The organism is Nocardia sp. NPDC004123 (assembly GCF_053603795.1).
Map to the genome: position 1 here is coordinate 111,029 of NZ_JBSGGG010000002.1, position 115,343 is coordinate 226,371.

A 115,343-nucleotide genomic window follows, 5' to 3' on the forward strand; every position below is an offset into this window, starting at 1 on the left:
CCTGTGCCTCCAGGGTCGCCTCGGCCAGGCTGTGGTTGATGTCGGGCCCATGCACCACCACCCCGTGCCGTCGCGCGTCGGCGACCAGCGACTGCGGCGAGTAGAACCCCATCGGCTGGGCGCGCAGCAGTCCCGCGCAGAAGGCGGCCGGGTGATGCAGCTTGAACCACGCCGAGTAGAACACCAGTGAGGCGAAACTCTGCGAATGGCTTTCCGGGAAACCGAAATTCGCGAAGGCGTACACCTTCTCGTAGATGCGGTCGGCCACTTCGCCGGTGATGCCGTGCAGGTCCTTCATGCCCTGATAGAAGCGGGCCCGCAGCCGTTCCATCTTCTCCGGTGACCGTTTGGATCCCATGGCGCGGCGCAGCTGATCGGCCTCGGCGGCGGTGAATCCGGCGACGTCCACGGCCATCTGCATGAGCTGCTCCTGGAACAGCGGGACGCCGAGGGTGCGTTCCAGCGCGTTCTCCAGTGCCGGATGGTCGTAATCGGGCTTCTCCCTGCCATTGCGGCGACGGATGTAGGGGTGCACCGACCCGCCCTGGATCGGTCCCGGCCGGATGAGCGCCACCTCCACCACCAGGTCGTAGAAGTTCCGCGGCTTCAGGCGCGGCAGGGTCGCCATCTGCGCGCGGGACTCCACCTGGAAGACGCCGACGGAGTCGGCGCGGCACAGCATGTCGTAGACGGCTTCCTCGCCCAGGTCCAGCCGATGCAGTTCGACGGTGTGCCCCTTGTGCTCGGCCACCAGGTCGATCATGTAGTGCAACGCCGACAGCATGCCCAGCCCGAGCAGGTCGAACTTGACCAGTCCCGCCGACGCGCAGTCGTCCTTGTCCCACTGCAGCACACTGCGATCGGCCATGCGCGCCCATTCGGTCGGGCACACGTCGGCGATGGGCCGGTCGCAGATCACCATGCCGCCGGAGTGGATGCCCAAATGCCTTGGCAGACCCTCCAATTCACCGGCCAGCGCGAGGACGTCGCCGGGGATGTCGGTGTGCTGCTCTTCCGCCACGCCCGTCCAGCGGCTCACCTGTTTGCTCCAGGCGTCCTGCTGTCCGGTCGAAAAGCCCAGGGCGCGTGCGGCATCCCGCACCGCGGAGCGCCCGCGATAGGTGATCACATTGGCCACCTGTGCCGCGTATTCGCGCCCGTACTTGGCGTAGACGTGCTGGATGGCCTCCTCGCGCCGATCCGATTCGATGTCCACGTCGATGTCGGGCGGCCCGTCCCGCTCCGGCGACAGGAACCGTTCGAACAGCAGCTTGTTGGCGACCGGGTCCACATTGGTGATGCCGATGGCGTAGCAGACCGCCGAATTGGCCGCGGAACCCCGGCCCTGGCAGAGGATGTCGTTGTCGCGGCAGAAGCTGACGATGTCGTGCACGACCAGGAAGTAGCCCGGGAAGTTCAGGGTGGCGATCACGTCCAGTTCGTGTTCCAGCTGCCGATAGGCGTCCGGGCTCCCGGCCCGGGGCCCGTAGCGGCGGGCCGCGCCGCGGAGGGTGAGCTCGCGCAGCCACGAGTTCTCGTCGTGGCCGTCCGGCACGTCGAAGGGCGGCAGTTGGGGCGCGATCAGCCGCAGGTCGAACGCGCAGTCCCGGCCCAGCGCAACGGCATTCGCCACCGCCTCGGGGCAGGCGGCGAACAGCCGCGCCATCTCGTCGCCGGAGCGCAGGTGCGCGCCGCCGGTGGGGGCCAGCCAGCCGGCCATGTCGTCGAGGCTGGAGCGGGCCCGGATGGCGGCCAGCGCCATGGCTCGGCGCCGGTGCGGCGGGGCCGCGAAATGTGCTCCGGTGGTGGCGAGTACGGGCAGCCCGACCCGGTCGGCGAGGGCGATGAGCCGGGCATTGCGCTCATCGTCCTCGGGGATGCCGTGGTGGGTGAGCTCCACGCTCACGTGCTCGCGCCCGAACCGTTCGATCAGATCGCGCAGCGCCGCCTCGGCCGCCGCGTCGCCCTGCCGAAGCGCCTGTCGCACAGTCCCTTTGCGGCAGCCGGTGAGAATGTGCCAGTGCCCGCCCGCCGCGGCGGTGAGCCGTTCCAGGTCGTAGCGCAGGATGCCCTTCTCCCCCGCCGCCATGTGCGCGGCGGCCATCTCCCGCGACAGCCGCCGGTACCCCTCCTGCCCGCGCGCCAGCACCAGCAGGTGCGGTCCGGCCGGGTCGGGTGTGCCGGTGCGCGGCTCGGAATTCAGTGCGTCCGACTCGGATTCGCGACCGCGCCGCCGCCCGCGGGGCGCCAGGTGCGCACCGGCGCGGGCCGCGGTGCCGATGGACAGCTCGGCGCCGAAGATGGTCGGCATCCGCCATTCCCGCGCCGCCTCCGCGAACCGCACCACGCCGTAGAACCCGTCGTGGTCGGTCAGCGCGAGGGCCTCCAGGCCCAGTCGCACGGCTTCCTCCACGAGTTCTTCGGGCTGGCTGGCGCCGTCGAGGAAGCTGTAGGCCGAGTGCGTGTGCAGCTCGGCGTACGGCACCGCCGATCGCGCGACCCGCCCGAGTTCTCCGGCCTCGTACTTCTCCCGCTTCCGCGACCAGGCCGGGCTGTCGCCGCCGTCGCCGTCGACCGGCCTGCGCGCGGGATCGGGCCGTCCGGACAGCACCCGTTCCATCTCCGCCCACGAAGGCGGGCCGTTGTGCCAGCCCATGACGCACCTCCTCCGCAATCCGACCGGTCTCGAGTATCGAACATACATTCGAAACCGATTGGTCTCTACAGCGGCACGCACCAAATCCCCGGAGGCCGATTCGGGGGTGGGCAACCACACCGTGGCGCGTTAACTTACTTTGGAGTAAGTTACAGGCAATTCCACCTGCAAGGGAGCAGCGATGACTGAAACCTCGGGCGACAACGGCACCGGTTACCTGGCCCGACGGCGCGCCCGCCGCGATCTGGCCGGCAAGCACGTCGTCATCACCGGCGCATCCTCCGGCATCGGCCGCTCGGCCGCGCTCGCCGTCGCCGAGAAGGGCGCGGTCGTCATCCTGCTGGCCCGCCGCGCCGATGAGCTGTCCACCGTGGTGGACGAGATCACCGCCGCGGGCGGCGCCGCGTTCGGCTACCCGTGCGATGTCACCGACCAGGACTCGGTCGACCGGACCCTGCAGGCCGTACTCGACACCCACGGGCACGTCGACATGCTGGTCAACAATGCCGGCCGCTCCATCCGCCGTGCCGTGCACCGCTCCACCGACCGCATGCACGACTTCGAGCGCACCATGGCCGTCAACTACTTCGGCGCGGTGCGCATGACCCTGGGCCTGCTGCCCGGCATGCGGGAGCGCCACGACGGTCACATCGTGAACATCTCCAGCGCCGGCGTCCAGGTCGCCACCCCGCGCTTCGCCGCCTACCTGGCCAGCAAGGCCGCCCTGGACAAGTTCGCCGAGGTGACCGCGGCCGAAATGCGTTCCAGCAACATCACTTTCACCACCATCCACATGCCGCTGGTCCGCACCCCCATGATCACCCCGAGCGGCGACCAGGGCACCGGCACCCAATCCCCGGAGTGGGCGGCGGCGCTCATCGTGCGGGCCCTCACCGAGCGCCCCCGCCGCATCGACGTGCCGCTCGGCACCCTGGCCGAGTACGGCTCCATGTTCGCGCCCGGCATCAAGGAACGGGTCCTGCACCGCTACTACCGCGCCATCCCCGACTCCCCCGCCGCCAAGGGCGAGGCGGTGCCCGAATCGGAGACGGCCGACGTGGACATCGTTGTCCCGCAACGCCGCCGCACCGTCCCGCCCGCGGTCCGCGTCACCGGAACCGCCCTGCGCCGCGCGGCCCGGCTGGTCCCGGGCACCTACTGGTGACCACCCGCTGACCCGGGAACCGCCCTGCGCCGCGCGGCCCGGCTGGTCCCGGGCACCTACTGGTGACCACCCGCTGACCCGGGAACCGCCCTGCTCAGGGCCGCACCCGGTGGGCGTCACGCGGGAAAAGCGTTGCCCACCTGATGTTGTCGGCCCCGAGCAGCCGCGGGTGCGCCGAAGGCCGAAGCTCCGGCAGGCACCAGCATCGAAATAACCCGGCACGGCGAATTCCAGGCACCGGCCACGTCGCCGCCTCCAAGCTTCCCGAGGTCCTCCCCCTCATGACCGCCTGGCTCCGCAACCACCTCGTGTGACGCCGGTCGCGGCGGTACTCCCGACGCTCGGGCAGCGTGACGGATACGACGCTTGATCACACGCCTCTTGACGCGTCCTGGGATTCGAGTTCTACTGTGCATTGATCGAACAAACTTTCGATTATGTTAGGTAGCTGGCTCGGTGCTGGCTTGCGTTGCCGAGGGTTGGGTCCCGTCGACTGGGAGAGGTGGTCACTGGATGGGTGCGGCTGCGGAGGCCAGGCGGGCGCAGTTGGCCGAGTTGCGGCGGCGGATGGCCGCCGTGCCCGCGCGCGGGGCCGAGGTGGCGGCCCATGTGCCCGTGTCCGAGGAGCCGCGACGGGAGTCCTTGCCGGTGCCGGGGGCGCTCGAAAACCTTTTACCCGATGGCGGATTGGCCAAGGGGTCGGTGGTCGTCTACAACGGCGCGGGGTCGCTGATCTCGGGGCTGCTGGCCGCGGTGACGGGCTCCGGGGGGCATGCCGCGGTGGTCGGGCTGCCGCGGCTGGGGTTGCTGGCCGCCGCGGAGATGGGGGCCCGGCTCGACCGGCTGGCGGTGGTCTCCGATCCCGGACCCGACCCGCTCGAAGTTGCCTCCGTATTGCTGGATGGCCTGGACCTGGTGGTGCTCGGGCTGAACGGTCTCGCCGTCCCCATGTCCCGCGCCCGTATCCTCGCCGCCCGCGCCCGCAGCAAGAACTCCACCCTGATGGTGACCAACGGTTCCTGGTCCGGTTCCGCCCTGCACATCGACACCCGGGTCGCCGGATACAGCGGCCTGGGCCGCGGCTGCGGCCGCCTGCGCACCGTCCGCCTCGACGTCTCCGTCCGCGGACGCTCCGCCCAACTCCGCTCCGGCCACCTGGCCCTCAGCCCCACCGACGGTCGCGTCGAATGGGTCGCCACCCCCGGCCCCGCCCGGCCCGCCGCCGCTCCCGAACCACTGCGCCCGGCGCGTCATGCCGCGTCCTGACCGATTGCCGACCGCCGCCCCGACCACCTCAGGCCAGGCGATAGCGCCTGCGGCGCAGCGGATTTCCCGCGCCTTCCGGGTGCCCCCAGGTGTGGGCGGGCGTCATGTCGCGGGCTGACCGCCGCGATTGTCGTCCGGCTGCCGACCGCTGCGGTAGCGCCGCGAGAGCAGGCCGGTCGTGAAGGCGCGGCGGGTGCTCGTGGTGTGGTGCCCGGATTGGCCCGCGGTGGCGGCGGCCGCCGAGGCGGGCGCGGAGGCCACTCGCGCGGTGGCGGTGCTCGCGGCCAACCGGGTGGTGGCCTGTACGGCGGTGGCACGGGCGGAAGGGATCCGCCGGGGTCTGCGGAAGCGGGAGGCTCAGGGCCGCTGCCCGGATCTGCTGGTGGCACAGGACGATCCGGATCGCGACGCCCGTCTGTTCGAACCCGTGGTGGCGGCCGTGGACGCGACCGTGCCGGGCGTGGAGGTGCTGCGCCCGGGCATGCTGGCGCTCTCGGCGCGCGGCGCGGCGCGGTTCTTCGGCTCCGAGGAGGCCGCCGCCGAGCGCCTGGTGGACGCCGTGGCGGCGGTCGGCGTGGAATGCCAGATCGGCATTGCCGACGAGCTGTCCACCGCGGTCTTCGCCGCCCGCCGCGCCACCCTGGTCCCGTCCGGCCGAGGCGCGGAATTCCTTGCGCCCATGCCGGTTTCGGAGCTGGCGGTGGAACCGGTGCTGGCCGCGCCGCAGCGCGTCGAACTGGTGGATCTGCTGCACCGGCTGGGCCTGCGCCGCATCGGCGACTTCGCGGCCCTCACCCCCGCCGAGGTGGCGTCGCGGTTCGGCGCGGACGCGATCATCGCGCACCGCTGCGCCCGCGCGGTCCCGGAGCGCCCGCCCGCCGCTCGCCTGCCCGCCGCCGACCTGACCGTGGAGCACCGCTGCGATCCTCCGATCGACCGTGTCGACATGGCCGCCTTCGCGGGCCGCCTGCTCGCCACCGAGCTGCACACCAAGCTGTCCGCCGCCGCCGTGGCCTGCACCCGCCTGGTCATCCACGCCGAAACCGAAGCGGGCGAGGAGTTCTCCCGCATCTGGCGCTGCGCCGAACCGCTCACCCCGGACAGCACCGCCGACCGCATCCGCTGGCAGCTCGACGGCTGGCTCACCCGCCGTGCCCTCGATCGTGGCCGGACCCGCGCCGCTGCTCCCGATGCGCCGGAGGCACACGACGACTGGGATGCCGGCCCGAACGCGGCCGTCACCCTCCTGCGCCTGGAACCCGTCGAGGTGGTGTCGGCCGGCGCCCTGCAGCTCGGTCTGTGGGGTGGGGTCGGCGAGGACGAGGAGCGGGCGCGCCGCGCGCTGATCCGGGTGCAGAGTCTGCTGGGCGGTGACGCCGTGCGCATGGGTGTGCTCAGCGGCGGTCGCGGCCCGGGGGAGCGCATCACCATGGTCACCCTCGGTGACGAGCCGGTGCCCGCGACCGATCCGGCCCAGCCCTGGCCCGGCCGGCTTCCCGAGCCCGCTCCGGCACTGGTGCTCACCCATCATCCGGAGGTGCGCCTGGAGGCTGCCGACGGTTCCCCGATCTGGGTCACAGAGCGCGGCCTGTTCACCGCCGATCCCGCCCACCTGCACTGGGGCAGCAGCTCCTGGCGGCTGACCGGCTGGGCCGGACCCTGGCCGGTCGACGATCGCTGGTGGACACACCGTTTCGAGCACGGCTTCGCCGCCCGCGCCCAGGTGCAGCTGGACGCCGAGGACGCCACCCGCCTGCGCGCGCTGCTCCTGCTCGGCTACAACAGCGCCTGGCATGTGGAGGGGCTCTACGAGTAGGCGCCGCTCAAATGCCCTGCGGCGGTGCCGCTCAGATGCCCTGCGGCGGTGCCGCTCAAATCCCTTGCGGCGGTGCCGCTCAAATGCCCAGCGGCAGGCGCAGATCCATCATGGTGGGCCAGAGTTCGGCCCAGGGGTGCACGGGTTCGCGGCAGACCGCGATGGCGATATCGGTGTTCACGCCGGGGAATCCGTTCGGAATGTTCAGGTGCGCACGGACTGTCACCTCGCCGAACTGCCGCCGCAGGGTGGGTTCGGCGCTGTCGAGGCCGACGTAGAGGATGGCGTCGGTGTCCGACGGCGGCGGGCCGAAGTAGCCGAAGCCGCGGTTGGGGCTGTAGACGGGCGGCAGGTCGAAGTCGCGCCCGAAGTTCTGGATCGCGGCCGCCTGCCAATAGTTCTGGGCGATGATCGCTTTCGGGCGTTCCGCCTCCGGGAGCTGCCGGTAGGCGTCGGCGACCTTCGCGGTCAGATCGGACCATCCCGAGGAGCCGAAAATGCTGGTCCGCATGGCGAAGTCGGCCTGGTTCCGGATGGCGCCGTGCACGCGGGAGGGCGGCTGCGGCAGGGTGACCACGAGCGCGGCGATGATGGCCAGCGACAGCACCACGATCGGCGGCGCGACGACTCGCAGCAAGCGGCCGCCGCGGTCGTTCACCGAGTAGGGCAGCGAGGCCGCGCCGATGCCGAACAGCACGGGCAGGAATCCCGCTGTGTAGTAAGGCCGTCCGTGCCCGACGAGGACAACGAGCACCAGCAGCGCCGAGGCGACGAGCATGAAGAGGTAGGGCCGCAGCCAGCGTTGCCGGGCCAGGCACCAGAAGGCCCAGCCGACGAGCAGCCCGCCCAGCAAGCCGGTCAGTCCGATCATCTGCGGCATACACGCGAGCGGCCCGCCGCCGGCCGCGTCCTGCTCGGCGCCGATCACCTTGCTCATGGCCAGCGCCGGCCAGCCGTGCGTGTGCTGCCACCACAGACCGGGCACCGCGGAGACCGCGAAGATCGCCGCGCCCTGCCACAACGCGGGCCGCCACAGCAGCTGCCGCGGTCCCGCGACGAGCACGCCCGCGCCCAGGCACAGCAGGATCGTGGGAATGAACCATTTGACCTGCAGATCGATGGCGGCGACGAGGCCGAGCGCGACGAGCAGCCGGTCGTCGCGGGTGCGGATCCAGCGGATCAGCAACCAGATGACGGCGGCCTGCAGGGTGGCGTCGAAGGAGAAGGTGCTCAGCTGGACGGCCTGGGTCGCGGCGAGTGGCGAGACCCCGTAGGCGGCGGCCGCGAGCAGTTGCGCGGTGCGCGAGCCGCCCAGTTCGTAGGCGACCGCGGCACTGATCACGACCGCGGCCGCGGTCATCAGGACCGCCGGCAATCGCAACACGGGCGCCGAGCCGGGCGCCACGGCGTCGGCCAGGTGGGCCATCAGCGGTATGAGCACGCCTTGGTCGGCGTAGGTGATGCTGCGGTGCGCGCCCGCGGCGACGAAATACAGTTCGTCGCCGAAGAAGTCGTAGCGCAGCGTGGGGACGGCGAGAAAGGCCCCGCTGAGTGCGGCTAGTAGAAGGACCCACGCCGTAGCGAAGGTGGGCCGCGGCGGGTTCGGTTCCTGGAGATCCTGGAGATCGACCGCGGGGGCGGCAGCATTGAGAACCATATTTCCCCGGCAGAAAAGCTATTGGTGAATCGGGCAATGACGCTACCGTCACGGTTGACCGATTATCGACAATGTGAAAGTGATCTATTTCACATGCCGTAGCAAGCGGATATCACGCCAGGATGTGCAGGGTTTCGCCATCATTCGCCATCCGAATGAATAGGCAACCGAATCGGTAAATCGATATGGCGCTGCACACAAACTGGGGCGCCACCCGGACCCCTATCCGTACTCTGGACCATCGTGGAGTCAGCGGTCACCCGGGTCGAGTTCGAAGACGTCCGGATCGCCTACCGGGATTCCGGCGCGACGGGCGGGCATCTCTACAGCGACACACCCGTGGTGCTGGTGCACGGCATGGGCGGGGACGGGCACACCTGGGATCGATTCGCCACCCAGCTGGTGCGGCGCGGACGCCGGGTGATCATCCCCGACCTGCGCGGGCACGGACGCAGCGCCCACACCGCCTCCTACCGATTCCCGGAATTCGGGGCCGACCTGCTGCGGCTGTGCGATCGGCTCGGACTGGAAACGGTGGATCTGGTCGGCCACTCGCTCGGCGGATACGCCATCTCGTGGCTGGCAATGGAACGCCCGGACCTGGTGCGGCGCTTGGTGATCGAGGAACAGCCGCTGCCGCTGCGCTCCGGCGGCGAGCAGATGCGGTTCACGCGCAGGCTGCCGTCGATCCCGGAACTGTGGCACGCCACCACCAGCATCATCCGGCATCCGCGGGCGGTGCTGGCCTTCGATCGCTCCATGACCGGGGTGGCGCTCGAGCAGTTCCGCAAGCCCTATCCGGAGTGGTGGGAGGGGCTGTCCGACATCACCGCGCCCACGCTGTTCCTGCGCGGCGGACCCGGCGGCATGGTGGACCCGGACCAGCTCGAGCAGGTGCGCGCGAGCCTGCCCGATTGCACGATTCGCACCTTCGGGTGCGGGCACAGCATCCACCGCGACCGCTACCACCGGTTCGAGGCCGAAGTGCTCCCCTTTCTGGGGCACTGAGCTGCCGGAATCTACAGTTGAACGGTGTCCGCATCCGAGCGTCCCACGCTGTGGTTTCCCGACGAGCAGTCGTTCCAGGACTGGCTGTCGGCCAATCACGCAGCGGTGGACGGCATTTGGCTGAAGTTCGCGAAGAAGGGCTCCGGGTACGCCTCGCTGGACTATGACGGCGCGCTGCGGCAGGCCCTGCGCTTCGGCTGGATCGACGGGCAGTCCAAGAAGCTCGACGAGGACTTCTTCGTCATGGGTTTCACGCCGCGCCGCCCCCGCAGCCAGTGGTCGCAGCGCGATGTCGGGCTGGTGGACGAACTGATCGCGACCGGGCTCATGCATCCGGCCGGGCAGGCCGAGGTGGACCGGGCCAGGGCGGACGGCCGCTGGAACAATGCCGTCGGCCGGGATCTGCCGGAGGATTTCCTGGCGGCGCTGGCCCGGCATCCGGAGGCGGCGGCCTTCTTCGAAACGCTGCCCACGCAGTCGCGCATCGCGGTCGGCTGCCACCTGGGCAGCGCGGTGCGGCCGGAGGCGCGAGCGCGGCGGCTGGCGCAGGTGATCCGGAAGCTGATCGACGGGAAGCCACTGTGACGGGGTTCGAGGGATTGTCGTGTTCGGCTGCGGCGCTGGAGGTCCCGCTACCCGGGAGCGCGACCCGCATCACCGGCTGGCTGTGCGTCGAGCAGCCCGGGGCGTGGGGTCGCGATGTGATCGGCGACGAGGTGCTCGGGCCCGACATCACGCCCGAACTGGCGGCGCGTACCAAGGCGGCGCACGTCCGGCCGACCCTGATCCGGCGGCCCGGGCGCCAGGAATTCACGGGTGTGCGAACGGTTCTGCTCGCCAGTTCGCGGCCGGAGGGATCCTGGTGCGAGCGCCTCGAGATCAGTGACCTGCGTGAGCTGCTGGATCTGGACCTGCACCTGCTCAACGGCCCGGCCCCGGGAATCGGTGCGGCTGTGACGGATCCGCTGGTCCTGGTCTGCGCGCACGGCAAACGCGATCAGTGCTGCGCGCTGCTGGGCCGCCCCATCGCCGCGAGCCTGTCCGCCGCCCACCCAAACCGGGTGTGGGAGTGCTCGCACACCGGCGGCCACCGCTTCGCCCCCGCCGTCATCGTCCTCCCCACCGGGCTCACTTACGGCCGCCTGGACGAGGATTCGGCCCACGCCATGCTCGCCGCCGCCGACAAGGGCGAGGTCTCGCTCACCGGGTTGCGCGGCCGCAGCTGCTACACCTCGGTCGAGCAGGTCGCGGAAGTCGCGGTCCGCCAGCGCATCGCGGATGCCTCCTACACCCTGACCACCCCGCTCCTCGACGACAGCGGGCTGGCGACCACGGTCCCCGGGGACGCCGATCCGACCGCGGGCATCGACGACCTCACCGTCGAACCGGCCCCGGACGACACCGAATACGCGACCGACCCGGCCACTTTCGCGGGCGCGGCCCGGGTCACCCATCGCGATGGGCGCAGCTGGCTGGTCACCACCCGCACCCTCGCCTACTCGCCTCGCCAGGCCAGCTGCGGCGCCGCCCCGAAACCCGCCACCGCAGTAGAGGTCGACCATATAAGGCAATTCGCGTGACGGCCGGCCGGCGAATTACAGGTTCGGAATTAGAGTTCGCTCAGTAGCGTGCGACATGTTCACGAATATGACGAGTCATCGAGTCCAAAGCCACAAAAAGAAACCCCCGAAAAATAGGGGCGGGCCCCTTCACTGCACATTGTGATAAGAGGCGGGTCCGCGCGAGCCTCCGAGGACTGTCGCGGCGGCGGTGACTGTCGCCGTTCGGTCAGTTTCACCCGGAAAGCCAGCAGGCCCGCAAGATTCTCTCCAGGCCGGGCGCGCAGGCGCCGAGAAGCGAAACGCGCTGTGTCCGTATGGGTCTGGAAGAAATACCCAGGTCTGCACCCGGATGCCCAGCAAACCTCGGGTTTCGAAGCAGGCCAGTCAGGATGGTTTTCCGATACCCTGCACCCGTGACCGAACGCGCCCGTCCCATTGTCGGCCCCGACTATCTGGTGGCCGGCCGCTACCGCCTGCAGTCGAAGCTGGGCGGTGGTGGCATGGGTGCCGTGTGGCTGGCGACCGATCGGCTGCTGCACCGCGATGTCGCCATCAAGCAGGTCCTCACCACGCAGGGGCTCAGCGAGGAGGAGGCGCAGGAGGTCCGCAGCCGGATCATGCACGAGGGCCGGGTGGCGGCCAAGCTGTCGCACGAGCACGCCATCGCCGTGTACGACGTGGTGCTGGAGGCCGGTGAGCCCTGGCTGGTGATGGAGTATCTGCCCTCGCGCAGTGTGGCCAAAGCCCTTGCGCTGGTGGATCAGCTGTCCCCGATCGAGGTGGCGCAGATCGGCGCGCAGGTGGCGGACGCGCTGGCGACCGCGCACGCCGCCGGCATCGTGCACCGCGACATCAAGCCGGGCAATATCCTGGTCGCCGATCGCGGCGACGAGGTCGGCAAGGTCAAGCTCAGCGACTTCGGCATCTCCAGCGGCGCCAACGACGCCACCGAGGAGATCGGTGACGTCATCACCGGCACCCCGGCCTACCTGCCGCCGGAGGTCGCGCGCGGCGCCCGCCCCACCACCGCCAGCGACGTATTCTCGCTCGGCGCAACGCTGTACACCGCCATCGAGGGGCGGCCGCCCTACGGCTTCGACGAGGACAGCGATGTCATCGTGGAACGCGCCGCCATGGCCCAGATCACCCCGCCCGCCCGCAGCGGCCCGCTCACCGAGGTGCTGCTGCACATGATGGAGCCGGCCCCGCAGCGCCGCCCCACCATGACCGAGGCGCGCAACGAAATCCTCACCGCCGCCTTCGGTCCCGGCACCGCGCCCTACATCCTGGGCGCGCCGGTCCGCACCGAGGACGGGACGATCCCGGCCTGGGCGGCCCGCAATTCCGCCGCCGGGCTGCGCAGCCCGCACTCCAGCCCGCTCCCCCGCCCGCAGCGGCAGGCGGCCGCGGCTCCGGCTGCCCCGCAACCCAAGTCGAAGGGCTTCGACCTGAGCGCCCTGGGCCCGAACGCGGGCCCGCTCGCGGTGGCGATCGGCCTGCTCATCGGCCTGCTGATCATCATCGTGATCTTGGTCGTGATCTAGCGGCTGCTGGCGGCCGAGGTTTTCAGACGCCCAAAGCGACAACTGATTTCGCGCGGCGAGGGTAACTCGTCGGGTACCTTCGAAATCGGTTCGGCACCCAACCGCCGGCACGTATGCGAAACGGGCAACGGCACTCAGCCGGGCGCTGGAGGCTCGGGGAGGCGGGGGAGCTCAGTCGATACGACGGCGGTGGGCCCAGCGGGTGAGAGCGTTCCGGTTCGACTGCTGGGTCTTGCGCAGTACGTTCGACGCGTGCGTCTCGACCGTTTTCACCGAGATGAACAGAGTCTCGGCGATCTCGCGGTAGGTGTAGCCGCGCGCCAGCAGGCGCAGCACCTCGAGCTCGCGCGGGGTCAGTGAGTCCAGTTCCGGGTCCAGCGGGGGCTCGGGCACCGGCGACCTGCCGGTGAAGGAGTCCAGTACGAAGCCGGCCAGCCGCGGCGAGAATACCGCGTCGCCACCGGAGACCCGGCGGATCCCGTCGGCCAGCTCCGGCCCCGAGATGGTCTTGGTGACGTACCCGCGCGCGCCCGCCCGGATCACCGCGATCACGTCCTCGGCCGCGTCGGAGACGCTGAGCGCCAGGCACACCGGTCCCGGATCGATGCCCTGCAGCACCGCGACCCCGCCCCCGTCGGGCATGTGCACGTCCAGCAGCACCACGTCCGGCGCGGTCGTCTTGATCCCGGCGATGGCCTCGGCCACCCCGCCCGCCTCGCCGACGACCTCCATATCGGATTCGCGGCTCAGTTCCGCCCGCACCCCGGACCGGAACACGGCATGATCGTCGACCAGAAAGACCCGGACGCTCACCTAAGACTCCTCACCTGACGCCGAACCGAACCCTGACCCCATCGGTACCACACTCCGCGGCTCACAGCTGGGTGGCGTCTTCCGGGGTGTCGGTCTGCACCACCAGCCGTTCGTCGCCACCGTCCTTGCGCGGCATGAAGATTCGCACCTCGGTGCCGTTGCCGGGCGCGGACTTGATCTCCACGTGCCCGCCGCGGCGTTCGATGCGGGCGTGGATGGATTTGGCCACGCCCTGCCGGTCCTTCGACACCGCGTCCGGGTCGAAGCCCTTGCCGCGGTCGCGCACGAAGACGCTGACCTGATGCGGCTCCACCTCGGCGTACAGGTCGATGGTCGGCACCCCGGCGTGCTTGGCGGCATTGACCAGCGCCTCCCGGGCGGCCCCGAGCAGCGCGGTGAAATGTTCCTTGGGCAGCCCGATTCCGCTGTCGTCGAGGTCCATGGACACGTCGCCCACGGTGACCGGGGTGACCTTCACCCCGTGCTGGTCCTCCACCTCGCCGGCGATGGTACGCAGCGCGGCGGCCAGGCTGGACTGCGCGGGCCCGGTGTCCTCGAACAGCCACTTGCGCAGCTCGCGTTCCTGACTGCGGGCCAGCCGCACCACTTCCTGCGGGTCGCCGGCCTGCCGCTGGATCAGGGCCAGCGTCTGCAGTACGGAATCGTGCAGGTGCGAGGCGATCTCCTCGCGTTCGTCATTGCGGATCCGCGCCGAGCGCTCGGCATTCAGCGCGCGCATCATGCGCAGCCACAGCGGCACGGTCAGCAGCCCGGCCCCGACCAGGGTCACCGCCACCGCCAGCAGCGCCGACCCCAGCGAGCTGAGGTTGATCCGCCCCAGCACCACCACGCCCAGCCCGACCACGATGAGGGTGGCCCCGCCGACGATGCGCGCCCAGGTGACCACCGAGGGTTTGGCGGGCAGCCCGATGACGGATCTCGGCCCGTCCGCGTCGAATTCGCGCCACACCAGCGCCGCACCGACCGCCACCACGATGATCGGCCCCACCACATGCGCGGCCGTCCCGTTGAACACCCACGCGGTGGCGACCGCCAAAGCCATCCCGAGCAGCGCCAATCCGATGGCCTGCCGCCGCTCCGACCCGGTCGGCGGAGCCGCGTCACCCCCGGCGGGCGTGAAGATCCACAGCATCCCGTAGGCCACGATCCCGGCCCCGGCCAGCGCGGACAGCAGCACGAAGCCGATCCGCACCTTGAACACGTCGATCCCGAGGTGATCGGCGAGCCCGCCCGCGACCCCACCCACGATGCGCCCGCCGGTACGCCGCACCAGCTTGGGCTGGGTCACGGGAGTGACCGCCCCGCGGGCAGGGTCGTACAGGGGCGCGGACGGATACATGCCTTCGATACTGGCACGGCCCGGTGACACCCGACATCGGGAAACACCCCGATTCGATCCCTGAGGCGCCGTTTTGTCCGGACCGGACGGGAAAGACACGCTGACCTGGTCGGCTATCGGATGCGGCCCGGGGTCCTCCGGTCCCGCGGCCGATCGCGCCCCGACCGGACCGGATGGCCGCCCCCGAGCTCCGACCGGACCGCAGCCTCCCTGCCCCGCCCACTGACGAAGCGGAATTTCTCCACGGCCCGCTCGGTTGGCAGCAGCAGATCTGGAACAGGACAGGGGTTATGAACGCATTCAACGAATCCGTGATCGAGGAGTTTCGGGCCAACGGCGGGAAGGTCGGCGGGACGTTCGAGGGGCGGACCAATATGGTGCTGATCACCACGACCGGGGCGAAATCCGGCCGGGCGATCACCAATCCGCTCGTCTACGTCCCCGACGGTGAGCGCATCGTTCTCATCGCGTCCAACGGCGGCGCGGACAAGCATCCCGCCTGGTATCACAACCTGCGTGCCGATCCCCGGCTCACGGTGGAGGTCGGTGACGAAACATTCACGGGCAAGGCGGAATTCGTCACCGGGCCGGAAGCCGACGAGCTCTATGACCGCATGGTCGAGCTCATGCCGGTGTTCGCCGAATACCGGGTCAAGACGACCCGCAAGATTCCCGTGATCGCGGTGTACCGCGAAACCGCCTGAAACAAACAGCGGATCCCACCTGACGGCAGAGCTTTGAAGCTCGAGCTAGCCGCTGAGGCTCGGCAGTAGTCCGCCCAGCCCGCGTCCTGGGTTGTTCGAACCGCCCCGTCCGGTACCGGGGGTGTCCGAATCGTCTTGTCCGGCACCGGGGATCGTCGAGTCATCCTGCTGGTGATTCTGGGAGTAGTACGGGCTCGCCGGGTTGTCAGGGTTCAGGGGGCTGTTGGGATCCTGGGGATTGGCCATCAGGCAGGCGGTGTCGGTCAGATCGCAGGGTTCGGTCAGATTCGGTGTCGTGGGAGTCGGCACAGGTGTCGGTGTCGAAGTCGGGGGAGTCGGCACGGGTGTCGGTGTCGAAGTCGGGGGAGTCGGCACGGGTGTCGGTGTCGCCGTCGAGCTCGGGGACGTCGGGGCGACCGGGGCGGGGGACGAGGGGATACCGGGCCCACCGGGATTCAACCCGTCCGGAGACCCGGGAGTCGAGCTGGTCCCTGCCCCAGTTCCCGTCCCCGCTCCGGTGCCCGCCGCAGTGCCGCCGCCCGTGCCGGTGGCGTCGGGTGTGGTGGCCGCTGGTGTGCTCGCGGTGCCGCCGGGGTCACCGGTGGTTGCGGCGGCGATGGCCGGAGCCCCGGCGAGTGCGGCGGCCATCAGGGCAGCGGCGAAAATTCTGCTGGTACGGGACACGAGTGGACTGGACAACTGCTCTCCTACGATCATCCTGGCCCGCCGCAGCCCGGCGCGCCGTCGGCTCGAGCCAATCACCCGAAGATGCGAGGACGATCGGCGTCCGGTGCCAGTTGGCTGTGAATGACGCAGGCGCGTAACAACTTTGGCGCCGAAGGCAGTTCACTCGACCGATCGCACCCGAATTCCGCCGGTGTGATCCATGCCACTGCCTGTCACATATGGCCGACGTGGCCGGTCGAGAGAGTGAACCCGCAAACAACGGCAGGAAAGAGAAGACAATGGCTCTGCAGGTCACCACCATCATGCTGGCAGTCGACGACATGGAGCGTTCCAAGAAGTTCTACGTCGCCCTCGGCGCGAAGCTCGGCCAGGACTTCCCGAACTTCGCCTCGTTCGAACTCGACGGCGGTTCCGCCCTCGGCATCTACCCGGTGGCCCACGCCGCCGGCGACGCCGGAGTCTCCCCGGAGGGCACCGGCTTCCGCGGCGTCTCCTTCCACCACATCGTCGACACCACCGAGGAAGTCGACGCCGTGATCGACACCGCCATCTCCTCCGGCGGCGCAATCGTCAAGCCCGCCACCGCCGCCCAATGGGGTGGCTACTTCGGCTACATCGCCGACCCCGACGGCCACCTCTGGAAGATCGCCACCTCCGCATGACCGCGGCCTCGACGGTCGACGGCCCGAAATCGAACGGGCCGTTGACCTTTCGACTGTCGGTCAACTCCTCGGGCAGTCGAGCCCGCCGCTGTCCAAGCAACGGGTGAACACATCCCACTCGCCGGGCGTGAACACCAGCGCCGGGCCATCGGCGTCCTTCGAGTCACGAACGCCGACCTTCCCCCCATTCAGGAACGCGACCTCGACACACTCCCCACCGGCCTGGCTGTAGCTGCTCTTGAACCACTGTGCATTGGGCAGGTGGACGTTCACGGTGCGTACTCCCTTGCGATCCGTCTCAACAGGTTTCGAGAGGCTGTCTCGTCCAAGGCGGCCTGACGGAGGGTCTCGTGGCCGGAATACCTGCGGCCACGAAAACCATTGCGGGAAAGGTGACCTCGCCGACCGCGAAGGCCGGCGAGGCCACCCACTCACCTGAAGGCAGCGGCGGTACTAGACCGTGCCGCCGTTGACGCGGATGTTCTGGGCGGTCACCCAGCCACCCGCGTCGGAGGCGAGAAACGCGACCACGGCGGCGATCTCGTCGGGCCGGCCGAGCCTGCCGAAGGCGCTCAACGCTTCCAGGCCGGCGAGGAACTGTTCGCTCTTGCCGATCCGGTAGGTCTCGGTCTCCGTGGCGCCGGGGCTGACGGTATTGATGCTGATGCCGCGCTTGCCGAAATCCTTGGACAGGATGTGGGTGAACTGTTCGACCGCGCCCTTGGTGGCGTCGTAGACCGCGTAGCCGGGCAACATCAATCCGGTCGTCGAACTCGAGATCGTGATGATGCGCCCGTCGTCGGCCAGGTGGTCCCAGGCCAGCTGCAGACCGTGGAACACGCCCTTGACGTTCACCGCGAAGCTGCGATCGAACTCTTCGGAGGTGACCTGGTCGAACGGCTTGGTGATGGCCACCGCCGCATTGTTCACCAGGATGTCCCAGCGGCCGAAGGCGGAGAGCAACTGCTCCACCATCGCCCGGTACTCGTCCGCGTTCGTCACATCCGCCGCGATCTCGATCGCGCTGCCGCCGGCCGATTCGATCTCGGCGACAGCGGCTTTGGCGAGCTCGGGAGTGTGCGGGTGATTGATCACCACCTGCGCGCCCGCGGCCGCCAGGGCGCGGGCGATGGCCGTGCCGATACCGGTGGCCGCCCCGGTCACCAGGGCCGTTCTGCCGGCCAGTGATTCAGACATGCGGTGTCCCTTACCTTCTACTCGAACCAGTAGTCGAGCCAGATCTCGGCGTTCTCACCGAGGTTGGCCTTGAAGCCACCGGTGCCCCGCAAGCCGGCCAGCTTGCCGGTGCCCGACTCGGGCACCACGAACCACTCACCGCTGACGATATTGTCGGCGACGCTGCCCTGGTCCTGCAGCAGGAAGGTGCCCGCCCGGCCGGCGATGGTGCCGGTGACCCGCTCGATGCCGACGAAGCTGGCGCTGCCGTCCGCATTGGCGGACTGCAGGAACTCCACCACGCCCTCACCGGAGATGTCGCCACTGAAGCTCTCCTCGACGTGGATCCGGGTCAGCACCGGGCCCTCGGCCGGCTCCTCGTAGGCCGCCGGCTCGTACTTGTGGACGGTGATCCGGCCGGTGGCGTGGGTGGTTTCGGGATTGCTCATCAATTTTCTCCTTCGTTTCTCGGAATACGGATCAGCGGTAGCCGTACTTCTGCCAGTTCGACAGCACGCGCTGCTGAATCTCTGCGGGCCAGCCGTTTTCGAAGCTGCCCTTCACCGGGCGCTTGCCCTCCGGGTAGAGGTCGGCGAGCAGGCAGTTGTAGACCACCTTGCCCGCCATGAAGGTGTGCTTCTCCTCGTCGTCGAGGTACACCGGCAGGTCGTCGCTGAGCTTGTGCGGGAAATGGAATTCACCGCGCTCCACGTCGGGGTGCGACCGGGTCGCGAACGCCCACACCACCTCGTCGAGGTTGGTGATGTCGACATCGTCCTCGACCAGCAGGATCTTGGGTGCGTTGACCGATGCCTTGCCGGTGAACGCCACATCGGCGACCCGCTGTACCAATTCGGCCGAGGAGATCCCGAGAGTCCGGTGCCAGTCCTGGCGCACCGACAGGGTCAGCCAGTGCATGGCGGCCTCGGGGGTGTGCCAGGCCGAGGAGATCGGCAACCCGGCCTGACGCAATTGGTAGAGCAGTTCCGCGCCGTGCATGGTGGCGGTGCAGGTGTGGTCTTCCTCGACCGGCGGGCCCGCGGCGACCACCGGCAGGATGGCACCGTCGCGATAGGTGATCGCGGTGACATCGAAACGCGCCTTCGGAGAAGCGACAGTGGCGTTGTAGCCCGGGAATTCGTTGAACGGGCCCTCCATGACGGTTTCGTCGATCGACACGAAGCCTTCGATCACGATCTCCGCGGTCGCGGGCACCAGCAGGTCGACCGTCTCGGCCGGCACCACCTCGATGCCCTCACCGAAATAGCCGCCGATGAAGTCGCACTCGGATACGCCGTCCGGCAACGGCATTCCGCCGACGAACGGCAGTCCCGGCTCCACGCCCAGCGCCAGCACGATCGGCATCGGCTTGCCGATCTCGGCCCACTTCGAGCGGACGATGCCCAGATGCTGCACCGGAGCGATCAGACAGGCCAGGCTCTTGCGGTCGTGGATCATCATGCGGTTGACCGACCAGTTCGTCCACGACCCGTCCGGGGTCCGGGCGATATTGATTCCCCAGGTCTCGATGTAGCGACCGCCGTCGTTGCCGTGAATGCGCGGCGTCGGGAAGATCGTCAGGTCGACGTCGTCACCGAGCAGGATGTTCTGCTTGCACGGAGCGCCCGCCCTGGGTACCTCCACCGGCGGAATACCCGGCTTGCTGCGGGCCTCGACCAGCGCCTCCATCAGCTCCTGGCCCTTCGCCTCGGCGGGTAGCCCGAGCGCCATCGTGATGCGCGCCAACTGATGTTCGGCGCTGCTGAATGCGCCGGGGGCGCCCAGCACCCGGAACCCGGTATCGCCGTATCCGGTGACGTTGGTGAAAAGCGGTGCGGGAGCCCGCAGATCGTAGGAGCGCCGGGTGACCGCACCGATCTCCAGATCCCAGTCGACCTCGTGATCGATGGTCTGCAGCTCGCCGATCCGCTCCAGCTCGGAGAGAAATTCGCGCAGGCTCTTCAGATGTTTCACGGATGATTCCTTCGAGGAGGTGTCACTCGCCCCAGCGGGGCATATCCGGTAGATCGATGCCGAACAGATCCAGCGCCCGGCCGACGGTGTGATCGACCAGTTCGTCGATGCTGTCGGGGCGCAGATAGAAGGCGGGCACCGGCGGCATCACGATGCCGCCGGATTCGGTGACCGCGGTCATCGCGCGCAGATGGCCCAGTGTCAGCGGGGTTTCGCGCACCATCAGCACCAGCCGGCGCCGTTCCTTGAGGGTCACGTCCGCCGCGCGGGTGAGCAGGTTGTCACCGTTGCTGTAGGCGATGGCCGACAGCGTGCGAATCGAGCACGGCGCCACCAGCATTCCCGCCGTCCGGAACGAGCCCGATGCGATGGCCGCCCCGATGTCGGCGGGACGGTAGACCACGTCGGCCATGGCCGCGAGATCCTTTGCGCTGAACCCGGTTTCGTAGGCCCGGGTCTGCTGCCCGGCGGGAGTCACCACCAGATGGGTCTGCACCCCGGCCTTGCGCGCAAGTTCCAAGGCCCGGATGCCATAGGCGATTCCGGTCGCTCCGCTGATTCCCACCACCAGCCGCCGCGGTTCCCCGGTTCCAGTCTCTGACACCGCCTCAGCGTTGCCGACCAGGGGCGACTCGCAGAAGGACCGTTCATGTCAGGTAGGGAACCGAATGCGTCATCCTCGACCGGCCGCCGCGGCGCAGGCGATCCACCACCGATTTCGCCGAGAGCGTGACCCGGGCGTCGGATTCCGGTCAGCGCTTACGATGACCATGTGTTCGATTCGGTGCCCGCCTATAGCGCAGTATTGGCCCGATGCGTACTGAACACGGCGGGCGAAGGAGTCGACACGCGCATGCTGCTGCGTGACGCCGGCCTGCCACAGTCGGTGCTGACCACCGAGCACGGCATGGTGTCCAGCGGCGCTTACCTGCGGCTGTGGGAGAACGCCGAATTCCGCCAGGATGCACCGGAAGTCGGATTGCGGATCGCCACGACGTACCGGATCGGCCGATTCGGCATCTTCGACTACCTGTTCAGCACCGCCGCCACCGTCGCCGAAGGGCTCGCCGCGGTGCGGCGCAGCAGCGCGCTGATGGCCACCACCAATCACCACTACAGGTCGGCTCCGGACTCGGGCGACAGCGAGCACACCATGGTGCTGGAGATGATCGACGGCGAGGGGCGCGGCGCCGATCTGACCATCCAGGCCGCCTACGCCAGCACGCTGGCTCGCATCCGGCACGCCAGCGGGGCATCGATCACCCCGACCCGAATCACCTTGCGACAGCAGCCACCTCGGGCCATGGGCGCGTTCATCGACGCCTTCGGTACTGCGGCCATCGACTTTGGCGCCCCGTTCGACAGCGTGACGCTGCGTGCCTGCGACCTGGCGTTGCCGCTGCGCACCGCCGATCCGGTACTCGCGGAAATCGTGCGTGGGCACGCGGAGTCGCTGTCGGCTCCGCTGCTCGACGCGCTCTCCTGGCCGGAGCAGGTGCGGCGGGCGCTACGGGAGATGCTCGGTGGGGACGACGTCTCACTGAACGCCGTCGCGCGATGCCTGACCGTGAGCCCGCGAACCCTGCAACGCCATCTGGCCGAATCCGGCACCACCTGGCGGCGCGAACTGGACCTCGCCCGGCAGACGGTGGCCCGGCAGGCCGCCGAGACCACCACCAAGTCGTCGCTGGCCCACCGTCTCGGCTATTCCGATGTGCGCGCACTGCGCCGCGCGGCTCGCCGCTGGGACTCCGGCGAGGAGCAGCAGGCGAGCTGACAACCGAGCTGCCCGCCCTACCATCGATCCCCACAGCCGACTCCCAGGAAACCCGCAGTGATCATGGAGATTCGCCGCTGATCATCGACAACGGCCCGCGCAGCGTGCCGCAGATTTGGGCAGGATCGCGGGGAGAACAATGCAGGGCGCACGGGTACTGGCGGCTGTCGCGGCAGCCGCCGGATACGCAATGATCACAGCACACGCCAGCGCGGCCTACGCGCCGCACGAGAAAACCTATTCGACGGCAAGCGGATTCGCGTTCACCGTCGGACAGCGGGACCTGGACGCCCGGCCGATCGCGCCCTTGAACGGCATGCCGACCAATCGAGAAGTGTTCCTGGACAGCACTTCCTACGGGACCGTGCCCGCGGGAGCCACCGGACATCTGAAGACCGGGTACTACGTGGCCTGCCAGGCGGACATCGACGCCAAGTTGCACATCGACCCGGAACTCGACCTCAACCCGACCGTCACCGCCACTGCCGGGCTCGACACCTCGCTCGGCCCGCACGCCGGCGTCGACCTCAGCGTCGGACCCACGGTCACCGGCGGCGTCGGCGTCGACATCTCCATCGCCCCGGGCAAGATCGCCGACGTGGTCGCCGGGGAGAAGGACCTGCCGGGCAACGGCGGCACCGGGACACTGCTGATCCAGGACTTCCACCTCATGGTCGGCGACTGCGGCGGACCACTCACCATCCGGCCCTACACGCTCATCAGCGCCGACTCCGGACCCGACGGCGGCAGCGGCGCGGTGTACGGCGACCCCATCACCCTGTAGGGCCCGGGACCGCACCCATCGCCGCCGGTAGGGCACGGCTCCGGGCCGAAGTTCAGGTACCCATTCAGGGTGATCCCCGATGCGCCCGGACAACGCCGAACAGCACGATGGAAGCCATGACGAGAACGAGCGACTGGTCCAAGAGCGCCGGGCGTACCGGCTTCTCCGATCAGCTTCACGATCTGTGGCAGACCCGGCCGGTGCGCTTCCCGAAGGACGGACCGCTCGCGGGCGTCGCCGTCGGCTTCGGCCGCCGCTACAACGTGGACCCCGTCCTGGTGCGGGTGGCGTTCGTGGTGTCGGCGCTGTTCGGCGGCGCGGGCATCGTGCTCTACCTGCTCGGCTGGCTGCTGCTCCCGCAGGCGGGCGACCAGTCCTCGCCGGCGGAATCGCTGTTCGGCCGCGGCCAGTCCTCGCAGAACTCGTCCCGGACCATCGTGCTCATGGTGGCGTTGGGGATCGCCGTGAGCACGATGGGACCCGTCGGCGTCGGGCTCGGCGGGTCCGGCGTCATCAGCTTCGCGCTCATGCTGGCCGGCTGGTGGCTGCTCTACCAGCGCCAAACCCAGCCGCCCGCCGCCTATTTCGACCAGACGGCCGCCGACAGCCTCCTCAACACCGGCTACCCCGGTACCACCAACCCGTACTGGACCGGCTACCCGGGCGCCAACGCCGTCACCTTCCAGACCTACGGCCCGTACACCACCCTCCCGGACCACTACGAGCCCGATCCGAACCAGGCGCCCGCGCCGGAATCCGCTGCCGCCCAGCCCATGTCGCCGCCCGGCACGGAACAGCAGCCCGCCCCGGGCGGCGACGCCGGCACAGCGGTACTCCGCGCCAACCCGCCCGACGCCGGCACCGCCGTCCTGCACCCGGAATCGCCTACCCCGCAGCATCTTCCGGACGCCGCGGTAACCGAGGTGCTCGATACGCGCTACGCCCCAGCATCCTCCGTGGCCGACACCGTGGTGCTACATAAGTCCGGATCCCCCTCGGGCCCGGGCACTTCCGGAGAGCCGGCCGACGCCGCCCGGACCGGGACCCCGGATCAGGGCACGGCCGGGAGCCAGCGGGCGGATTCCGGGCAGCCCGGCAGCACAGATCCGGCCGCACCGGTCGACATGAGCAAGCCCGGATCCCCTGCCACGCCTGCCCCGAACAACCCCGCACCGACCGACGACGGGAACACCGGCGGAAACGAGACGCCCGCCCTCCCCCAGATCGGCGAACCCCGTGTGCTGCACCAGATTCCGTCGGCCGCCGATCGCCCCCGGGCCGGATTCGGGCCCGCGCCCATCTCCCCCGACTTCGGGCCCACCCCGCCCGGCTGGGATCCGCTCGGCGTGGCCCCGCTGGCCTGGGAGCTCCCCGAGCCGGGCATGCCGCTGCAGCAGACCGCCGTGCAGGCGCCCCCGCGCCGGCCGCGCTCCCGGCTGACCGCGGTCACCATCGGCCTCGCGATCCTGGCCGCCGCCGCAGCGGGTTCCGTGGCCGCCTCGGGCGTGGACTGGATGACCCCGGCCCGGATCGGGTCCGCGGCCCTCGCGGTGATCGCGCTCGGTCTGATCATCGGCGCGTTCCTGCGCCGCGGCCACGGCCTCATGGTGCTCCTCGCCCCGCTGGCCGGATTCGTCATCCTGGCCTCGCTGGTGGGTCCCATCGAATTCGATCAGGGCGCGATGGGCGACCACCGGTGGGCCGCCGCAACGGCTTCCGAGCTCCTGCCCGAGTACCACGTCAGCATGGGTTCGGGCACCCTCGACCTGAGCAGGCTGCAGCTGACCGAGGACCGCGACGTCGCGGTGAAGGTCCGCATGGGCGACGCCCGCGTGGTGCTGCCGCCCAACCTGCGCGTCAATACGACATGCACTGTCCGCATGGGTGATTCGAATTGCCTGAGCGGAATGTCCGGCCCGGCGACGGGTCCCGTCCTGAACCTGACCGTCGATGTGCAGATGGGAAATGCGGAGGTGAACCGTGGCTGAGAACCAGAACAAGAACCGTCGTCCCTCGTTCGGACTCCTGCTGGCCGGCCTGCTGGGCCTGGGCGTGAGCGTGTGGGCCTTCGTCGGCCCCCACTTCTGGCCCGTCTCCGGCGGACTGTCCCTGGGCTGGATCGTGGTGATCGCCGCCATAGTCGTCGGCATCGTCCTGGTTCTCACCCCGAGGAAGAACCGGGACTAGCGAGCCGACCGCGCTGCCCCTTCCCTCGCCGGGGTAGCGCACACTCCTTCTGGGAACTGCCCTTCCGAGAAGGCTCCCCCGCCTCCCCGACACTTCAGCGCACAGCTCAGGTGCCGTTGACCGTCGCACACGCGTGCCGGCGGTCGAGTGCCGAACCGATTTCGGGCGTGCCCGACGAGTTACCCCGGACGGCACGAAATCAGTTGTCACTCTGGGAGACGAGAGAAACAAGATGGCCCGCACCAGCCAGGTGCGGGCCATCTTGGTGTCAGCGGGACGTTTTCACTCCCATTCGATGGTCCCCGGCGGCTTGCTCGTCACGTCGAGCACCACGCGGTTGACCTCCGCCACCTCATTGGTGATGCGGGTGGAGATGCGCTCCAGCGCGTCGTAGGGCAGGCGGGTCCAGTCGGCCGTCATGGCGTCCTCGCTGGAGACCGGGCGCAGCACGATCGGGTGGCCGTAGGTGCGGCCGTCGCCCTGCACGCCCACGCTGCGGACATCGGCCAGCAACACCACCGGGCACTGCCAGATCGACTTGTCCAGACCGGCGGCCGTAAGCTCCTCGCGCGCAATGGCATCCGCCTGGCGCAGCAGCTCCAGCCGGTCGTGGGTCACCTCACCGATGATGCGGATCGCCAGACCCGGACCCGGGAACGGCTGGCGCGCAACGATTTCCTCCGGCAGGCCCAGCTCGCGGCCGACCGCGCGCACCTCGTCCTTGAACAGCAGCCGCAGCGGCTCGACGAGCGCGAACTCCAGATCGTCGGGCAGACCGCCGACATTGTGGTGGCTCTTGATGTTCGCGGTGCCCGCACCGCCGCCGGACTCCACGACGTCCGGGTACAGCGTGCCCTGCACCAGGAACTCGACCTTGGTCTCGCCCTGCTCGCCGACCACCTCGGAGACCGCGTCCTCGAACGACCGGATGAACTCCCGGCCGATGATCTTGCGCTTCTCCTCCGGATCGGTGATGCCCTTCAGCTCACCCAGGAACTTCTCCACCGCGTCGACGGTGACCAGCTTGGCCCCGGTCGCGGCGACGAAATCACGCTGCACCTGCTCACGCTCACCCGCGCGCAGCAGACCGTGATCGACGAACACACAGGTGAGGCGATCACCGATGGCCCGCTGCACCAGCGCCGCCGCCACCGCGGAGTCCACGCCGCCGGACAACCCGCAGATGGCGTGCCCGTCCCCGACCTGCTCGCGCACCTGGGCGATCAGCGCGTCGGCGATATTGGCGGGCGTCCACGCGCCCGGAATCTCGGCGATCTCGTGCAGGAACCGGCTCAGCACCTGCTGGCCGTGCGGCGAGTGCAGCACCTCCGGGTGGTACTGCACACCCGCCAGCTTGCGCGCCCGATCCTCGAACGCGGCGACCGGTGCGCCCGCGGAGGTCGCGGTCACCTCGAACCCGGCGGGGGCATCGGTGACGGCATCGCCGTGGCTCATCCACACCGGCTGCCGGGTCGGCAGGCCGCCGTGCAGGATGCCGCCGTCCACGCTCAGCTCGGTGCGGCCGTACTCGCGAGTCCCGGTGTGCGCCACCGTCCCGCCGAGCGCCTGCGCCATGGCCTGGAATCCGTAGCAGATACCGAAGACCGGCAACTCCAGATCGAACAGCCGCGCGTCCAGCTGCGGCGCGCCCTCGGTGTACACGCTGCTCGGCCCGCCGGAGAGAATCACCGCGAGGGGGTTCTTCTCCGCGATCTCCTCCACGGTGATCGTGTGCGGAACCACCTCGGAATACACACTCGCTTCGCGCACCCGGCGCGCGATCAACTGCGCGTACTGCGCGCCGAAGTCGACGACAAGGACTGGTCGCTGGGTTTCTGCCACGGCCATAGTCTAGTGAGCGATACACATCACATTGACCACGCCTCCCCGGCCTTTGGTCTCCGCTGGATATACCTGCGGATCGGTAGGTGGCAACTGATCTTGTGAGAGGCGGGTAACTCACCGGGTACGTCCAAATTCGGTTCGGCACCCAGCCGCCGGCCCGGGTGCGTGGCAGTCAACGGCACCGAGCCGCCCGCCGAAGTCTCGGGGAGGGGGGATGGACCTCCACCCCGGGCCGAGGTCCGCCGCGGCCTCGGCAGCGGCGGCCGCGCCCGGCCCGGAAGTGGTGGCATCGGGACGGTATTCGCGTCGGGTGGGTCACCGATAGGGACTTCCGGCCCATTCCTCGCGAACCTCGGCCAGTCGCGTCGGGACACGGCCGACCCGTCGCACCGAGCGTCGCGGTGCGCAGGAAAGCTCGCCGGATTGTCACCGGTGCTGGCTATCCTCTACCTCGTGCCATTCGCCCGTGCGATCGATGCCGAGATCCACTACGAGGACAGCGGGGGCGGAGGCCCGGTGGTGCTGTTGGGGCACGAATTCCTCATGGACCGAACGATGTTCGCGTCGCAACAGGCGGCGCTGACACCAGAGTTCCGGATCGTGACCTGGGATGCGCGCGGGCACGGCCGCACCCGCGACGAGGGGCTGCCGTTCACGTACTGGACCTCCGCCCGGGACGCGCTGACCGTACTGGATCAGCTCGGCGCGGAACGCGCCGTGGTGGGCGGGATTTCGCAAGGCGGCTTCATCGCCCTGCGCACCGCGCTGCTGGCCCCCGGCCGCGTCGCCGCCCTCGTCCTGCTCTCCAGCGAGGCGCACGAACCCACCCCGGCCGAACTCGCCAACGCCCGTAGGTTCCTCGACAAATGGTATGAGGACGGGCCCCGCCCGGCCCTCGCCGAATACCTGGCCCGCTGGCTCATCGGCGACGACGACTGGTACCGCGCCGTCTGGGTGAAACGCTGGCTCGCCCGCGACCCCACTGCCACCGAGGTGGCCGCCGGCGCCCTGCTGGGCCGCGACTCGGTCCTGGACCGACTATCCGAAATCACCTGCCCCGCTTTGGTCATCCACCCCACCCGCTCCGGCGTCCCCCGCTCCCACGCCCGCGAACTCGCCGACCGCCTCCCCAATGCCCACTACCTCGAAATCGAAGGCGCCCGGCAAACGGTGAACATGACCCACCCCGTGGCCGTCAACACCGCGGTCCGAGAATTCCTCCGCGACTTGACTCCCCCGCCGCCCCGCGCTTTCAGCGCCCAGCTCGGGAGCCGTTGACTCCGTTCGCAAAGGTGACAACTGATTTCGTACCGATCCGGGTAACTCGTCGGGCACGTCCAAAATCGTTTCGGCACCCGACCGCCGGCACGCATGCACGACCGTCGACGGCTCCCGAGCCGGGCGCTGAAGGCACGGGGAGGCGGCGGAGACCGATCCAGGACTTCGACAGCGGCCGAAGTCAACCGGTGGCACGGACGTCGGATACAGTTCGCGCCCTTGCACATTCGGGTGAATGCACAAGGGCGCGAGGCCGTGCTCTGTGGTCAGGCGCGAATGTTCAAACCGACCTTCTGGAATTCCTTGAGGTCGCTGTAGCCGGTCTTCGCCATCGAACGACGCAGGCCGCCAACCAGATTCAGCGAACCGAACGGGTCGTTGGAGGGGCCGTAGAGGACCTGGTCCAGCGGGACGCGCTCCTCGTCGACGGCGTACGGCAGCACCGCGCCACGCGGCACCGACGGATGCGCGGCGGCCGACGGCCAGTACCAGCCGTTGCCCGGGGTCTCCCGCGCCATGGCCAGCGGCACGCCCAGCATGACCGCGTCCGCGCCACAGGCGATCGCCTTGGCGATGTGGCCCGAGGTCAGCGTCTCGCCGTCGGCGATGACGTGCACGTAGCGCCCGCCGGTCTCGTCCAGATAGTCGCGACGCGCGGCCGCGGCGTCGGCTATGGCGGTGGCCATCGGAACCCCGATGCCGAGCACCTCACCCGTGGTGGTGGCGCCCTGCATGGAGCCGTAGCCGACGATGACGCCCGCCGCGCCGGTGCGCATCAGGTGCAGCGCGGTGCGGTGATCGGACACGCCGCCCGCCACCACCGGCACATCCAGCTCGGCGATGAAGGTCTTCATGTTCAACGGCTCACCGTCGCCCACGTGCTCGGCCGAGATGATGGTGCCGTGCACCACCAGCAGGTCGATGCCCGCCTGCACCAGCGCCGGGGTCAGCGCTCGCGCGTTCTGCGGGCTCACCCGCACCGCGGTGGTGACACCGGCCGCACGCACCTGCGCGACCGCGGCGGCCAGCAGATCCGGCTGCATCGGGGCGGCGTGCAGCTCCTGCAGCAGCGCCACCGCGGCCTCGGTGCCCTCCTTCTCGCCGACCTCGGTCAGCTGCTGGATCTTGGCGGCCACATCGGTGTGCCGGGCCCACAGGCCCTCACCATTGATGACGCCCAGACCGCCGGCCTTACCCAGCTCGATGGCGAACTCCGGCGACACCAGCGCGTCGGTGGGATGCGCCAGGAACGGGATCTCGAAGCGGTAGGCGTCCAGCTGCCAGGACAGCGACACCTGCTTGGACGAGCGGGTCCGACGGGACGGAACGATGTCGATATCGTCCAGTTCGTAGGTGCGCCGGGCGGTCCGGCCCATGCCGATCTCGACCATATCGCGCATCGTCAGTCCTCCTGTGTCTGATTTGCCCTCCGCTTCGCTCCGGGCGGGTTCGCGGCGCTGGAAGTCTCGTTCTTCCCTTCTCCGCTCCTCCGCTTCGCTCCCCCGCTCCGTCAGTCCAGAACGAGACGCGCCGCGAACCTTGTGGGCGTTGGTATTTGCCGGTTATGTCCGGCTACGAACGGGTGGTGTAGTTGGGAGCCTCGACGGTCATGGTGATGTCGTGCGGGTGCGACTCCTTCAGGCCCGCCGCCGTGATCTGCACGAACTGCGCCGCCTGCAGATCGGTGATGCTCTGCGAACCGGTGTAGCCCATGGCCGCGCGCAGACCGCCCACCAGCTGGTGGATGACCTGATCCAGCGGGCCGCGGAACGGCACCCGGCCCTCGATGCCCTCGGGCACCAGCTTCTTCTCCGAGAGCACGTCGTCCTGGAAGTAGCGGTCCTTGGAGTACGACTTGGCCTCGCCGCGACCCTGCATGGCGCCCAGCGAACCCATACCGCGGTAGCTCTTGAACTGCTTGCCGCCCACCAGGATCAGATCGCCGGGCGACTCGGCGGTACCGGCCAGCAGCGAACCGAGCATGACGGTCGAGGCGCCGGCCGCGATGGCCTTGGCGATGTCACCGGAGTACTGCACACCACCGTCGGCGATGACCGGCACACCGTGCGGCTTGCACGCCGCCACGGCCTCCAGGATCGCGGTGATCTGCGGCGCGCCGACACCGGCGACCACGCGCGTGGTGCAGATGGAGCCGGGGCCCACACCCACCTTCACCGCGTCCACGCCCGCCTCGACCAGCGCCAGGGCGCCCGCGCGGGTGGCGACATTGCCGCCGACGATCTGCACCCGGTCGCCGACCTCGGCCTTGACCTTGGAGACCATCTGCAGCACGCCCGACTGGTGACCGTGCGCGGTGTCGACCACCAGCACGTCCACGCCGACCTCGGCCAGCGTCATGGCCCGGACCCAGGCGTCCTCGCCGACACCGACCGCGGCGCCGACCAGCAGGCGGCCGTCACGGTCCTTGGTGGCGTTCGGGTACTGCTCGGTCTTGACGAAGTCCTTCACCGTGATCAGGCCGCGCAACTTGCCGCTGCCGTCCACGATCGGGAGCTTCTCGATCTTGTGGCGGCGCAGCAGGCCCAGCGCGGCCTCGGCGGTGACGCCCTCCTGGGCGGTGATCAGCGGCGCCTTGGTCATCACCTCGGCGACCTTGCGGTCCTGATCGACCTCGAACCGCATATCGCGGTTGGTGATGATGCCGACCAGCATGCCGCGCTCGTCCACCACCGGCAGACCGGAGATGCGGAAGCGGGCGCACATGGCGTCGACCTCGGCCAGCGTGTCATCGGGGCGACAGGTCACCGGATCGGTCACCATGCCCGCCTCGGACCGCTTCACCGTCTCGGCCTGCGCGGCCTGCGCCTCCACCGACAGATTGCGGTGCAGCACGCCCATACCGCCCGCGCGCGCCATGGCGATGGCCATGCGCGCCTCGGTGACGGTGTCCATGGCCGAACTCACCAGCGGGGTGCGCAGCGAGATCTCACGCGTCAGCTTGCTCGAGGTGTCGACCGAGCTCGGAATCAGATCCGAGGCCGCGGGCAACAACAGCACGTCGTCGAAGGTGAGACCGAGCATGGCGATCTTGTCGGGATCGTCGCCGCCCGTATGGGGGCGGCCAGTGTTTCGTTCGCCCGTCACGGGACTGCTCATTCGGATCGACCCCTCCTGGACCTCGGCAACATCCACCGGACCGGGCACCGATGGACGCGTGGATGAATGGCAATGCCGGCGTTTGCTACCCGGCCTTTGGTCAACCATGGTATCGGCTCGACAATTCCACGCCGCACCCCGCCCGACCCCGCGTCAGTGGGCCTGACAGCGCCGTATCGACGAGCACATCCGCTGCGGTTTGCCGGCCGTGCCATTACTGTGTCGGCAGCCACGACATCACGACACCTGCCCAGGACAACCACTGTGCCTGCCCAGGACAACACCGCGCGCCACACCGAGAGCGCACTGTGCGCCGCACCACCAGCGAAGTGAGGGCAAATCCCCTTCAGCGCTGGCGCACATGGGGTGGTTCTGCGTACCGTGGGACTGTGCGTGACCATCTACCACCTGGCTTGCCGCCGGATCCGTTCGCCGGAGACCCCTCCGACCCGTCGGCCGCGCTCGATGCCATCGAGCCGGGGGAGCCGCTGGATCCTCACGAGCGCCTAGCGGTCGAAGAGGATCTCGCCGACCTCGCGGTCTACGAGGCGCTGCTGGCCCACCGCGGCATCCGCGGTCTCGTGGTCAGCTGTGAGGACTGCCGGCAGGATCACTACCACGACTGGGACATGTTGCGCGCCAACCTCCTCCAGCTACTGGTGGACGGCACGGTGCGACCGCACGAGCCCGCTTACGACCCGACGCCCGAGGCCTACGTCACCTGGGACTACTGCCGCGGTTACGCGGACGCTTCCATGAACGAGGCACTGCACGGCGACGGATTCGACGGGTTCGACGTCTGATTCATCGAAAAGGGCCTGCATCCCAAGGATGCAGGCCCTTTTCGCATGTCCCGCGAAGGCCGTTCCGCCCCGCTGACGTGAAAACCCGATCGGCGCACGACGATCGGGTGAAGCGGGGTGTCCTAGTGCGTCCCCGGCAACGGAACCGGCGGCAGCAGGCCACCGCCGGTCGGCAGGACGATCGTGGACGGGACGGGCGCGACGGGCGAGGGCTTTTCGACCGGCGGCGGCTGCAGGCCGCCACCCGTGGTACCGCCACTCGTCGGACCGCCACCCGTCGTACCGCCTCCGGTATTGCCTCCGCTCGGAACCACGACCGACGTCGGGTTCCCGCCGCCACCGGTCGGCGGCACCACCGGCGGTTCGGATTCCTGCGGCAGGGAGGGCACGGTGGTCACCGGCGGAACGGTCGGCACCGTCGAAATTCCGCCTCCGGCGCCCGGATTCGGGCTCGGCGCGGTTTCGACCGGCCGCGAATCGACGGTCGTCGACGGGCTGCCATCCGTCTTGGTCGGCGGATTCACCGGCGGCACCGGCTGATTCGGCGTGGTCGTCACGGCCGGCACCTTGGTGGTGCTGCTGGTCGGGGCGATCGACGCCAGCGAGCTGGCCACCTCGGGCGCCTTCTGCTGCAGCACCGCGTACAGCTGCTGCCAGCGGTCGGTCAGGTTGTCCTTCTTGCCGGAGTCGTTGACCTGGGAGGCATTGTCGGCGGCACGCTCCATCAGCGGCTTGGCCTCGTCGGCCTTGCCCTGCGCGATGAGCTGCTGCGCCTGCACCAGATCACTGTCCGCCCGCGAGACAACCGTTGATTGGGCCTGTTCGCTGAACACGACCTCCTTGACCCGCCAGAGCGGATCGCCGGGACTCGCGTTGTAGGAGAACGCCGTCAGACCTCCGATGACGAGTGCCATGGCCGCCGCCGCACCCAGGATGGGCCGGACGAGCCTTAGTCGCCCGCGATTCGACGCGCCGATTCTGGCCTGCCGTGCGCCGATCTCCTGGTTGACCGCGGCGACAATGGCATCCAGGTCCGGTCCGGCCGGCAACGGCTCGGCCACGATCTCCGCGCGCCAGTCCGCCAGCAAAGCGGCGAGCTGATACTCCTCCGAAGTACCCGTCTGCACGGGGCCGTCGCCGGAGATGGCGTCGATCAGTGCATCGTCGCGTCGCACCGCGGCAATGTCCACCGGCCCGGTATCACCGGACGCCTCGGCGTAGGGACCGCTGTTCTGCGATCCAGGTCGCGCCTTCCAGTCGCCCCGACCGCGCTCGCCATCCCTAGCCATACATTTCACCTGCCCTCGCCACTTGAGACTTGAGTTTCGCGAGTGCCCGGTGCTGGGCGACTCGTATAGCACCCGCCGTACTGCCCACGGCGACTGCAGTTTCTTCAGCCGACAGACCCATGACCAGGCGAAGGATCAGGATTTCTCGATGCTTTTCCGGCAAGGTCGCCAGCAGAGCGTTCATCTGCCGGCTCGTTTCGGATTCGAGAGCTCGCTGCTCCGGTCCCTGGTCGGTGGATATGACATCCGGTACTTCGGCCATGGCGTCCGCCTTGTTACGGGCGGAATTTCTGTGGGCGTCTGCGACCTTGTGCGAGGCGATGCCGTAGACGAAAGCCATGAACGGCCGACCCTGATCCTGGTACCTGGGGAGGGCGGTCATGACGGCCAGACAAACCTCCTGCGCGACGTCGTCAGCGGAGAGCTGGCCACGTTCGGCCGATCCGATGCGCGCACGGCAATACCGCACCACGAGGGGGCGGATGCTCACCAGTACCTGGGAAAGGGCCGCCCGGTCGCCCTGCGCTGCGGCAGCGACGACTGCGGGATCCAACTCCTCACCCGTGTTGTTCATCGTCAGAGCTGTTCCTGGCGTTTTCGAGAGTGGCACGGCGGCGGGAGAGCCGGTGCTTCCGCCGATGGGGGCGGAACGGTCCAACAATAGCGGCTGGCGCATTGATGCCAGCTGTTACGGGGTCCTTCTCCGGGACGACTCAGGGAAGTCCCGGAGGGCGCTCAGGGATGGCCGAGAAGGCCGCTGGCCGAACGCAATCGCCCGCCGCGAGCGTCCAGCAACCGCGCGCACTCGGCGGCCACGATCGCGCCGTCACCTCCGGGTTCGACGCCGGAGCGCAGCATGGCGCAGGCCCAGCGCAGCGGCAGTAGCTCATGTTCGGCGCAGGCGCGATCGACTTCGGTTGCGAGAGCCCGGGATCGGTCGAGGTCGCCCGCGGCGGCGCTGGCGGCGGCCAGCAGTAGCCGGGATTTCACTCGATGCCGCAGCGAGGGCGAGTTTTCCGCGAGAGCGAGGGCGGCCTCGGCGTGGGCCAGGGCGGGATCGGCCGGAGCCGGGCGACCGCCGGCCGCGAGCTCGGCCGCGGGAACGGAGATCAAACCGGAGCCGGGGGCCGACAGCGCCGTCTCGGCAGCCACCCAGTGCAGACGGACACGCGGGCGCCACGCACTCGGGGCATCGGTCAGATGAACGTCGAGGTGTTTACGGCAACGATCCAGCAGCCGGGCGGCAAGCGCCGGGCGGAGGGTGCCGAGAGCATCGGCGGCGAGTCCGGTCAACGCATCGCAAACCGCTTCGGCGCGCCTGATTTCCGCCGGGGTCGCGGCGGGCGCGGCCACGGGAGCACGATCGCCGGCGACGGCGGGCAGGGCGAGGGCGGCCGCGCGGCCGTCGGCCACGGCGGCGTCGCCGTGCCAGCCGAGCTGGCGCAGCAACGAAGCCTCGGTGCTGTGGGTGAGCGACAGCAGCGCGGGGTCGGTGGTGGCGCGGCGGGCGCGGGCGAGCTCGGCGCGCGCGGCGGCGTAGTGTCCGATTCCACTGAGCGAGACTGCTCGCATCCAGGATTCGGCGGCGTCGGCGGCCGCGGGCAAACCGGTGGCAGCGCGTTCTGGCGTGGCGCCGAAAGCGGCGTCGGCGAGTTCGGAGTTCACTTCGAGCACAGGCACAGCCGCACTGTAACCAGTGCCGGGGCAAGTGCGGGCAGCTGCCATACCATAGGCCCCCAGCTATCGATCAGCATTCACCAGCGCCTTTGTGTTTCCACTCCGTAAATCTGTTCTCGCTATCGCCCAGCACGCCCGTAAGGAATTCGTATAGCGTTTCGCGCTATTAACCTGACGGCCGCGAATCGGCCATCTCTACCCTACTCAGCGCGAGATGTCCAATGGCTGAGATCACTCTGATCGAGACTCTTGCATAGATCGAGTGACAGGTATCGACCCTCGAAAAGCTGCTGCTACCAGGCACTTCGACCAGACGGATGGGCTATCACGGGTTGGTCACGGTGCTGGGCAACCGATCAGTATCACCACAGGTAGGCGGTTTTGTAAATAGCTAGGATGTTAATTCTCTAATGTGCACGTATTCGGCTCGAGTCGAATGAAGCTATTGACTCGAATTCGTTGTCCGACCTAACGTACGTCATCGCCGTCGTTGGCGTCGTGTCGAATTGCGGAGCCGACGAAGTGCGATCGCCGGGCCACGGCGATGCGGCCACCTGTTTGCCACCAGCACCGCTCGACAATGCCGACGAGCTCGCACCATGAGGAGTTCACCATGCCTATGCCGACCCACCTCCCAGGTCCGAACGCCGATGTCTGGGATTGGCAGATGCGCGGATCCTGCCGCGGCCAGGACTCCGCGGTGTTCTTCCACCCGGACGGCGAACGCGGCCGTGCCCGGGCCCAGCGCGAGCTACGCGCCAAGGAGATCTGCAAGTCCTGCCCGGTGCTGCTGCAGTGCCGGTCGCACGCGCTGAAGGTCAGCGAGCCCTACGGCATCTGGGGCGGCATGTCCGAGACCGAGCGCGAGCTACACGCCCGCCGCAACCGCCGGCGCATCGTCGCCTGACCCACCTGTTCTGCGCTCCAGGCAAACTCGCGTGACTGGTGTTCACCAGCGGTATCACTGAGGCCGGCGACCGGGTGCGCTCGAGATTCCTCCCATCCGACAGCGATGGCGTGCCGAATGTCTAGCAAACACCCGGCACCGCTCGAGAGGGTCGGCGACGACCGGCGTCACGGCATGTCTCGAATGTCATGTATGCGACGGTTCGGTCAACTGGAAAGCCACTCTGCCACAGTCTCTTTGCCGATACCCCCACGCGAGAGGAGGTTATAGCGGCACGCTACCCTCGTGGCCGATGACACAGAACGGAGCGTTGTGACAGCGCGGCCGCCTGCCGCAGAGGGCAACTCGTTCCAGAGCTCGAGGGACGGAGGGGCGGAAACGCCCAGCGTGGACTCTGCGGTGACGGCGCGCGCAGCCGAAAGTCTGGAACTAGCCGCACTCCTCGAGCGTTGCGGGCAGTCGGATCAGCAGGCGTTCGCCGAGCTGTACGACCGCACCAGCGCGAGAGTGTTCGGCCTGGTTCTACGCGTGCTACATGATCCGGGCTATGCGGAGGAGACCACGCAGGAGGTCTATCTCCAGATCTGGCGCACGGCAGCCAACTTCGACCCGTCCAAGGGTTCGGCCGTCACCTGGTTGATGACGCTGGCCCATAGGCGCGCGGTCGACCGGGTTCGGGCCGAGCAGGCGCACGCCCTGCGCGAGGTCGCGTACGGCACCAGCACCCTCGGCAACGAATTCGACGAAGTCACCGAGGAGGTCGGGCGTCGGCTGGAACAGCAGGCGGTGCTCGCCGGCCTGGCGACGTTGACGGAGACGCAGCGGGAAGCCATCTCCCTCGCGTACTTCGGCGGACGCACGTACGCCGAAGTCGCAGCCCATCTGGGCGTGGGGTTGCCGACCGTCAAGTCCCGTATACGGGATGGATTGACACGACTCAAGAAAAGTTTGGGAGTGACGTGAGATGAAAGAAAGCCAGATCGATCTCGCGCACACTGTCGCGCTCGGATCGATCGGCGACGAAGATCAGCGCGCAGTGGCGGACCTTTTGGATACCGACGACGCCGTACTGCGCGCCGCCTTCACCCAGGAAGTGCAGCAGACCCGAGAAGCCATCATGCTGGCCGCGTCCGCGGTGGCCGTACCGCCACCGCCCGCGCTCCGCGATCGCCTTCTCGCCGCGATAGCCACAGACCAGGCACCGCCGAACACGATCCACCGCTCCCACCCCGGTCTCCACCACGGAAATGGCCGCTCCCCCAGTCCGATCCACGACTGAGAGCTCATTTCCCGAAGTACGAGGTCCCGAACCCGTCACGCCCGCGAGGCCCCATTGCCTGCCGCCGATTCAGGTCGCCTGACCGGTTTCGGCTGCATGCTTTGCCGGTAAAGACCGATTCGTATGCGACTCCTCAGCATCCTCATTCGCTCCTACCGCCGTGGCCTCGCGGGACTGGCCGCTGTCACCCTCGTCATCGGGGGTCTCTATGCCTTCACCGACTCCCATTCGGGCGATCTCCGGGACCCATCCCCCGCCATCCCACTCCCGCCCGTCTCCGGGCCGCTGGGCCCGAATTGGCTGACGCCGTCACCGACCGACTCCTACCCCGGGCCCACGCTGACGAACTCCCCGGCGCGCTGACTCCCGCGCGGATCCGAAAACCAATGCGGGCCCGCATACCCGGACCGATACCTCGCGGCGGTCGGATTCCGTTCGGGCATTGGAACTTTCATCGAGCGAGGCCGGTACTGCCTCGGTGGACACGGCGCGGCGGCCCGAAAATGACAGTGGCGCAATGCAGTCCAGGCGAGACCACAGCAAGCGGGGCGTCACCATGGCAGCGGGCGGGACCATGGCGGTGCGGGCGTCACCATGGCGGTGCGGGGCGTGGCGCAGTCGCGCCGACGGCCGGATCGCGCCGGAGGAAGTCGGGTGGCGCGGTAGGGGTTCGGAGACGGCGAGGCCCCCGGACAGCGGGCTGTCCGGGGGCCTGAGCTGACGTCAGCGGGGCTGGGTCAGTGGGCGTGGCCGTGGTGCGCGTTGGCGGGCTCTTCGACCGGCTTGTCGACGATCGCGGACTCCGTGGTGAGCACCATGCGCGCCACCGAGGTGGCGTTCTCCACCGCGGAACGGGTCACCTTCACCGGGTCGATGACGCCCTCGGCGACCAGGTCGCCGTAGGTGAGGGTGGCGGCGTTGAAGCCGTGCTTGCCGTCGGACACCTTGGACACGACGACCGCGCCGTCGACGCCGGCGTTGCTGGCGATCCAGAACAGCGGCGACAGCAGGGCCTGACGCACGACCTCGACGCCGACCGCCTCGTCACCGGAGAGCGAGTCGCGCAGGGCGTTCAGCGTGGACGCGGCCTGCACCAGGGCGGTGCCACCACCGGGGACGATGCCCTCGGCGACCGCGGCCTTGGCGGACGCGACGGCGTCCTCGACGCGGTACTTGCGCTCCTTGAGCTCGGTCTCGGTGGCCGCGCCGACCTTGATGACGGCGACGCCGCCGGCCAGCTTGGCCAGGCGCTCTTCCAGCTTCTCGCGGTCCCAGTCGGAGTCGGTGTTCTCGATCTCCTTGCGCAGCTGGGCAACTCGCCCGTCGATGTCGGACTGCGCGCCGGCGCCCTCGACGATGGTGGTCTCGTCCTTGGTGACCACGACGCGGCGGGCCTTGCCCAGCACGTCCAGGCCGGCCTCACGCAGGGTGATGCCCAGGTCCGGGTTGACCACGGTGCCGCCGGTGACGATGGCCAGGTCGTCCAGGAACGCCTTGCGGCGGTCACCGAAGAACGGGGCCTTCACGGCGACGACCTTGAGGGTCTTGCGAATCGCGTTGACCACCAGGGTGGACAGCGCCTCGCCGTCGACGTCCTCGGCGATGATGACGACCGGCTTGCCCGACTCAGCGATCTTCTCCAGCAGCGGCAGCAGATCCGGCAGGGAGCTGATCTTCTCGCGGTTCAGCAGGATCCACACGTCCTCGTAGACCGCCTGCATGGTCTCCGGGTCGGTGACGAAGTACGGGGACAGGTAGCCCTTGTCGAACTGCACGCCCTCGGTGATGGCGACCTCGGTCTGCAGACCCGAGGACTCCTCGATGGTGACGACGCCGTCCTTGCCGACCTTGGTCAGCGCCTCGGCGACCAGCGCGCCGATCTCCTCGTCCCGCGAGGACACGGTGGCGACCTGCGCGATGGACTTCTCGCCGTTGACCGGGGTCGCGGCGGCGTGCAGGGCGGCGGCGACCGCCTCGGCGGCCTTGTTCATGCCCTTGCCCAGGGTCATCGGGTTGGCGCCCGCGGCAATGTTCTTCAGGCCGCCCTTGATGAGGGCCTGCGCCAGCACGGTGGCGGTGGTGGTGCCGTCGCCGGCGACATCGTTGGTCTTGGTGGCGACGCTCTTGACCAGCTGCGCGCCCAGGTTCTCGAAGGGGTCCTCGAGGTCGATCTCACGGGCGATGGTCACGCCGTCGTTGGTGACGGTCGGGCCGCCGAACGCCTTGGCCAGCACCACGTGCCGGCCGCGCGGGCCCAGGGTGACCTTGACGGCGTCGGCGAGCTTGTCGACGCCGCGCTCCATGGCCCGACGAGCCTTCTCGTCGAACTCGATCTGCTTTGCCATGTACCTACTCCTGAAATGAGTTGGGTCGGAACGCACTCCGCCCCGGGCCGGTTGCTGTTGGCAGCTGCGACTCCGGGGCGGTGTCTCTCGAGGGGGTTTCAGGGGAAGCCCCTGAGAGCCCCGAGAGTTGGAGCGTTCTTACTTGGTGACGACGGCCAGCAGGTCGCGAGCCGACAGGATCAGGTACTCCGCACCGTTGTACTTGATCTCGGTGCCGCCGTACTTGCTGTAGATGACGACGTCGCCTTCCTTGACGTCCAGCGGAATCCGCTTCTCGCCGTCCTCGTCCCAGCGACCCGGGCCCACGGCGATGACGGTGCCCTCCTGGGGCTTCTCCTTCGCCGTGTCGGGGATGACCAGGCCGGAGGCGGTCGTCGTCTCGGCCTCGTTGGCCTGGACGAGGATCTTGTCCTCGAGCGGCTTGATGTTCACGCTCGCCACGTTGAGCCCTCCACTTTCAGGGGATTCGTCGCGTCCGGGGCTGTTCCCCGGACTCACGGTTTCGGTCATGTGTGTGACCCTGCGCAATCAGCCCCGTCGTCGCGGGTGCCGGGACCCCTGCTCAGTAGTCATCAGCTGGCACCTCAGCACTAACCCAGTGCCAACTAGCACTCTATACACGGGAGTGCCAGCGCTCAAGGCCGGGCACTGCTACTCGGCGCCCGGTGTTACCTGTAACGCCGCTGGACAGCACGGCAACACCGCTGGACAACGCGACTCGCCGACACGACGGCCCGGGAATCTGAGGTCTTCCAAAGAAATCCGAAAATCTGTAACGTTCGGATAACGGATTGTGACACCATTGACGTCGGCCACGCGACGAGACCGACTCGGTCCCGCCACGTGCACCGTCGAGAGTTTCACAACTGCTTCACCCCGCTAACCGCGCGGCAACCCAGCGCGCGGGCTCGAGAAGAGAGCAAGACCGCAAGTGATCAGTGGCAGGTCCGAATGCCCTATCGGACAAGGGCCCGCCGCGATCCGAAGCTCGGAGACGTCCGCTACCCGTAGGGCGCGTCCGGAGTCCGTTCGAGATGGTCGTCTCCACCCGGACCATCCGCTCGAAGGGAGGTGAACATGCGAACATCCCTCGGCATCTCCGCCGGGAGCGAGGTGGTGTGCTCGGCGACGGTCGCCACCGCGCCCAACGGCGCCCAGAACTTCGACTACCGCGTCGTGACAGCCGATACCGCCCACTCCGACGTCGGTGATCTGGTGGCCTCCTCGATCGAATTGATGACCACCCAGATCCCGCGCGACAGCGTGCATCCGGTCGGCGCCCATTCGATCGCCCGCGGCAACGGCCACCGCGAGCCCGACTCGGCCCCGCCCAGTGACATCGCGGTCGCCTACCGGGACCGGGAGCAGGCCCAGATCATCCGCTCGGCGATCGGCCGGCAGCGGCACGGCGTGCAGCTCATCCCGGAAAGCACCGCGGCCCTGGCCTATCTGCGGCACACCGGCCTGCTGGACCGCTGGAACACGGTGGCAATCATCGACATCGGGGCCACCGGGACCACGGTCACCGTGGCCGACCACGCCGACGACACCGTGCTGCGCACCGAGCGCACCACCGCCATCAGCGGCAACGCCATCGACGAGCTGATCCTGCAGCATCTGCTGGACTGCCACCTGTCCCGCCGCGGCATCCGCCCCAACCGGGGCATCCTGCTCAACCGCAGCCGCGCCGCCAAGGAGCACCTGTCGGTGGTCCCGGCGGTCACCATCGACCATGTGGCCGGGCAGCCGCTCAAACTGACCCGGGTGGACTTCGAGGAGATCGTCGCCGACCTGCTGCGCGAGCTGGCGGTGTTCTCCCGTACCGTGTTCGCGCGCGCGCCGAAGTTCCCGGAGGCGGTCGCCGTGATCGGCGGCGGCGCCAATGTGCCGATCATGGTGGTGGGGCTGGAGCGCGAGCTCGACGTGCCGGTCGTCACCGTGCCGGAGCCGGAGGCCGCGATCGCGAAAGGCGCGGCGCTGGTGGCGGATTCGACCACGCCGAGCAGCACCTTCCCGGTGATCGGCCTGGGCTCGGACGCGCCGATCGGCACCTTCACCAAGCTCGCGGGCACGCTGGCGGGCGCGATCGTGGTGGTCGGACTGATCGTCGGGTACGGGGTCAAGGAATTCGTGGTGCCCGAGCCGCAGAACACCCACTACTCGCCGTCCACGACCGGCCCGCAGCAGCCGGTCCCGCAGACCACGCCGACGGGTCCTGCGGGCGGCTCCACCAGCACCACGACCACCCAGCGCCGCACCACGGCCGCGGCTCCGACGCCCCTGACCGGTTCGGCCGGCGGCGCGCCCGCCGCGCCCAGTAGCACCGCCCAGCCGCCGCTGCGCCCGGATCCCGACCTACCCCAGATCCCGTTCCCCGCGGATCTCCCCCGCCTGCTCGGGCCGCTGCTCGGCACCTCGCTGCCGTCGGCCGAGTCGGACCGCCTCCCCGAGACTTCAGCGGCCGGCTGAGAGCCGTCCACGGTCACGTACCCGGGCCGGCGGATGGGTGCCGAACCGAGTTCGGACGTACCCGATGAGTTACCCCAACCGTCACGAAATCGGTTGTCGCCTCGGCATTCGCCAAACCGCCACGATCTTTTGCAGGCGGCGTTACAGGTGGCTGGTGGAGACTGGAAGACCGGGGTCGGTGGCGACGCTGAGTTCGGAAGGCTCTGCGCCGCCGGCGATCACGTGGGCGCCGAGGGTGGCGATCATGACGCCGTTGTCGGTGCACAGGCGCGGCTTGGGGACGCGCAGGGTGATACCCGCTGCGGTGCAGCGTTCTTCGGCCATCGAGCGGATGCGGGAGTTGGCGGTCGCGCCGCCGCCCAGCACCAGGGTGTCGACGCCGGTGTCCTGGACCGCGCGCACCGCCTTCATGGTGAGCACATCCGCCACGGCCTCCTGGAAGGACGCCGCGATATCCGGGATGGGCAGCTCGCGGCCTTCCCGTTGCGCCGCTTCGACATAGCGCGCGACGGCGGTCTTCAGTCCGGAGAAGGAGAAGTCGTAGCGCGGGTCGCGGGGGCCGGTCATGCCGCGCGGGAAGGCGATGGCGCTCGGATCGCCCTCGGTGGCAATGGAATCCAGCACCGGCCCGCCCGGATAGCCGAGGCCGAGCAGGCGGGCCACCTTGTCGAAGGCCTCGCCCGCGGCGTCGTCGACCGTGCTGCCCAATTCGGTGATGGGGTGGGCGAGATCGGTGACCTGCAGCAGGTGGGTGTGCCCGCCGGACACCAGCAGCGCGACCGCCGGGGGCATGGGACCGTGTTCGAGGGTGTCGACGGCCACGTGCCCGCCCAGATGGTTGAGCGCGTAGAACGGGATATCCCAGGCCGCCGCATAGGCTTTCGCCGCCGCGACGCCCACCAGCAGCGCGCCCGCGAGACCGGGGCCGATGGTGACGGCGAGGGCGTCGGGCTTGCTGATGCCGGCCGTGGCCAGCGCCCGGCGCATGGCGGGCACGATGGCCTCGAGGTGCGCGCGGGAAGCGATCTCGGGCACCACGCCGCCGAAGCGGGCGTGCTGGTCCACGCTGGAGGCGACCTCGTCGGCGAGCAGTTCGCAACTGCCGTCGGGCAGTCGGCGCACGATGCCGACTCCCGTTTCGTCGCACGAGCTTTCGATACCCATGACGATCATGACGAGACCTCGGCGTCGGTGGTGAATCCGTCCTGCGGGAAGCCGGCCATGGCGGGTCGCCGCATGGTGTACGCGTCGGCCCCGCTGGGCTGGTAGTAGTTCTTGCGCAATCCGATGATGTGGAAGCCGTGCTTCTCGTAGAGCGTGATGGCAGGCGCGTTGTCGGTGCGGACCTCGAGGAACACCGGCCCGCCGCGGCGCCCGGCCTCCAGCAGCAGCGCCTCCAGCAGCCGGGTGCCGATGCCGCGCCGGTGCTCGGCGGGATCGACGCCGATGGTGTGGACCTCGGCCTCGGGATGTTCGGCGGTGCCGAGCAGTGCGATGCCGGCGTAGCCGATCATGCGGCCGTCGGTGTCGCGCGCGGTGATGTAGCGGTTGTGCGGTCCGGCCAGCTCCGACAGGAACGAAACCTCGTGCCAGGGATCGTCCTCCGGGAACAGCACCTGCTCGAGTTCGGCACAGCGGGTGACGTCGGCAGGCCGCATCGGTTCGATGCGGATGGTCATCGGCCCACCTGCGCGTAACTCTTCTCGACGGCATCGGGGCGGCGCAGGTACAGCGGCACCAGCGGCGCGGGCACGACGCCGGCCAGGATCTCGGCGGCGGCGCAGCGCACCAGGCCCGCAGGGGACGGCGTCTCGACCGGCAGCACCGGCAGATCGAAATAGTCGACGTGCGAAGCGGATCCGGCGATCACGATGGCGGCGGCCTGATCCAGATCGGCGGGCTTGCTCACCTCGGGTCCCTCGGACCGCGTCAGGATGCGGCCCCCGGCCGCGGTGCGGTAGCGCGCCCAGTACACCTCGCGGCGGCGGGCGTCGGTGACGACCAGCAGCTCGATCGGGTCGGCGCTCTCACGCAGATAGCTCTCGGTGTCGGCGGCGATGGCGTCCAGGCTGCACACCCCGTACACCGGCACGCTCAGTGCGTCACCGAAGGCGGCCGCGGTGGCCATGCCCACGCGCAGTCCGGTGAACGGCCCGGGCCCGACACCGGCCACGACAGCGGCGATATCGGCACGGGAGCGGCCGGATTCGGCGAGGCAGGCCAGGATCTGCGGGGTCAGCACCTCGTTGTGCGCGCGAGCGTCCACGGTCACCTTGGCGGTGATCGTGGTGATCTGCGGTGCGTTCGACCCGGGTTGCGCCGGTTCCAGTTCCACCAGTCCCGCTGTGACGGCGGGGGTCGCGGTGTCGACAGCCAATATCAGCATGATTGTCTTTACGATACCGGGTGGTACAGCCCACTCGGCGTGGTGTCTGCCTGCGGGAACTTACCGGCGGATCCGGGACTTTTCCGGTCCGGTTTCAATTAGCGGCGACCCACTCCCATTCGGCGGTGCGCACATCGGACTCGGGTTCGCGGCGCAGCTGCACGCGCAGATGGCGATCGGACAGGTGTTCGGCCACACCCAGCCCCCATTCGACCACCACCACGGCGTGGTCGAGATCGGTGTCCAGGTCGAGGGCGTCGAGTTCGTCGAGGTCGCCGCCGAGCCGGTAGGCGTCCACGTGCACGAGGGCCACCGCGCCCGGGTGGGTTCCGGCGCGGTGCTGGCGGGCGATGATGAAAGTCGGTGAGCTGACCCGTCCTTCGACACCCAGCCCGGCGGCGATGCCGCGAGTGAGCGCGGTCTTGCCCGCGCCCAGCGGGCCGTCGAGGATCACCAGATCCCCGGCATGCAGTTGTTCGGCGAGCTCGCGGCCCAGCGCCTCGGTGTCCTCGACGGTGGCGAGCATGCGGTGATCGGTCACCGGTCACCGCCGACGTGGGTACGGACCACGCGGCCGCGGGGGTAGCAGACGATCTCGTAGTTGATGGTGCCCAGCGTGTCGGCCCACTCCTGGGCGTGCGGGTGACCGGGCTCACCACCGAACAGCACCGCGGTGTCACCCGCCCGGACCCCGGCTTCGTTCTCGCCCAGGTCCAGCACGATCTGATCCATGCAGACCCGGCCGATCTGCGGGTAGCGGACGCCGCCCAGCGCCACCGAGAATCGGCCGCCCAGCGGGCGCGGCACGCCGTCGGCGTAGCCGGCCGGAACGAGGGCGACCGTGGTGTCGCGGTCGGCGGTCCACTCGTGGCCGTAGGACACGCCCTCCCCCGCCGCGACCCGCTTCACCCGGAGCACCCGGGCGCGGAAGGTCATGGCCGGACGCAGCCCGAAATCGGACAGCTCCGGGATCGGTGACAGGCCGTACACGGCGATGCCGGGGCGCACCATGTCGAAGGCGAGGTCCGGACGGGTCAGTGCGGCAGCGGAATTCGCCAGGTGCACCAGTTCCGGCTGCAGGCCGTGCTCCTTGGCGGTGGCGATGAACTCCAGGAACCGTTCGCGCTGCAGGTCATTGACCGGATGCTGCGGTTCGTCGGCGAGCGCGAGGTGGGAGAAGATGGCGCGGAAGCGCACCGTCTCCTCGGCCACCAGCCGCCCGAGCAGGTCGAGCACCTCGGGGAATTCGGCGGCGGGGATGCCGTTGCGATTGAGCCCGGTGTCCACCTTGAGACTCACGGTGGCGGTCCGGCCGAGCTGCCGCGCCGCCTGCGCCACGCCCTCGAGCTGCGTGAGTGCGGAGACGCCGATTTCGATATCGGCCGCGATGGCGCTCGCGTAGTCGGTGTCGGAGGTGTTGAGCCAGCACAGGATCGGTGCGGTGATCCCCGCGGCCCGCAGCTCCACCGCCTCCCCGACCGTGGTGGTGCCGAGTTCCCGCGCGCCCGCCGCCAGGGCCGCCCGCGCCACCTCCGCCGCACCGTGGTTGTACCCGTCGGCCTTGACCACGACCATGACCGCGGCGTCGCCGGCGTGCTCGGCCAGGATTCGCACATTGTGGGCGATGGCATCCAGGTCGACGACGATCTCCACCTGTGGGTCTGGCTTCTTCACGCCCTCGATACTGCCATCTTGTCTCCCCGAGCCTTCAGCGGACGGCTGAGAGCCGTCGACCGTCACGCACCCGTGCCGGCGGTTGGTTGCCACACCGATTTTGGGCGTACCCGGTGAGTTACCCGGCCCTCACGAAATCAGTCGTCACCTTCGCAGCGGCAATCGCCGCCAGTGCGGCGGACAACGCGCTCTCGCTTGCCGGGAGCAGCGGCAGCCGGACGGCCGGGGTGGGGATGCGGCCCTGGGCGGCCAGAACCGCCTTCACGACAACGGGATTGGGTTCGGTGAACAGGGCGGCGGCCAGCGGAGCCAGGCGGTTGCCCAGTTCGCGGCCGGATTCCAGTTCGCCCCGGCGCCAGGCGGCGATCAGGTCGGCGTAGGCGGCGGGGGCGACATTGGCGCAGGCGAGAATCGCACCCGACGCGCCCAGGGCCAGCAGCGGAGCGGCATACAGATCGTCGCCCGCGAGCACCGAAGTGTGGCCGGGCACCCGGGACATGAAGGAGATCGTGGTGTCGTCGATGCCGCCCGCGGTGTATTTGAAGCCCGCGACATTCGGCAGTTCGGCCAGGCGGAGCAGGGTGTCGGCGCTGAGGGTCAGGGCCGTGCGGTACGGGATGTGGTAGATCAGCAGCGGCACGGGGCTGGCGGCGGCGAGGGTCCGGAAATGTTCCACCACACCGGCTTCCGACGGACGCAAGTAGTAGGGGACGACCGCGAGGGCGGCGGTGGCGCGCGGGTCGAGGGCGGCGAGGGCGCGCGCTGAGTCGAGGGTCGTGTTGGAGCCCGCACCGACGATGAGGGCGGCGGCGCGCTCGCGGCAGACGTTCGCGCAGATATCGATGACCCGGGCCTGCTCGGCCGCGGTCAGGGTGGCGGGTTCGCCGGTGGTGCCGAGCGCGACCAGGCCCGCCGCGCCCGCGTCGAGGACCTCGTGGGCGAGCGCTTCCAGGGCGTCGGCGGCCAGGTCGCCGTCGGCGGTGAAGGGCGTGACCAGGGGCACATACAGGCCGGTGAATGTCATGTGACCAGCGTGATCGATGCCGGGCTTCAGGTCTATTTCACGTTTCTTCGCCCGAGCATAAGATCAGCTGATGCTGGATGTCCGCCGTCTGCGCCTGCTGCGCGAGCTCGCGCACCGCAAGACCATCGCCGCGGTCGCCGAGGCCCTGACCTACACGCCGTCGGCGGTGTCCCAGCAGCTCACCGCGCTGGAGCGGGAGGCCGGGGTGCCGCTGCTGGAACGCACCGGGCGCAGCGTCACCCTCACGCCGGCCGCGCTGCGGCTGGTCGAGCACACCGAGACCATCCTGTCCGTGCTGGAAGAGGCCACCGCCGAACTCGCCTCCGCCCGGCACGAACTCACGGGCACCCTGCGCATCGGCGCGTTCCCGACCGCCGTGCACGCCATCCTGTCCCCCGCGCTGGTGTCGCTGAGCCGCGACCATCCGCGGCTGGAACTGCTTGTCACCGAACTGGATCCGGCGGCCGCCCCCGCTGCCCTGCGGGCCGAGACCCTCGATATCGCGCTGCTGCAGGAGTACGACTACGTTCCCCTCGCACCCGAACCCGGCCTCGACACCGAGCCGTTGTTCGAGGAAACCATCCACCTGGCCGCCCGCGAGCCCGGACCGCTTGCCGCACAGTCCGATTCGCCGTGGATCGCGGGCACGCCCGGCACCCTCTGCCACGAGATGACGGTCCGCGCCTGTCTCGCCGCGGGATTCACCCCGCGCATCCGCCACCACGCCGACGACTTCGGCACCGTGCTGGCGCTCGTCGCCGCGGGCCAGGGCGTAGCACTCGTCCCAGACCTGGGCGTCCGCTCGACACCCCCGGGCGTCACCCTCACCGCGCTACCGGCCCGCCGCCGCACCCACCTCGCCTACCGCCGCGGCACCGGCGCCCATCCGATCGTCACGGCCGCGCGGACCGCCCTGCGTGCCGCCGCTACCGGTACGGCCGCGTGAAGTCGTCGGGATGGAACAGCGCGTAGCCGACCGGGGATCACCGGTGCCGGAGGATCAGGCGGCGAGCTCCCGGAGGGTGCCGATGGCCTCGCGGACATGGGAGAGCAACGGGGAGGCGGAGATCGGGGCTCCCGCCGACGTGGTGGCGTGCGCGGCGAGGTTCGCGGCCAGGGAGTGGGCGCGGGCCGCGGCCGCGGCGGCCCAGGACGGGTGGAGGCCGCGAGCCAGGAGGGCGCCGACGATGCCGGACAGGACGTCACCGGAACCGGCGGTGGCGGCCCACGAGCCGCCCGCCTCATTGACGAAGACCGGGACGCCGGGGCCCCCGATCAGGGTGGCGCGACCCTTCAAAAGCACTGTCACCTGCCAGGATTCGGCGAGTTTGCGCACGGCGGCGACACGGTCGGCGCCGGGTTCGGCACCGGTCAGGCGGGCGAATTCGCCGGCGTGCGGCGTGAGGACGGTCGGGGCGGCGCGGCCGGTGACCAGACCGGGTTCGGCGGCGAGCAGGGTGAGGCCGTCGGCGTCCACCACCACGGGCAGGTCGGTGGCCAGGACCTCGGCCAGCCGGTCGCGGGCGGCGGCATCGGTGCCCGCGCCCGGGCCGAAGACCCAGGACTGGACCCGGCCGGTCGCGGAAATGGTCTCCGCGGCAATCACTTCCGGGAAATGGGCGAGGACCTGTTGCGCGCCGGTGCCCGCGTAGCGCACCATGCCCGAGGTGGCGGCGACCGCGCCACCCGTGCACAGCACGGCGGCGCCGGGATAGGTGCCGCTGCCCGCGCAGACGCCGGTGACGCCCTGGGTGTACTTGTCGTCCGAGGGGCCCGGGACCGGCCAGCCCGCGCCGACCGCCCGTGGTTCCAGCGCGATGAGATTCGCCTCGGGCAGTCGTAATCCGATGGGCACCAGCTCGATTCGGCCGCAGTGCGGTGCGGCGAGCGCGTGCACCGGCTTGCGGGCGCCGAAGGTGACGGTGACGTCCGCGCGGACGGCCGGACCGGCCACGGCTCCGGTATCGGGATCGACGCCGGAGGGGAGGTCGGCGGCGATGATCGGACAGCGCACGCCCGCAACCAGTTCGGCCGCCACCGGGCGCAGCGGGCCACGACCGGAGATGCCGACGATGCCGTCCACCACCAGATCCGGCGCGCCCAGCAGCCGACCGACCCGGTCGGGCACGGAGGTGCCGGTGTCGACGTGTTGCCGCAGCCCGAGCCGGGGCGGATCCGTTTCCCGCAGTTCCTCGGCGGTGGCGGAGACGGCGAGAATCCGCCCGCCCGCCCGGCGCAAGGCCGCCAGGCCCGCCGCGTGGGCGCGCTCCGGTACCAGCAGGACCGCCCGCACCGCGACCCCGCGCCGCCGCAGGAACGAGCCCGCCCACAGCGCGTCGCCGCCATTGTCGCCCGACCCGACCAGCAGGGTCACCGCGCGACCGGCGACGCCACCGGTGCGTTCGCGCAGCTCCCGCGCCACCACGTCGGCGAGGCCGAAGGCGGCCCGCCGCATGGGCATTCCCTCGGGCACCCTGGTGAACAGCTCGGCCTCCGCGGCCCGGACCTCGTCGGCCGTGTAGTACCCGCGCACCGCCGGTGCGGTCATGATCGCCTCCCGGATGTGATTGCCTGCGCTTGAGGAGACTACGCCTGGGGAGCCGCGGCGCAGGTCAGCGCGGTGCCCGCGAATGGCGCGCTATCGCCGGGTACTAACCTGGCTGGCATGTCGATCCGTCGCCAGTCGTCTTCGCGTGTCCTGCTTCTCGTCGCGGTCGTGGCCGGAGCGCTGGTGGCCGGGGGCTGCTCGTCGGAAAGCTCGAAGACCGCGGCCACCTCGACCACGGCCGCTCCGGCCGCCTCCGCGACGGCCACCAGCACCGGTCCGGCGGTTGCCGCCGCGGTGACCGTCGAGGTGAAGGACATGAAGTTCTCCCCGGCCGACATCACCGTCAAGGCCGGGGACACCGTGACCTGGAAGTTCGACGACCGCGCCCCGCACGCCGTGCAGGGCATCGGCGATGTCGCGCTGGGCATCAACAGCCCGATCATCCACAAGGGCGAGTGGAGCCACACCTTCACCACGCCCGGCACCTACCGCTACCTGTGCCCGCTGCACCCGGATATGAAGGGCACGGTCACCGTCCAGTAGCCGCGCGGCTACTCGACCGTGACGGACTTGGCCAGGTTGCGCGGCTTGTCGACGTCGTAGCCGCGGGCCTGCGCCACCTCGGCGGCGAAGATCTGCAGCGGAACCGTGGACAGCAGCGGCTGGTACAGCGTTGGGGCCGAAGGGATTTCGATCAGGTGGTCGGCGAACGGGCGCACCGTGTCGTCGCCCTCCTCGGCGATGACGATGGTGCGCGCGCCGCGCGCCTGGATCTCCCGGATATTGCTGAGCAGCTTGGAGTGCAGCACCGCGCGGCCCTTCGGGGAGGGCATGACCACGAAGACCGGTAGCCCGTCCTCGATGAGCGCGATCGGGCCGTGCTTCAGCTCGCCCGCCGCGAAACCCTCGGCATGCATGTAGGCCAGTTCCTTGAGCTTCAGCGCGCCCTCCAGGGCGACCGGGTAGCCGACATGGCGGCCCAGGAACAGCACGGTCGGGACGTGCGCGAACTGGCGGGCGATCTCCCGCACCCGGTCGGCCGACTCCAGCACCTGGGCAACGAGTTTCGGCATGGACTCCAGTTCGGCGAACTCTCGCGCCACCTCGTCCGGATACTTGGTGCCCCGCGCCTGCGCCAACGCCAGGCCGACCAGATAGTTGGCGGTGATCTGGGCCAGGAACGCCTTGGTCGAGGCCACGCCGATCTCCGGACCGGTGCGGGTATAGAGCACCGCATCGGACTCGCGCGGGATCTGCGCGCCATTGGTATTGCAGATGGCCAGGACTCGCGCCTTCTGCTCCTTGGCGTGACGCACGGCTTCCAGCGTGTCGGCGGTCTCGCCGGACTGCGAGATGGCGACCACCAGGGTGGAGCGGTCCAGAACCGGGTCGCGGTAACGGAATTCGCTGGCCAGCTCGACCTCCACGGGCAGCCGGGTCCAGTGCTCGATGGCGTACTTGGCCAGCAGGCCCGCGTGATACGAACTGCCGCAGGCGACCACGAAGACCTTGTCGAACTCGCGCAGCTCCTGATCGGCCAGCCGCTGCTCGTCCAGAATGATCCGGCCGCCCGCGTAGTGGCCGATCAGGGTGTCGGCGACGCCGGCGGGCTGCTCCTGGATCTCCTTGAGCATGAAGTAGTCGTGGCCGCCCTTCTCGGCGGCGGCCAGATCCCAGTCGATGGTGAACGGACGGAACCGGACACCGTCGGTCGCGCCGGTGAAGTCGGTGACCCGGTAGCCGTCGGCGGTGATGACCACGGCCTGGTCCTGGCCGAGTTCGACTGCCTCCCGGGTGTGTTCGATGAAGGCGGTCACGTCCGACGCGATGAACATCTCGCCCTGGCCGACACCCACCACCAGCGGGGTCGAGCGCCGGGCGGCCACAATGGTGCCCGGGTGGTCGGCGTGCGAGAAGACCAGGGTGAACGCGCCCTCCAGGCGGCGCACCACCGCGAGCGCGGAGGCGACGAAATCACCGGCGGTGTCCCCGGCCGCGTAGGCGCGGGCCACCAGGTGCACCGCCACCTCGGTGTCGGTGTCGCTGCCCAGCTCGACGCCCGCCGCCTCCAGCTCACGGCGCAGCGGGGCGAAGTTCTCGATGATGCCGTTGTGCACCACCGCGACCCGGCCCGTGCCATCGCGATGCGGGTGGGCATTGCGATCGGTCGGCGCGCCGTGCGTGGCCCAGCGGGTGTGCCCCATGCCGGTCGATCCGGCGAATCGGTCCCGGCCGGTCTCGGCGAGCTCCGCCTCCAGATTGGCCAGGCGCCCGGCCTTGCGCTCCACGGCGAGGCCGCCCGCGCCGTTCAGGATCGCCACTCCGGCGGAGTCGTAACCTCGATATTCCATGCGGCGCAACGCATCGACCACCACGCCGAGCGCATCCCGGTACCCCACATACCCCACGATTCCGCACATGGCCCCCTAGCCTAGCTGTATCCAATTTGCCCTCCGCTTCGCTCCGGGCGGGTTCGCGGCCCTGAAGGTCTCGTTCTTCCCTCCTCCGCTCCTCCGCTTCGCTCCCCCGCTCCAAGGCGGAGGTCTATCAAGCCGCAGTCCAGAACGAGACGGGCCGCGAACCTTGTGCGCTTGAAGCATCTCGGGCCATTACCGACTAAGTTCATCTCCGTGTCGGCGTCTGTGAAATCGCTCCTGAGCACTCTGACCCTGCGTGGCCCGCACGAGGTGCTGCGCGGGAATCTCGGCATCGCCGGGCTGCCCGGCGTGGTGTACACGCCCGGGAAGGGACTCAACCTGCCCGCGGTGGCGTTCGGGCACGGGTGGCTGACCGGGGTCGGCAACTATCGCCGGCTGCTGGAGCACCTGGCCTCCTGGGGGTATGTCGCCGCGGCGCCCGACACCGAGCGCGGACCCATCCCCTCGCACCTGAACCTCGCGACGGATCTGCTGACCACCCTCGACATCTGCGCCGGGGTGCGGCTGGGCGCGGGCAATGTCAGCGTGGATCCGAAGCGGCTGACCCTGGCCGGGCACGGCATGGGCGCGGGCGCGGCCGTCATCGCCGCCTCCCAGCGCGACGTCGCCGCCGTCGCGGCCCTGTACCCGTCCCCCACCGCGCCCTCCGCCGAGGCCCTTGCCCCCAAGATCGACGCCCCAGCCCTGATCCTGGCCGGCGCCACCGATATCGACTCGGTCAGCTCCGACGCCATCCCGCTGGCCGCAGCCTGGGGCGAGGGCGCGATCCTGCGCTCGCTCGACAAGGCCGGCCACAACGGCATGATCGAGGGCCGCCGCGCCCTGGCCGCCCTCGGCGCCGGCAAACACGAACCCAAAACCGAACGCCTCACCCGAGCCCTCCTGGTCGGCTACCTCAACTACACCGTCCTCGGCGACAAGAAGTACAAGCCCTTCGCCGACCCCGAAGCCGCCCTCCCCCACACCCAGCTCGTGGACCCCAACGCCATCGAGGAAGAGCCCGAGCAGCCCCAGAAACTCCCCGTCCTCCAACTCATCCAGGCCCTCCGCAAGTAACCCGGGGCGGCCAAGGAACGCTCGCCTCGAGCGATTCTGCGGGCGGCACAGCCGGTTTCCGCACTGCGGAGCTCGACGCCTCCCTCGGCACTCTCCGCCAGTCCGTCCGGACTCCCCAGCGCGGGAACCGGATTCACGAGCGCGCCGAGCGACCGGGTCCCCGGCTACGGCAGCGCAGGGTGCCGGGACCGGTGCGCGCGGAGTCCGGACAGCACCCGCAGGACGACGATTACGGCGCGAGAGGTTCCGTGGTCTCGGGTATTTCGAGACCACCCTCCGGGATCTCCAGCGGCGGGTGCGGCTCCGCTGACCAGGGCGGGGCGTCGGCGAGTGGCGCGTCGGATCCGGGTTGATCCGGAGCTGTTGGCGGCGTGAGGTTTTCGGGCGGGTGCGCGGGGACGGGCGGGGTCGGCGGCGCGCAACCGCCCGCAGTCTGGTCCGGAGTGTGATCGGGGGTGGGCGGCTGGGTGCAGCCCGGCGGGGCACCGTCCTCGGCGGCGGGTGGGGGCGGACCCTCTGGCGGCGCAGACTGATTCGGGGTGGGGTCGGGGCAGGGATTCGGTGGAGCGGTCGGCGGGTCGGGAACTGTGCAGACGCGGGGTACGCAGTCGGGACCGGGCGTTGCGCCGCCATCTGTACTGGGTGGCGTGTCCGCCGGGGTGGGTGGGGCCGGGTCCGGGTGGGCATCACTGGCGGGTGCGGTGGGGGTGTGGGCCGCGTCGTCGGCGGTGAGGACGGGGGTGCCGTTCTGATCGAAAGACAGTGTGTAGGTGTTGGTTTGGCCGGATTCATCGGTCACGGCGAGGGTCAGGTCGCCTGCGGGGGTGCGTTCGAGCACGAAATGCTTTCCGGACAGGTCGAATTCGAGTCGGCCGGACGGGAAAGCTGGCTTATCCGAGTGATCCGGTTCGGGCTCGGGATCGGTGGCGGCCTCGGGTTCACCGGGCGATGGCGAGGTTTGGCCCGTGAGCGAGCCGAGCTTCTCGATGGCGGCGGAAATGCCCTGCTGGAGTCCCTTTTCGAGTTGGGTGAGAGTGTCTTTCAGAGTCCGGCCGAACTGGTTGGATCGCTGCTGGGCCAGGTCCGGGGCTGCTGCGGTTCCAGTGTCCGCCGAGCCCGCGGAGCCATCGGGCTCCGCACCGCTGAGGTCCGCAGCGCCGGCCGGTTGCGTCTCGGCGGCCGGTGTGGTGGAACCCGCTCGGCCAGGCAGGGATTCCGGCGGGACGGTAGACGGCTGGGCTCGATCCGGCGACTGCGGCTGAGCCGGGTCGGGTGCCGTTGCCCCACCCGATGACGGCGGGTATCCAGGCGGGACGACCGGCTGTGACGGCTGGGGGTGCGATGTTGGCGGCGTTGTCGCTGGGTACGACTGCGGTGCTGGACAGGGCTGGGTCGTAGGAAAATTCGGGGCGGGGTTCTCCTCGGGCCGGGGCAGCAGGGCTTGGGCCGGCTGCGGGTAGGGATGGTCGATGACCTGGGCCAGGGCTGTGACGATGGTGCGGTAGTGGGATTCGAAGGTCTCGTTGGTGGCGGCGCAGGCGGCGGTGAAGGCCGCGAGTTTGTGATCGACGTCGGCGCGGAACGTTCCGGTGAGCCAGGGGTCGGCGGTGTCGAGGGCTTCGATGTCCTCCGGGGTTCTGCCGTCGATGGTGAGGCGGCCCTCGCCGTCCGGAGCGGGTTCGAGCAGCGCGAGGGCGTGTTCGGCCTTGGTGAGGACCGAGTCACGGAGGGGGTCCAGGGCGGCGACGATGGCGGTGGCGGCGGTGCGGATGGTGTCGAGATCGTCGCGCGCCTGGCGCAGTTGGGAATTCACGATGGTGAGCGCCTCGGTGCCGGTGGTGCCGGTCCAGACGGTGGGCAAGGATTGCGCGATCGCCCGGTGCGACGACCAGCGCGACTCGGCATCCGTGAGCGCTCTGTCCAATTCGATTCGGGCGGTGTCGAATTCGATGAGATCCGCGCCTCGCTGCTCGTCATAGCGGGCACAGAGGTCGGCGAGTCCGAGCCCCTCCGGCGCGCCGAATGCCTTGGTGTACAGGGGCAGAAAGTTTTCCCAGTACTGGAGGCCGGGCGCACCGTAATCGAGAATCTGGTCGACGCTCTTGCCGGTCGGGTCGAAGCTCATCGGCCCACCCGCGTGAGTGCGGTGGCGTATTCACGGTCCAGGCGCGCGTATTCGGTGGCGGCGCGGTCGAATACCTCGGCGGTGGCGGCGGCTGCCGCGCCCCAGTAGCGCAGGCAGGCGGCCGCGCGCTCGAAGCCCTGGTGCACGGCAATGCCCTGCGCGGAATAGTTCCGCCCGGCTTCGTCCCTGCCGACGCCGAAGGCGTGTTCGCCGACGGTGCGGGCATGCTGCCCCAGGGCCGCCGCATTGTCGCGCAAGGTAGTGGCCCCGTCGCGCAGGGCCGCAATACGCACGCCGAAATCGCCGGATTCACTCATTGCTCCCCCTCGAATCCCGATGCCGTGAAACCCCCGCCGCCCCGGCTATGTGCCGCCGAGGTGTCCTACGTCCATGCGTACCCACTCGGTGGTGCCGTCCGGATTGTGGTGGAACTCCCAGGCCGAGAAATCTCCGCCGCTGTCCACCACGGTCACATGATCGGCGTAGCCGTCATGATCCAGATCCGTCCACACCTGCATGGCGTGATCGGTGCTGGTGGTGACGGTGTCGAGCAGGCCGTCAGCGTCGAGATCCTGCGTGGGGTGCGATAACTCGACCGCGCCGAGCCCGCCGAGTTCCGTGTGCGCGTCGAGATCCGGCAGCTCCAGTCCGGGCAGATCACCCGATGTGACCATGGTGTGCACTCCTCCGCTGTGACGTGGCTCTCATCCTGTCACTTTGCCGAGGCACCCGCATCACCCTCGATCACGAATGTGGACAACTCGCAGCCTGTGCACAACTCACTGCTTCGGGATCACGATCCACAGCGCGATGTAGATGAGGAACTGCGGCCCGGGCAGCAGGCAGGACGCCACGAACAGGGCGCGAACGAGGTTGGCGTTCCAGCCGAAGTACCGCGCGAGGCCGCCGCACACGCCGCCGATCCATTTGTCGGTGGCGGAGCGGGTCAGTCGCTTGGGGGCCGGAGTCGGAAACTGTGTCGTCATGTCTCCCACAGTGCCCAGTTCGATCTCGGCGCACATCGGTCGCGCGCCCCGATACGACCCTGAACTTTCCGAGGGCCGGAGTCAGGGTGCCACCCCGAACACGGCAGAATCGCCCTGGTGAGCACCACTCTGCATGCGCGCGGCCTGGCCGCCGGACACGGTGAGCGGATTCTGTTCTCCGACCTGGACCTGATCCTCGCCCCGGGCGACGTGATCGGGCTGGTCGGCGTGAACGGCGCCGGGAAGTCCACCCTGCTGCGCCTGCTCGCCGACGGTCGCGCCCACGAGGGCGAGATCGTGCTGAGCCCGCCCGACGCCACCGTCGGCTACCTGGCCCAGGAACCCGAGCGCCTGGCCGGCGAGACCGTGCTCGAATTCCTGCGCCGCCGTACCGGGGTAGCCGCCGCCCAGCAGCTCATGGACGCCGCCGCCGAACGCCTCGCCGACGGCGGCGACGACGAGTACTCCCCCGCCCTGGAGCGCTGGCTCGCCCTGGGCGGCGCGGACCTCGAGCAGCGCGCCGAGGAGGTGGCCGCCGATCTCGGCCTGGCCGAGAGCCTCCCGCACGGCCTCGACACCCCCATGACCGTGCTCTCCGGCGGTCAGGCCGCGCGCGCCGGCCTGGCCTCGGTCCTGTTGTCGCGCTTCGACATTCTGCTGCTCGACGAGCCGACCAATGATCTGGATCTCGACGGCCTGGCCCGGCTCGAGCAGTTCGTGACCGGCGTCCGCGAGCCCCTCATGGTGATCAGCCACGACCGGGAGTTCCTGGCGCGCACCGTGAATCGCATCGTGGAACTGGATCTGGCGCAGCAGCAGGTCGGCGTCTACGACGGCAGTTACGAGTCCTACCTGGAGGAGCGGGCGATCGCGCGCCGGCACGCGCGCGAGGCCTACGACGAGTACGCCGACACCAGGTCCGGTCTGGAAGCGCGCGCCAATATGCAGCGCAACTGGATGGAACACGGCGTCCGCAATGCCCGCCGCAAGTCGAAGGTGGACTCCGACAAGATGGGTCGCAAGGCCCGCGCGGAATCCACCGAGAAGCAGGCCGCCAAGGTCAAGCAGACCCTCAAACGCATCGAACGCCTGGACACGGTGGAGGAACCGCGCAAGGAGTGGGAGCTGCGCATGTCCATCGCCGCCGCCCCGCGCAGCGGCTCGGTGGTGGCAACCGTGTCGGGCGCCACCGTGCGCCGCGGCGACTTCACCCTCGGACCGGTGACGGTGCAGGTGGATTGGGGCGACCGCATCGTGCTGACGGGCGCCAACGGTTCCGGCAAGTCCACGCTGCTGTCCCTGCTGCTCGGAAAGACGAAGCCGGACAGCGGATCCGCTGCCCTCGGCTCGGGCGTCGCGATCGGCGAGGTCGATCAGGCGCGCGGCCTGTTCCGCGGAACCGCCACCCTGGCCGACACTTTCAGCGCCCAGGTGCCCGACTGGAACGAGTCCGACGTCCGCACCCTGCTCGCCAAGTTCGGCCTGCGTGGTCCACATGTGCTGCGCCCCAACGACACTCTCTCCCCCGGCGAGCGCACCCGCGCCGCGCTGGCCCTGCTCCAGGCCCGCGGCGTGAACCTGCTCGTCCTGGACGAGCCCACCAACCATCTGGACCTGCCCGCCATCGAGCAGCTGGAGCAGGCCGTCGAATCCTTCGAGGGCACAGTCCTCCTGGTCACCCACGACCGTCGCATGCTCGACAATGTCCGGGCCACCCGCCGCTGGCACATGGACGGCGGGCAGCTCACCGAAACGCACTGACCCGGTGCTCCCGGCATGCGATTCGGCATGCCGGGGCGACAGGGGCTACTCAGACGGCGGCGACCAGCTTGGCGAGGTTGTCGGCCAGGTCATGCGCCTGGGTAGAGTCGGTCGCCTCCACCATGACGCGGACCAGCTGTTCGGTTCCACTGGGGCGCAACAGGATTCGGCCGGTATCGCCCAGCAGGCGCTCGGCTTCGGCAACGGCTTCCAGCACCGACGGCGCGGCCGCGACCGCCGCCTTGTCGGTGACCGGGACGTTCACCAGCACCTGCGGGACGGTCTGCACGATGCTCGCCAATTCCGCCAGGCCCCGGCCGGTTTCGGCCATGCGGGCCATCAGCTTCAGGCCGGTCAGGACGCCGTCGCCGGTGGTGCCGAAGCGGGGGAAGACCACGTGGCCGGACTGCTCGCCGCCCAGCGTGTAGCCGCCCGCGCGCAGGTCCTCGAGGACGTAGCGGTCGCCGACGGCGGTGGTGCGCATGATGATTCCGGCCTCGCGCATGGCGATGTGCAGGCCGAGATTGCTCATGACGGTGGCGACCAGGGTGTTCTGCACGAGGTCACCGGAGTCCCGCATGGCCAGGGCGAGGATGGCCATGATGGCGTCGCCGTCGACGACCGCGCCGGTCGCGTCGACGGCCAGGCAGCGGTCGGCGTCGCCGTCGTGCGCGAGGCCGAGGTCCGCGCCGTGCTCACGGACGGCGCGCTGGACCTGCTCCAGATGCGTGGAGCCACAGCCGTCATTGATGTTCAGGCCGTCGGGTTCGGCATTGATGGCGATGACCGTGGCGCCCGCCTCGCGATAGGCGGTCGGCCCGACCTCGGAGGCCGCGCCGTTCGCGCAGTCCACCACGACGGTGAGCCCGCGCAGATCGCGGCCGGTGGCCTGGACCAGGTGCTCGACGTAGCGCTCGTGGGTGCCTTCCAGGCTGAAGCGGTCGTGCACGTCGTAGACGTGCCCACCGAGTCCGGGACGGCCGAGCACCCGTCCGATCGCGGCCCCGGTGGGGCGGATGAAGGCGCCCTCGGCGATGAGCGCCTCGATGCGGTCCTCGATGGCGTCGTCCAGCTTGTGGCCACCCGCGGCGAAGATCTTGATGCCGTTGTCCGGCATGGGGTTGTGCGAGGCGGAGATCATGACGCCCAGGCAGGCGTCGTACAGGCCGGTCAGGTAGGCGACGGCGGGTGTCGGCAGCACGCCGACCGACAGCACGTCCACACCGGCGGCGGTGAGGCCCGCGGTGACGGCGGCCTCCAGCATCTCGCCGCTGGCGCGCGGGTCCCGGCCGACGACGGCCAGCGCGCGCTTCTTCCCCCGACTCAGAACCTGGGCGGCGGCGGCCGAAACCTGCAGCGCCAGTTCCGGACTCAAAGACTCATTGGCGAGCCCGCGCACACCATCGGTGCCGAACAAACGTCCCATTACCTCAACACCCCTGCTGGTTCGGTCGATACAGCACGAGAGCAGGCTTCCGGCCCTCTCCCGGACTCTCGCACTCCGCCGTGTTCCGCAGCGGAGTGGGTCCGGGAAATAAGGGGCAACAGCTGTGAAAACTGTTGCGGGGAGCCTGCTCTCGTACAGGTTGCCGGGTAGACCGTACCGTGCCCGGCCCCCGGAAGGACCGGGCACGGTAGAGCCCGACGGCGCAATATCAGCGCTTCGAGTACTGAGGCGCCTTGCGGGCCTTCTTGAGGCCGTACTTCTTGCGCTCGGTGGCACGCGGGTCACGGGTCAGGAAGCCGGCACGCTTGAGGGCGGGACGGTCATCCGGGGTGACCTCGATGAGGGCACGCGCGATGGCGAGGCGCAGGGCGCCGGCCTGACCGGACGGGCCGCCGCCGACCAGGCGGGCGTGCACGTCGAAGGTCTCGGTGCGCTCGACGGTGACCAGCGGGGACTTCACCAGCTGCTGGTGCACCTTGTTCGGGAAGTAATCCTCGATGGTGCGGCCGTTCAGCACGAAGTTGCCGGAACCCGGCACCAGGCGCACGCGGACCACGGCCTCCTTGCGGCGGCCGACGGTCTGCACCGGGCGGTCGATGACGACCGGGGCGGTGAAGGTCTCGGCCTCGGTGTACTCGGCCTCGGCCTCGTAACCGTCGCCCTCCTCGACGACCTCCACGGCGGTGTCCTCGACGACGAAGTCGTCGTTGAATTCCTCAGGAGCGGTCACTGGGCCACCTGCTTGATCTCGAAGGGGATGGGCTGCTGGGCGGCGTGCGGGTGGTTCGGGCCCGCGTAGACCTTCAGCTTGCGAATGATCTGGTTGCCCAGCTTGTTCTTCGGGATCATGCCCTTGACGGCACGCTCGACCAGACGGTCGGGGCGGGTGTCCAAGATCTGGCCCACGGTACGACCCTTCAGACCACCGGGGTGGCCGGAGTGGGTGTAGAGGACCTTGTCCTCGCGCTTGTTGCCGGAGACGGCGACCTTGTCCGCGTTGATGATGATGACGAAGTCGCCACCATCCACGTTCGGGGCGTAGGTCGGCTTGGTCTTGCCGCGCAGCAGGTTGGCAGCCTGCACGGAAAGACGGCCGAGCACTACGTCAGTGGCGTCGATGACGTACCACTTGCGGGTCACGTCACCGCCCTTGGGGCTGTACGTAGGCACAGTGCATCCCTGTCTGTCGTAGGTTTTGCCAGCCAAGCGTGAGGTCGAGCTGATCCCGGCGGCCGGTGGAGACCCGGGGCTCGTACGACAACCGGTTACCCGGCCGTACCGCACGCCAACGAGCCACCTTACCAGCGAGGGTGGCCGTCTCCCGAATCGGTCCCGGCGGGCAGGGAACGCCCGATCGAAGAGTGATCCATCTCACAGCGTAAGCGGAATGGGTTCCTCCGGTACGGGCATTGTAAGGAGAACGGGAACCATCGCGACGGTTGGTCCAGCCGTCCTGCCAATGGAGGCCGCCATGGCGATCAGCACCCAGCCGACCTATTCGCGCGCAGCAGCGACGCCGCACCCGCATGCGGCCGCCATGCGCCGGATCCTGCTGACCGTGGTGACCGGCAGTCTGGTCTTCCTGATCCCCTGGATCGCGTACCTCTCGGTCAGCCTGCCCTCCGAACGGCAGGTGAGCCAGTGGGACATCGCGTGGGTGGGCTTCGATTTCGCGCTGGTCGGCGCGATCGGCATGACCGCCTGGCACGCCTGGCGGCGCCGGCAGGTTTTCATTCCATGGGCGATGATCACCGGGACGCTGCTGATCTGCGATGCCTGGTTCGACATCGTGCTCGACTGGAACAGCCCGGATCTGTGGTTCGCCCTGCTCTCCGCCGGTATCGGCGAACTGCCGCTGGCCGCGCTGCTGTTCTACGCGGCCCGGCGGCTGCTGCGACTCACCATCGAACGCGCCTGGGCGCTGACCGGTCACACCGGACCCGCGCCCCGGGTCTCCCGGGTCGAGCTGCTGACCGCCACCAACTGGCTGCGGTTCGACGATCTCGCAGCGGACGGATCAGATGTGCAGGGGCGGGCCCGGATCAGCGCCGCGCGCGGGTCCGGGAATGGTGTAGCGCAGCGTGTCGATGCCGAAGCGTAGACAGTCCTGATCCCTGGGATCACCGACGGTGGCGATGCCCGCGTGCGGGAGGCCGGACACGAACGGGGTCACGGCGCAGGATTCGTTGACCGGGCTCACGGTCCCGCCACCGACCCGAATCACGGTGTCGGCGGGCGTGGTTGACGCGACCGGGTCGGACCGCTGGTCAGAGTGCGCACCCAGCAGCGACAGCGCCGCCGCGCCGACGATGATCGGAGCGCCGAAGGGCTTGCGCATCTTGTTCCACAGCTTGCCCTTGCGCTGCTTGCGGTCGCCCTCGGGGCCGGATTCCGAATCCGGCTGCCCAGCCGCATCTTCCGGCGTTTGCGGATTCGCCCCAGGCGCCCCCGTCGACATCGACCCACCGTACATCCCGCCGGACTGGCCAGGAGCGTTTCCACCGGATCCAGCAAAACTCCCGCGACCCGAACCGGACGAATCTCCCTCGGGCACATAGGGACCGACCGGGTAGCCACCGGTGTTGTACCCACCCTGCTGCCCATAGCCGCCCGAACCGTATCCGCCCTGACCGTACTGCCCGGCGGCACCCTGCTGCGGGGCGTACTGGCCACCCGCACTCGGCTGCGCGCCGCCCGGACCGTAGCCGCCCTGGGCGGCCGCATCGGAGCCCGGGGCATTCGCCGAACCGTAGCCCGCACCGGCCGGGTAGCCGGAAGACCCGGCGCCCGGTCCGGATTGACCGGAACCGTAGGAACCACCGGGTCCGTACTGGCCGGCGGGCTGGCCGTAGCCCGGCTGCCCGGCCGCCTGGCCGTAGCCGCCGGCCGGCCCGTAACCGCCACCGCCGGAGCCGTACGGTCCGGCGGGCGCACCGCCCGAACCCTGTTGCACGCCTCCGGCACCCGAGCCGGCCCCGGCGCCGCCCTGGCCCATGACCGTGGTCAGCTGATCATCGGCCGGCGACCCGGGCGGCCGCATGAACCGGCCACCCACGCCCTCCAGCCCGGGCGGCAGCGTGCCGCGGCCGCCGGCCACCGGCTGCGGCCCGGTGCTCGGATTCTCGGTGCCACGGGGAACCCCTTGGCCCGCATCGCCACTCGGCGACTGGCCCGCTGCCTGCGCGGTGAGCCGCGCGACCTCCTCGGCCGTCATTCGCTGGGTCAGGCCGCCGGGTCCGGTCGGCGTGCCCGCGCCACCGCTCTGAGATGCAGCCTCCTGCGCGGTGATTCGCGTGGTGAGTCCCGCTGCCGCGGGATCGGCGACGGCCTGTGGACCGGTCCCGGCTGCCTGCTTCGCCTGGGCGGCGGCGGTCATTGCCGCGGCCTCCTCGGCAGTGAGGCGGACGGTCGCACCCGCCGGGTCGGCACCCGAATGATCCGGCGCGGCGGTGGGATCGACCGTAGGCTGCGGGCCGGTGCCGCGCGCGGAATCCGGTCGCTGCGCGCCGGATTCGGGTGCGGGCGGCGAATCCATGTGCCGGGGAATCAATTCCGGCTGATGGGCCAGCGGCTCGGGCTGACGCCGCAGTGGCTGCCCGGCGGCCAGGCCGCCGGTGACATGACGCGGACCCTGCTCGATCGGGCGCGCATCGGCGCCCGCCGGCTCCGGCGCGGGGGCAGCGGGCCGGTCGTAGGCCGGGTCGCCCTCGCTGTCGGCGACCAGCAGATGGGTCGCGCCCAGGACCAGGGCGTGCATCGGGTGGTCGGCGACCTGGAAGCGGTGGCCGAGATGGTTCTGAAAGGCCAGGCGCAGTGCGTCGTTGAAGCACACATTGCCGGTGAGCAGCACCGTCGAGGTGTCGGCATTGATGGCGCGGGCCGCGGCCATCACCTCGATGACCACATTGTCGGCGGCGTGGGCCTCGTGCAGCGCCTCGGCGGTGATGGCGACGCTGACCGACTCGGTGGGCTGATCGTCATTGCCGTGGACGGCGACGACCAGGCATTCGCGGCCGTCGGAGTAGACGCCGACCGCGCCGACCGCCGGACCGCGACCGGGCGCGCGCACCAGACCGAGCGCGCGGACATAGCCGGAGAGCGCGACCGATTCCGGCAGCGGCTCGGCGGGCACGCCGAGTTGCTCTACCAGGCGCACGAATTCGTCGACCTTGGGGTCGGGCCATTCGTCGGGGAAGGGCAGCGCGAGCACATCCGGCGCACCGCCCAGGTGCTCGACGATGGACGCGAGCGGATTGTGCATGCGGGCCCGGAAGACCAGCTCGGCCGGCCAGGTCGCCCCGGCCACCACGATCTGCGGGTGCCCGATGATGTCGCGCACATCGGAGATGGCGATGCCGACGTCGGGACGCCGGTCCACGCCGGCGGTGTGCAGCCGGCCGGACGAATCCGCCAGCAGGTATGCGGGCGGTGTGTATGAGCTTTCGACCTGGACCGGGCGAATGGGCGAACCGCCGCCACCGGCGGCCACCGACACCACGTCCCAGCCGAGATGCACTGCCCCAACTCGAGCCGTCACAGTCATCAGTCTGCCTGCTCGCTTCGCAGCGCGCGCGACCGAATCCACACTTCGCACCCCCGCCTGCGCGAATGGCCGATCACGCAGCCGACTTCTTCAAGCGCAGGCGCGACCAGGTGAACAGGGCGAGCAGCACGGCGATCACGCCGAGCACGGAGACATCCAGTGCCCACGCGCCGACGGTGTGCTTCCAGAAGTGGTCCTGCTGCGCCGCCGCCGAGGCCGACAGATTGGGCAGATCGACCGTGGACGCCCCCGCGGAATAGCCCCAGCGCGAGGGGAACAGCCAGGAAAGCTGGTCCAGCACAACGCGGCCCGTCACCGGGATCATGCCGCCCGCCATCACCAGCTGCGCCATGATGATCACCACCAGCAGCGGCATCACCTGCTCGTTGGACTTGGCCAGCGCGGACAGCGCCAGACCCAGCACCACACAGGTCACCGCGGTGAGGGCGACATCGAGATAGAGCTCCGCCGGGCCGTAGGGAATCACCGCGCCCTTGCTCGGCGGCTTCTTCACCGCCAGCACGATGCCGATCATCACGGCCGACTGCAGCAGTGCCGCAAGGCTGAAGACCACGACCTTCGACATCAGGTATGCGCCGGAACGCAATCCGACCGCACGCTCCCGGTAGTAGATGGCCCGCTCGCCGACCAGGTCACGCACCGTGAGCGTGGCGCCCATGAAGCAGGCGCCCAGGATGAGCACCACCAGCAGCTGCTGGGCCTCGCCATTGTTGGCGCGCACGAAACTGCCGTCGGGCGCCTGCACGAAGCCGACGGACTCGAATCCGCTCTTGCCCTGCACGACCAGCGACAGACCGCCCAGCACGAACGGCAGGATCGCGAGGAACGCCAGATACCCGCGGTCGGCGAAGATGAGCCGCAGCTGCCGCCGCGACAGCGTGGAGAACTGTTTGAGCGGACTGGATTTCGGCGCCTTCGCCCGTTCCACCGGTTTGACCGGCGCGGGCGGCTCCGCGAACGCTTGGCGGGAGCGGAAATTCGCGAAGGCCCCGTCCGGATCGGCGGCGACGCGGCCGAAGATCTCGGCCCAGTCGCTGGTGCCCATGACGTGGCCGACACTGCCCGGGTGCCCGCAGAAGGCGGTCTTGCCGCCGGGCGCGAGCAGCAGCACCTGATCGCACATGTCCAGGCAGGCCACCGAGTGGGTGACCACGATGACGGTGCGCCCGGCATCGGCCAGTTCCCGCAGCATGGTCATGACCTGGCGGTCCAGCGCCGGGTCCAGGCCCGAGGTGGGCTCGTCCAGGATCAGCAGCGAGGGACCGGTGAGCAGCTCCATGGCCACCGAGGCGCGTTTGCGCTGACCGCCGGAGAGCCGGTCCACGCGGGTGTCGGCGTGCTGGGTGAGCGAAAGTTCCTTCAGCACATCGGCGATCACCTGCTGGCGATCGGCCTTGCTGGTGTCCGGGGGCAGGCGCAGCTGGGCAGCGAAGTTGAGCGCCTGCTTGACCGTCAGCTGCCGGTGCAGCACGTCGTCCTGCGGCACCATGCCGATACGGGAGCGCAATGCTTCGTACTCGGCGTGCAGGTTGCGGCCCTCGAAGGTGACCACACCCGCGGACGGATGCGTCGTTCCCGCAATGAGTTTCGACAGGGTCGACTTGCCCGCGCCGGAGGGGCCGATCATCGCGGTCAGCGAGCCGCGCCCGGCCTGCATGTTCACGTCGATGAGCAGCTGCTTGTTGCCCTCGACGGTGAACGAGACGCCGTGCACGTGCAGGCCCTGCTCGGCGACCGGCCGCTGGCGATGGACCAGCGTGCCCTCCTGCACGACGAAGTCGATGTTACCGATGGTGACGATGTCGCGTTCACGCAGCAGCGCCCGCTGTTCGCGGCGGCCGTTGACGAAGGTGCCGTTGGCCGAGCCCAGGTCCTCGATGGCCAGGCCCTGCCGGTCCGGCACCAGGCGGGCGTGCCGGCGCGAGGCCATCGGGTCGTTGACCACGATCTGGTTGTCGCTGGTGCGGCCGATGTCGAGGCCGTCGCGCGGAATCCGGTCGGCGCGCGCGATGGCCGCAGTGGAGGCGCGGGCGCGGATCGGCGGCAGCGCGGAGGTGTCCGCCTTGGTGGTCATATTGATGTTGTCGGCGGCGGCCGGGGGCGGCGTATGCACCGGCGGGCGCGGCACATTCGGCGTCGCCGCGGTGCCGGGAGGCGGAGTCTGCCGCTGCTGCAGGGGATTCGGCTGCTGGTGCGGTGCCGGGTGCGGCAGTTGATGCTGCGGCCCGGACGCGGGCCGGTGCACCGGCGGCCGCTGCGCGAGATTCGGGTTGGCCTGGGCCGGGTTGGGCCAGGCCTGCTGGGGATTGGGCCGCTGCTGCACCGGCGGGCGCTGCGCGAAGGGCTGCACCGGCGGCTGCTGGGCCTGCTGCGGCTGCCCCGCCTGCGGCATCGGCCGCGACGGCGGCCGGTTCGGCGGCGGCATCATGCCCGGACGCTGCTGCGGCGGCGGCGTGCCACCGCCCCGGCTGGTCTGCGGCAGCAGGTGCAGCAGCGGCCCGGTGATGGCATCGCCGAGCCGCACCTGGGTGGGCCGGTTGATGACCAGTGGCGTGGTCAGGCGGCGGGCGTCCACGAAGACGCCGTTGGTGCTGCCATTGTCGCTGAGCATCCACGACCCGGCCTCGTAGCTGAGGGTCGCGTGCACCCGGGACACCAGCGGGCTGTCGACGAACAGCGTCACCTCCGGCGCCCTGCCCATGGTGATCTGCTGGGTCGCGTCGAAGACCCGTTCGGTTCCTTCATGACGCACGGTGATCTGCTGCGCCCCCGGTGAAGACATGGCTGGATAATAAGCGAAGCCCCCGAAGTCCGGCGTTGCGCTCATCGGCCGCAGGCCCGATAACGGGACAGAGATCGAATCAGCCTGCGAGGGAGTGCACGTGGCGAGACGCCAGGGGGAGGCGGTGCGCACGCGCCGGTCCGGGGGGATTCGCCGCGTGGTCGTGGTGGCGGGGGTACTGGTGCTCGCGGTCGCGCTCTTGTCCGGATGTACACGAACTGTTCACGGTCGGGCGGTTTCCATCTACGACGACCCGTTCAAGGTGGCCGGTCTGCCCACCACCAGCGGCCCCAGCGGTCCGCGCGCGGGCGCCCCGGATTCGACGCTGACCGCACAGGATTCCGACGGCGGCCAGGTCGACCACCTGGTTCTCAACGCGCTCGACGATATCCAGACCTACTGGCGGGGCGAGTTCCCGCTGGAGTTCAGCGGCGCCTTCAGCCCGGTCGGCAAGTTCATCTCGTGGAGCGCCAAGACGCCGCGCTCGCAGGCCGGGCAGTTCTGCGGGGAGTCGAGCTACCGGCTCGTCAATGCCGCCTACTGCCGCCTGGACGGATCCGTCGGCTGGGATCGCGGGGTGCTGCTGCCCGCGGTGGCCGGCGAGTTCGGGAAGATGTCGGTGGTGATGGTGCTGGCCCACGAGTACGGGCACGCCATCCAGGAGATGGCCAAGCTCGTCGGCCGCCGCACCCCGACCATCGTCAAGGAGCAGCAGGCGGACTGCTTCGCGGGGGCGTTCATCCGGAATGTGGCCGAGGGGAAGGCCAAGCACTTCACCATCAACACCTCCGACGGGTTGAACGCGGTGCTGGCCGCCACCGTCGCCTTCCGCGACGCAGACCCGGACGATCCGCAGAACGTGCACGGTTCGGCGTTCGAGCGGGTGACCGCGGTGCAGATCGGTTTCACCGACGGGCCCAAGGGCTGCAAGGCCATCGACCAGAACGAGATCGACCGCCGCCGCGGCGATCTGCCGCAGACCCTGGGCAACGACTCCGGGCACGGCCAGTCCGACGTGAACAAGGCCAACCTCCAGGAGCTGGCCAAGGCCATGGCGGCCATCATGCCGATCGCGGACGAGCCCAAGTACGGCTACGACTCGGCAAAACTGAACTGCCGCAACGGCGCCGACACCGTCCCGGTCACCTACTGCCCCGCCACCAACCTGATCGGCACCGACGTGCCCGCGCTGCACGATCGCGGCGTCTCCAACGCCGACGACCAGGACGCCCTGCCCGCCGATGTGACCGGCGATTTCACCGCCTACATCGTCTTCATCTCGCGCTACACCCTGGCCGTGCAGCATGCCGCGGGACTGCCGCTGAAGGGGGCGAAGACCGGCCTGCGCGCGGCCTGCCTGTCGGGCGTGATCTCCGGAAAGCTGGCCGACCCCAACCGAAGCAAGTCCCAGGGCGACATCTCGCTGTCGGCGGGCGATCTCGACGAGGCGGTCTCCGGCCTGCTCTCCGACGGCCTGGCCGCCAGCGACACCGACGGCAAGACGGTACCCAGCGGCTTCTCCCGAGTCGACGCCTTCCGCGCCGGTGTCCTCGGCACCCAGGACACCTGCTACTCCCGTTACACATAGCCGCCTCCCCGCGACTGCCGCTCCGCCTCCCCGCGCGGCGGACGGCCGAGTGCCGTGGACGGTCATGCACCCGTGCCGGCGGTCGGTTGTCGAACCGATTTTGGGCGTACCCGGGGAGTTACCCGGACGGCGCGAAATCAGTTGTCACGGTCTGATCCGAAAACTCATCATCCGAACGGCGGGGGCGCAACTGGCTCCAGCCGCAGCACCCGGTTGCCGAGCATGATTTCGGTGCCGGCGGCGAGGGTGAAGGGCTGATTCGGTTGCAGCCGAATCCAATCCCGGTAGCCCTGCGGGCGGACCCGGCTGCCGTTGGTGGAGCCGTGGTCGACGAGGGTGATGTCCCAGTTCACCAGGCGGATCTCGGCGTGGACGCGGGACATGCCGCCGGAGTTGTCGTCGATTCGCAAGGGCAGCAGGCCCGCTCGCACCGGATCGGAGTGCTCGGGGTCGCGGCCGACCACGGCATCGGCGGCCACCATGTAGGTCATGCCGTCGTCGAGCACCAGCATGCCCAGCGGCGGCCGGATCACCTCGGCGGGCTGCTGGGTCTGATCCACGGGCATGCCGCACACGGTGCAGAAGGCCGCCCGCGGATCGCTGGGATGCGCACGTGCGCACTTGAATCCGAGCACCTTCACGGTGAGCGCGGTGGCCTTGGCGGTGGCCTCCAGGCGGCGCTGCAGGTCCGGGTCGGGTTTGGGCGCGGGGTTGGTGCCGTTCGCCTCCCGGGCGCCGCCCATCTCGGTCGGCGCGTGGTGCAGGTCGATGCCCTCGGTGTCCGGATCATCCTGGGCGGGTCCGGGTTCCGGGTCCAGGCTCGCCGGAATGCGATTGGAGGTGCGGGTCGGAATCAGGTTGGGGTCCAGGGGAAGCGCTTCCGGCTGCGGATCCCGCTCCGCGTCGAACGCCGCGGTCGGCGGCGGCGGTTCCACGACCCGATGCCGCGCCCCGCCCGGGCGCCCGGGCCGTCGCGACACCACCGGCTCGCCCTCGAACCACACCACCGCGCCCGCCGCCGGCGCGAGACCCTCGATGAGCGAACCGATTCCGCGCCCGGGCAGCTCCGGCGGCCGGTTACCGTCGATGAACAGGGCGGCTGCCCGCGCGGGCCGTTCGGCCACCCGGTCCACGGTGAAGGCGGCATCACTGCCGCGGTAGTACTCGACCGCGGACCCGGCCAGCAGCGCCGTCACCGATCCGTGCAGGAAGATCGCCAGGCCACCGGTGTCGGCGGCGGTCAGAATGCCGAATTCGATGGGCGCGCCGGGCGAAATGCGCTCGGCCTCCTTCATCAGCCAGCGGGTGGCGTGCCGCGCGACCAGCCGGCCCGGCCCGTCCGGGACCTGATCCGTCGCGTCCGCGACCAGTTCGCCCAGCGCCCGCGCCACCACCACGGCGCGCGATCCGGGCGTGAGCGCCCCCGGCTCCCGATGCGCCACCAGGATGACCGCACCCGCGACCCGGCTCACCACATGGCCGCCCGCGACCACCTCGACCTGCCGATCCATCAAGGGAACCGACCCCCGAGGAGCACGTCAGAGGAGTTGTTCGACACAGCCCCCAGGTTACGTGCCGCCCCCGGACCACCCGCTCGCCCATCCCCGGTCCATTCGACTGACGAGTCTTCGTATGCCAAAGTGACCGATGATCTCGTACCGATGGGGGTAACTCCCCGGGTACGTCCGAAATCGGTGCGGCACCGGGCCGCCGGCACGGGTGCACTACGGCCCACGGCTCTCAGCCGCCCGCCGTGCGGGGAGGCGGAGCGGCAGTCACGGGGAGGCGGAATGGCGATGAGTCCAGGCACCATCGTCGGCGGGTATCGGATCGTCCGCGTGCTCGGCTCCGGCGGCATGGGCACGGTTTACCTGGCCAAACATCCCGAACTGCCGCGCATGGACGCGCTCAAGGTGCTCTCCTCCGATCTGACCGCCAACGACGAGTTCCGCGGCCGCTTCGAACGCGAGGCGAATGTGGTTGCGGGCATGGACCACCCGAATATCGTCTCGGTCCACAATCGCGGCGAGGAGAACGGCCGGCTGTGGATCGCCATGCAGTATGTCGAGGGCACCGACGCCTCGGCCGAGCTCAAGCGTGATCCGGCCGCGGTGCCGCCGCTGCGCGCGCTGTCCATCGTCACCCAGATCGGCCGCGGCCTGGACTACGCGCACCGCCGCGGCCTGCTGCACCGCGATGTGAAGCCCGCCAACTTCCTGCTCTCCAGCGTCGACGGCGAGGACGAGCGCGCCCTGCTCGCCGACTTCGGCGTCGCCAAGTCGACCGAGGACACCACCGAGCTCACCCAGACCGGCAGCTTCGTGGCCACCATCGCCTACGCGCCGCCGGAACAGCTCTCCGGCCGGCCGCTGGACCACCGCGCCGACATCTACAGCCTCGGCTGCTCCTTCTTCAAGCTGCTGACCGGCCGGAACCCTTATCCCGCAACGCAACCGGCGCTGGTCATGATGGGCCACCTGCACGAGCCGCCGCCGCGCGCCACCGACGTCGACCCGCACCTGCCCGCGACGCTGGACGAGGTCTTCGCGCGGGTCATGGCGAAGAACCCGGCCGAGCGTTTCAACTCCTGCCGCGAGTTCACCGACGCCGCCACGGCCGCACTGGTGCCCGGCTACAACCCGGTGTCGACCACCACCTCGCCGACCTATCCGATCCAGGTCGCACCGCCGAGCATGCCGCTGTCCGGCGGCGAAACCACAGGCGGCATACCGCTTTCCGCGTCCGAGCCGACCGAGACCGGGCCGGCTCCGCGCAACCGCAACCGGCTCTACATCGGGATCGGCGCGGCGGTGGTGGCTGTCGCGCTGGCCGTGGGCATCGCGATCGTGGCCGTCGGCGGCGAGACCAACTCCGCCACACCGGCTTCCAGCGCCGGAGCCTCGGCAACCACCACGGTGGATCCCAATCTGAGCCCGGTGGACAAGGCGCGCAAGGACAATCCCGCCTTCGCGGGCAAGACCGTCACCATGGTCGACGTGACCGGTGCGCAGTTCAACACCAAATACAGCATCTACCTGGCCGGCACCCCGCAGGCGAAGTTCCTGGAGAGCCTCGGCTTCGTCTACAACAACGAGTACCAGCCCAAGGGCGAGGAAACCTCTCCCCGCCCCTCCGATGGCTACGGGTCGCTGACCGTGCCCGACGATTCCTACATCATCGCGGTGCGCAGCGACGAAAAGGCCGGTGGCGGTGGGCTGCTCGGCCTGCCGAGCGAGATCACCAGCTCGCGCGCCATCGTCGTCCCGCTCGACGATCCGGCTGCGGTGGCCGCGCTGCGCGGCTGGAGCCCGGATTCCACGCAGACCCTGGTCAACAAGCTGGTTCCGGTGCTGCACAACAGAATCAAGTAGCGGTTACGACCGATAGTTCGTACCGATTGTTGTTGATGGAGGGGGAAGCATGCGCACGGTGAGACGGGCGGCCGTGGCCGTCGCCCTGGTGGTATCGGCGGTGGTGACAGCCGCCTGCGGCTCGGATACCGAAGCGGCGCCCGCCGAACCGGTGATCGACCTGAGCAAGCTCGACACCGGCAATCTGCCCACCCAGCCCAAGCACTACGACAAGGCGACCGACCCCGACCTGGCGCGCGCCGTGCAGGCCGAGCGGCTGGCCAACTACATTCCCCTGCCGTCCGAGGTGGATCCACAGGTCAGGTTCCCGGCAGCAGCGGTGAACGGCGCTATCCGCCCGTTCATCGATTTCGGTTCGGGCGCCATGAAACTGCGCACCAACGCCAAAGCCGATGCGCTGAAGGCCGCAGCCCCGGGGTTCATTTCGGGCTTCGTCACCACCGGCGACTCCGGCGAACAGGCCACTCTGGCCTACGAGTACTCGAACGTCGTGCTGCTGTTCACCGACGACGCCGCGGCGAGCGCCGCCGCCCGGGCCCTGGGCCAGGCCGATTTCGATGCCGTCCCGGGCAGCCAGCGCTTGCGGATCGACAAGTATCCGGACGCGTTCGTCTACCTCGACACCCAGTACGACTTCAACGCCACCGTCCGATCCTGGTATGCCACAGGCAGATTCGTCCTCTTCACCTACGTCTGGGACGACGTGATGGCCCAGACCGGGGTGAGCGATCCGGCCAAGCTCATTGCCCGGGCGCAGCTCGGCCTCGACGCCATCCCGCCCGCCCTCGCCAAGTTCCCGGTCATTCCCCAGGACCAGCTGACCGAACAGCCGGTCGATATGGACGGAGTCCTCGGGCGCACACTGCCGACGGTGTCCGACGATCAATCCGAGCGCGGCATTCCGGGCGTCTACGACCGACACGGCGGACTGCAACTGTTCCCCGGCGACGACAACGCGGCACTGTTCGACAAGGCGGGTGTCGACCGGGTGGCGTTCAACGGCGGCACCGTCTTCCGCGCCCGCGACGCCGTGGGCGCCGATGCGATCGTCGCCGCGCGCAGCGAGACCTCACGCACCTTCCGGCCGGCCGAATCTCCGGCGAACCTGCCGAATGCCCAGTGCCGCAAGTACACCGGTCCCGATAAGTTGGCGATCTCCCACTACTGCTACGTCAGGCACGGTCGCTTCGCCGCCGAGGTTTCGGCGAACCAGCTCCTCGATGCCCAGCAGCGCATCTCGGCGCAGTACGCCCTGCTGGTCAATGCGGAACACTGAGGGGGAACGGAAAACCATGCTCTCGCACAAACTTCGAGTGACCGCCCTGCTCACGTTCACCGTCGCCGCGGTGGCGGGGTGCGGCCCGACCGTCCAGGGCAGCGCCCGTCCCGGGGAAATCGACGTCCGCACGCTGGATGTCGGAGAGTACTCCACCGATCCGCTGGAGTTGCGCTACGAGTACTCCCCCGACATGACCAAGGGTTTCGAACTGGCCGAGCAGCGACTGGCCGACCACGTGGTCAATGCCGCGGACGTCGATCCGGAATTCAAGTACAGCACCGGCGTTCAGCCTTTCAAGGATTCGGACGGCGCGACCGCCGTACTGGCCAAGGTCACCGCGCCCATCCTCGACGCCGCCAAGATGATGTTCGGCGTCGCGGTGGGGCACAGCGTGAAACAGCCGGACAAGTACGGCAAGACCCCCGACGACAGCGCGTTCACCACGGTGACGGTGATGCAATTCCCCGATGCCGCGGCGGCATCGAAGGCCGCCGCGGACTTGGAGAATGCCGATTTCGGAGTGGCGGCCGAGGTGAATCAGCACGTGTCGCTCTCGAAATACCCTGATGCCCACAGTCATTGGCGTCCCGGCGTGGCCAGTATCGGGTCGACCCTGGCGCACGGCAGCTATGTCGTGGACACCTATCTCGGGGTGAACGACCCGGACCTGTCGAAATTGACGGACCTCGCCGAAAAGGTCTACGACGCCCAACTGCCACTGCTGGATTCGCTGCCGCCCCTGGACCGCGAGGGCGTCCTGCGGCTGCCCTTCGACGCGGACGGCATGCTGCGACGGACTCTTGCCACACAGGTCTATCTCGCACCCGACTTCGCCAACCAGGCGGTCGCCGAACCGCGTGGATTCCTGAATCGGGTGAGGGACCAGGACTTCTGGGGGCGGCTGGTCGCCGACAGCGGCATGGATCGATTCACCACCTCCGGTGCGTCCTACGACGGCGTCAGCATGCTCTTCCGCGCGCGGGACGCGCAGGCCGCCGAGCGGCTGTCCGGGGCCATTCTCGCGCACGGCTATTCCGCCGTCGCGGACGCGCCCGCCGGGGTGCCGAACGCGAAATGCGGAGAGACCAGCGACCAGAACCGGAACAGTGGCGCCAAGCGCTTCCGGTGCATGGTCAGCTACCGCCGCTACACGGGTGCGGTCGAGTCGAATCAGCTCGCCGACGCCCATCAGCGGGCGGCCGCCCAGTACGCCTTGCTGGCGAACAGCACCTGGTAGCCGGTTCGGTGGCGAGCTGAGCCGGGTGGAACCGGCGGGTCGTGACCTACGTCCAATAGCACTGAGAGGTCGTCCGCCCGCGAATCGAGAGGAGACACCGTGGCCGGTGCATTCGAAGCCAGCAATGAGCTCATTCAGGCCAAGGCCCAGGAGTTCCAGCAGACACACGACATGCTGATGCATGCCATCGCCAATCTGAAGCGCGATGAGGACAGCATGGTCGCCGGTGCGAACTGGAGGGGCGGCGCGGCCGACGCCTTCAATGCGTTCATGCAGCGGTACTACTTCCAGGCCGACAAGCTCAACGACAAGCTGGTGCACACCGCCGAGACGCTGATCAAGGTCGGCTCCAACTACGAAGAGCACGACAAGGATTACGAATCCAAGGTCAACGCGCAGATCTCCAGCCTGGACCTCCCGGCTGTCTAGCCGATTCGGTCTTCCCCTCTATTCGGACCAGTGGCAAAGGAATTCACCATGGCAGCAGTAGACGGCCGGATCATCTCCGCCCATTTCGAGGGCGTCGCCGACGGCGCGAACTCGATCATCCGCCGCGCGGAGGTCATCCGCGACCAACTCGAGGCCTTCCACCGCAGCGTGGAGGAGTTCGTCCAGAACAACTGGAAGGGTGACGCCAACGACGCGTTCGCCGACCTCCAGCGCACGTGGAACCAGCACGTCCTCCAGCTCAACACCACCCTCAACGGTGCGGCCACCCTGGTCCGCACCGGCAACGCCGAACTCCAGGCCAAGGACACCGCCCTGGCCGGCCTGTTCTGACCCGCCTGCTGATTTCCGGTTGCGGAACCCGGCAGTCGGCCCGCGCAACGGGCCGCCTGCCGGGTTCCACCGTGTGCCATCCGAACGCATTCGCGCTGGGGTTCTGAAACTGAAAAGGCCTTTCCCTCAGAACCTTTGGGCCGACTCGCTGTCATGGCGCTCAGAACTGTCGAACCAGAAACGTTCCACCACTCGGGTGAGTGCAGACAAGTCGCCCTCCAACCGACGGAAGAGCAGATACGAACCCAATGAGCCGAGCACCGCACCCGCGCTCAACCACCGAATCGGACCGATAACAGCTACCGCGTCGGCCGAATCGACAAAGGTCAACCCGAAGAAGACGCTCAGGAGCGGGATCGAAAACGCGATCGCGAGGTAGCTCGGGCAACGACGGGACAGAGCGCGGAGCTGGCGCACGTCGGCGGCCGTGATGTCGCTGCGCAGCAGCAGCGGCGGATAAACACACCTGACCAGGTAGAAGGTCAAGAACAGGAAGGTGTAGCTGACGGCCACCAGACCGCCGAGCATGTTCGCGAGAACGAGATGCGCGATCAATGACGGCCGCAGTGTTGAAAGCCCGGCGACGGCGACGGTCGCGACAACGGCTCCGAGTACCCAGCCGCCCAGAGTCATGAGGGCGACCCGGTCGCCGAGCCGAAGCAGGTCCACTCTCGCGCGAACGATGGTCGCACAGTCGTACTGCCTGCCCCGGCGCAGCCCGTGCGGAACTCGGATCGCGTACCGGCAGGTGAACAGATACAGGCCGGTCGCGGGCGGCATGATAACCAGAATGATGATCCAGGCGACGTTTCGCAGGTAGTCCCACTGCGTCGATGACAGGTACTTGTTGAGAATCGGCGAGTTGTGGAAGAAGTCGTACAGCATGCCCATCGCGTCGCCGGCCACGAACAACACGACGGGCGCGATCAGAACCCAGGGGGCGAGCCTCGAGCGCCACGTACCCGGTGGCGGATCGACCAGGTCGCGGGCGCGTGGATCGAGGCAGAGCTCGAGCTGACGCGCGAGTCCGGCTCCGGAGGGATAGCGATCGCCCGGCTGTGGCGAAAGGCACCTCAGCAGGGTGTGGCGCAGTACGGCCGGGCAATCCGAGGGGATGCCCGCCAGGACCTCGCCGGTGATGGCACGTCTGCGAACCGCGATCATCTGCTCCAGCGATGTCGCCGAGAGCCCGGCGTCGGGTGGGTCACTGCATGGTCGACGACCGGTCAGCAGTTCGAACAACACGACCGCAAGCGAATACAGATCGCTGCGGGTGTCGATGTCGGCAGGAGTCGTCGACATATCGGGATGACACGCCTGCAGCTGCTCAGGGGACATATAGTCCAACGAACCGCCGAAATAGGCGAGCGGGCTGGCTCCCGCGATGTGCCGGCTGAAGCTGATATTGAAGTCCGCAAGCTTGGGGATGCCCTCGGCGGTCAACAGGATGTTCGCGGGCTTCAGGTCGCGATGGAGAATGCCGCAGCGGTGTGCGTAGTCGATCGCGCTCGCGAGTCGAACCCCGAGCCATGCGACAGTGTCCGGCCAACTCAGTTCTGCTATCTCACGCCGGAGGGGGGATTCCGCCGGCTCGACGATGCCCCGGCGCGATAGCGTGCCGTCGATTGCCTCCAGCAATAGTCGGCCGCTCCGCTGCTCGGGCGGCGTGGCCTCTATGTGGCGCAGCACGTCGAGAAGCGTGCCTCCCGGCAGGAACTGCATGTACATGAGTTTCAGGGCACCGTCGTGGAGGATTCGTTGATCGAATACCCGGACGATGTAGTCGTGGTCGAGCTGGGCCAGAGTTTCCGGCTCCCTGCCATGATTGCGTGAGATCTTCACGGCCACGAACCGCTGCAAAGACCGCTGCCTCGCGAGGAAAACGCGGGCAAACGCGCCGCTGCCCAATCTCATCAGCAAGTCGAAATCGTCGATTCGGCCGCCCGATTCGAATTCCTCGAGCGCGTCGAGAATGCCCGGCTGCACGATCAGAGTGCTGTGATATTCGGGTTCCGCGAGATTCGGCGTCAGTCGAGTCGCCTGCAAAGAGGGGTTCGCGCTGTACTCGTCCGGATCCGGTGCGTCGCCGCCTTTGAGGCGAGCGTGAATCTCCTCGTAAACGAGATCGGGTGGCAGCGGAGCCGTATTCAGCTCGGGATACTCGGCTTGGTAGTCGGCCAGCCGTTTCGGAAATCTATAGTGGACCCAACGGTAGTCGAGGTCGACTTTGATGAGTTCGATCAGCAGAATTCGACGATATCCACCGCTCTCCCCGAGGAATGCGTGTGGATCCGGCGGCGCACCCCGCTCCCTCCAAGCGGAAGCGAATCGGTCGATGACCCCCGCTATCAACAGTGCGGCGTTTTCCGGACTGTCGCAGCCGACGTTTATCACGTTGTGCGGACCATAGCGATGGAACCACCTCGTGTTCAACGAGTAACCAATTCAAGTTATCAAACGACGACGCCGGTGGTCGAGGGCCGCCGGTGGTGTCTCGGGCAGCTCGCAGTCACAGCTCGGCCGCGGGCAGCCAGGCGGTTTGGATCAGGTCCTCGCTTGCGCGGGTGCCGTAGGTGCCGCGGCCCGGGGGCAGGACGGAGGGGCGGGTGTCGCCGAAGAGGGTGCCCTCGTCGCGGCTGCAGCTCATGATCAGGGATGCGGAGTTGAGTTCCTTGAGGCGGTTGAGGGTGGCCTCGTACATGGCACGGCCCGCGCCGCCGGAGCGGCGGGCCAGGATCAGGTGGAAGCCGAGGTCGCGGGCGTGGGCCAGGTGGTCGACCAGGGCGTGCAGCGGGTTGCCGCCGGCAGTGGCCACCAGGTCGTAGTCGTCGACGACGACGTAGAGTTCCGGGCCGCGCCACCAGGACCGATCCTTGAGCTGCTGCGGGGTCACCTCGGGGCCGGGCATGCGCTGGGTGACGTACGCGGCCAGGTCGGCCATGTTCCGGGTGAACTGCGGGGCGGTGGTGCCGTAGCCGGCGAGATGGCCCTGGGGCACGGTGCCGAGCATGGTCCGGCGGTAGTCGCCCATGATGATGCGCGCCTGATCGGTGGTATTGGACGCGCAGATGGACTGCACCAGCGCGCGCAGCAGGGTGGTCTTGCCGCACTCGGAATCGCCGATGACGACGAAATGCTGGCTCGCCGCCAGATCCAGATACACCGGGGCCAGCCCGGATTCATTGATGCCGAGCGGAAAGCGCAGGCACGGCTGGGTGTTGTCCGCCTCGGCGGGCCAGTCCCCCGCCAGCCGCAGCAGTTCCGTGCGCGGCAGCCGGTCGGGCAGCATGCGCACCGCCGGTGCCCGACGTCCCGGGGTGAACTGGGCGATGCCCGAAACGGCGTGCGCCACACCGGTTCCCAGCGTCGCCGGATCCGGGTCGCCGTCCACGCGCGGCAGCGCGGTCAGCATGTGCAGCCCGTCGGCGGTCATGCCGCGGCCCGGGCGGCCCATGGGCACCAGCGCCGCGAACTTGCGCCCCAGATCGGAGTCCATGGGATCGCCGAGCCGCAGTTCGACGCGGGTGCCGATCTGATCCTTGAGCGCGGGCCGCGCCTCGGCCCAGCGGTTCAGCGACATCACCAGGTGCACGCCGTACGAAAGTCCCTGCACCGCAAGGTTCATGACGGTCTGATCCAGCAGTTCGAACTCCTGCCGGAACGCGCCGTACCCGTCGATCACCAGGAACACATCGCCGAACGGATCCTCGTGCACGCCCGCGGCGGTGGGACCGGTTCCCTGGTCGGTGGCGCGATCACCGGTCCCCGGGTCGGCGCGCAACCGCCGGAACTCGGCCATGGACTCCACGCCGAGCCGCCGGAAGGTGGCCTCGCGGCGGCGCACGATGCCCACCATCTCGGCCACGGTGCGCCGCACCCGGTCCTCCTCCATGCGGCTGGCGACCGCACCCACGTGCGGCAGCCCCGCCAGGCCGACCATGGTGCCGCCACCGAAGTCCAGCAGGTAGAACTGCACCTGTTCGGCGGTGTGCGTCAAGGACATCGCCATGACCAGCGCGCGCAGCGCGGTCGACTTCCCCGACTGCGGACCGCCGACGATCGCCGCATTGCCGCGCGATCCGGACAGGTCCACCACCATGGGGTCGCGGCGCTGATCGTAGGGCCGGTCGACGATGCCGATCGGGGCGCGCAGGGCCGCAATGGGATTCCAGTCCCCGGTGAGGATCGAGCGCGGCAGCAGCTGATCCAGCGTGGATGCCGCGCCGAGCGGCGGCAGCCAGATCTCGTGGGCCGGACGACCGTGCCCGCGTACCCGCGACACCAGCATCTGCAGGTTGGAGATCTGATCCGCGTCGCCGGGGGCTGTCATCGGTTCCGGCCGGTCGGGCAGCGGAATCCGGTCGGCGGCACGGAAGTCCACGCGGCCCGCGGTGAACGGGCGTGCGGTCACATCGACGTCGCCGGAGCGGGTGGCCACCGCGGCATCGCGCCGCGACCCGCCGCCGGCACAGGGTCCGGAGACATAGGCGGACTGGAACCGCTGAATCTCCCCGGAATCGGATTTCAGGTAGCCGCCGCCGGGATTGTTGGGCAGGTTGTAGGCATCCGGCACGCCCAGCACCTGCCGGGATTCATTGGCGGAGAACGTCTTCAGGCCGATCCGGTAGGACAGGTGACTTTCCAGCCCCTTGAGCCGCCCTTCCTCCAACCGCTGTGAAGCCAGCAGCAGATGCACATGCAGCGAGCGGCCCAGCCGGCCGATCATGGTGAACAGTTCCGCGAAATCCGGATGCTGCGAGAGCAATTCGGAGAACTCGTCGAGCACCACGACCAGCGCGGGCAGCGGATCCAGATCAGCGCCCGCCGCCCGCGCCTTCTCGTACTCGGAGACATTGGCGAAATTGCCCGCCGCGCGCAGCAGTTCCTGGCGGCGGTTCATCTCGCCGGCCAGCGCGTCGCGCATCCGGTCGACCAGATCGGCCTCCTCCTCCAGATTGGTGATGATGGCCGCGACATGCGCCACCCCCTCCAGCCCGAGGAAGGTCGCGCCGCCCTTGAAGTCCACCAGCACGAAGTTCAGCTGATCCGGCGAGTGCGTGGCGATGAGCGAAAGTACCAGCGTCCGAAGGAATTCCGACTTACCCGACCCGGTAGCGCCGATGCACAGCCCGTGCGGCCCCACACCGCCCTCGGCCGCCTCCTTGATGTCGAGCACCACCGGCAGCCCGTCGGCCCCGACACCGAAGGGCACCCGCAGCCGCTCCCGGCCGTAGCGCGGCTTCCACGCCGTCTCGGGGGTGAAGGCGCCGATATCGCCCAGGCCCAGCAGCTGCGGCCAGCTCGAGATGACCTCATCCTCCCCGCCGGCGGTCTCGGCGGTGCGCGCGGCGGCGGCCCGATACGGCGCGAGCCGGCGCGCGGCCTGCTCGGCCTCGCGGGCGGTGATGCGGTCGACGACGGCGAAGCGCTCCATCGCTCCGGAGGCTCCGCGCCCGGCGCACTCGCCGTTCTCGACCACCATTTGAATGCCCCGGGAGCCGGCCAGCCGCGGCGCGTACCCGCACAGGTCGATGACCGTCACGCCCTCGAAACCGTACTCCCGCAGGGGATCTTCCTCGGCGTCGAGTAGTCCGCCGTCCACCACCAGCACGATCTGGGTCAGGTTCGGATCGGGCGGCTGATTGCGGGAGTACCGAACCCGGTTGTGCAGCAGCGGATTCAGATCGGCGTACGCCTCACGGATGGAGCCGTACACCATGCGCCCGCTGCCGACGCCGTCCTGGGATTCGGGGTGCTGGGCGTGGGGCAGCCACTTGGTCCATTCCCATTCGCGGACGGTGTCCGGTCCGCAGACCACGGCGATCAGCACCTGGTCGGGGCCCTGGAACATGGCCAGCTGCAACAGTATGGCGCGGGCCATGTCGCGAGCCTGGGCGCGGTCGCCGGTGAGCTGGACGGCGGCGAAGCCCTTGACGGCCAGGGCGGTGGGCAGATCGGGCACGGTGGAGTGGGTGCGCACGAAGCGCCGCAGCGAGACCGCGGCAATGGGTTCGAGCTCCTCGACGGGCCCAGTTTCCGGGGCGACCAGTCTCGTAGCAAGCCTTTGGTTACCGAGCCCGATGCGGGCGTGACAGAAATCCTTGTCCCCCGGCCGGCGCTCCCACATCCGCGTGGTCCCCGCCAGCATCCAGATCAGCATGGGCTCCGGATGACTCCACTCCACGGCCGCCCGCTGCTGCGCGGCCGTCTCCTCCACATCCCGGCGGACCTGGTCGAGATAGCGCAGATAGTCCTTGCGATCCTCGTCGGCCTCGGCCGCCTTCTGCCCCTTGCCACCCTGCCCCGCATACATCCCGACCATGGAGAACACCATCATCATCGGGAACATCAGGCTCATCGGATTGGCGGCGAGACCGCTCCCGGAGGTGATCATGAGCGCGACCATTCCGAGCATGCCCACGCCCATCACCACCGGCATGAGCTTGGTGAAGAGATTGGCCGGAACCGTCCGCGGAATCTCCGGCGGCGGTTGCAGGGTCACCTCGCCGCCGGGTGAGCGGGGCATCACCCGGCGCGGTGGGCGCTGGAACCGTACGGTGCTCATCGCGGAAAGTCCCCCACGAATTCGAATTGAATTGCGGCTCAGTGTACGAACGGCAACCATCATGCCGTACAGTGCGGGCGTGGCGCAGTCGCGGACCGATCACCTCGAGGAACTCCACGGCACGGTCCGCGCGCCCGATCTGGCGCGAGTCACCATTCTGGCCAAGCACACTCAGGTCGACATGGCCATTCCCGTCGATGTGCCGGTGGCACTGGTCATCCCGAGCGTGGTCGACATCGTCGATCAGCACAATCGCGTCAATGACTTCGACCACGACGGCGAACCGTTCGAGCCGCACGAGTGGGTGCTGGCCCGTGTCGGGCAGCCGCCCTTCTCCAACTCCCTGAGCCTGGCCGAGCAGGGCGTGCGCGACGGGGAACTGCTCATGCTGGAGAGCGCCGAACACCTCGCGCCCGCACCGCTTTTCGACGACATCATGGACAACGTCGCCATCGCCGACGCCGACCACTTCCACGGCTGGACGCCGCGCACGGCCCGGCTGACCGGATCGGCGCTGGCGGTGGCCATCATGCTGACCGGCTGCTTCGGCCTGCTGGCCGCGCCCGCCGCCTTTCCCGGCTGGGTGAGCGCGATCGTGGCCACCGTCGTCACCCTGCTGCTGGTCACCGCGAGCACGGTACTCAGCCGCATGTACCGCGACCGCGCGAGCGCGCTGGTGCTGGGCGGCTGCGCACTGCCCACCGCCTTCAGCGCGGGCCTGCTGTTCGTGCCGAGCCACTACGGCTGGGCCAACGCGTTATTGGGCGCGGTCCTGACCGGGGCCACCGCGATGCTGGCCTGGCGGGTGAGCGGCGTGGGGCTGGGCCTGTTCATCGGCGCGACCGCGCTGGCGGTCTTCGTCATCCCCGCGACGCTGGCGGGCCTGCTGACGGATCTGCCCGTGCACGCCATCGGCGCCGGCGCGGCGGCGCTGGGCCTGGCCGGATTATCCCTGGCCCCAAGGCTTTCCATGCTGCTGGCCAAGCTCCCGCTGCCGCCCGTCCCCGCACCCGGCACCCCGATCGACCCCACCGAGGACGACCCCGACGACCATCGCGCCCTGCCTACCATGGAGGTCTTGCGCGCGAAATCCGAACGGGCGCGCGACTATCTGGCCGGATTGGTCGCGGCGACCACCACGGTGGTGGTCGCCGGGGCGGTCGCCGCCGTGAATCCGAGCGCCGGCACCCCGTACTGGCCGGGCCTGGCCCTCGCGCTGGTGTGCGCCGTGGTGCTGATGTTCCGCAGCCGCACCTATGCGGGCGCGGAACAAGCCGTGGTCCTGATCGCGGGCGGCGCCACCATCGTGCTGCTGGTGCTCCTGGGCGCGGCCCGCACCCAGCGACAGCCACTCACGATTTTCGGTGTGGCACTGGTGCTTTTCACCGCGGCGCTGGTCCTGGGCATCATCGTGCCCCGCCGGCAGGCGACCCCGCCCGTGCGGCGGGCGGTGGAGCTGCTCGAGTACGGCTTCGTGGCAGCCGTGATGCCGCTGGCATTCTGGGTGACCGATCTCTATGCCCTCGTACGCGGACTGTGATCGTCGGCCGCCATGCCCGATAGAGCACTGAGCGCCAACCGTTCCCGAGATCGCGCGGCGGCTCCCGGCGTGCGGGGATTGCGGGTCGCGGCGGCCTCAGCGGTCCTGGCGCTCGGTGCGGCAGTCGGAACGGGAGCCGGGCCGGGCGTCGCGTTCGCGGACCGGCCGCCGCCCATCGACGCGGGCCTGCTGCCTCCCAGCGGTCCGGCCGTGCCGCCGACCGAGACCGAACACCCCGCGAACTCGCCGTGCTCCAGCACCCAGGTCGGCGGTGGCGGGCCGACCATTCCGCCCACCCAGCGCACCCTCGACCTCCCCGATGCGTGGCAATTCTCGCGGGGCGCAGGGCAATTGGTCGCAGTCATCGATACCGGGGTGTCCCCGCACCCGCGGCTGCCCGGCCTGATTCCCGGCGGCGACTACGTGGCCGCGGGTGGCGACGGCACCGAGGACTGCGACGCCCACGGCACCATTGTGGCGGGCCTGATCGCCGCCGCCGAGGTCGGCGGCCAGGGCTTTGCCGGGGTCGCGCCCGAGGCGCGGATCATGACCATCCGCCAGACCAGCGCGCTGTACCAAACCAAGGGCGCGGGCCGGGAGAAGGGCCCCGACGACATGCCCGACGGCTACGGCAAGATCTCCGCGCTCGCCGCGGCGGTGCGCCGGGCCGCCGACGCGGGCGCGCGGGTCATCAATATTTCCCTGGTCGCCTGCCCGACCACCGCGCCCGCCAGCGCGGAAATGGGCGCGCTGGGCGCGGCGGTGCGGTACGCGGCCGTCGAGAAGGACGTCGTCATCGTGGCTTCGGCGGGCAATACCGATACCTGTAAGGCGAGCAATCCGGGCCTGGATCCCCTGCACCCGGCCGACGATCCGTGGGATCACATCACGTCGTATGTGGTGCCGGCCTGGTGGGACGCCTATGTGCTGTCGGTCGGCTCGGTGGACGCCTTCGGTCAGCCGTCGAAGTTCACCGTCCCCGGGCCGTGGGTGGGGGTGGCCGCGCCGGGCGAGAACATCGTCTCGCTGGATCCCCGCGACACCGGGCTCACCACGGCCAAGGTGACCAATCAGGGCCAGGTGGTCCCCTACAGCGGAACGAGTTTCGCCGCGCCGCGGGTCTCGGGCGTGGCCGCGCTGGTGCGGGCCCGCTACCCGGATATGCGCGCCGCCGAGGTCATCGAGCGCATCGAGGACACCGCGCACGCGCCGGGCGAGGGCTGGAATCCGGCCATCGGTTACGGCACAGTCGATCCCGTGGCCGCGCTCACCGCCCAGGTGCGAAACAGCCTGCCGCCCAAGCATCCCGCCGGACCACGGAATCAGCAGCTCGCTCTGCCCACGCCGCCGCCCGCACCCGACCGCACACCGCGCAATGTCGCCCTGATCGGCACCGGCGTCGTCGCGCTGCTGCTGGTGCTCGGCTTTCTGGCCTCGTTCCCGCTGCGCCGCAGGTTCGGCGTGCGCGACACCGACGCCTGACTCGGACCGCCGCCTGGGCTCAGTTCCCGTTCGGCGTGCGCGACACCGACGCCTGACTCGGACCGCCGCCTGGGCTCAGTTCCCGTTCGGCGCTGGGGTTTTCACCGGGTCCCTGGCGGGATTCGGATCGGCCGCGACCCCGTCGTGGGCGACCATGGCCGCTTCCCGGCTGAGAGTCGGTCCGGGCGCGAGCAAGCCGAGAATCTGCCACGGCACCGGTTCCGGCCGCACCCGATCCGGGGCCATGCCCAGTGCTCCGGCGGAATCCGGATTCTTGATCCCGAACCGCACTCCATAGTCGGACACGAAGAACAGGCTGTCGTGGCGCGGGCTGTCCGGCTCGATACCGGTGGACTGCACGTACGCCCCCGAGCCCGGATTCATATAGAAGCTGTCCACATTCGGGCCGCTGCCGTCGGCCTGCGCCAGCGGAACCAGCCTGGCGCGGTCGGGAATCGGGACCGCGTGCCCGGTGAGCACCGCCAGCTCGGCGTGCGTGCTGCCGTCGGAGGTATCGGCGGCACGAACCGGTTTCCACGAGAGGCAGTCGACGGGCTGATCCTTGCCGTCCACCAGGACCGGGGCCCGGTCCGGATACTTCGACACCTGCAGCGCCGAGGAGACCGGCGCGCCGGTGCGGTCGGCCTGCGCGATGTAGTCGTCGGCGGCGCTGGTGCGGTGCGCATTCCGGATGATGTCGGCGGTCAGCGCCGAGACCGGCTGCAGGCCATCGGGCAGCACCACGTAGTACTTGCCGTCGGTCCGCACCTGCACCACATCGCCGATCCGGTGGTCGCCGAGCGGGTAATCCGGTGCGGCGCCGGCATTCTCGATGCGCGGCGGAACCAGCGGCGGCACTTCGGGAATCGCGTTCAGCAGGCCGTCGCTGATCGGGCGCGGGGTCCGGCCGCGCAGCTCGAGGGCGTCGACCACGGCCCGGTCGTCCAGATCGATCCGGGCGCGCTGATCGTCATAGATCAGGTAGGTGTGGTCGCGGCCCTGCACCAGCAGCGCCGTGCCGGACGCCATGGGAGATGCCTTGTCCGCCCGGCCCGTATCGCCGGCCAGCACCGAGGTGGTGAGAGAGCGGCTGCCGTCATTGGACAGCACGTCGCACACCGTCCAGCTGCGGCCGTCGCCGCCGGTGAAGTTCAAGGAGGTCGGCGCTCCCGGTATGCCGATCAGCTGCCCGCGCGGCTTCTCGGCCAGCTCGGACTCCCGCACGGTCGCGGGCTTGACCGCGTCGCCGGCGACCAGCCGCGCCGAGGCCAGGTTCAGCGCCGGATGGACCACATCGCCGAGCACCACGTAGACCGCGCCGGAGTCCTTGCCGATGAGGATCTTGTTGGACCCGATCCGGTCCTGCGGCCGCAGCAGAGCCAACACTCCGCAACCTGCCAGCGCGACACACGCGAGGATGAGTCCGGTGGCGTATGCCCGCGACTGTGAACGCATGGGATCGTGCAGCATTCGCACATCCCGGCGAACCAGGGCGTGCTCCATGCGACGGACCAGGAAGCGATAGCCGCTCACCTGCCATCGGGTCGTGGGTTTCGAAGGCATTCAAGTCCCCGGCAAGTCGGTGCGTTCGCCGAACACAGTACATTGACAAGGACATTCATTCGCACTCGGCCGCCGCGCGAGCGCACTCGGGCAGCGCGCGCGGCCGATATCGGGGAGCCGGGGACCGACGATGACGATCGAATCCGGGGAGACGGCGGCGCGGCCTTTGCTCGGCCGGATCTCCCTCGCGAACCTGATCTGGGCCCAGGTTGCCGGACTGGTCGTTCTGGTCCTCGGCAAACCGTGCGGGCTGGCATGGTGGGGCGCACTCACGCTCGGCATAGTGGTCGGTCTGGTTCTTCTGTTACCTCTTGGCAAACGCACCGTTTCCGACTGGATCGCCACCGGCGGCCGCTTCCGCACCCGGCGCGGCCACCCGCCCGCCGACCTGATCGATTTCCGCGCCCCCGACGGGCGCTCGCTCGGGCTCTACCGGGACGGCAGCCGTGTGGTGGCGGTCGTCGAGGTGCTCGCGCCCAGGGGCGGACTGACCCGGCTCGGGCGCCGCACCGTGCGGTCCACCCATCTGCTGCCGCTGCCGGAACTCGCGAAAAGCCTGAGCCGGCACGACATTCTGCTGTCCGGCATCGACATCGTCTCGCACGGCTTCCGCAGCCGCTCCGGCACACCCGCGGGCGCGATCTACGACACCCTGCTCGGCCCGCTGCCCGCCACCGCGCACCGCACGGTATGGCTGGCCATCGCCTTCGACCCGATCACCTGCCCCCAGGCCGCAACCCGGCGCGGCGGCGGGCTGACCGGCGCGTGCCGGGCGGTCACCATCGCCACCCAACGCATCATGCGCACCCTCGAGAACGCCGGCTGCTCGGCCCGGCTGCTCACCGCACCCGAGATCCGGCAGGCCGCGCTGCAGGTCACCGCGGGCGTCGATCCGGGCGCGCGGACCCAGCGCTGGCGCTACGCCGAACTCGGCAACGGCGTGAACATCGGTGCGGCCGTGGATCCCCCGCAGCTGGCCTCCGATCTGCTCGCCCAGCTGTGGGTGCCCGCCTCACGCGGCACCACGGTGGCCGTGCGGCTGCGCCCGGGCCGCTGCGCCGACACGGTGCGCATCGGCGCGGCCTGGCGGCTCACCGCCCGCGAGCTGCCCGCCGAACCGGTGCAGCAGCACATGATCTCCATGAACGGCCGCCACCGGGAGGGGCTGCTCGCGCATCTCCCCTTCGCCGTACCGGGCCTGGACGACACCGTGCCCACCGAGATCCGCGACATCGCCGGCATCGGGGCCCTGCAGCTGCCCTCCGCCGGATGCGGCCAGCTGCTCGGCTCCGACGACGACGGCAACGGCGTCGCCATCCGCCTTGTCGGGCAGGGCATTTCGAGCGTCCATCTGGCCGGGGAGCTCTATCTCGCCCAGCAGATCGTCTTCCGCGCGCTGGCCGTCGGCGAACGCATCCTCATCCGTACCGACCGCCCCGAGACCTGGCAGCAGCTGGTCACCACCATCGGCAATCCCGAACGCCTCACCGTAGCCGCCGAAACCCACCAATCCGACGCCGATTTCACCGCGACCCTGGTGGACGGCGTCTTGGCCCCCGCGCCCCACGCCGGCGTCACCACCATCTACCTGACCGGAGACCCGCTCGGCTGGCCCGGCACCAGACCCGACCTGTCCATCCACCAGCCCGCCGCCGCCGGCAACCGGATCGTCCTGCGCACCGGAACCACCGAGGTGTCTCTGACCCTGGTCTCCATCCCCCGCGAGTCCACCTATATCGGACAGCCCCGCGCCGCCGTCGCGCTCGCGCGCTAGCTGCCCGGATACGGATCCGCGGCGCGGGCGGTGCGCAACGCCGCCGCCCACCAGGCGAGCTGGCGCAGCATGCGATCGGCGGCGTCGATGGCCGCGCCGTCCCGGGTCTCGCCCTCGGCGTCGAACTTGCGTTTGGCCTCATGGAAACTCACGGTCTCGCGGATGGAGACCATATGGATCTCGGCGACCACCTGCCGCAGCTGCTCGACCGCGCGCAACCCGCCCGACAGGCCGCCATAGCTGACGAAACCGATGGGCTTGCCACGCCATTCGCGCTTGACGCTGTCGAAGGCGGTCTTCAGCGAGGCCGGGTAGCCGTGGTTGTACTCGGAGGTGACGGCAACGAACGCATCCGCGGCCCCGATCCGTTGCCGGAACGCCTGCACCTCGGGGGAATCCGTGAGGTTCAGCGGTAGCGGGGTGTCGAGGAGGTCGATGACGCCCACCTCGAAATCCGCGTCGGCGCGGGCGCGGCGCAGGAACCAGTCCCCGACCACCGGCGCGAACCGCTGGGGACGCACACTGGCGATGATGACCTCGAGCCGCAGCGGGGTGTCCATGCCGGGAGCCTATCGGCTGAGCGGTCAGCGCCGCCCGACCCCGCGCGCGGCATAGTCGGCCAGCCCCTTGGCGGGCTGGGTGCGCGCGGTGAAATCCAGCGCGTGCCGGGCTCTTTCCGGATGCGCGACGATATGGCGGATATCGGTGACGCGGCACTGCCCCGTCACCACCGGGGTCGGCCCGTCCACCGCCTTGGCCATGGCCGAGGCCACCTCCCACAGCGTGAGCGGCCGCCCCGAGGCGATGTTCAACGGCACGAAACCGGGCAGCCGGCGTTCCACGGCCGCAACGGTGGCCACCGCCGCGTCCCGCACATGCACGAAATCCCGCACCTGACCGCCGTCTTCGAACACCTGCGGCGGGCGGCCCGCCACCAGTTCGGCCCGAAAGCGCGCCACCACACCGGATTCCGCCGACCGCACCCGGCGGCCGTCCGCCACCGGCTCGCCGTAGAGCTGGTGATACCGCAGCACCGCGGCATCCCCGCCGGTATTGGCGACCCATGCCAGCGCGTAGTGCTCCTGCGCGACTTTGCTTGCCGCATAGGCGCTCCGGGGCCGCAGCGGTGCGTCCTCCCCCATCGGCTCCCAGGTCAGCACCTCCCCCGACCGCGGCGCGCGATGATCGAACAATCCCCGATCCAGGTCACCGCGCCGCCTCAGACCCGGATAGAACGGCCCGCTGCGCACGCCCCGATACCGGCCCTCGCCGTACACGGCCACCGAGGACCCGAGCACCAGCCGCGGCACCCCCGCCCGCTCCATGGCGGCCAGCAGGACGGCCGTGCCGACGTCATTGTGCGCACCGTAGAGCGCGGCCCAGCGCATGCCCTCCGCGCCCGGCCGCGCCCCGCCGGCCCGGTCCGCGCCGAGCGGGGGGCGCCCGCACGGACCGGCGCCGTGGGCGGCATCGTCGCGGCCGCGCTGCCCGTCCACCGAGACGCGGCTCAGATGCGGAAGATCCTGCGGGGCCACGAGATTCGAGGAATCGGCGGGCACCAGCTCGATCGCGCCCCGCAGCTGCGGCAGCGGCACGGCCGCCGCCAGGTGGCAGACCACGTCGATATCGGCGAGCAGGGGGGCGAGCGCGTCCTGATCACGGACATCGAGGCGGGAAACATCCGCGGGGCCAGCGGCATTCGCACCGTGCACGCTCTCGAGCAACGCATCGATCGCGACGACCTCGTGACCGGCCGCCAGCAGAGCGCGGTGCACATGGGAGCCCAGGTAGCCCGCCGCGCCGGTCAGCAGAACGCGCAGGGGGCCGGAACCGCCCGCATTCATGAATCCAGCCTAGGCGAGCGGGCCGAAATAGCCACATCCAGCGGAATCTGTAACCGGAATACCTATTTGTTCATGGGCATTCCGGAAAGACCACCGATCCTGCGGATGCCGCCACGAGCAGGTGCAACGGCGCACCTCGGGGCACAACGCGGTGCCCCGGTCGCTCGGGCGGCGATCCGAGCCGGGAGTCGATCAGGGCAGCTCGAAGGGTAGCTGGACGCCGGTGCCTGTCAGCACGCGGCACTTGTCGCAGGTGTCGTCGCCCTCGACGGCAGCGACGGCGCGGCGCACCAGCGCCTTGAACGGCACCAGGTTGCGCTCGAACTCGGCGAAGACGGCGGCGGCGCTGACGCCCTCACCGGTCTCCAGGCCCGCATCCAGGTCGGTCACGAGAGCGATTGCGGCGTAGCACATTTCGAGCTCGCGGGCGAGCACGGCCTCCGGGTGCCCGGTCATGTTGACCAGCGCCCAGCCCTGTCCGGCGTACCAGCGGCTCTCGGCGCGGGTGGAGAAGCGCGGGCCCTCCACCACGACCATGGTGCCGTGGTCGTGCGCGGGCAGCTCGTCGCCCAGGGCGCCGATCGCCGACGAACGCAGCTCCTCGCAGTACGGGTCCGCGAAGGCCACGTGCACCCCGCCGGTGTCGTAGAAGGTCTGGGCGCGACCGGAGGTGCGGTCCACCAGCTGGTCCGGCACCGACACCGTGCCCGGGCCCCAGTCGGCACGCAGGCTGCCGACCGCGCACGGGCCGAAGATGCGGCGCACGCCCAGTGAACGCAGGGCCCATATATTGGCTCGGTAGGGCACGGTGTGCGGCGAGAACTCGTGTTTGCGGCCGTGCCGCGGCAGGAACGCCACCGCCCGCCCCTCCACCTGACCGATGGTGATGGGCGCGCTGGGCGCGCCGTAGGGGGTTTCGACCTCGACCGTGGTCGCATCATCGCCGAAGAAGTCGTAGAACCCGCTGCCTCCGATGATGGCGAGCGTTGCCCGTGGATCCTCACTCATGCCCACGATTCTCGCGCATGCGCGCACGAGTGGTGGGACCAGGGCAAACCATGTACCCTAGGGGGGTATTAACGCCCGGGAGTGAGGACAGCGCAGGTGACCAACGACAAGACCGCGACCACAGACCCGGCTGCGCCCGCCGAAGCCGCCGAGGCCTGCCACGACCACGCCACCCACGGCTACATCACCGCCAAGGACGACTACCTCAAGCGCCTGCGCCGCATCGAGGGCCAGGCCCGCGGCCTGCAGCGCATGGTCGACGAGGAAAAGTACTGCATCGACATCCTCACCCAGGTCTCGGCCATGACCAAGGCCCTGCAGGCCGTCGCCATGGGCCTGCTCGAGGATCACATCAGCCACTGCGTGGTCGACGCGGCCGTCGCCGGCGGCCCCGAGGCCGAGGCCAAGATCAAGGAAGCCACCGACGCCATCGCCCGGCTGGTGCGGAGCTAGCCCTCAGCAGGCGGCGATGCCGCCGGGATACGTACCCAAGGACACGGGCAGCGCCCAGCGGTCCGGGCCGGACTGCCAGCCGGAGGCGACCCGACGGGACCCGCGGCGGACAGGGACGGGGTCGCGGTCCTTGCGGTCACGCGCGGCCGGGACGGAGTCGCGCTGCCGGGTGTCGCCGCTGCCGGCGTCCAGGTCCAGATCGGCGTACAGAATGCCCTCCTCGCCGTCCTCGAGCGGGGTCACCACTTCGCTGCCGTCCGCGGCGTAGATCCGGGCGCGGCCGGTAGGGCCGCTGATCCGAGGGGCGCCCCCCATACCGTCGAACGCCGGCTGCCCCACCACCGCGGTGGGCGCGAGCACGAAGGCGCCGACCTCCAGCGCGTACATCCGGCTGACCGTGATGCTCGAATCCGGCCCTGCCGCATCGGCGTACGGACTGCCGGGCCAGGCGGCCACATGGATCTGCTCCTCGTCGGCGCGTAGCGCACGGGTGAGCAGCGGCCGCTGGTTCTCCTGCCCGGACAGCGCGCCGTACTTGCCGATCGGAGTGTGGTGCACCGCAGGCAGATTCGGAGTTCCGGAGGCGAATATCTTGCGTTCCACGCTGTTCAACCCAGCCTTGCGGCGTACGGACAGCAACTCGCCGGAATCGTCGATCACGGCCTGCGACATATAGATTCGCCGATCCTGCCGTTCACCGAATCCGAGGACGACGTGAATGCAGTGCGCGGCCGCGGCCCCGGTGATCGCGCGCATTTCCACGCCATCCCGAGTCATCGAATTCTCGCGGCACCGAGTCGAGTATTCGACATTCCACTGATTGGTATCGATCCAGCGCCACCAGGGATATCCCGGGAGAAACGCCTCCGGGAATGCGATCAGCCGGGCGCCCTGCGTCGCTGCTGCTCGGATCAGTTCGACGGCCTGCTCCACGCCGTCGGACAGCCGTAGCCAGCTGGGTTCGGCCTGGACGGCGGCGACTCGCACCGTAATCCTCATCGCTGTTCCCTCATGGAACGTGATGCTTGCCAAGAGTTTCCGGCATAACAATGGCGACGAGTGCCGAATCACCGACTGATCATGCCAGGGTACGAAAGGCCCCCGGAGTCGTGCCCATTTCCAATCGGAAGCTTCGGTAGAAACTACGCTCGGTGAGGAATCCCGATGCTTTAGCAACGGCCGAAAGCGGCAACTGTGGCGCATTTCGTAGTAGGTCGCAAGCACGTTCGATTCGCATGCGGCGCAACACCGTTCCCGGTCCCCCCTCGAACTCGCCGAACACCCGGTAGAGGGTACGACGCGACATGCGGCAGCCCTCGGCGATTCGATCGACTCCGAGATCCGGATCCGCACAGTTGCTGCGCATGAAGGCCAGCACCCGCTGCCGATTCAGCGCGTCCGCGGACTGGTCGTGCGGGGTGCGCCCGGACGCCGCGAGCACCGCCGCCGCCAGCAGATCCATCCCCGGTTCGGCCAGCAGCGCCGCCCCGGCCGGATCGGTGCGCTGCAATCCCGCGACACCCCGGAAGAATTGCGCCACGATTCCCGGCGCGGTTCCACTGGAAAACACGGTGGCCGTGGGGACTTCGGGATCGGAAACGCCATAGTGATCGCGCAGCCGGCTCAGCGGGACCTGCACCACGACCTGTTCCCACTCCTGCTGCAAGTCCCACTGATAGGGACGAGTGGTGTCGTAGAACACGATCGAACCGGGACGGACATCGGCGACGCGGCCGTCCTGTTGCAGGCGCGCGTGACCCGAAAGCGGAATACTCGCGATCAGATACTCGTCATTCGCCTGCGCTATCAGCCGATCGGTGCGACGGATGAACTGAGTGGAGGATCCAGCGACGGTCAGATCGAGGTCGCCATATCGAGCGTGTTCGATATAGCCAACAAAACGATCGGTCGGTTTTGGTGAAACCGCCAATGGCACATAGGCATCGCTCACGTGTGCTTCCCAGCGCTCGAATGCCTCCGCCGCCGACTGCTCCGGTCCGGACCGCACCTCGATCCGATCGACCGCTTCTGACCGTTCCACTCCCCATCCCTCGATGACAATGGTCGGCCCTGGTACGGCCGAATACTCGGGAGAGTGTGTCAGATCAGGGGAATTCGAGCCAATACCCCCGAGCGGTACGCAGTGATACCACTAGGCCGCGGACTCGAAACTCAGGTCCAGCTCCAGATCGGCGTACAGCAAACCCTGTTCGTGCCCGGCCAGCGGCGACGCCAGTTCCTCGCCGCCCGGCGCGAAGATGCGCGCATGCCCGCCCGGCCCGGGTACCAGCTGCCTGGCCGGCTCCGATCCCCGGCGGCTCTCACCGCCCGCCACATCCATCACCGCACACGCCGCGATCACGTTCAACTGCCCGACCACCGCGTACCAGAGCGTGGCCGCATTGTTCACGCGCACACCCCAATCCACGTCTCGCGCCACGATGAACCCCGGCCAGGACACCACGTGGATCTGCGCGCCGGTGCGCTCCAGCTCCCGCCGTGCGGGCAGACGCAACTGCTCGGAGCCGCCCTGCACCGCGATGCGGCCGATACCGGTGTGGAAGACCTGCGACTCGCCCGGCTCGCCACTGCGGAAGATCTTGTGCTCCAGCGGCGTCAGCTCAGGCTTGCGACGGATTCCGAGCAGTACCCCGCGATCATCGATGAGGCACTGCGACATGTAGAGCGCACTGGCACTGCGCTCGCTGAAGCCGAGCAGCACGTGGATGCGATGCCGCCGCGCGGCGTCGGCGATACGCCGGAACTCGGTGCGGCCCACCGTCATCGAATGTGTGCGATACCGCGCGAAGAACCCCTGTCCCCAGCTCACCGATTCCAGCCACAACCACCACGGATATCCGGGCAGGAAGGTCTCTGGGAAGGCCACCAGCTGCGCGCCGCCCGCGGCCGCGTCCTCGATCAACTCGATGGTCTGCTGGACACCGGCGCGCAGATCCAGCCATCGTGGCTCGGCTTGGACGGCTGCGACTCGCACCTCGGTCGGCACGTCGGCTCCTTCGACGGGTATCGGATGATGTGCAATCACCCTTCGCCGAACGTGAACCGGTCACAGCGACATACCGTGCCGGGCTACCGACCGCGCGTGCCTGCGTCCAGTTGTGACCGAAATTGACCGGGCGTCACCCCGGTTTCCTGGCGAAACGCGCGGTAGAAATGGCGATCGGTGGCAAATCCGGAAGCCGAAGCAATCGCCGAGAGCGGCCGGGCCGGGTCGGTCCGCAACAGTCGCTGGGCATGCTCGACCCGCATGCGGCGCACCAGTGCGGCGGGGCCGCCGATGTCCTCGCACACCCGGTAGAGCGTGCGCCGCGACACCAGGCAGGCGTGCGCCACCTCGTCGACGGTCAGATCCGGATCGGTATAGCGCTGGCGCAGCACCGACAGCACCTGCTGGCGCGTGTAGAGCGAATCGGCCGGCGCCGGCGAGTTCTGCCCGTTGGCCAGCAGCACCGCCGAGGAGAGCATGGCCGTGATCTGCGATTCGAGGGCATGTGCGGCCCGGTCGGTTTCCTTGACCGGGAGGGCCGCCATGCCGCGGAAGAAGTCGACCACCACGCCCATCGCGCCGGTGGCGGGCAGTGCCTTGGCGATCGGTAGCTCGTCGCGCACCAGCCCGGCGTGATCGAGCACCGCGCTCATGGGCGCGCGCACGATCGTGGACACCGCGTTCTCGGTGGTGCGGCTCTCGATCGGGCGGGCGCTGTCGTAGAAGGCGATGGTCCCGGCCCCGCCCTCGGTGATCCGGCCGTTCTGCGCGGTCCAGTTCGCGCCCTCCACAACAATGTTCACCAGCAGGAAGTCCCCGGCGGCCTGATCGAGCTGGCGCTTGTTACGCACCACCCGCTGCGCGCTGGAGGTCATCATGGTGAGACTGGAGTGATCGAACTGGGTGGAGCGTAGCTTGCCGTGCCACTGACCCTTGCCGAGCGGCTCACAGATCGACGGCAGCACCGCGTCGGCCACGATGGCCTCCCACTGCTCGAATGCCTGCCGCGCGGAAACCTCTGAGGTCGTACGGACTTCGGCGCTGGCAGTGGACGCAATACCCACACCGTGCATCATTCCACTACCGGACGCCGGGAAACTGCGAATGAAGCCGACCGATGCGACAAAACGGACCAATCGTCCGGATTGTCCTGGTAGTCAAGCCGATCCGGATAGGCCGCTGCCCGGTCGCCGGCGGCTCGAAGGCGGCGACCGGGCGGCGCCTCACCAGTATTCCCATCCGCAGCGCCGCTGTGACTGCCCGGGCGTGCCAGATCACTGCCAATTGGCGTCAGCCCCGACACACCTCCTGATCAGGCATGACTCAACCGGAATTCGCCAGGGGTCATCCCCATTTCGCGTTTGAAGGCCCGATAGAACTGCCGCTCGGACACGAAGCCCGATGCCCGGCCCACGGACCCCAGCGGCCGAGTCGGATCGGTGCGGATCAGGGCCAGGGCCCGCTCGACCCGCATCCGCCGGAGCATGGCCGCCACACCGTCCTCGCCGTGCTCGAACAACCGGTACAGGGTGCGGCGTGACACCGCGCAGGCGCCGGCCACCTGATCGATGGTGAGTTCCGGGTCGGCGTAATGGCGTTGGATGAACGCCAGCGCCCGCTGTTTGGCCAGCGTCTGCGCGGGTTCGTCACGCGGCAGCTCGCCCGCCGCCAGCTGCACCACCGAAGCGAGCAGTCCCGTACCGTGTTTGGCCAGCACTGCCGCCTGGTCCGGTGCGGTGTACTGCAATTGCGCCAGGCCGCAGAAGAAGCGGCCCACGATGCCGGCCGCCCCCTCGGGCGGGAAGCGCACCGCGGTCGGCAGCCGGTCCGCCGGCACCCCCGACGCCCCCACCACCTCCGCCAGCGGCACCTGCACCGCCACCACGCCCCAGGACTGCTCGAAATGCGCGCTGAAGGGCCGGGAACTGACGTGGAGGGTGAGCCCGCCGTCGGCGAGCTCCCCGACCCGCCCGTCCTGCTCCAGCCAGCCGTGCCCGTGTGTGGTCACGCTGGCGAACAGGATGGGTTCCTCGGGCTCGTGGAGGAGCCGCGGGATCCGGCTGAGGTGCTGACCGCTGGCCGTCACCATGGACACATCGATGCCGTCGAATCGCGATTTCACGATGCGCGCCCGGAACTCCCCCGACCGCACCGGCGTCACCACCAGCGGAACGTAGGCCGCTGCGACAACGGCCTCCCATTCCTCGAAAGTCTCCTGCTGCGAAACCTCCGGTGTGGACCGAACCTCCATCACCGCGGGCTCGACGCCGCCCCTCATCGCCTGATTCTCGCACCCCACGCCCGCCCCGATCCGCGAATTCCCTTAACAACATCCAACTTTCATCACGTCGCCCGAATTTCCCCATTCCCCGCAACTCGCACCACGAATCTTCATCCCGGACTTGCACTTTCACCCACACCCCCATCCACAATCACATGCCCGTCATTTCCACCCGACATCGAATTCGCCGCTCCGCCCGCCGTGCAAGCCGGACCACATCGAACGGTCGAGTCGATCGTCCGCAGCTGCGCGCGCAGTACCGTCGCGGCGAGCGCATACGGCGGCAGATCGGCGTCCGGGTCGTCGTCCGGGTCGTCGAACACGTCGAGATCCGCCATCAGCGCCGCACGCTCCCGACGCGCCCGCCGATCCAGCGCCGCCTCCACCTGCCGGCGAAACTCCCACGGTGACAGTCGCTCCGTGACGCCGGGCAGGTCCGCGCCGGCCAACTGCCGCGCCACGGCCGTCCGATCGCCCGGGAGCAGGTCGATGACCTCCGCGACCTCCCCGCCGTCATGGAGCATCCAGACGAGGAAGGTATGGATGCGGTCCGCGCGTTCGAAACTGCCGACGAGCACCGAAGCGTCTACGGCAGTCGAGCGGGTGCACGCGACCGCCCGCAGCGGTGCTGCCGCCCGGACGGACCAGCCCGGCACGCTCACCCCCTGCGCCTCGAGCCGATCCGCCGCGGCACCTGCCGCACGCGACAGCTCGGCGGTCGAGAGCCGGGCCAGGGCGCGCAGCGTGCCCAAGGCGTCCGAGGTCGCTCGCTCCTCGAGCACCAGCACCGCCCACGCGCCGAACAGCTTGGCGAACCCTGGATCCTCGTCGCCCCCGGCGAGCAGATCGGCGACCAGGAATTCGACCTCCAGGGGATCGGTGTCATCCCCCAGCTCGGCTGCATCCGCCAGCACACGGTCGATCGGCTCCCGTAGATCGAGCCCCTGCCCGTCGAACCGGGCGAACTCATCCTCGTGCGATACGAGCTCATCCTCGTGCGATGCGAGCGCCCGTTCCGGCCGTCGCCCGCCGCCACGCCCACCCTTGTGCTTTCGACCCCCGCGGGCCCGCTTCGATTTCCCCATACCAAGGACTATCCGCCCGTACCCCGGCCACCACATCGCAAAGCGAAACTTCGCACCCCCGAACCAAAAAGAAGTTCACCCTTTACTTTTCGCGCTCATTCACGCTGCGGCCCAGCGTGCCGCCGGCGACCGGCCGGCGGTTGCACCGGTGCAGCCACGCAGGTGGCCCGGCCCGGGTGCGCGGGTGCATCCGAATGCCCGAAACAGCCGAGACCGTACACCAGTTGGCGGAACACGGCGTCGGCGCGGTCGCTGGTCAGCGTTCGGCCGGCCGGTTGGCGTGTACCACACGGGTGCAGGACGAGTCAGTCGCCGCAGCAACCTTCGGGGTCGGGAACGGTGCGGACCTCGCGGGTCTGGGCATTGCGGGCGGCCAGGTCGGCGTCGTCCGGGTAGTCGACCGCGATCAGCGACAGGCCGTGGGCCGGGGCCACGGTGACAGAGCTCGAGCGCTCACGCTCGTTCAGCAAACCGGCGATCCAGGCGGGCGTGCGGCGGCCTTCCCCCACGGCCAGGACACCGCCGACCAGGCTCCGGACCATCGACCAGCAGAAGGCGTCGGCGCTGACATAGGCGGTCAGCAGGTCGCCCTCCTGGACCCAGTCGAAGCGCTGCAGTTCGCGGATGGTGGTAGCGCCCTCACGGCGGCGGCAGAACGCGGCGAAATCGTGCAGGCCCAACAGTTTTCGGGACGCCTCACGCATGGCCTCGACATCGGGGCCCGGGCGGCAGGGGACGACACTGCGCGCCCGAAGCGGTTCCGCGCCAAAGGGAGCCGTGGTCAGCCGGTAGGCGTAGTGGCGGCGGATGGCGGAGAAGCGGGCGTCGAACTCGGGCGGCGCGAGGCGGACAGCCTTGACACGCACATCCTTCGGCAGGAAGCGCGCCAGCCGGTGCACCAGCTTGGGGCCGTCCACCTCGGTGTGCGTATCGAAGTGCGCGACTTGACCTTCCGCGTGCACGCCCGCGTCGGTGCGCCCGGCCACGGTGAGCTGGATGGGCTCACGCTGCACCTTGCTCAGCGCGTCCTCCAGCACGCCCTGCACGGTGCGCAGGCCGGGCTGGCGCGCCCAGCCGGTGAAATCGGTGCCGTCGTAGCTGATGTCCAGCCGTACCCGAATCGAAACCGGTTCGGGCGTCGGATCCTCCACGGTCACAGCGATCTCCTGGTTAACATGGAGAAAGCCCGCCGACCCGGAGGGGACGGCGGGCTCACTCATGGAATCTCACCCTCGGGGTTTCAGGGGATGCCCCGGAAACCCCTTGTCGAGTCCGAAGGACCGGATTTACTCCGCGGCCTTGTCCTCGGCGGCAGCCTCTTCGGCCGGAGCCTCAGCGACAGCCTCTTCGGTCTTGGCCTCGGCCGGAGCCTCGGCAGCCTTCTGCGAAGCGGCGACACGACGGGCACGGTCGGCCTCGTTGGTCACGGTCTTCTCGCGGACCAGCTCGATGATCGCCATCGGAGCGTTGTCACCCTTGCGGGGGATGGTCTTGATGATGCGGGTGTAGCCACCCTCACGGCCCTCGAACGAGGGACCGATCTCCGCGAACAGGGCGTGCACGACGTCCTTGGAGCGGATCACCTTCATGACCTCGCGACGGTCGGCCAGGGTGCCGCCCTTCGCCTTGGTGACAAGCTTCTCGGCGTAGGGGCGCAGCGCCTTGGCCTTGGCCTCGGTGGTCGTGATGCGACCGTGCTCGAAGAGCGCCGTCGCCAGGTTGGCGAAGATCGCCTTCTGGTGCGACGCCGTCCCGCCGAAGCGGGCACCCTTCTTGGGCTTGGGCATTTGTTTGAATCTCCTGTGTTGAAGGCCGATTCGGGGCGCTACACCCCGAATGACCTAAAGCTGTTCGGTCTCGGCGTAGTCCTGCTCGCCGTTGTCGGTGTCGCTGAACGAACCGCTGTCGCTCCAGGTGCCGCTGGCCGCGTCGTAGCCGACGACGGAGGACGGATCGAAGGAAGCCGGAGAATCCTTGAGGGACAGGCCGAGCGAGTGCAGCTTGACCTTGACCTCGTCGATGGACTTCTGACCGAAGTTGCGGATGTCCAGCAGGTCCGACTCGGTGCGGGCGACCAGCTCGCCGACGGTGTGCACGCCTTCACGCTTGAGGCAGTTGTACGACCGCACGGTGAGATCCAGGTCCTCGATCGGCAGGCCGAACGAAGCGATGTGGTCCGCTTCGGCCGGCGAGGGGCCGATCTCGATGCCCTCGGCCTCGACGTTCAGCTCGCGCGCGAGACCGAACAGCTCGACCAGGGTCTTGCCCGCCGACGCCAGCGCATCCCGCGCGGAGATCGAGTTCTTGGTCTCGACATCCAGGATGAGCCGGTCGAAGTCGGTGCGCTGCTCGACACGGGTGGCCTCGACCTTGTACGTCACCTTGAGAACCGGCGAGTAGATCGAGTCAACCGGAATCCGGCCGATTTCCGCACCCGACGCCTTGTTCTGCACGGCCGGGACGTAGCCGCGACCGCGCTCGACCACGAGCTCGATCTCCAGCTTGCCCTTGTCGTTCAGGGTGGCGATGTGCATGTCCGGGTTGTGCACGGTCACGCCCGCCGGGGGGACGATGTCACCGGCGGTGACGGTGCCCGGGCCCTGCTTGCGCACGTACATGGTGACCGGCTCGTCCTCTTCGGACGACACGACCAGGCCCTTGAGGTTCAGGATGATGTCGGTGACATCCTCCTTCACGCCCGGGACGGTGGTGAACTCGTGCAGCACGCCGTCGATGCGAATGCTGGTGACAGCGGCACCAGGAATCGACGACAGCAGCGTGCGGCGCAGCGAGTTGCCGAGGGTGTAACCGAAGCCCGGCTCCAGCGGTTCGATGGTGAACCGCGACCGGTTCTCGGACACGACCTCTTCGGTCAGCGTCGGTCGCTGTGAAATCAGCATTTCTTCCTCCTTCGAGCGCCCACCATTTGACGCTCACGATTGGGAACTGTTGCGGCCCAGGCGGTTACACCGGGGCCGCAACCAGCGGCGCGCATACGCGCACCTATTACTTCGAGTAGAACTCGACGATCAGCTGTTCCTGCAGCGGAACATCGATCTGCGCACGCTCGGGGAGCTGGTGCACCAGGATCCGCAGCCGGCCGGGAACGACCTGCAGCCAGCCCGGGATCGGGCGGTCGCCGACGGTCTCACGCGCCACCTGGAAGGGGTACATGGCCAGCGACTTCGGCTTGACATCGATGATGTCGTACTGCGAGACCTGGAAGCTGGGCACATCGACCTTCACACCGTTGACGGTGAAGTGGCCGTGCGAGACCAGCTGACGGGCGCCACGACGGGTCCGGGCCAGACCGGCGCGGTACACGACGTTGTCCAGCCGCGACTCGAGCAGACGCAGCAGGTTGTCGCCGGTCTTGCCCTTCTGGCGGTTGGCCTCTTCGTAGTAGCGGCGGAACTGCTTCTCCATGACGCCGTACGAGAAGCGAGCCTTCTGCTTCTCCTGCAGCTGCATGAGGTACTCGGACTCCTTGATCCGCGCGCGGCCGTGCTGGCCGGGCGGGTAAGGACGACGCTCGAACGCCTGGTCGCCTCCGACGAGGTCGACACGCAGACGACGCGACTTGCGGGTGATAGGGCCGGTATAACGAGCCATTGTTTTCTACTCTTCCTTCCCGCTAGACGCGACGCCGCTTGGGCGGACGGCAGCCGTTGTGGGGCTGCGGGGTGACATCGGAGATCGTGCCGACCTCGAGGCCGGCGGCCTGGAGGGAGCGGATCGCGGTCTCGCGGCCCGAACCCGGGCCCTTCACGAAGACGTCGACCTTCTTGACGCCGTTCTCCTGCGCCTTGCGGGCAGCGTTCTCGGCGGCCAGCTGCGCGGCGAACGGAGTCGACTTACGCGAGCCCTTGAAACCGACGTGGCCGGAGGACGCCCAGGAGATGACGTTGCCTTCGGGGTCGGTGATGGACACGATCGTGTTGTTGAACGTGCTCTTGATGTGCGCGTGGCCGTGCGGGATGTTCTTCTTATCCCGGCGACGCGACTTCTGAGTCTTCTTCGGGCCCGAGGCCCGGCTCTTCGGAGGCATGCGCTATCCCTACTTCTTCTTGCCGGCGACGGTCTTCTTCGGACCCTTGCGCGTGCGGGCGTTGGTCTTGGTCCGCTGGCCACGCACAGGCAGGCCACGACGGTGGCGGATGCCCTGGTAGCAGCCGATCTCGATCTTGCGACGGATGTCGGCCTGCACCTCGCGGCGCAGGTCACCCTCGACCTTGAAGTCCTGCGCTTCGATGAAGTCGCGGAGCTTGGTCAGGTCGTCATCGCTGAGGTCCTTCGACCGCAGGTCCGGGCTGACGCCCGTCTCCGCGAGGATCTCCTTGGCGCGGGTACGGCCGATGCCGAAGATGTAGGTCAGCGCGATCTCCATGCGCTTTTCGCGCGGGAGGTCGACGCCCATCAGACGTGCCATGGTTGGCGATTCCTTACTTTTGCGGAGGTCTGCTCCCTGTCCGTCCCCTCGTGAGTGGGGCCCCGGCCTCCGTACCGGGGGTGGGCCGCCATCCGTCCCCTACGGGACTCGGCGACGGCGACTGGTGCTGGGAGTTTCTTCTTTGTTGCCAATCCGAACTGCGTTCGGTGCTTGGCGGTGAGCGACCGGGGGCGTGAAGAATCCACTGTCCCGGCGATCACGGCACGAGGCCGCAATCAGCCCTGACGCTGCTTGTGGCGCAGGTTCTCGCAGATCACCATGACCCGACCGTGGCGGCGGATCACCTTGCACTTCTCGCAGATCGGCTTGACGGACGGCTGAACCTTCACGTCAGATCCAATCTGGGTTGGTGTTCACTGGCCGTGAACACAGTTTTTCCCCGGCCGGTTTGACCGGGGAAAACCCGGGACTCGCGGCCCCGGAAGTCTTTGGCACCCGCGGGGGTGACTCACTTGTAGCGGTAGACGATGCGGCCGCGGGTCAGGTCGTAGGGCGACAGCTCCACGACGACGCGGTCCTCGGGCAGGATGCGGATGTAGTGCTGCCGCATCTTGCCGCTGATGTGGGCCAGCACCTTGTGACCGTTTTCCAGCTCGATCCGGAACATCGCGTTGGGCAACGGCTCGATAACCCGGCCCTCGACCTCGATGGCCCCTTCCTTCTTCGCCATATCCTCCGCGATCCCGGTTAGGCTGAACCTGGTTGGTTCAAGCTCATTACGGCAGGTCGGCCCCGAAGTTGGTGGTGCATTGCGGCCAACCCGGTGACATACTCACTGGAGGCGGCACTAGGACATGCCACAACCACTATGTAAGTCACCAGCGACCTAGCTTACCCGTTTCCCCAGACCCGGCCAAATACGGGTGTCGTGACGTGCCCCGCTGTGCACAGCCGATCCCACCGGTCGCGTGCAGCACGCCACCGGGCGGACGAGATACGCCGGGCACGCACCCGTCGGAGATCGCTAAACTACGCGCTGTCCTGCACGCTCAATCGAACACCGGGGGTAGATGTGAGTCGCGAGAACGACGGACTCCCAATGCTCCCGCCCTGGCTCTCCGAGAGCGACGTCGCCGCAACCGGTTACGAGGCTCCCGTCGAGAATCTCCCTCAGGACGAGGTCATCCCCGAGCAGAAGGGCGGCCGCGGCCTCTTCGGCCGGCGCAAGCCGCGCAAGGACGCGCCACCCGAGCCCACTGCCCAGCCGCCCGCCACGAATCCCGCCCCCACCTCCGGTGGCGCCGAGCCGAATCCGTGGGCCTCGCAGCCGGCCACCCCGATGCCGACCCGCGACCCCGGCACCCACTTCAACCTCCCCCACCGCGGCGACCAGTCGGGCAGCGCGAATCTGCAGTCCAACGGACACAACACGCGACCGCCACAGCCCAACGGCCACGGCCCGGCACAGCCGCCGAATGGCCAAACCCCGGCCCAGCTCTCGCAGAACGGCCGGCGCCCTGCGCCCGGGCCGCACAATGGGCAAGGCTCCACGCCGCCCAACGGTCAAGACTTCGGCGGTACACCGCATCCCGGCCAGGCGCCCAACCTTCCGCAGGGGCCTCGCTTCGACATCCCTCCAGCCAATGGCGGACAACCCGGACACCCGGCCGCCCCGGAACCGGCTCGCCCGGGTCCTCATTCGGGCCCGCTCGGCCCCACGCCCGGTCCGCAGTTCTCGCCTCCGCCGACGCCCCCGGTTGATCCGACGCAGCGCATCGTCGGTGCCGAACCGGCTCGGCCGGGTCCGCTGGGACCTGTACAGGGTCCGCAATTCTCGATGCCGCCCACGCCGCCCGCCGAACCCGTGGATCCGGCCGAGCTGTCCGCTCCGGCGCAACCGCAGCAGGCGAAACCCGACTTCACCCCGCCGCCACTGCCGTCTTCGCCGAACTCACCACAGGGCCCGAGTGCCGCTGAGTCACATCCGAGGGGCGCCTCCCTCGCCAGTGCATCGGCCGCGGGTACTCCCGGCCCGGCCAACCTCGCGCGTCCCCCGGCGGATCCCGCCACCCGGGCGCCGCTCCCGCCCTCCCCCGGTGAAGTCGACTCGGCCGCAAACGATCCGGCGCTCCGCGCCCCGCGCCCGCCGCTGCCCCCGTCCCCCGGCGAAGCCGATACCGCAGCCGATCCGGCCGACGCCACCACCAAGATGGCGCACCCGCCCCTGCCCCCGGCTCCGGGCGACCTGGACGCGACCGGCTCCGGCATCATCGCCCCGACCGCCCCGACCACACGCACACCGATCCCCCCGGCCCCCGAAACCGGACCCGGCGCAGATCAACCGGACTCCCGTCAGCCCGATGACACCGGCCACGCGGACCCCGGCCAGGCCGCCGCGCACGAACTGCTCGAGGCCCAGCCGGCCGGTCTGTCCGGCGCGCCCACCGACGACGGGCAAGCCGACCCGAACACCGCTTTCGACCAGTCGATGACCCCGGGCCGTCACCGCGCCGCGGAAGTCCCACTCCCTCGGCCATCGGACCCCCACCCCGGCGACCCCGTACCCCCTGCACCGCAAGGGAATTCCACCCCGCCCACCCCCGGCCAGAACGACAACCGTCCGCCCCTGCCCCCGATGCCCGGCACCTCGCCGCACGGCACGGAACCCATCCCACAGGTTCCCGCAACCGGTCCGCGGGGATCAGGCCCGCTGCCGCAGAACACCGGATCCGGTTCGCTGCCCCAGATTCCGGGTCCCGGCGCGCAGATGTCCGGCAATGGCGGCCAGTGGATGCCGCCCTCGCCACCGGTTCCGGGCCCTTTTCCAGGCGCACAGGCGATGCCGCCGGCGGCTGATTCCGGGCTTCCTCCGATGCAGCCGACTCCAGGGTTCCCGGCGGGTCCTGTTCCGCCGCAGCCGAATCCGTGGGGGCAGGCACCGGGGCCGAACTTCACCCATCCGGACGGTTCGTCCGGCAACCCCGATGGGGATGCGAACCCCTGGGCGAACGTACCCATGTCCGAGGCAGCAGCTGCGGGTCTGAACGGCCCGCAGGCGAACGGTCCGGGTCGACCCGATTCGGGGATGCCGGCGATGCAGCAGACCCCGGGATCCCCAGCGGGTGCGGTTCCGCCGCAGTTGAATCCTTGGGCGCAGGGGCCGGATGGGCCGATGCCGGGTGGCGCGGACGCCACCAACCCGGACGCGAATCCTTGGGCGAACGCGCCCATGTCCGAGGCGGCAGCCGCCGGGTTGACCGGGCCGCACGCCGGTGGTCCGGGAGCGCAGGGCACGGGTGCTGGTGGGCAAATGCCCTGGGCCGCACCGGGACAGGAACAGGGCGCTGTTCACCCGAACGGATCCGGGCCGGATGCGGGCAATGTGCCTGGCGGCCCGGGACAGCAGGGGTTCGGTGGGCCCGGGAGCCAGGCTGCGCCGGGCCAGCCGGAGGCCGCCGTCCCCGGGCAGTACGGCATAGGCCCTGGACAGGCCGGTGCTCCAGGGCGACATGGCGTCTCGGCGCCAGGGCAAGCCGGGGCTCCGGGCCAATATGGTGTTTCGGCTCCTGGGCAAAGCGGGGGTCCGGGACAGTACGGTGTGCCGGCTTCCGGGCAGCCGGGGGTCGGTGGGCCGGGGGCGGGCGGCTGGGGTGCGGGCGGGCCGCGCGGGTTTGCCGGTGGTCCCGTGCCGTCGCTGGATGATGTGCCGATGCGGCGGGCCAAGAAGGCCCCGGAGTCGGGGTGGCGCCGGGCCGTGCACCATATGTCCGGTGGCGCCATCAATCCCGGGATGTCGGCGGAGGAGCGGCGGCTGCAGGAGTTGGTCGCGCGGATCCGGCAGCCGGTGCGCGGGGATTACCGGATCGCGGTGCTGTCGCTGAAGGGCGGCGTCGGGAAGACGACGACCACCATGGGGTTGGGCTCGATCTTCTCCTCGATTCGCGGGGACCGGGTGATCGCGGTCGACGCGAACCCGGACTTCGGGACGCTGTCGCAGCGGGTGCCGCTGCAGACCCGGTCGACAGTGCGGGATCTGTTGCTGGACGAGCAGATTCAGCGGTATTCGGATGTGCGCCGCCACACTTCGCAGGGCAGCAGCCGCCTGGAGGTGCTGGCCAGTGAGCGGGATCCGGCGGCGTCGGAGGCGTTCAGCGAGGAAGAGTACCGCGCGGTCGCGCGCATCCTGCAGCGCTTCTACAACATCATCCTCACCGACTGCGGTACCGGCCTGATGCATTCGGCCATGGCCGGCGTGCTGGATCTGGCGCACTCCCTGGTGCTGATCTCGTCCTCGGCCATCGACGGCGCGCGCAGTGCCGCCGCCACCCTGGACTGGCTGTCGCTACACGGGCACGATCATCTGGTTCGCAATGCCGTGGTGGTGATCAACCTGCCGCGCCCGGGCGCCCCGAATGTCGGCATCAATCAGCTGCGCGACTATTTCCTGTCGCGTTGCCGCGCAGTGCACATCATCCCCTACGACGCGCATCTGGGTGAGGGTGCGGAGATCGATCTGCACCGCCTGAGCAAGCCCGCCAAACGCGCGTATGTCGAGCTGGCGGCCACCGTCGCCGATGATTTCGGGGCCGACCACCGGCACTATCGGGGCTGAGCCGGGGCCGGTCCCGGCACCGGTTCCGAATCGGTTCGCGGGCAGTGGCTTCGACCGGGACGGCTGCGCATGACATGGCACCGGCCGGGTGCTAGTTTGTGGCTCGATCGCGCCGCTCGCCTCGGCGCGATGCGGGTTTTGCACGTACGGCCGGCCCGCCACTGACCGGTGGGTGAGGGGAACGGATGCGTCTGAGGTCCGGGCGATGGTGCGCCGCCGGAATGGGTGCCGCCGTGCTGGTCCTGGCCGCCGCGTGCGGGAACGACGGCGGTGCACCGGATTACGGGCCGTACGCGATTCACGGCGACGATGACTTCGATCGGCAGCCGAGCCGGATCCGCGGCATCTTCGCCGAGTCGGTGCGGCTGGCGGATCACATCGTCTTCGCGACCGATATCGATCCCGACCTGACGACGGTGCGCGGCGGCGGGATCTCGGCCGACGATCGCGGCTTCCACGAGACCGCGCTCTCGCCGCAGCAGCGGGCGGCGGCGCGCCCCTTCGGCGTGGCCGGTTCCTTCGGTATCGCGGCCGCGAACCGGCCTGCCGGTGACGGTCCGCCCCAGAAGTATCTGGCGATATCGCTCACGGCATTTCGCGACGAGCAGTCGGCGACGGCGGCCGCGGCGGAGATGGCCCGGGTCGATTTCGCGGCGAGTCCCGACAACGCGCCGGTCGGGGTGGATGCCTTCCCGGCCGCGCTGAGTCATTGGCGGCCGGGCGTCCCTGCGCTGGGCAGTCTCATGGCGTGGCAGAACGTGGTGATCCGGGTGTACGCCGAACTACCGGATCCCGATCTGGGCCGGCTGGTCGACATGGTCACCACCACCTATCGCAAGCAGGTGGCCGGGCTGGCCGATGTCGACACCTCCCCCGTTCCGGATCCGGCCACGGTGCCGCTCGATCCGGACGGCCTGCTGATCCGGCTGGTGCGCACCGGTGATCCGCTGGCCGACCCGAAGACGTTCGCCGCCTTCGGGGTCCGCGCCTTCTCGGCGCTCTCACCGGAGCCACCGCACACTTTCGACAAATACTCCGGCAGCGGCGTGACAGCGCTGGCGGTGTCCCACAACAAGTACCTGTATCGGATGCGGGATTCGAAGGCCGCCGCACAGTACGGCCGAGACCTCGCCGCCGACCCTGAGAACTCGGAGTACACCTGGATGCGTAATGTCCGCGGCCTGACCGCCGCAACCTGTTCGCAGGCGACCCGCCCGGACCCGAAATCCGTGCAGGCCCGCCGCTATCGCTGTGTGGTGGTGCGCGACGGGTATGTGGCGGTGGTCTACAGCAATACCGAGACCGATGTCCGGCAGCTGGCGGCGGCGCAGTACGCGATCATGGGAGGTCCGCGATGAAGGCACTGCTGCCCGACGATCCGCGCTGGATCGGCCCGCACCATATGATCGCCGTCATCGGCACCGGCGATATGGGCCGGGTGCTGCTGGGCCGCACGCCCACCGGAAAGCTGGTGGCGGTCAAACAGATTCACCGCTCGCAGACCGTGGATATGGAGTTCCGGGCGCGCTTCCAGCGGGAGCTGGAGACCACCAAGCAGCTGACCGGACCGTATACGGCGGCCGTGGTGGACAGTGACGCGGATGCCGAACGCCCCTGGCTGGCCACCGAATACCTGCCGGCGCCGGATCTCGCGACGGTCGTCGCGGCCTGCGGTCCGCTGCCGCTTCCGGGCCTGCGCCTGCTGGCGATCGGCCTGGCCGCCGCCCTGATCGAGGTGCACCGGGCGGTGCTGGTGCACCGGAATCTCAAGCCCGGCAATGTCCTGCTGATGCCCGAGGGCCCGCGCATCATCGATTTCGGTATCACCCGGGCACGCGACGGCGAGGGCGCCTCGGCCGCCGTCGCCGACGCTGCGCCCTACCTGGCTCCCGAGCAGGCCGGGGGCGAGCCGGTGACCTCCGCCGTCGACATCTACGCGGTCGGCATGCTGCTGGTCCTGGCCGCCACCGGATCCATGTCCGCCACACCGGATCTGCAGGCGGTCCCGCATGCGCTGCGCAAACTGGTGGAGTCCTGCCTGGCGCCCGATCACGCGCATCGCCCGTCGGCGCGTCAGCTGCTGGAGCAGGCGGAGCGCATTCCCGCGGAATCGGCGTGGCCGCAACCGGTGCTGGAGTTCATCGAGACGCATCGAGCAGATGCCGAGTGGTGGGCGTCCAGCGGTGAGCAGGAGACCCGCTACCGGGATCAGCTGGCGCGCTTGGCCGGTCGGCGGCGGCGGACGATCGGCTGGGCGGCGGCGGCCGTCACCGGCCTGGTGGTGGTGAGCGGCACGCTGGCGGGGCTGAGCCGGTCGTCGCAGACCGACGGCCATGCCCAGCCGCGCACGGACCCGTCACTGGACTTGACGGCCATGGAATTGCGGCTGCTGGACTTCTGCGCGGTCATCGACAAGGCGGTGCCCGGCAAGCTCGGCACACGTACCGGTGATCCGCAAGCCTCGCCCGAGGGCGGCTGCGGCACCACCGTGGTCGATTCGACGCAGCGAAAGGTCCACTACAACCTGGACATTCCCGACCACGCCATCGGTGTGGACCAGTTGACGCCGACGGGCCGGACCGCCGGCTGGGGCCCGATCCTCAGCGCCGGAGCCGCGGACAACAAATGCGACACCGTGCTGGTGACCCAGTCCGGCGGGAATGTGCCGCTGCGGATGTCGGCCGAGGAGCTGGACCCCGCGGCCCAGCCGGGCACCGCCTGCACCGCGGCGGAGGACGCGCTGACCGCCGTCGCACAGCAGCTCACCTCGTACGTGCCGCAGCGGACAGTCCCGTCGAATTCGATTCTGCGCGTGGACCCGTGTTCGGTGGTACAGGACAGCACGATTCGGGAGATCGTCGGCGATATCGCCGACCATCAGCGCGCCCCGCACGCCTGCGCGACCATCGGCCAGGACGGCTGGGTCCGCGTCGACCTGGTCGACCAGAGCCGCCCCGATCAGGGCGAGTGGACCTACGAGACCCTGCAGGCCGGCGAATTCACCGCGTACGTCATCGGCGCACGCTCCAGCAACGACTGCTACCTCAGCTATCTGGTGCGGCCCACGGATAAAGGCAATGCCGAGCAACTGAAGCTCACGGTGTCCGATCTGTCGAATTCACCAGATGCATGCGGCAAGGCCGTGACACTGCTCGACGAGGCCATCCGGCAACTGCCGAAGTAGCCAACTCCGCGCACTGTAATTGCAAATGATCTTTCGCGCGGAACATGGCGGTCCGGGCCGCCCTCGGGCCCGGACCGCACAGTTGTTTCGTTATTCACCAGGCGGGCAGCCGCCGCCGACCGGCGAGCACATCACGAACGAGATCGTCGTAAGCGTCCGACAATTCGGCTAAATGGTGCCAAGCGCCGTGTAGCATTTCATCATTCGCGTCAAGGGTCATCAACGCGTGATGAGCCCGAACCGAAGCCTCTGCGAGGCGATCGATGACCGAACCGACCGTTTCGGTGTGCAGGGTCGCACCCAGCCGATGCTGGGGAACCGAGCGCACGATCCAGTCGTCGATGGCCATGACCAATTCGATTCGGCGGCGCTTTGTTTCGACGATCGAGGTGGGATCGGTTTCCGGACCGATACCGCCGCGCCCGACCAGCCGCCGCTCGTGCAGCACCGCGAGATCATGGGCGAACCACAGCAGGGGTCCGCCGATCACCCGGTGACCGCGACAAGCGCGCAGTAGTAGGTCGGAGGTCGGCAATAGGCCGGCAGCCAAGGGCTGCGCCTCCATATCCGCATACGAAGCGGACACGTCGGGCAATGCCACAACGACCGTGTTTGTTGTCTCCGAACCTGCCACGTTGCCTCGCGTTCTTCGACGTATAACAACACCGCATTCAGGACGTTCATTACAATAAACCTCAGAATGCTGGTGTCAAGCCTTACACGGCAGTAGTACTACCGGAGTAGACTTTTGGCCTTGAAGCAACAACCGAGGAGCGAGATGGCGGACGGTCCGAGATATCAACGGATCGCAGACCTCCTCCGCGAGGAGATCCGCGCCGGCAAGTGGGAACCGGGCGATCGACTGCCGAGTCACAATGAGCTGGCCGACCAGATGCAGGTGTCGATTACAACTGCTCGCAACGCAATTCAGCTCCTGGTTGCCGAAAACCTGGTTTACACCGCCACTTCCCGGGGCACCATCGTGCGCAGTCAGGAAGTGCTGGAATCCGTTGTCACCAACCATGTTCGGCCGGACCGGCCGAAGGCGGCGCACGACATCTTCTCCGAGATCGCGCGCGCCGCTGGGCGGGAGCCGTCCAAACAGTTCAGCGCCAGAATGGAACCGGCCAGTCCGGAAGTGGCGCACTGGCTGGGTATCGCGCGCGACGAGTGGGTCGTGTCGCGCACGATCATGCAGTATCTGGACAACGAGCCGTGGTCGTGGGAGGTCAGCTTCTATCCGCGAGATCTGGCCGAGGCCACCGGAATCGACGCACCACACGACATTCCGGAGGGCACCACGCGGCGGCTCGCCGAACGCGGATTCGGCGAGACCGCCCATCGCGACACCATCGTCGCCCGACCCGCCACGGCCGAGGAGGCGGCGCTGCTGGGCGTGGGCCCGGGTACGCTACTGCTCGACCACCTCCGCATCGGAGCGAATCACGATCGCGTCACCCGAGTGACGCGCCATCGTTCCACAGCGGCCCGCAACCGATTGGCATACGAATTGGGCGATGACGAAGGAACGGACATTATTCGTAAAACTCTGGGTGCTCCATTTCCGTCCGGAAATTCCCATTCCTTCGGTAATTCCCTGTTACCCGGTTCGCCATGAAGCCGCACCTGCGCCGCGCCCGCATCGCCGATCTTGGGACCATCACCCGGTTCCGGCTGCAACGTACGAGCTGGCTGGCGGCGCGCGGCAGTGACCAGTGGACGCGGGCCGGGCGAGGACTCCCCATCGAGACCTTCGTCCGGTCCGTCGCCCACGCGGTCCGCCAGGGCGAGACCTGGATCGCCGAGGTGGACGGCGAAGCGGCCGGCACCATCACCGTCAACGACCGCGCCGACGAAAACCTCTGGTCTCCGGGCGAACTCGCCGACGCCGTGATCGTCCACTACATGATCGTCGACCTCCGCTTCGCCGGAACCCGCGTCGGCGAAACCCTGCTGGCCCACGCCGCCCACCTGGCCCGCGGACAACACCGCACCTGGGTCCGCCTCGACGCCTGGACCACCAACACCGACCTCCACGCCTACTACCTCCGCGCCGGCTTCCACCTCGCCCGCATAGCCGGCCCCGAAGCCACCGGCCCCTCCCGAGCCCTCTTCGAACGCCCCACCGCAGCCTGGCCCCACCCGGTCACGACGCGCCCAGCCCTCACCCTGGCAGCAGGCGAAACCACCCGCTTCACCCGGAACCCGGACCCCACCACCATCTGGTCCCTCACCCACAACCCACTCCTGCGCACCCTCCCCGGCGCGATCACCGAGCCGGGCCCGGCAACCACGTGATCCCTGTGGCTACTGCATCTCAGCGGCGCATTTCCGGATCGTCACCGGCGTAGACGCTTTCGGCGAGGTCCCGCGTCCGCAGACACCGTGCTGTGGACGGCGACGATGCTCGGATGGTCGAGGGTCATGGCGAGATTCGCTTCGTGGTCCAAGCGGGCACGGAATTCGGGGTCCTCGGCGAGGGGGCCAGAGGGCGTGGCGGCGGGGCAGGGCGGAGTGGGCGGCCAGGTGGACCGTGCCCATTCCGCCGCTGCCGAGCGCGCGTTCGATGCGGTGGCCGCCGGGTATCGAGCCGGAGCCGATGTTCATGCGACTTCCTTGTGTGCCACCCGGTTACAGCGCGGGGAGGTCGGCGATTTGGATCATTTCGTCGCCGCGGGAGCGGGACCAGAGGATGCCGCGGCCGGGTGGGAGGCGCATGGGGCGGATGTCGCCGATGAGTTTGCCCTCGTCCCGGGAGCCGCTCATGAGGAGGGCGGGGACCGACAGGTTCTTCATCGAGCCCAGGACCTGGTCGTAGAGGGCCCGGGAGATGCCACCCATATTGCGGGAGATGATGACGTGCAGGCCGATGTCGCGAGCCTGCGGTAGGAGTTCGACCAAGGCGCCCAGGGGATTTCCGCCCGCGACGACCATGTCGTAGTCGTCGACGACGACGTAGATCTCCGGGCCGGTCCACCAGTCGCGATCGCGCAGCTGCTGGGGGGTGATGTCGGAGCCGGGGATGCGCTTGGAGAGGTAGTTGACTACTTCCTTGATCATGCCGCCGCAGGTCTGCGAGGAGGTGGAGTACCCGGCCAGCTGATCGCCTTCCAGCACACCCAGCAGGGTGCGGCGGTAGTCGATGAGGATGACGCGGGCCGTGTCGGCATTGGAGCTCTCGGCCAGGCCGCGAATGATGTTGCGCAGCACCGTGGTCTTACCCGATTCGACTTCGGAGAAGACCATGAAGTGCGGGTCGGAGCTGAAATCCAGGACGATCGGCTGCAGTTCGGATTCGCCGATGCCGATGACCACCTTGGTGGGGCTCTGCTGAATTCCGTGGCGGCGGGCCAGTTCCAGCGCCTGTTCGCGGGGCACACTACCGGGCAGCGTGCGAACGGCGGGTGCGCGACGTTCGCCCCAGATGGCCTGCATCTCGGTGCGCGCCGCGGCCACACCCTCGGCCAGATTCTGGACGTTGGTGTCGGAGTCCAGGCGCGGCATGGCGATGAGCATGTGCAGCTGGTCCGGGGTGAGACCGCGGCCGGGCCGGTTGAGCGGGACGTTGACCGCGACGCGGCGGCCCATCTCGGAGTCGGAGGGGTCACCCAGGCGCAGCTCGATGCGGGTACCGATCATGTCCTTCACGGAGGCGCGGATCTCGCCCCAGCGGTTCGCGCCCAGGATCACGTGGATGCCGTACGAAAGACCCTGGGCGGCAAGCTGTCCGACCACCGGCTCCAGGCTGTCGAATTCCTCGCGGACGACCTGCCAGTTGTCGATCACCAGGAACACGTCGCCGAATCGGTCGGCAAGTACCGGGTCGTCGGCGCGGTCCGAGGCCAGCGCGGCGTGCTTGCGCCGCCGGAATTCGGCCATGGATTCGATGCCCTGGGCGGCAAAGCGCTCTTCGCGTTCGCGCAGCAGGGTGGCGAGTTCGGCGATGGTCCGCCGCACCTTGTCGGAGTCGAGCTTGCCGGCGACCGAACCCACGTGTGGCAGGCCCACCAGACCCGCCATGGAGCCACCACCGAAGTCGAGGCAGTAGAACTGCGCCTGTTCGGGCGTGTGCGTGGCCGCCGCGGACATGATGATGGTGCGCAGCGTGGTGGACTTGCCGGACTGCGGGCCGCCGACCACGGCGACATTGCCCTGCGCCCCGGCGAGATTGATGGTGAGCACGTCGCGGCGCTGCTCATAGGGCTTGTCGATGATGCCGATCGGCATCCACAGCTGCCCGTGCCGGTTGACCGGCGACCGCCAGTCCGGATCCGGCAGCAGCATGTCCACGGTCGGCGACTCTTCCAGCGGCGGCAGCCAGACCTCGTGGGCCGGGCGGCCGTGACCAGTCAGGCGTTTCACGACGGTCTGGAGCAGGCTGTCGGGCAGGCCTTCGTCGCCCGTCGGCGGCGGGGGCGGCAGCAGGTCGAGCGGATCGAGCGGGTTCTCCGGTTCGGCCTGCTCGAGGATTTCGACCATCGCGGCGGTGAATTCGCGCGGTGGCGCTTCGACGACGGTGGTGCCGTCCGCGGCCTGCCGGGCGGCCCGGGGCGCGACGTAGGGACCCGATACATAGGTCGCGTTGAACCGCAACGGATCCGAGGCATCGCTCTTGAGGTAGCCGGAACCCGGGACACCGGGGAGGTGATAGGCGTCGGTGATGCCGAGCACCGCGCGGGATTCGTTGGCCGAGAACGTACGCAGACCGATGCGATAGGACAGATGCGAGTCGAGGCCGCGCATCTTGTTCTCCTCCAGCCGCTGCGAGGCCAGCAGCAGGTGGACGTGGAGCGAGCGGCCCAGGCGGCCGATCATGACGAACAGATCCGCGAAATCGGGCTTCTGCGAGAGCAATTCGGAGAACTCGTCGATGACCACGAACAGCGCGGGCAGCGGGTCGAGCGGCACGCCGGCCGCGCGGGCCTTCTCGTACTCGTTGACATTGGCGAAGTTGCCCGCCGAGCGCAGCAGTTCCTGCCGCCGGTTCATCTCACCGGCGAGCGCGTCACGCATACGGTCGACGAGCGAGAGCTCTTCTTCGAGGTTGGTGATGACCGCCGCCACGTGCGGCAGCGGGTCCATACCGAGGAACGTCGCACCACCCTTGAAGTCGACCAGGATCAGGTTGAGCTGATCCGGCGAGTGCGTGGTGACCATCGAAAGAATCAGTGTGCGAAGGAATTCCGACTTACCCGAGCCGGTGGCGCCGATGCAGAGGCCGTGCGGCCCCATACCGTTCTCGGCGGATTCCTTGATGTCGATCTCGACGGGCGTCCCGTCCGGGGTGATGCCGATGGGCACCCGTAGTCGTTCGCGGCCGGCGCGCGGCCGCCACACCTTGGCCGGGTCGATCTGGGACGCGTCCGGAATCTTGAGCAGGTTCATCAGACCGGGGTCGGCGGCGGAGGTGTTGTCGCCGAGGCTGACGATCTGCGCCGCGGTGGCGATGCGGAAGCGAGCCAGGCTGCGCGAGAACGCCTCCGCCTCGGCAAGGGTCACGCTGTCGGCATTGGCGAACTTCTCGGTGCCGGCCGCGCTCTTGGCGAACACCTCTCCCTCGACCGCGACGAGCTGCAGCCCGCGCCGCGCGGCCAGGCTGTTCTCGGCGGCGCTCAGGTCGATGACGGTGACCGCGTCCAGACCGGATTCGCTGATCAAACGCTCACTGCCGCTGACATATCCGTCGTCGATGACGACGACCA

Annotated in this window: 97 protein-coding genes (2 of these 97 running past the window's edge); 40 read left to right on the forward strand and 57 right to left on the reverse strand. The window is 69.2% G+C overall.

Translation table 11 applies throughout. The features are described 5' to 3' along the window. A protein-coding gene (locus ACWEQQ_RS02985) for an error-prone DNA polymerase (RefSeq protein ID WP_452346931.1) crosses the window boundary here: on the reverse strand, window positions 1–2,656 show its 5' portion. Its footprint begins 701 nt before the window's first position; 2,656 of the gene's 3,357 nt are visible here — the first part of the coding sequence; it begins with the start codon at window positions 2,654–2,656; its stop codon lies off the left edge, out of view. A 181-nt stretch (window positions 2,657–2,837) separates the two neighbouring features. Here ACWEQQ_RS02985 and ACWEQQ_RS02990 point away from each other — a divergent pair, with 181 nt between their 5' ends. From ACWEQQ_RS02990 to ACWEQQ_RS03000, 3 genes are all read left to right on the forward strand, one after another. Next, on the forward strand, window positions 2,838–3,821 hold the full coding sequence (locus tag ACWEQQ_RS02990; RefSeq protein ID WP_452346932.1) for an SDR family NAD(P)-dependent oxidoreductase: 984 nt from the start codon (window positions 2,838–2,840) through the stop codon (window positions 3,819–3,821). Between the two features lie 513 nt (window positions 3,822–4,334). Next, window positions 4,335–5,087 (forward strand): hypothetical protein, encoded by a 753-nt coding sequence (locus tag ACWEQQ_RS02995; RefSeq protein ID WP_452346933.1) that lies wholly within the window; start codon window positions 4,335–4,337, stop codon window positions 5,085–5,087. 178 nt (window positions 5,088–5,265) lie between these two features. After that, window positions 5,266–6,903 carry a DNA polymerase Y family protein gene (locus ACWEQQ_RS03000; protein WP_452346934.1) on the forward strand — a complete coding sequence of 546 codons (1,638 nt, stop codon included), beginning with the start codon at window positions 5,266–5,268 and terminating at the stop codon, window positions 6,901–6,903. A 79-nt stretch (window positions 6,904–6,982) separates the two neighbouring features. Here the strand turns inward: ACWEQQ_RS03000 and ACWEQQ_RS03005 are convergent, their stop codons facing one another. After that, on the reverse strand, window positions 6,983–8,560 hold the full coding sequence (locus tag ACWEQQ_RS03005; RefSeq protein ID WP_452346935.1) for an ArnT family glycosyltransferase: 1,578 nt from the start codon (window positions 8,558–8,560) through the stop codon (window positions 6,983–6,985). 243 nt (window positions 8,561–8,803) lie between these two features. Between ACWEQQ_RS03005 and ACWEQQ_RS03010 the strand changes: the two genes are divergently transcribed. From ACWEQQ_RS03010 to ACWEQQ_RS03025, 4 genes are all read left to right on the forward strand, one after another. Then, complete coding sequence (locus ACWEQQ_RS03010) at window positions 8,804–9,568, forward strand: alpha/beta fold hydrolase (RefSeq protein ID WP_452346936.1); 765 nt, start codon at window positions 8,804–8,806, stop codon at window positions 9,566–9,568. 24 nt (window positions 9,569–9,592) lie between these two features. After that, window positions 9,593–10,153 (forward strand): YdeI/OmpD-associated family protein, encoded by a 561-nt coding sequence (locus ACWEQQ_RS03015; protein WP_452346937.1) that lies wholly within the window; start codon window positions 9,593–9,595, stop codon window positions 10,151–10,153. Then, complete coding sequence (locus ACWEQQ_RS03020; protein WP_452346938.1) at window positions 10,150–11,148, forward strand: sucrase ferredoxin; 999 nt, start codon at window positions 10,150–10,152, stop codon at window positions 11,146–11,148. The genes ACWEQQ_RS03015 and ACWEQQ_RS03020 overlap by 4 nt, the downstream gene beginning before the upstream one ends. A gap of 371 nt (window positions 11,149–11,519) precedes the next feature. Next, window positions 11,520–12,674, forward strand: a complete 1,155-nt coding sequence (locus ACWEQQ_RS03025) for a serine/threonine-protein kinase (RefSeq protein ID WP_452338439.1) — start codon at window positions 11,520–11,522, stop codon at window positions 12,672–12,674. A gap of 171 nt (window positions 12,675–12,845) precedes the next feature. Here the strand turns inward: ACWEQQ_RS03025 and ACWEQQ_RS03030 are convergent, their stop codons facing one another. After that, on the reverse strand, window positions 12,846–13,487 hold the full coding sequence (locus ACWEQQ_RS03030; RefSeq protein WP_356997136.1) for a response regulator transcription factor: 642 nt from the start codon (window positions 13,485–13,487) through the stop codon (window positions 12,846–12,848). Between the two features lie 61 nt (window positions 13,488–13,548). After that, window positions 13,549–14,847 (reverse strand): ATP-binding protein, encoded by a 1,299-nt coding sequence (locus ACWEQQ_RS03035; RefSeq protein ID WP_452338438.1) that lies wholly within the window; start codon window positions 14,845–14,847, stop codon window positions 13,549–13,551. Between the two features lie 290 nt (window positions 14,848–15,137). Between ACWEQQ_RS03035 and ACWEQQ_RS03040 the strand changes: the two genes are divergently transcribed. Then, the gene (locus tag ACWEQQ_RS03040; protein WP_452346939.1) at window positions 15,138–15,551 is read left to right on the forward strand and encodes a nitroreductase family deazaflavin-dependent oxidoreductase; all 414 of its coding nucleotides are present in this window, start codon (window positions 15,138–15,140) and stop codon (window positions 15,549–15,551) included. Window positions 15,552–16,516: 965 nt separating this feature from the next. Continuing rightward, window positions 16,517–16,900: a VOC family protein gene (locus tag ACWEQQ_RS03045; protein ID WP_354830292.1), complete on the forward strand. Its 384-nt coding sequence runs from the start codon at window positions 16,517–16,519 to the stop codon at window positions 16,898–16,900. Between the two features lie 60 nt (window positions 16,901–16,960). On the opposite strand, the gene ACWEQQ_RS03050 is transcribed toward ACWEQQ_RS03045, so the two are convergent. From ACWEQQ_RS03050 to ACWEQQ_RS03070, 5 genes are all read right to left on the reverse strand, one after another. Further along, a complete protein-coding gene (locus ACWEQQ_RS03050) occupies window positions 16,961–17,173 on the reverse strand; it encodes a DUF397 domain-containing protein (protein ID WP_452346940.1) in 213 nt (70 codons plus the stop codon). Between the two features lie 180 nt (window positions 17,174–17,353). Next, window positions 17,354–18,097, reverse strand: a complete 744-nt coding sequence (locus tag ACWEQQ_RS03055; RefSeq protein WP_452338434.1) for an SDR family oxidoreductase — start codon at window positions 18,095–18,097, stop codon at window positions 17,354–17,356. Between the two features lie 17 nt (window positions 18,098–18,114). Beyond that, a complete protein-coding gene (locus ACWEQQ_RS03060; protein ID WP_452338433.1) occupies window positions 18,115–18,525 on the reverse strand; it encodes a DUF3224 domain-containing protein in 411 nt (136 codons plus the stop codon). 31 nt (window positions 18,526–18,556) lie between these two features. After that, a complete protein-coding gene (locus ACWEQQ_RS03065) occupies window positions 18,557–20,050 on the reverse strand; it encodes a UbiD family decarboxylase (protein ID WP_452338432.1) in 1,494 nt (497 codons plus the stop codon). Window positions 20,051–20,072: 22 nt separating this feature from the next. Next, the gene (locus ACWEQQ_RS03070) at window positions 20,073–20,654 is read right to left on the reverse strand and encodes a UbiX family flavin prenyltransferase (RefSeq protein ID WP_452338431.1); all 582 of its coding nucleotides are present in this window, start codon (window positions 20,652–20,654) and stop codon (window positions 20,073–20,075) included. Between the two features lie 180 nt (window positions 20,655–20,834). Between ACWEQQ_RS03070 and ACWEQQ_RS03075 the strand changes: the two genes are divergently transcribed. The 4 genes from ACWEQQ_RS03075 to ACWEQQ_RS03090 all read left to right on the forward strand — a co-directional run bounded on the left by ACWEQQ_RS03075 (window position 20,835) and on the right by ACWEQQ_RS03090 (window position 24,798). Then, on the forward strand, window positions 20,835–21,827 hold the full coding sequence (locus tag ACWEQQ_RS03075) for an AraC family transcriptional regulator ligand-binding domain-containing protein (protein WP_452347084.1): 993 nt from the start codon (window positions 20,835–20,837) through the stop codon (window positions 21,825–21,827). Between the two features lie 190 nt (window positions 21,828–22,017). Beyond that, window positions 22,018–22,611 carry an MspA family porin gene (locus ACWEQQ_RS03080; RefSeq protein ID WP_452338429.1) on the forward strand — a complete coding sequence of 198 codons (594 nt, stop codon included), beginning with the start codon at window positions 22,018–22,020 and terminating at the stop codon, window positions 22,609–22,611. 116 nt (window positions 22,612–22,727) lie between these two features. Then, window positions 22,728–24,599, forward strand: coding sequence for a PspC domain-containing protein (locus ACWEQQ_RS03085; protein WP_452346941.1), 1,872 nt, complete (start codon window positions 22,728–22,730; stop codon window positions 24,597–24,599). Beyond that, complete coding sequence (locus ACWEQQ_RS03090) at window positions 24,592–24,798, forward strand: hypothetical protein (RefSeq protein ID WP_354830305.1); 207 nt, start codon at window positions 24,592–24,594, stop codon at window positions 24,796–24,798. Before ACWEQQ_RS03085 ends, ACWEQQ_RS03090 begins: the two co-directional genes overlap by 8 nt. A 282-nt stretch (window positions 24,799–25,080) precedes the next feature. On the opposite strand, the gene guaA is transcribed toward ACWEQQ_RS03090, so the two are convergent. Further along, window positions 25,081–26,646 (reverse strand): glutamine-hydrolyzing GMP synthase, encoded by a 1,566-nt coding sequence (guaA, locus tag ACWEQQ_RS03095; protein WP_452346942.1) that lies wholly within the window; start codon window positions 26,644–26,646, stop codon window positions 25,081–25,083. A 450-nt stretch (window positions 26,647–27,096) separates the two neighbouring features. Here guaA and ACWEQQ_RS03100 point away from each other — a divergent pair, with 450 nt between their 5' ends. Beyond that, window positions 27,097–27,921, forward strand: a complete 825-nt coding sequence (locus ACWEQQ_RS03100; RefSeq protein ID WP_452338426.1) for an alpha/beta fold hydrolase — start codon at window positions 27,097–27,099, stop codon at window positions 27,919–27,921. A gap of 266 nt (window positions 27,922–28,187) precedes the next feature. Here the strand turns inward: ACWEQQ_RS03100 and ACWEQQ_RS03105 are convergent, their stop codons facing one another. Together ACWEQQ_RS03105 and guaB are read right to left on the reverse strand one after the other, a co-directional pair. Then, a complete protein-coding gene (locus tag ACWEQQ_RS03105) occupies window positions 28,188–29,321 on the reverse strand; it encodes a GuaB3 family IMP dehydrogenase-related protein (RefSeq protein WP_452346943.1) in 1,134 nt (377 codons plus the stop codon). 172 nt (window positions 29,322–29,493) lie between these two features. Further along, window positions 29,494–31,038 carry an IMP dehydrogenase gene (guaB, locus tag ACWEQQ_RS03110; RefSeq protein ID WP_354830311.1) on the reverse strand — a complete coding sequence of 515 codons (1,545 nt, stop codon included), beginning with the start codon at window positions 31,036–31,038 and terminating at the stop codon, window positions 29,494–29,496. Window positions 31,039–31,427: 389 nt separating this feature from the next. Here guaB and ACWEQQ_RS03115 point away from each other — a divergent pair, with 389 nt between their 5' ends. Further along, window positions 31,428–31,841 (forward strand): DUF5319 domain-containing protein, encoded by a 414-nt coding sequence (locus ACWEQQ_RS03115; protein WP_029923780.1) that lies wholly within the window; start codon window positions 31,428–31,430, stop codon window positions 31,839–31,841. 122 nt (window positions 31,842–31,963) lie between these two features. Here the strand turns inward: ACWEQQ_RS03115 and ACWEQQ_RS03120 are convergent, their stop codons facing one another. The 3 genes from ACWEQQ_RS03120 to ACWEQQ_RS03130 form a co-directional block, all read right to left on the reverse strand. Then, window positions 31,964–33,130, reverse strand: a complete 1,167-nt coding sequence (locus ACWEQQ_RS03120; RefSeq protein WP_452346944.1) for an anti-sigma-D factor RsdA — start codon at window positions 33,128–33,130, stop codon at window positions 31,964–31,966. Then, window positions 33,123–33,704, reverse strand: a complete 582-nt coding sequence (locus tag ACWEQQ_RS03125) for a sigma-70 family RNA polymerase sigma factor (protein WP_213557917.1) — start codon at window positions 33,702–33,704, stop codon at window positions 33,123–33,125. The genes ACWEQQ_RS03120 and ACWEQQ_RS03125 overlap by 8 nt, the downstream gene beginning before the upstream one ends. Before the next feature lie 161 nt (window positions 33,705–33,865). Beyond that, window positions 33,866–34,810: a hypothetical protein gene (locus tag ACWEQQ_RS03130; RefSeq protein ID WP_452346945.1), complete on the reverse strand. Its 945-nt coding sequence runs from the start codon at window positions 34,808–34,810 to the stop codon at window positions 33,866–33,868. A gap of 610 nt (window positions 34,811–35,420) precedes the next feature. Here ACWEQQ_RS03130 and ACWEQQ_RS03135 point away from each other — a divergent pair. From ACWEQQ_RS03135 to ACWEQQ_RS03150, 4 genes are all read left to right on the forward strand, one after another. Beyond that, the gene (locus tag ACWEQQ_RS03135) at window positions 35,421–35,714 is read left to right on the forward strand and encodes a WhiB family transcriptional regulator (RefSeq protein WP_040855647.1); all 294 of its coding nucleotides are present in this window, start codon (window positions 35,421–35,423) and stop codon (window positions 35,712–35,714) included. A gap of 387 nt (window positions 35,715–36,101) precedes the next feature. Continuing rightward, a complete protein-coding gene (locus ACWEQQ_RS03140) occupies window positions 36,102–36,677 on the forward strand; it encodes a sigma-70 family RNA polymerase sigma factor (RefSeq protein ID WP_364605372.1) in 576 nt (191 codons plus the stop codon). Between the two features lies 1 nt (window position 36,678). Next, window positions 36,679–36,993, forward strand: coding sequence for an RskA family anti-sigma factor (locus tag ACWEQQ_RS03145; RefSeq protein WP_379425686.1), 315 nt, complete (start codon window positions 36,679–36,681; stop codon window positions 36,991–36,993). 123 nt (window positions 36,994–37,116) lie between these two features. Beyond that, window positions 37,117–37,356, forward strand: coding sequence for a hypothetical protein (locus ACWEQQ_RS03150; RefSeq protein ID WP_452338422.1), 240 nt, complete (start codon window positions 37,117–37,119; stop codon window positions 37,354–37,356). 374 nt (window positions 37,357–37,730) lie between these two features. On the opposite strand, the gene groL is transcribed toward ACWEQQ_RS03150, so the two are convergent. Together groL and groES are read right to left on the reverse strand one after the other, a co-directional pair. Continuing rightward, complete coding sequence (groL, locus tag ACWEQQ_RS03155; protein ID WP_452338420.1) at window positions 37,731–39,338, reverse strand: chaperonin GroEL; 1,608 nt, start codon at window positions 39,336–39,338, stop codon at window positions 37,731–37,733. 138 nt (window positions 39,339–39,476) lie between these two features. Continuing rightward, the gene (gene groES / locus ACWEQQ_RS03160; protein WP_040855536.1) at window positions 39,477–39,779 is read right to left on the reverse strand and encodes a co-chaperone GroES; all 303 of its coding nucleotides are present in this window, start codon (window positions 39,777–39,779) and stop codon (window positions 39,477–39,479) included. A 636-nt stretch (window positions 39,780–40,415) separates the two neighbouring features. Here groES and ACWEQQ_RS03165 point away from each other — a divergent pair. Then, window positions 40,416–41,807, forward strand: a complete 1,392-nt coding sequence (locus ACWEQQ_RS03165; protein ID WP_452346946.1) for an Hsp70 family protein — start codon at window positions 40,416–40,418, stop codon at window positions 41,805–41,807. 141 nt (window positions 41,808–41,948) lie between these two features. Here the strand turns inward: ACWEQQ_RS03165 and tsaD are convergent, their stop codons facing one another. The 6 genes from tsaD to dapA form a co-directional block, all read right to left on the reverse strand. Next, window positions 41,949–42,980: a tRNA (adenosine(37)-N6)-threonylcarbamoyltransferase complex transferase subunit TsaD gene (tsaD, locus tag ACWEQQ_RS03170; protein WP_354830324.1), complete on the reverse strand. Its 1,032-nt coding sequence runs from the start codon at window positions 42,978–42,980 to the stop codon at window positions 41,949–41,951. Next, entirely contained in the window at window positions 42,977–43,486 is a 510-nt protein-coding gene (gene rimI, locus ACWEQQ_RS03175; protein ID WP_452338417.1) for a ribosomal protein S18-alanine N-acetyltransferase, read from the reverse strand. Before rimI ends, tsaD begins: the two co-directional genes overlap by 4 nt. Then, window positions 43,483–44,193: a tRNA (adenosine(37)-N6)-threonylcarbamoyltransferase complex dimerization subunit type 1 TsaB gene (tsaB, locus tag ACWEQQ_RS03180; RefSeq protein ID WP_452346947.1), complete on the reverse strand. Its 711-nt coding sequence runs from the start codon at window positions 44,191–44,193 to the stop codon at window positions 43,483–43,485. Before tsaB ends, rimI begins: the two co-directional genes overlap by 4 nt. Before the next feature lie 94 nt (window positions 44,194–44,287). After that, a complete protein-coding gene (gene tsaE / locus ACWEQQ_RS03185; RefSeq protein WP_354831590.1) occupies window positions 44,288–44,719 on the reverse strand; it encodes a tRNA (adenosine(37)-N6)-threonylcarbamoyltransferase complex ATPase subunit type 1 TsaE in 432 nt (143 codons plus the stop codon). An 11-nt stretch (window positions 44,720–44,730) separates the two neighbouring features. Further along, on the reverse strand, window positions 44,731–45,876 hold the full coding sequence (alr, locus tag ACWEQQ_RS03190) for an alanine racemase (RefSeq protein ID WP_452347085.1): 1,146 nt from the start codon (window positions 45,874–45,876) through the stop codon (window positions 44,731–44,733). A gap of 109 nt (window positions 45,877–45,985) precedes the next feature. Further along, the gene (gene dapA / locus ACWEQQ_RS03195) at window positions 45,986–46,891 is read right to left on the reverse strand and encodes a 4-hydroxy-tetrahydrodipicolinate synthase (RefSeq protein ID WP_452346948.1); all 906 of its coding nucleotides are present in this window, start codon (window positions 46,889–46,891) and stop codon (window positions 45,986–45,988) included. A gap of 70 nt (window positions 46,892–46,961) precedes the next feature. Here dapA and ACWEQQ_RS03200 point away from each other — a divergent pair, with 70 nt between their 5' ends. Beyond that, window positions 46,962–47,837, forward strand: a complete 876-nt coding sequence (locus ACWEQQ_RS03200) for a LysR family transcriptional regulator (RefSeq protein ID WP_452346949.1) — start codon at window positions 46,962–46,964, stop codon at window positions 47,835–47,837. Between the two features lie 54 nt (window positions 47,838–47,891). Here ACWEQQ_RS03200 and ACWEQQ_RS03205 read toward each other — a convergent pair whose 3' ends face one another. Then, a complete protein-coding gene (locus tag ACWEQQ_RS03205) occupies window positions 47,892–49,439 on the reverse strand; it encodes an NAD(P)H-hydrate dehydratase (protein WP_452346950.1) in 1,548 nt (515 codons plus the stop codon). Window positions 49,440–49,556: 117 nt separating this feature from the next. Between ACWEQQ_RS03205 and ACWEQQ_RS03210 the strand changes: the two genes are divergently transcribed. After that, window positions 49,557–49,982, forward strand: a complete 426-nt coding sequence (locus ACWEQQ_RS03210) for a cupredoxin domain-containing protein (RefSeq protein WP_452338411.1) — start codon at window positions 49,557–49,559, stop codon at window positions 49,980–49,982. Window positions 49,983–49,990: 8 nt separating this feature from the next. Here the strand turns inward: ACWEQQ_RS03210 and glmS are convergent, their stop codons facing one another. After that, window positions 49,991–51,859 (reverse strand): glutamine--fructose-6-phosphate transaminase (isomerizing), encoded by a 1,869-nt coding sequence (glmS, locus tag ACWEQQ_RS03215; RefSeq protein WP_379394694.1) that lies wholly within the window; start codon window positions 51,857–51,859, stop codon window positions 49,991–49,993. Window positions 51,860–52,069: 210 nt separating this feature from the next. Here glmS and ACWEQQ_RS03220 point away from each other — a divergent pair, with 210 nt between their 5' ends. Then, complete coding sequence (locus ACWEQQ_RS03220) at window positions 52,070–52,933, forward strand: dienelactone hydrolase family protein (protein WP_364605397.1); 864 nt, start codon at window positions 52,070–52,072, stop codon at window positions 52,931–52,933. 229 nt (window positions 52,934–53,162) lie between these two features. On the opposite strand, the gene ACWEQQ_RS03225 is transcribed toward ACWEQQ_RS03220, so the two are convergent. From ACWEQQ_RS03225 to ACWEQQ_RS03240, 4 genes are all read right to left on the reverse strand, one after another. After that, window positions 53,163–55,058 carry a hypothetical protein gene (locus ACWEQQ_RS03225; RefSeq protein WP_452346951.1) on the reverse strand — a complete coding sequence of 632 codons (1,896 nt, stop codon included), beginning with the start codon at window positions 55,056–55,058 and terminating at the stop codon, window positions 53,163–53,165. After that, window positions 55,055–55,375: a hypothetical protein gene (locus ACWEQQ_RS03230; RefSeq protein WP_452338408.1), complete on the reverse strand. Its 321-nt coding sequence runs from the start codon at window positions 55,373–55,375 to the stop codon at window positions 55,055–55,057. Before ACWEQQ_RS03230 ends, ACWEQQ_RS03225 begins: the two co-directional genes overlap by 4 nt. A gap of 45 nt (window positions 55,376–55,420) precedes the next feature. Next, complete coding sequence (locus ACWEQQ_RS03235; protein WP_452346952.1) at window positions 55,421–55,732, reverse strand: DUF6802 family protein; 312 nt, start codon at window positions 55,730–55,732, stop codon at window positions 55,421–55,423. A 105-nt stretch (window positions 55,733–55,837) separates the two neighbouring features. Next, window positions 55,838–56,044, reverse strand: coding sequence for a PspC domain-containing protein (locus ACWEQQ_RS03240; protein WP_452338407.1), 207 nt, complete (start codon window positions 56,042–56,044; stop codon window positions 55,838–55,840). A gap of 117 nt (window positions 56,045–56,161) precedes the next feature. Here ACWEQQ_RS03240 and ACWEQQ_RS03245 point away from each other — a divergent pair, with 117 nt between their 5' ends. Further along, the gene (locus tag ACWEQQ_RS03245; RefSeq protein ID WP_452346953.1) at window positions 56,162–57,805 is read left to right on the forward strand and encodes an ABC-F family ATP-binding cassette domain-containing protein; all 1,644 of its coding nucleotides are present in this window, start codon (window positions 56,162–56,164) and stop codon (window positions 57,803–57,805) included. Window positions 57,806–57,854: 49 nt separating this feature from the next. Here the strand turns inward: ACWEQQ_RS03245 and glmM are convergent, their stop codons facing one another. The 3 genes from glmM to rplM all read right to left on the reverse strand — a co-directional run bounded on the left by glmM (window position 57,855) and on the right by rplM (window position 60,422). Beyond that, window positions 57,855–59,231 (reverse strand): phosphoglucosamine mutase, encoded by a 1,377-nt coding sequence (gene glmM, locus ACWEQQ_RS03250; protein ID WP_452346954.1) that lies wholly within the window; start codon window positions 59,229–59,231, stop codon window positions 57,855–57,857. A gap of 229 nt (window positions 59,232–59,460) precedes the next feature. Then, window positions 59,461–59,982 (reverse strand): 30S ribosomal protein S9, encoded by a 522-nt coding sequence (gene rpsI / locus ACWEQQ_RS03255; RefSeq protein WP_452346955.1) that lies wholly within the window; start codon window positions 59,980–59,982, stop codon window positions 59,461–59,463. After that, window positions 59,979–60,422 (reverse strand): 50S ribosomal protein L13, encoded by a 444-nt coding sequence (rplM, locus tag ACWEQQ_RS03260; RefSeq protein WP_326309446.1) that lies wholly within the window; start codon window positions 60,420–60,422, stop codon window positions 59,979–59,981. The genes rpsI and rplM overlap by 4 nt, the downstream gene beginning before the upstream one ends. 301 nt (window positions 60,423–60,723) lie before the next feature. Here rplM and ACWEQQ_RS03265 point away from each other — a divergent pair, with 301 nt between their 5' ends. Continuing rightward, complete coding sequence (locus ACWEQQ_RS03265) at window positions 60,724–61,353, forward strand: hypothetical protein (RefSeq protein ID WP_452346956.1); 630 nt, start codon at window positions 60,724–60,726, stop codon at window positions 61,351–61,353. On the opposite strand, the gene ACWEQQ_RS03270 is transcribed toward ACWEQQ_RS03265, so the two are convergent. After that, window positions 61,270–63,789, reverse strand: coding sequence for a hypothetical protein (locus tag ACWEQQ_RS03270; protein ID WP_452346957.1), 2,520 nt, complete (start codon window positions 63,787–63,789; stop codon window positions 61,270–61,272). The genes ACWEQQ_RS03265 and ACWEQQ_RS03270 overlap by 84 nt on opposite strands. Window positions 63,790–63,868: 79 nt before the next feature. After that, window positions 63,869–66,598, reverse strand: coding sequence for an ATP-binding cassette domain-containing protein (locus ACWEQQ_RS03275; protein ID WP_452346958.1), 2,730 nt, complete (start codon window positions 66,596–66,598; stop codon window positions 63,869–63,871). Between the two features lie 148 nt (window positions 66,599–66,746). On the opposite strand from ACWEQQ_RS03275, the gene ACWEQQ_RS03280 reads away from it, so the two are divergent. Beyond that, window positions 66,747–68,186 carry a metallopeptidase gene (locus tag ACWEQQ_RS03280; RefSeq protein ID WP_452347086.1) on the forward strand — a complete coding sequence of 480 codons (1,440 nt, stop codon included), beginning with the start codon at window positions 66,747–66,749 and terminating at the stop codon, window positions 68,184–68,186. Window positions 68,187–68,353: 167 nt separating this feature from the next. On the opposite strand, the gene ACWEQQ_RS03285 is transcribed toward ACWEQQ_RS03280, so the two are convergent. After that, complete coding sequence (locus ACWEQQ_RS03285; protein ID WP_452346959.1) at window positions 68,354–69,697, reverse strand: FHA domain-containing protein; 1,344 nt, start codon at window positions 69,695–69,697, stop codon at window positions 68,354–68,356. Between the two features lie 279 nt (window positions 69,698–69,976). Between ACWEQQ_RS03285 and ACWEQQ_RS03290 the strand changes: the two genes are divergently transcribed. The 5 genes from ACWEQQ_RS03290 to ACWEQQ_RS03310 all read left to right on the forward strand — a co-directional run bounded on the left by ACWEQQ_RS03290 (window position 69,977) and on the right by ACWEQQ_RS03310 (window position 74,853). Then, the gene (locus ACWEQQ_RS03290; RefSeq protein ID WP_452346960.1) at window positions 69,977–71,557 is read left to right on the forward strand and encodes a serine/threonine-protein kinase; all 1,581 of its coding nucleotides are present in this window, start codon (window positions 69,977–69,979) and stop codon (window positions 71,555–71,557) included. 49 nt (window positions 71,558–71,606) lie between these two features. Beyond that, window positions 71,607–72,833, forward strand: a complete 1,227-nt coding sequence (locus tag ACWEQQ_RS03295) for a DUF7373 family lipoprotein (RefSeq protein ID WP_452346961.1) — start codon at window positions 71,607–71,609, stop codon at window positions 72,831–72,833. A gap of 37 nt (window positions 72,834–72,870) precedes the next feature. After that, complete coding sequence (locus ACWEQQ_RS03300; RefSeq protein ID WP_452346962.1) at window positions 72,871–74,073, forward strand: DUF7373 family lipoprotein; 1,203 nt, start codon at window positions 72,871–72,873, stop codon at window positions 74,071–74,073. Window positions 74,074–74,172: 99 nt separating this feature from the next. After that, entirely contained in the window at window positions 74,173–74,502 is a 330-nt protein-coding gene (locus ACWEQQ_RS03305) for a WXG100 family type VII secretion target (protein ID WP_452346963.1), read from the forward strand. 48 nt (window positions 74,503–74,550) lie between these two features. Then, on the forward strand, window positions 74,551–74,853 hold the full coding sequence (locus tag ACWEQQ_RS03310; protein WP_354830360.1) for a WXG100 family type VII secretion target: 303 nt from the start codon (window positions 74,551–74,553) through the stop codon (window positions 74,851–74,853). Window positions 74,854–74,979: 126 nt separating this feature from the next. Here the strand turns inward: ACWEQQ_RS03310 and ACWEQQ_RS03315 are convergent, their stop codons facing one another. Both ACWEQQ_RS03315 and eccCa (ACWEQQ_RS03320) read right to left on the reverse strand, forming a co-directional pair. Further along, on the reverse strand, window positions 74,980–77,286 hold the full coding sequence (locus ACWEQQ_RS03315; protein ID WP_452346964.1) for a serine/threonine-protein kinase: 2,307 nt from the start codon (window positions 77,284–77,286) through the stop codon (window positions 74,980–74,982). 76 nt (window positions 77,287–77,362) lie between these two features. After that, the gene (gene eccCa / locus ACWEQQ_RS03320) at window positions 77,363–81,418 is read right to left on the reverse strand and encodes a type VII secretion protein EccCa (protein WP_452346965.1); all 4,056 of its coding nucleotides are present in this window, start codon (window positions 81,416–81,418) and stop codon (window positions 77,363–77,365) included. A 79-nt stretch (window positions 81,419–81,497) separates the two neighbouring features. On the opposite strand from eccCa (ACWEQQ_RS03320), the gene eccD reads away from it, so the two are divergent. Together eccD and mycP are read left to right on the forward strand one after the other, a co-directional pair. After that, on the forward strand, window positions 81,498–82,958 hold the full coding sequence (eccD, locus tag ACWEQQ_RS03325) for a type VII secretion integral membrane protein EccD (RefSeq protein ID WP_452346966.1): 1,461 nt from the start codon (window positions 81,498–81,500) through the stop codon (window positions 82,956–82,958). 12 nt (window positions 82,959–82,970) lie between these two features. Then, the gene (gene mycP / locus ACWEQQ_RS03330; protein WP_452346967.1) at window positions 82,971–84,440 is read left to right on the forward strand and encodes a type VII secretion-associated serine protease mycosin; all 1,470 of its coding nucleotides are present in this window, start codon (window positions 82,971–82,973) and stop codon (window positions 84,438–84,440) included. A 75-nt stretch (window positions 84,441–84,515) separates the two neighbouring features. Here the strand turns inward: mycP and eccB are convergent, their stop codons facing one another. Beyond that, on the reverse strand, window positions 84,516–86,003 hold the full coding sequence (gene eccB / locus ACWEQQ_RS03335) for a type VII secretion protein EccB (RefSeq protein ID WP_452346968.1): 1,488 nt from the start codon (window positions 86,001–86,003) through the stop codon (window positions 84,516–84,518). 130 nt (window positions 86,004–86,133) lie between these two features. On the opposite strand from eccB, the gene eccE reads away from it, so the two are divergent. Continuing rightward, window positions 86,134–87,777 carry a type VII secretion protein EccE gene (eccE, locus tag ACWEQQ_RS03340; RefSeq protein ID WP_452346969.1) on the forward strand — a complete coding sequence of 548 codons (1,644 nt, stop codon included), beginning with the start codon at window positions 86,134–86,136 and terminating at the stop codon, window positions 87,775–87,777. On the opposite strand, the gene ACWEQQ_RS03345 is transcribed toward eccE, so the two are convergent. From ACWEQQ_RS03345 to ACWEQQ_RS03355, 3 genes are all read right to left on the reverse strand, one after another. Beyond that, window positions 87,774–88,337: an NADPH-dependent FMN reductase gene (locus tag ACWEQQ_RS03345; RefSeq protein ID WP_452346970.1), complete on the reverse strand. Its 564-nt coding sequence runs from the start codon at window positions 88,335–88,337 to the stop codon at window positions 87,774–87,776. The two genes, eccE and ACWEQQ_RS03345, sit on opposite strands and share 4 nt — an antisense overlap. Before the next feature lie 24 nt (window positions 88,338–88,361). After that, complete coding sequence (locus ACWEQQ_RS03350; protein ID WP_452347087.1) at window positions 88,362–89,597, reverse strand: NAD-dependent epimerase/dehydratase family protein; 1,236 nt, start codon at window positions 89,595–89,597, stop codon at window positions 88,362–88,364. Window positions 89,598–89,813: 216 nt separating this feature from the next. Beyond that, the gene (locus tag ACWEQQ_RS03355; protein WP_452346971.1) at window positions 89,814–90,629 is read right to left on the reverse strand and encodes an S-methyl-5'-thioadenosine phosphorylase; all 816 of its coding nucleotides are present in this window, start codon (window positions 90,627–90,629) and stop codon (window positions 89,814–89,816) included. 183 nt (window positions 90,630–90,812) lie between these two features. Here ACWEQQ_RS03355 and ACWEQQ_RS03360 point away from each other — a divergent pair, with 183 nt between their 5' ends. Then, complete coding sequence (locus tag ACWEQQ_RS03360) at window positions 90,813–91,082, forward strand: metal-sensitive transcriptional regulator (protein WP_379382092.1); 270 nt, start codon at window positions 90,813–90,815, stop codon at window positions 91,080–91,082. A gap of 3 nt (window positions 91,083–91,085) precedes the next feature. Here the strand turns inward: ACWEQQ_RS03360 and ACWEQQ_RS03365 are convergent, their stop codons facing one another. The 14 genes from ACWEQQ_RS03365 to infA form a co-directional block, all read right to left on the reverse strand. Beyond that, window positions 91,086–92,081 carry a nitrilase-related carbon-nitrogen hydrolase gene (locus tag ACWEQQ_RS03365; RefSeq protein ID WP_452346972.1) on the reverse strand — a complete coding sequence of 332 codons (996 nt, stop codon included), beginning with the start codon at window positions 92,079–92,081 and terminating at the stop codon, window positions 91,086–91,088. 79 nt (window positions 92,082–92,160) lie between these two features. Beyond that, a complete protein-coding gene (locus tag ACWEQQ_RS03370) occupies window positions 92,161–93,033 on the reverse strand; it encodes an AraC-like ligand-binding domain-containing protein (protein ID WP_452346973.1) in 873 nt (290 codons plus the stop codon). A gap of 201 nt (window positions 93,034–93,234) precedes the next feature. After that, the gene (locus tag ACWEQQ_RS03375) at window positions 93,235–94,089 is read right to left on the reverse strand and encodes a nitrilase-related carbon-nitrogen hydrolase (protein ID WP_452346974.1); all 855 of its coding nucleotides are present in this window, start codon (window positions 94,087–94,089) and stop codon (window positions 93,235–93,237) included. Window positions 94,090–94,172: 83 nt separating this feature from the next. After that, window positions 94,173–95,153 (reverse strand): AraC family transcriptional regulator, encoded by a 981-nt coding sequence (locus ACWEQQ_RS03380; protein ID WP_452338383.1) that lies wholly within the window; start codon window positions 95,151–95,153, stop codon window positions 94,173–94,175. Between the two features lie 248 nt (window positions 95,154–95,401). After that, window positions 95,402–96,367 carry a helix-turn-helix domain-containing protein gene (locus tag ACWEQQ_RS03385; protein WP_452346975.1) on the reverse strand — a complete coding sequence of 322 codons (966 nt, stop codon included), beginning with the start codon at window positions 96,365–96,367 and terminating at the stop codon, window positions 95,402–95,404. A 113-nt stretch (window positions 96,368–96,480) separates the two neighbouring features. Next, a complete protein-coding gene (locus tag ACWEQQ_RS03390) occupies window positions 96,481–97,455 on the reverse strand; it encodes a hypothetical protein (RefSeq protein ID WP_452346976.1) in 975 nt (324 codons plus the stop codon). Between the two features lie 305 nt (window positions 97,456–97,760). After that, window positions 97,761–98,675 carry a tRNA pseudouridine(38-40) synthase TruA gene (gene truA / locus ACWEQQ_RS03395; RefSeq protein ID WP_452346977.1) on the reverse strand — a complete coding sequence of 305 codons (915 nt, stop codon included), beginning with the start codon at window positions 98,673–98,675 and terminating at the stop codon, window positions 97,761–97,763. A 66-nt stretch (window positions 98,676–98,741) separates the two neighbouring features. Further along, a complete protein-coding gene (gene rplQ / locus ACWEQQ_RS03400) occupies window positions 98,742–99,242 on the reverse strand; it encodes a 50S ribosomal protein L17 (protein ID WP_452346978.1) in 501 nt (166 codons plus the stop codon). Window positions 99,243–99,296: 54 nt separating this feature from the next. After that, window positions 99,297–100,355: a DNA-directed RNA polymerase subunit alpha gene (locus ACWEQQ_RS03405; protein WP_040855475.1), complete on the reverse strand. Its 1,059-nt coding sequence runs from the start codon at window positions 100,353–100,355 to the stop codon at window positions 99,297–99,299. A 106-nt stretch (window positions 100,356–100,461) separates the two neighbouring features. Continuing rightward, the gene (gene rpsD, locus ACWEQQ_RS03410) at window positions 100,462–101,067 is read right to left on the reverse strand and encodes a 30S ribosomal protein S4 (protein WP_040855473.1); all 606 of its coding nucleotides are present in this window, start codon (window positions 101,065–101,067) and stop codon (window positions 100,462–100,464) included. A 22-nt stretch (window positions 101,068–101,089) separates the two neighbouring features. Then, on the reverse strand, window positions 101,090–101,503 hold the full coding sequence (gene rpsK, locus ACWEQQ_RS03415; RefSeq protein ID WP_040855472.1) for a 30S ribosomal protein S11: 414 nt from the start codon (window positions 101,501–101,503) through the stop codon (window positions 101,090–101,092). Window positions 101,504–101,512: 9 nt separating this feature from the next. Beyond that, the gene (gene rpsM / locus ACWEQQ_RS03420; protein WP_326309472.1) at window positions 101,513–101,884 is read right to left on the reverse strand and encodes a 30S ribosomal protein S13; all 372 of its coding nucleotides are present in this window, start codon (window positions 101,882–101,884) and stop codon (window positions 101,513–101,515) included. Between the two features lie 236 nt (window positions 101,885–102,120). After that, window positions 102,121–102,234: a 50S ribosomal protein L36 gene (gene rpmJ, locus ACWEQQ_RS03425; protein ID WP_033085975.1), complete on the reverse strand. Its 114-nt coding sequence runs from the start codon at window positions 102,232–102,234 to the stop codon at window positions 102,121–102,123. Window positions 102,235–102,353: 119 nt separating this feature from the next. Then, window positions 102,354–102,575, reverse strand: a complete 222-nt coding sequence (gene infA, locus ACWEQQ_RS03430) for a translation initiation factor IF-1 (protein ID WP_040804562.1) — start codon at window positions 102,573–102,575, stop codon at window positions 102,354–102,356. A gap of 2,499 nt (window positions 102,576–105,074) precedes the next feature. Here infA and ACWEQQ_RS03435 point away from each other — a divergent pair. The 3 genes from ACWEQQ_RS03435 (at window position 105,075) to ACWEQQ_RS03445 (ending at window position 109,641) form a co-directional block, all read left to right on the forward strand. After that, window positions 105,075–106,457: a MinD/ParA family ATP-binding protein gene (locus tag ACWEQQ_RS03435; RefSeq protein ID WP_452347088.1), complete on the forward strand. Its 1,383-nt coding sequence runs from the start codon at window positions 105,075–105,077 to the stop codon at window positions 106,455–106,457. 221 nt (window positions 106,458–106,678) lie between these two features. Further along, window positions 106,679–107,815, forward strand: coding sequence for a DUF7373 family lipoprotein (locus tag ACWEQQ_RS03440; RefSeq protein ID WP_452346979.1), 1,137 nt, complete (start codon window positions 106,679–106,681; stop codon window positions 107,813–107,815). After that, entirely contained in the window at window positions 107,812–109,641 is a 1,830-nt protein-coding gene (locus ACWEQQ_RS03445; protein WP_452346980.1) for a serine/threonine protein kinase, read from the forward strand. Before ACWEQQ_RS03440 ends, ACWEQQ_RS03445 begins: the two co-directional genes overlap by 4 nt. 94 nt (window positions 109,642–109,735) lie before the next feature. On the opposite strand, the gene ACWEQQ_RS03450 is transcribed toward ACWEQQ_RS03445, so the two are convergent. Further along, window positions 109,736–110,089, reverse strand: a complete 354-nt coding sequence (locus ACWEQQ_RS03450; RefSeq protein ID WP_354830395.1) for a DUF4254 domain-containing protein — start codon at window positions 110,087–110,089, stop codon at window positions 109,736–109,738. A 330-nt stretch (window positions 110,090–110,419) separates the two neighbouring features. Here ACWEQQ_RS03450 and ACWEQQ_RS03455 point away from each other — a divergent pair, with 330 nt between their 5' ends. After that, window positions 110,420–111,259 (forward strand): GntR family transcriptional regulator, encoded by an 840-nt coding sequence (locus ACWEQQ_RS03455; RefSeq protein ID WP_452346981.1) that lies wholly within the window; start codon window positions 110,420–110,422, stop codon window positions 111,257–111,259. After that, entirely contained in the window at window positions 111,256–111,939 is a 684-nt protein-coding gene (locus tag ACWEQQ_RS03460) for a GNAT family N-acetyltransferase (protein ID WP_452338375.1), read from the forward strand. The genes ACWEQQ_RS03455 and ACWEQQ_RS03460 overlap by 4 nt, the downstream gene beginning before the upstream one ends. Window positions 111,940–112,272: 333 nt before the next feature. On the opposite strand, the gene eccCa (ACWEQQ_RS03465) is transcribed toward ACWEQQ_RS03460, so the two are convergent. Then, a protein-coding gene (eccCa, locus tag ACWEQQ_RS03465) for a type VII secretion protein EccCa (protein WP_452346982.1) crosses the window boundary here: on the reverse strand, window positions 112,273–115,343 show its 3' portion. The gene runs 952 nt beyond the window's last position; 3,071 of the gene's 4,023 nt are visible here — the last part of the coding sequence; the start codon falls outside the window, past its right edge — the gene reads right to left on this strand; its stop codon occupies window positions 112,273–112,275.

Bases quoted from the DNA above. Each gene is read 5' to 3' on its own strand.
- eccB (WP_452346968.1), bottom strand. From the start codon at position 86,003: ATGCCTTCGAAACCCACGACCCGATGGCAGGTGAGCGGCTATCGCTTC.
- ACWEQQ_RS03060 (WP_452338433.1), bottom strand. From the start codon at position 18,525: ATGAGCAATCCCGAAACCACCCACGCCACCGGCCGGATCACCGTCCAC.
- ACWEQQ_RS03150 (WP_452338422.1), top strand. From the start codon at position 37,117: ATGCGACTCCTCAGCATCCTCATTCGCTCCTACCGCCGTGGCCTCGCG.
- infA (WP_040804562.1), bottom strand. From the start codon at position 102,575: ATGGCGAAGAAGGAAGGGGCCATCGAGGTCGAGGGCCGGGTTATCGAG.
- eccCa (WP_452346965.1), bottom strand. From the start codon at position 81,418: ATGAGCACCGTACGGTTCCAGCGCCCACCGCGCCGGGTGATGCCCCGC.
- ACWEQQ_RS03445 (WP_452346980.1), top strand. From the start codon at position 107,812: ATGAAGGCACTGCTGCCCGACGATCCGCGCTGGATCGGCCCGCACCAT.
- ACWEQQ_RS03405 (WP_040855475.1), bottom strand. From the start codon at position 100,355: ATGCTGATTTCACAGCGACCGACGCTGACCGAAGAGGTCGTGTCCGAG.
- ACWEQQ_RS03105 (WP_452346943.1), bottom strand. From the start codon at position 29,321: ATGCGCGATATGGTCGAGATCGGCATGGGCCGGACCGCCCGGCGCACC.
- guaA (WP_452346942.1), bottom strand. From the start codon at position 26,646: ATGGCCGTGGCAGAAACCCAGCGACCAGTCCTTGTCGTCGACTTCGGC.
- ACWEQQ_RS03045 (WP_354830292.1), top strand. From the start codon at position 16,517: ATGGCTCTGCAGGTCACCACCATCATGCTGGCAGTCGACGACATGGAG.
- ACWEQQ_RS03455 (WP_452346981.1), top strand. From the start codon at position 110,420: ATGGCGGACGGTCCGAGATATCAACGGATCGCAGACCTCCTCCGCGAG.
- mycP (WP_452346967.1), top strand. From the start codon at position 82,971: ATGCCCGATAGAGCACTGAGCGCCAACCGTTCCCGAGATCGCGCGGCG.
- ACWEQQ_RS03240 (WP_452338407.1), bottom strand. From the start codon at position 56,044: ATGACGACACAGTTTCCGACTCCGGCCCCCAAGCGACTGACCCGCTCC.
- rpsD (WP_040855473.1), bottom strand. From the start codon at position 101,067: ATGGCTCGTTATACCGGCCCTATCACCCGCAAGTCGCGTCGTCTGCGT.
- ACWEQQ_RS03365 (WP_452346972.1), bottom strand. From the start codon at position 92,081: ATGAGGATTACGGTGCGAGTCGCCGCCGTCCAGGCCGAACCCAGCTGG.
- ACWEQQ_RS03355 (WP_452346971.1), bottom strand. From the start codon at position 90,629: ATGAGTGAGGATCCACGGGCAACGCTCGCCATCATCGGAGGCAGCGGG.
- glmS (WP_379394694.1), bottom strand. From the start codon at position 51,859: ATGTGCGGAATCGTGGGGTATGTGGGGTACCGGGATGCGCTCGGCGTG.
- ACWEQQ_RS03275 (WP_452346958.1), bottom strand. From the start codon at position 66,598: ATGTCTTCACCGGGGGCGCAGCAGATCACCGTGCGTCATGAAGGAACC.
- ACWEQQ_RS03055 (WP_452338434.1), bottom strand. From the start codon at position 18,097: ATGTCTGAATCACTGGCCGGCAGAACGGCCCTGGTGACCGGGGCGGCC.
- glmM (WP_452346954.1), bottom strand. From the start codon at position 59,231: ATGGGACGTTTGTTCGGCACCGATGGTGTGCGCGGGCTCGCCAATGAG.
- truA (WP_452346977.1), bottom strand. From the start codon at position 98,675: ATGAGTGAGCCCGCCGTCCCCTCCGGGTCGGCGGGCTTTCTCCATGTT.
- ACWEQQ_RS03390 (WP_452346976.1), bottom strand. From the start codon at position 97,455: ATGGGGAAATCGAAGCGGGCCCGCGGGGGTCGAAAGCACAAGGGTGGG.
- ACWEQQ_RS03200 (WP_452346949.1), top strand. From the start codon at position 46,962: ATGCTGGATGTCCGCCGTCTGCGCCTGCTGCGCGAGCTCGCGCACCGC.
- guaB (WP_354830311.1), bottom strand. From the start codon at position 31,038: ATGAGCAGTCCCGTGACGGGCGAACGAAACACTGGCCGCCCCCATACG.
- ACWEQQ_RS03035 (WP_452338438.1), bottom strand. From the start codon at position 14,847: ATGTATCCGTCCGCGCCCCTGTACGACCCTGCCCGCGGGGCGGTCACT.
- ACWEQQ_RS03120 (WP_452346944.1), bottom strand. From the start codon at position 33,130: ATGGCTAGGGATGGCGAGCGCGGTCGGGGCGACTGGAAGGCGCGACCT.
- ACWEQQ_RS03440 (WP_452346979.1), top strand. From the start codon at position 106,679: ATGGGTGCCGCCGTGCTGGTCCTGGCCGCCGCGTGCGGGAACGACGGC.
- ACWEQQ_RS03040 (WP_452346939.1), top strand. From the start codon at position 15,138: ATGAACGCATTCAACGAATCCGTGATCGAGGAGTTTCGGGCCAACGGC.
- ACWEQQ_RS03080 (WP_452338429.1), top strand. From the start codon at position 22,018: ATGATCACAGCACACGCCAGCGCGGCCTACGCGCCGCACGAGAAAACC.
- ACWEQQ_RS03345 (WP_452346970.1), bottom strand. From the start codon at position 88,337: ATGGACACCCCGCTGCGGCTCGAGGTCATCATCGCCAGTGTGCGTCCC.
- rpsM (WP_326309472.1), bottom strand. From the start codon at position 101,884: ATGGCACGTCTGATGGGCGTCGACCTCCCGCGCGAAAAGCGCATGGAG.
- ACWEQQ_RS03005 (WP_452346935.1), bottom strand. From the start codon at position 8,560: ATGGTTCTCAATGCTGCCGCCCCCGCGGTCGATCTCCAGGATCTCCAG.
- ACWEQQ_RS03265 (WP_452346956.1), top strand. From the start codon at position 60,724: ATGGCGATCAGCACCCAGCCGACCTATTCGCGCGCAGCAGCGACGCCG.
- ACWEQQ_RS03285 (WP_452346959.1), bottom strand. From the start codon at position 69,697: ATGGATCGGCAGGTCGAGGTGGTCGCGGGCGGCCATGTGGTGAGCCGG.
- groL (WP_452338420.1), bottom strand. From the start codon at position 39,338: ATGGCAAAGCAGATCGAGTTCGACGAGAAGGCTCGTCGGGCCATGGAG.
- dapA (WP_452346948.1), bottom strand. From the start codon at position 46,891: ATGACATTCACCGGCCTGTATGTGCCCCTGGTCACGCCCTTCACCGCC.
- ACWEQQ_RS03085 (WP_452346941.1), top strand. From the start codon at position 22,728: ATGACGAGAACGAGCGACTGGTCCAAGAGCGCCGGGCGTACCGGCTTC.
- ACWEQQ_RS03125 (WP_213557917.1), bottom strand. From the start codon at position 33,704: ATGAACAACACGGGTGAGGAGTTGGATCCCGCAGTCGTCGCTGCCGCA.
- tsaB (WP_452346947.1), bottom strand. From the start codon at position 44,193: ATGCTGATATTGGCTGTCGACACCGCGACCCCCGCCGTCACAGCGGGA.
- ACWEQQ_RS03235 (WP_452346952.1), bottom strand. From the start codon at position 55,732: ATGGTCACATCGGGTGATCTGCCCGGACTGGAGCTGCCGGATCTCGAC.
- tsaE (WP_354831590.1), bottom strand. From the start codon at position 44,719: ATGCTCGCCACCGTCGAGGACACCGAGGCGCTGGGCCGCGAGCTCGCC.
- ACWEQQ_RS03385 (WP_452346975.1), bottom strand. From the start codon at position 96,367: ATGAGGGGCGGCGTCGAGCCCGCGGTGATGGAGGTTCGGTCCACACCG.
- ACWEQQ_RS03230 (WP_452338408.1), bottom strand. From the start codon at position 55,375: ATGAGTGAATCCGGCGATTTCGGCGTGCGTATTGCGGCCCTGCGCGAC.
- ACWEQQ_RS03165 (WP_452346946.1), top strand. From the start codon at position 40,416: ATGCGAACATCCCTCGGCATCTCCGCCGGGAGCGAGGTGGTGTGCTCG.
- ACWEQQ_RS02990 (WP_452346932.1), top strand. From the start codon at position 2,838: ATGACTGAAACCTCGGGCGACAACGGCACCGGTTACCTGGCCCGACGG.
- ACWEQQ_RS02995 (WP_452346933.1), top strand. From the start codon at position 4,335: ATGGGTGCGGCTGCGGAGGCCAGGCGGGCGCAGTTGGCCGAGTTGCGG.
- ACWEQQ_RS03025 (WP_452338439.1), top strand. From the start codon at position 11,520: ATGGTTTTCCGATACCCTGCACCCGTGACCGAACGCGCCCGTCCCATT.
- ACWEQQ_RS03145 (WP_379425686.1), top strand. From the start codon at position 36,679: ATGAAAGAAAGCCAGATCGATCTCGCGCACACTGTCGCGCTCGGATCG.
- ACWEQQ_RS03435 (WP_452347088.1), top strand. From the start codon at position 105,075: ATGTCCGAGGCGGCAGCCGCCGGGTTGACCGGGCCGCACGCCGGTGGT.
- eccE (WP_452346969.1), top strand. From the start codon at position 86,134: ATGACGATCGAATCCGGGGAGACGGCGGCGCGGCCTTTGCTCGGCCGG.
- ACWEQQ_RS03310 (WP_354830360.1), top strand. From the start codon at position 74,551: ATGGCAGCAGTAGACGGCCGGATCATCTCCGCCCATTTCGAGGGCGTC.
- ACWEQQ_RS03135 (WP_040855647.1), top strand. From the start codon at position 35,421: ATGCCTATGCCGACCCACCTCCCAGGTCCGAACGCCGATGTCTGGGAT.
- rimI (WP_452338417.1), bottom strand. From the start codon at position 43,486: ATGACCATCCGCATCGAACCGATGCGGCCTGCCGACGTCACCCGCTGT.
- ACWEQQ_RS03210 (WP_452338411.1), top strand. From the start codon at position 49,557: ATGTCGATCCGTCGCCAGTCGTCTTCGCGTGTCCTGCTTCTCGTCGCG.
- ACWEQQ_RS03295 (WP_452346961.1), top strand. From the start codon at position 71,607: ATGCGCACGGTGAGACGGGCGGCCGTGGCCGTCGCCCTGGTGGTATCG.
- tsaD (WP_354830324.1), bottom strand. From the start codon at position 42,980: ATGATCGTCATGGGTATCGAAAGCTCGTGCGACGAAACGGGAGTCGGC.
- ACWEQQ_RS03205 (WP_452346950.1), bottom strand. From the start codon at position 49,439: ATGACCGCACCGGCGGTGCGCGGGTACTACACGGCCGACGAGGTCCGG.
- ACWEQQ_RS03225 (WP_452346951.1), bottom strand. From the start codon at position 55,058: ATGAGCTTCGACCCGACCGGCAAGAGCGTCGACCAGATTCTCGATTAC.
- ACWEQQ_RS03460 (WP_452338375.1), top strand. From the start codon at position 111,256: ATGAAGCCGCACCTGCGCCGCGCCCGCATCGCCGATCTTGGGACCATC.
- rpsK (WP_040855472.1), bottom strand. From the start codon at position 101,503: ATGCCTCCGAAGAGCCGGGCCTCGGGCCCGAAGAAGACTCAGAAGTCG.
- rplQ (WP_452346978.1), bottom strand. From the start codon at position 99,242: ATGCCCAAGCCCAAGAAGGGTGCCCGCTTCGGCGGGACGGCGTCGCAC.
- ACWEQQ_RS03290 (WP_452346960.1), top strand. From the start codon at position 69,977: ATGGCGATGAGTCCAGGCACCATCGTCGGCGGGTATCGGATCGTCCGC.